Source organism: Roseateles hydrophilus, assembly GCF_026712245.1.
Taxonomy (GTDB): domain Bacteria; phylum Pseudomonadota; class Gammaproteobacteria; order Burkholderiales; family Burkholderiaceae_C; genus Pelomonas; species Pelomonas hydrophilus.
On sequence record NZ_JAPPUY010000002.1, the window covers coordinates 393871 to 505246 of the forward strand.

Sequence of the window (111376 nt, forward strand, 5' to 3'; positions counted from 1 at the left end):
CACCTTCTTCACGTCGAAGTTCAGGTAGGTGCCCTTGCTGATCTCGATGTCGGTGCCCACCTGCCAGGCCAGGCCGAAGCTGTTGTGCTTGATGCCGGGCTTGAGCGCGGTGGCCACGGCCGGCGCGAACTTCACGCTGGAGAAGTTGGTGTAGTTCACGCCCACGCCCACGTAGGGGCGCACGGTGGTGTCGGGGCTGAAGTGGTACTGCAGCGTCAGCGTGGGCGGCAGGTGCTTGAGCGAGCCGATCTCGGTGCCGTTGGAGTACAGGCGCTGCTTCTGCGGGTAGGTCAGGATCAGCTCGGCCGCGATGTTGGGCGTCACGAAGTAGCTGAAGTCGACTTCGGGCAGGGTCTTGTTGTTGATGGACAGGCCCAGGCCGGTGCTGTCCTTGTTGGCCGAGTCCAGGTGCACGGCGCGCACGCGAACCATCAGCGGGCCCTCGTTGGCCTGGGCCGGTTGCAGGGCGAGGGCGGCAACGGCGAGGGCGGCCAGACGCAGGGGGGTAGCGAACTTCATCAATGACTCCTGGTGAATGGGACGTGTCCCGATGGCAGTCATTGAACGCGCCGCCCGCCCGGCGCGATTTGAGCCAACACAAGCTGCCGCGGCGGGCGCGCCGCGCTCAGCAGGTGGCTTTGTGCTGGATCAAGCTTGTGTGCCGAGTCCGAGGCGTTCGCACAACGCCAGCGTCAGCGCGCTCTGGTTGAGCGTATAGAAGTGGATGCCCGGCGCGCCACCGGCGATGAGCCGCTCGCACAGTCGCGTCACCACGTCCAGGCCGAAGGCACGGATGCTGGCGGCGTCGTCCATGAAGCCTTCCATCTTCATCTGCACCCAGCGCGGGATCTCGATGCCGTCGCGTTGCGCGAACTGCGCAATGCGGCCGTAGTTGTGGAAGGGCATGATGCCCGGCGTGATGGGCTGCGTGACACCCAGGCGCCGCGCCTCGTCGACGAAGTGGAAGTAGGCGTCGGGGTTGAAGAAGAACTGCGTGATCGCACCGTCGGCACCGGCGCGCATCTTGTCAGCGAAGTGCTGCAGGTCGCGCGCGGCGTAGCGCTGCTGCGGGTGTGTCTCGGGGTAGGCGGCCACCTCGATGTGCCAGTCCGGCCCCTGCGTCTCGCGGATGAAGCTCACCAGCTCCGACGCGTAGCGGAACTCGCCCGCCGTGGCCGTGCCGCTGGGCAGGTCGCCGCGCAGCGCGACGACGCGGCGGATGCCGCGCTCGCGGTAGGTGGCCAGGATCTCGGCGATGTTCTCGCGCGTGGAGCCCACGCAGGACAGGTGCGGTGCGGCGTCGAAGCCGGCGCCGGCGATGTCCATCACCGCGGAGAGTGTCTTGTCGCGCGTGGAGCCGCCCGCGCCGTAGGTGACGCTGAAGTACTGGGGCTTGAGCGCACCCAGTTCCTGCACCACGGTCTTGAGCTTGTCGACACCGACCGGCGTGTTGGGCGGAAAGAATTCGAAGGAAACGGACGTGCTCATCGGGACGCGTGTAGAAAGAATTCGCGGTTGCCATCACCGCCGGTGATGGGGCTGTCGAAGTAGTCGAGCACCTTCAGGCCCAGTGCGGTGCAGGCCAGGCGCACGCGGGCCTCCAGCGTGGCGTAGTCGGCCTCGTCCTTGATGAGGCCGCGCTTGTCCAGCGCCTGGGGGCCCAGCTCGAACTGCGGCTTGATCAGCAGCAGCAGGTGGCCGTGCACCTCCAGCCAGGGCAGCAGGTACGGCAGGCTGCCCACCATGGTGATGAAGCTCAGGTCGCCCACGATGAGCGTGAAGCCGCCCGTGGGCGTGTGCGGGCGCAGCGCGTCGAGCTCGCGCACGTGCACGCCTTCCAGCGCGGTGACGCGCGGGTCGGCCTGCAGCCGGGCGTGCAGCTGGCCGTGGCCCACGTCCACGCCCACCACATGGCGCACGCCGTTGGCCAGCAGGCAGTCGGTGAAACCGCCGGTGCTCTGGCCCACATCGAGCACGGTGTGGTCGGTCAGATCCAGCCCTGTGCGGGCCAGCGCGCCTTCCAGCTTGAGCCCGCCGCGCGACACGTAGCGCAGCTCCGCGTCGTCGGTGACGCGCAGCTGCGCCGTCTCGGGCAGGTCCTCGCCGGCCTTTTTCAGCGCGGCCCAGCCGGTGGGCGCCGCCCATTCGGCCGCGCCGTTGGCGATGAGGCGCTGGGCCACCGAGCGGGTCGGGGCCAGGCCTTGGGCGACGAGGAGCTGGTCAGCGCGCATGTCAGCGGCGCCCGGCCGCCCGAAGGCGCTGACGCGCCCACTCGGGGGGCAGCGAGCGGAGTGAGCGTGGGGGCTGCATGGCTGGGATCAGTAGCGGTAGGTGTTGGCCTTGAACGGACCGGTCTTGCTCACGCCGATGTAGGCCGCCTGCTCGTCGGTCAGTTGCGACAGCTGCGCGTTCAGCGTGGTCAGCTGCAGCAGGGCGACCTTCTCGTCCAGGTGCTTGGGCAGCACGTAGACCTTGCCGGCTTCGTAGCGTTCCTTGTGGGCGAACAGCTCGATCTGGGCGATGGTCTGGTTGGCGAAGGACGAGCTCATCACGTAGCTCGGGTGGCCCGTGCCGCAGCCCAGGTTCACCAGGCGGCCTTTGGCCAGCAGGATGATCTTCTTGCCGTCCGGGAAGGTGACGTGGTCCACCTGCGGCTTGATCTCATCCCACACGCAGTTCTCGATGGACGCGACGTCGATCTCATTGTCGAAGTGGCCGATGTTGCAGACGATGCTGTTTTCCTTCATCGCCTCCATGTGCTCGCGGCGGATGACGTTCTTGTTGCCGGTGGCGGTCACGAAGATGTCGGCCTTGTCGGCGGCGTATTCCATCGTCACGACGCGGTAGCCTTCCATCGCGGCCTGCAGCGCGCAGATGGGGTCGATCTCGGTCACCCACACCTGGGCCGACAGCGCGCGCAGCGCCTGGGCCGAGCCCTTGCCCACGTCGCCGTAGCCGGCCACCACGGCGATCTTGCCGGCCACCATCACGTCGGTGGCGCGCTTGATGGCGTCCACCAGGCTTTCGCGGCAGCCGTAGAGGTTGTCGAACTTGCTCTTGGTGACGCTGTCGTTGACGTTGATGGCGCGGAACTGCAGCGTGCCCTTGGCCGCCATCTCGTTCAGGCGCAGCACGCCGGTGGTGGTTTCTTCGGTCACGCCGATGATCTCGGCGGCCTTGCGGGTGTACCAGGTGCCGTCTTCGGCGACCTTCTTCTTGATCGCGGCGAACAGGATGCGCTCTTCCTCGCTGCCCGGGTTGGCCAGCACGGAGAGGTCCTTCTCGGCCTTCTGGCCCAGGTGCATCAGCAGCGTCGCGTCGCCGCCGTCGTCCAGGATCATGTTCGGGCCTTCGCCGGCCGCGCCCTTGGCGCCGAAGTCGAAGATGCGGTGGGTGTAGTCCCAGTAGTCTTCCAGCGTCTCGCCCTTGTAGGCGAACACCGGCGTGCCCACGGCGGCCAGCGCGGCGGCGGCGTGGTCTTGCGTCGAGAAGATGTTGCACGAGGCCCAGCGCACTTCGGCGCCCAGGGCTTGCAGCGTCTCGACCAGCACGGCCGTCTGGATGGTCATGTGCAGCGAGCCGGCGACGCGGGCGCCCTTGAGCGGCTGGCTGGCGGCGTATTCCTTGCGGATGGCCATGAGCGCCGGCATCTCGTGCTCGGCGATCTTGATTTCCTTGCGGCCCCAGTCGGCCAGCGACAGGTCCTTGACGATGTGGGCGGGGAGGTTGGCGGTCATGACGGCTCCTTCAGGGAATGAAGCCGCTGGCGCGTGCCGGGGGGAGTACAGGTCTCACCCCGACCATCGGTCAGCGGGTGAGCGCAGTTGCAGGGTGACTGTTCCGAGCCTGGCCTCAAGGGTGCTGAGGTTGCAACGCTCCTCGGAAGCCCTGGATTCTAGCGATGCCCGGCGCCGCGTGCGCGCTCAGCCTGCGCCGCCGCCTGCCAACAAATCGTCGCCCGGCAGGGAGACGAGTGCCGGCCGCCCGACGATGAGCGGGTCCACAGCGCCCACGCGCTCGGGTTTGCGCTCGGCGTAGGGCAGGCGGTTCAGCACGAAGCGCATCGCGTTCAGGCGCGCGCGCTTCTTGCAGTCGCTCTTGATCACGGTCCAGGGCGCGTCGGACGTGTCGCAGTGCAGGAACATGGCCTCCTTGGCCCGCGTGTAGTCGTCCCACTTGTCCAGGCTGGCCATGTCGATGGGGCTGAGCTTCCACTGCTTGAGCGGGTGCAGCTTGCGCTCCTTGAAGCGGCGGCGCTGCTCGTCGCGGCTGACCGAGAACCAGAACTTGAACAGGTGGATGCCCGAGCGCACCAGCTGGCGCTCGAACTCCGGCGTCTGGCGCAGGAACTCCTGGTACTCCGCCTCGGAGCAAAAGCCCATGACGCGCTCGACGCCGGCGCGGTTGTACCAACTGCGGTCGAACAGCACGATCTCGCCGGCCGTGGGCAGGTGGGCCACGTAGCGCTGGAAGTACCACTGGCCGCGTTCCACCTCGCTGGGCTTCTCCAGCGCCACGACGCGGGCGCCGCGCGGGTTGAGGTGCTCCATGAAGCGCTTGATCGTGCCGCCCTTGCCGGCCGCGTCGCGCCCTTCGAACAGGATGACGACGCGCGCGCCGGTTTCCTTCACCCAGGCCTGCAGCTTCAGCAGTTCCATCTGCAGCCGGTATTTCTGCTTCTCGTAGTTCTTGCGTGACAGCAGGTTGCGGTACGGGTAGCCGCCCTGCCGCCAGCGCGGGTTCAGCGCGGTGTCAGCGTCCGTCTCGGCCTCCGGCGTCACGGCGTCCTCGTGCTGGCGCAGCGCGCGGCGCAGATGGCGGCGCTCGTCGGGCGAACTGCCGTCCAGCAGCGTGGCGAGGTCCTCCGCCAGCGCCTGCGGGCCGGCATCGCCCTGCTGGTGGCGGCGCAGCAGCTCGGCCAGCGTCTCGCTGCCCATGGCCTGGTGGCGCGTGGTGGCGCGGGCGACGCGGTGCTTCTCGAGCCCGGCCGCGTCCAGCCGGGGCGCGGTGTCGCCGGCCGCGGCGCGGCGAGCGCTGCTGCGGCGCGGGGTCGGGCGCACGGGTTCGGCGCTGCGGGCGCGGGGCGGGGTGGGCATGGGCGTCGCTCCTCGTTGTGACAGGGGTGTGACGATGCTGCGCGCGGCCGCGCCGGCCGGGCTTGATCGCGGTCAAGCCCGTGGGAGCTTCAGCCGTCGAGGCCGAGGAAGTCGTGCAGGCGTGCCACCTCGGCGTCCAGCGCCGGAGCGAAGGCGGCCTCGCGCGGCGGCTTGCCGGCCACATAGCCGACCTCCACACGCAGCGCGCCGGCTTTGACGCTGGCATTGGCCCAGCCGATGACCTGGTCGCGCCACAGCAGCGGCAGCGCATAGTGGCCGCGCACGCGCTTGGCGGCGGGCGTGTAGGCCTCGAAGCGGTAGGCCCAGCCCCAGAGCAGCTCGAAGCGACGGCGGTCCCACACCACGGGGTCGAAGGGCGCCAGCAGTCGCACTTGGGCCGGGATGCGCCAGCCGCGCGTGGGGTCTTCGTCGGCGGGCCAGTACCAGTCCACACCGTCCACGCGGGCATGTGCCAGCCGCGCCTTGGCCCGGGCCAGCGTGGGCTTGCGCAGCGCCTCCCACTGGTGGGCGGCGTGAAACAGCATGTTGATGAGTTGCGACAGGCTGCCAGCGGGCAGTGGCGCGTACTTCTGGATCACCACGTCGGCCAGCGCGTCCATGGCGGCTTGGGGGTCGGGATGGGCTTGCCAGGGCGCGGCGAGTCGGTAGACGCGCGTGCCGCTGTCGCGCCGTGCCACGTCCAGGTGGCCGCGGTAGTGCAGGCCGTCCAGCAGCTCGGTGGACAGTCGGCTGTTGCCACCGAACCAGTTCTTCACGGCGCCCTGGCCCAGCGCGGCGTCCACGTCGGCGGGGTGGGCGTCGCCCAGTCGTTCGACCTCGGCCAGCACGGCATGCGCCAACTGCCAGCGCGCGGCGTCCCAGTGGCGGCGAGCGCTGCGCGGGTGCATGAGCGCACGCAGCGCCGGCGTCACGAAGCCGTAGTTGATGAAGAAGTCTTCCTGCAGCGCCAGCTTCGGGTAGCGGCGCTCCAGGTCGCCGGCCCGGTAGCCGTTGACGCGGTGGCGCAGCGTCAGGTCCTGGGCCCGGGCCGGCGCGCGCAGCGGGTCGGCCTGGACAAAGCCGCCGAGGCGCTCCACGGCGGCCATCAGCGTGGTGGGGGTGAACAGGCTGCGCGCGACGGCATGGCGGCGCAGCGCCGCAAGGTCGGGGGAGGCGTTCATGCGGGGCGGCGTCAGCGGTCGGAGCGGCAGGGTGTTCCAGGGTAGCAGGCGGGCGGATCGAAGCGCGCCCCGGCACTAGAATCCAAGGTTGCTTTGCGGTGGCTGCGGCCGCCCGACAAGCGATCAGATCTTCAAGGAAATCAACGTGTTCATCTCCAACGCCTACGCCCAGGCCGCCGCTCCGGCCGCCAGTCCCGAGTCCGGCCTCCTCGGCATGCTGCCGCTGGTGCTGATGTTTGTGGTGCTCTATTTCGTCATGATCCGGCCGCAGATGAAGCGCCAGAAGGAGCACAAGGCCATGATCGAGGCGCTGGCCAAGGGTGACGAGGTCGTCACGGCCGGCGGCATCGCCGGCAAGGTGAGCAAGCTGGGTGACAGCTTTGTGCACATCGAGGTGGCCAATGGTGTGGAGCTGCAACTGCAGCGCAGCGCCATCACCCAGGTTCTCCCCAAGGGCAGCTTGAAGTAAGCCGGCACGGCGCCACCTCCGGTTGCCCGCTGCGGCGCTGATCAGAAAGTCTCGAATGAACCGCTATCCGCTCTGGAAGTACGCGATCCTGCTCGTCGCGTTGCTGATCGGCACGCTCTACACCCTGCCCAATTTCTTCGGCGAAGCGCCGGCGGTGCAGGTGTCCAGCGGCAAGGTGACCGTCAAGGTCGACGCCTCGATGCAGGAGCGCGTCGAGGCCGCGCTGAAGGCTGCCGGCGTCCAGGCGGACTACGTGCAGTTCGACGGCAACTCGGTGAAGGCCCGCTTCAGCGACACCGACACGCAGATCAAGGCCAAGGACGCGATCAGCAGGGCGCTGAACCCGGATACTGCCGATCCGTCCTACATCGTTGCGCTGAATCTGCTGTCGCGCTCGCCGCAGTGGCTGACGGCGCTGCATGCCAACCCGATGTACCTGGGCCTGGACCTGCGTGGCGGCGTGCACTTCCTGATGCAGGTCGACATGAAGGCGGCCCTGACCAAGAAGGCCGAATCGCTGACCGGCGACGTGCGCACCCTGCTGCGCGAGAAGAACATCCGCCACGCCGGCATCAGCCGCGACGGCAACACCGTGGTGGTGGCCTTCCGTGACGCCGCACAGCGCACGGCAGCGCAGGCGGTGCTGAAAGACCAGCTGTCCGACATCGTCTGGACGCCGCTGGGCGAGGGCAGCGAGCTGCGCCTGAATGGCGAGCTGTCGCCGCAGGCGCGCACGGCCACGCAGGACGCTGCGATCAAGCAGAACATCACGACGCTGCACAACCGCGTCAATGAGCTGGGTGTGGCCGAACCCATCATCCAGCAGCAGGGCGCCGACCGCGTCGTCGTGCAGCTGCCGGGTGTGCAGGACACCGCCAAGGCCAAGGACATCATCGGTCGCACCGCCACGCTGGAGCTGCGCATGGTGGACGACAGCGCCGAGGCCATCGAGGCGTTGAAGGGCAACGGCCCCGTGCCCTTCGGCACCGAGCGCTACATCGACCGCGGCTTCGGCCCCATCATCGTGAAGCGCCAGGTGCTCGTCACGGGGGACAACCTGTCCGACGCGCAGACCGGCTTCGACGACAAGCAGCAGCCCGCCGTGCACCTGACGATGGACGCCAAGGGCGGCCGCATCATGAAGGAGGTCTCGCGCGAGAACGTCGGCAAGCGCATGGCCATCCTGATCTTCGAGAAGGGCAAGGGCGAGGTCGTCACCGCGCCGACCATCAACTCCGAGATCAGCAACCGCTTCTACATCTCCGGCGCCATGACCACGCAGGAGGCGGCCGACACCGCGCTGCTGCTGCGCGCCGGCTCGCTGGCCGCGCCGATGGAAATCATCGAAGAGCGCACCATCGGCCCGAGCCTCGGCCAGGAGAACATCGAGAAGGGCATCGCCAGCGTGACCTGGGGCTTCGTGGCCGTGGCCGTGTTCATGTGCGTGTACTACCTGCTGTTCGGCGTGTTCTCGTCGCTGGCACTGGGCTTCAACCTGCTGCTGCTGATGGCCGTGCTGTCCATGATGCAGGCCACGCTGAGCCTGCCGGGCATCGCCGCCATGGCGCTGGCGCTGGGCATGGCCATCGACTCCAACGTGCTGATCAACGAGCGCGTGCGTGAGGAGCTGCGCAACGGGCTGCCGCCGCAGCAGGCCATCAACCTCGGCTACAAGCACGCCTGGGACACCATCCTGGACTCCAACGTGACGACGCTGATCTGCGGCCTGGCGCTGCTGATCTTCGGCTCCGGCCCGATCAAGGGCTTCGCCGTCGTTCACTGCCTGGGCATCCTGACCTCGATGTTCTCGTCCGTCGTGTTCTCGCGCGGCCTTGTGAACCTCTGGTACGGCCGCCAGAAGAAGCTCAAGAGCGTCTCCATCGGTCAGGTCTGGCGGCCTGACGGCGCCCCGCAGCCGGCCGCCGAGGCCACCGACGACGCCGCCAAGGCCTGAGGACAGCACCCCATGGAACTCTTCCGTATCAAGCGGGACATCCCGTTCATGAAGCATGCGTTGATCCTCAACGCGATCAGCTTCATCACCTTCGCCGCCGCCGTGTTCTTCCTGGTCACGCGCGGGCTGCACTTCTCCATCGAGTTCACCGGCGGCACCGTCGTCGAGGTGGCGTATCCGCAGGCGGCCGAGATCGACAAGACCCGCCACACCATCGAGAAGATGGGCTACGGCGAGGTGCAGGTGCAGAACTTCGGTTCGTCGCGTGACGTGATGATCCGGCTGCCTGTGCGCCCTGGCGAGAAGCAGACCGAGGTGGTCGGCAAGGTCTTTGCCGAGCTGTGCAAGGCCGAGGCCGGCACGGTCAGCGAACACCAGGAGGTGACGGCCCAGGGCGAGCAGGTCAGCAAGCAGAGCTGCAAGACCGCCGCTGGCGCCGAACCCATCCAGTTGTCGCGCTCAGAGGTTGTTGGCCCGGCCGTGGGTGAGGAACTGGCCTGGGATGCCGCCAAGGCGCTGGCCATGACCGTCATCGGCATCATCATCTACTTGGCCATCCGCTTCGAGTGGAAGTTCGCGCTCGCCGGCGTCATCGCCAACCTGCACGACGTGGTCATCATCCTGGGCTTCTTCGCCTTCTTCCAGTGGGAGTTCTCGCTGGCGGTGCTGGCGGCCATCCTGGCGGTGCTGGGCTACTCGGTGAACGAGTCCGTCGTCATCTTCGACCGGGTGCGCGAGACCTTCCGCAAGTTCCGCAAGCTGGACACGCGCGAAGTCATCGACCACGCCATCACGTCCACCATCAGCCGCACCATCATCACCCACGGCTCCACGCAGCTGGTGGTGGTGTCCATGCTGCTGTTCGGCGGCCCGACGCTGAAGTTCTTCGCCGTCGCCCTGACCATCGGCATCCTGTTCGGCATCTACTCCTCCGTGTTCGTGGCGGCCGCCATTGCGATGTGGCTGGGTGTCAAGCGCGAGGACCTCGTGAAGGCCCCCGTGAATCGCGACGACCCCAACGACCCGAACGCCGGGGCCGTCGTGTAGAGTGACTTCGAACTGCCACCATCGCCGCGCCCTAACGCTCCCATGACCGCCGCCCGCAACCAGGCCCTGGCCACCCAGGCACGGCGCGTCTATCTCGAAGCCCTGGTGCGGGGCATGACACCCCTGGTGGCCGCGGTCGGCCAGGGGGCCGCGCAGCTGCTGTCGCAGGGCGCGCCGCATGCGGTCATGCTGGCGCGGCGTGATGCGGTGCAGGCGTGGCAGAAACTGGGCCCCAACTGGCAGATGGCCGTCGTCGGCGCACTGCGCCATGCGGCCCAGCATGGGGTCAGCGACAACGCCCGCGAGCACGACACCGCCGCGGCGCCCCAGACGCACAAGATGAGCTTGGTGGACGACTCCACCATCGAGCGCGAGATCACCAGCTCGCGGCTGTCGCTGGTCATGATGGACCGCGCGACCTGGGAGTTCACCGACCTGCGCACCCGCATGCAGACGCTGGAGGCTCATGACGACCTCGAGCCGCTGGATCTGCTGCGCGCCCATGTCATTGCCCGCATCGCACTGGACGCCTGGACTCGCGTCGGTCTGGACGCTCCCATCTGGCAGCTGCTGCATCACGAGCTGCATGAGGAGTTCGCCCAGCTCATCAGCGAGGCCTATCACGAGACCAACCGGTGGCTGATCGCGCAGAAGGTGCTGCCCGAGGTGGACCTGCGGCCCTTCATCCGCCGCACGGCCCAGGCCGCGCGGGACGCCGCGGCTGCGGTGGGCGGCGGGCCGGGCGCCCCTGCAGCGGCGACGCCGGTGGCGCCGACCTCCGGTCTGGCGCCCCTGTCTACACCGTCCGGCAGCGGCGAGCTGCCCCGCAGCCGCGCCAGTTCACAAGCCGACGAGGTGATGGCGCAGCTGCAGCGCGTGCTGGCCCGCCATGTGCCGGGCTTCCCGGTCACCAAGAGCCAGGTGCCGGCGCGCCCCGGCGCCGGCAAGCCCAGCCTGGCCGGGTTGGGCGCCACGACTGTCACGCCCGAGGCGGCCATGGCCAAGCCCTCGCTGGCCGATGCCGAGCCGGCAGCGCCGGCGTCGCCGCGGCTGATGGGTGCCATCCGCCATGCGCAGGACGCGTTCCAGCGCCGGCCCGCGCCTGCCGGGGCTGCGGCGCCCGCGGTCGGCGGCGACAGCGGCCCGAGCGCGCCGCGCCAGCTGGAGGAGATCGGCGCTCGCAACCAGGCCTTCAAGCAGGTCCTCAAGCAGGCCGCCAATTCGCCCGCCGAGCGCGCCACCATCGAGATCGTGGCCATGATGTTCCAGAGCATCCTGACCGAGGAGCGCATCCCGGCGTCGGTGCGCGTCTGGTTCGCCCGGCTGCAGATGCCGGTGCTGCGCGTGGCCGTGTCCGAGCCTGACTTCTTCGCCGCCGCCGATCACCCGGCGCGCCGCCTCATCGACCGCATGGGCGCCTGCGTGATGGGCTTCAATGCGGCTCAGGTCTCCGGCCCCGGCACGGAACGCGCCAGCGGCGACGCACTGGAGCGCGAGATCAAGCGCGTCGTGCAGGTCGTCGAGGCCTACCCCGACACCGGCCGGCGAGTCTTCGCGACCGTGCTGACGGAGTTCGAAAAGTTCCTCGATCATTACTTCGAGAACGAGAACCAGGCCTCCAAGCGCGGCGTCTCGCTGGCCCAGCAGGTCGAGCAGCGCGAGACGCTGGCCATCCAGTACACCATCGAGCTGCGCAAGATGCTGTCCGAGGTGCCGGTGCAGGACGGCGTGCGCGACTTCCTGTTCCACGTCTGGGCCGACGTGCTGGCCGTCACGGCCGTGCGCGCCGGCGCGCAGTCCGACGTCACCAAGGCCATGAAGCGCGCGGCGGCCGACCTGATCTGGAGCGCCAGCGCCAAGTCCTCTCGCGAGGAGCGTGCGGACGTCATCCGCCGCCTCCCGCCACTGCTCAAGACCCTGCGCGACGGCATGAGCCACGCCGGCTTGCCGACCGACAAGCAGGACGACCATGTGCGCCTGCTCAACAACGCGCTGGCGGCCGCCTTCACTGCCAAGACGGCGGCCATCCCGCGCGAGCGCCTGGACGAGCTGATGGACCAGCTGGAAACACTGGAAGCCATGCTGCCCGAGGACATCTCGGGCGACAGCCATGTCGACGAGATGCTGGTGCGCGACCTGTCCGGCCACGAGTCCGACGGCATGGAGGTCGTCGCCGAAGGCGGCTCCGCGCCGACGCCGGCCATGGTCGCCTGGGCGCGCGAGCTGCAGGTGGGCGGCTGGTTCATGCTGGACTACCGCGGCCGCAACGAGCAGGTGCAGCTGGCCTGGCGCGGGCTGCGCAAGCAGCTGGCGTTGTTCGTCACGCCCAAGGGCCGTGGCGTGCTGTTCTCGCTGAACCGCATGGCCGCCTTCCTGCAGGCCGGCCTGTTGCTGCCGGCGCAGGATGAGGCACTGACCGTGCAGGCCACGCGCAAGGCGCTGGCCAAGCTCGATGCTGACCCGAACCAGCTGCTGAAATGAAAACGGCGCCGCAAGGGGCGCCGTGTTGCTGCAGTGAAGCAGATGCTCAGTGAATCAGCCTGTCCTCGGGGGCGACGAACAGCTCGTCGAGGATGAGCGCGTCGGGCTCTTCGCCCAGGCTCCAGAACACCATCAGCACGATGATCTTCAGGTCGTCCAGCTCCATGCCGTTGCCGGCGATGGCCATGGCGCGGTCGATGACCATCTCGCGCATCGGGCCGGGCAGCACGCCAGCGGATTCCAGGAAGCTGATGAAGCTGATGGAGGCCTCGCCGAGGTGGTCGATCTCAGACGCGGAGTACACGCGCAGTGCATGCGGGCTCTGCTCGGCCTGCACCGCCTCGCCCGCCGCCGCCAGGCCTTGCAGCCAGCTCAGCGCCTCCTGGATTTCCTCGTTCTCGAAGCCCACCGCCGTCAGCTTGCGCGTCAGCTGCGCATGGTCGGGGCAGGCGTCCGGGCGCCAGTAGGTCTCGTAGAGATAAACCAGGACATCGAACATCGTGAGGGGATGATAGCCCAGCGTTTCGGCCCGTCCGGCTGCGAATAACCCCCTGGATCAGCCCCTCATGTTCGCAGCTAAGCTCGCTATCCCTTGCTGCGGCGCTGGAACAGCTGACCGGCCAGCCGTGCCACTTCGCCGTCCAGTTCCAGCTCCAGCAGGGCCGCGCTGAGTTCGGCAGCCGGCCAGCCGCTGCGGGCCATCAGCGCATCCAGGCTGACAGGGTCAAAGCCCATCGCGTCCAGCAGCGCCTGCTGCTCGTGCGGCGTCTCGGTGATCTCGGGTGCGGTCGCTGGCGTGACGCCGGACAGCTCCTCCAGCACATCCTGCGCCGACTCCACGAGCTTGGCGCCTTGGCGGATCAGCGCATGGCAGCCGCGTGCCTGCGGCGAATGGATGGAGCCGGGAATGGCGAACACCTCGCGCCCTGCCTCGACGGCCAGCCGTGCGGTGATCAGCGAGCCCGACTGCACGGCCGCCTCCACCACCAGGCAGCCCTGGCTCAGGCCGGCAATCAGGCGGTTGCGGCGGGGAAAGTTGGCGGGCAGCACCGGCGTGCCCAGCGAGTACTCGCTGAGGATGAGGCCACCCGCGGCCAGCAGCCGCGCCGCCAGGCCGGCGTTGCGGCGCGGGTAGACCTGGTCCAGCCCCGTGCCGACGATGGCGATGGTGGCGCCGCCGGCGTCGATCGCGCCCTCGTGCGCGGCGGCGTCCACGCCCAGCGCCAGGCCCGAGACGATGGTGTAGCCGGCCCGCGCCAGCGCCTCGGCGAAGGCGCGGGCGTTGTCGCCGCCCTGGGCCGTGGGGTTGCGGCTGCCCACGACGGCCAGCGACGGCGTGGCCAGCAGTTCGCGCCGGCCCTGCAGCCACAGCAGCAGCGGCGGGTCGGCGGTGGCCAGCAGCTGGGGCGGGTAGTCCGGGTCGCCCAGCGCCATCAGCGCGTGGCCGGGTTGGGCCAGCCAGGCCTGTGCCTTGTCGATGAGCTCAGCCAGGTGCTCGGGCGGCTGGTTGAAGGCGCCGCGCTGCTTGGGCGGCAGGGCCTGGTCCAGCGCAGCGGCCGGCAGCTGGAAGACTGCTTCGGCGCTGCCCGCCATGGCCAGCAGCCGCCGCGCGGCGCCCGGGCCAACGCTTTCGGTCAGCCGCAGCCAGGCGGCCAGCTCGGCCGGGGCCATCAGGGTTGTGTGAAGCGGTCGCCGGGCTTGACCGGCTCCTTCACCGAGATGATGAGCGCGTAGGACACACGCTCGTAGACCTCGAAGACGAACAGCACGCCGTGGCGCTCGTCGGGCAGCTTGATGGCCTGCGGGCGGTCCTGCGTCTTGTCGACGGCCGCATCGCCGTCACGCCACAGCGCGAACACATGGCCGCGCTCGACGCCGTCGCGCTTGCCGCGGTTCAGCGCCACGATCTGGTTCTGCCCGGCGTTGATGGCCTCGCCATAGATGGCAGCAATCTGGCCCGTCATCGGCCGGTCGGGTGCGTGGGGCACGTACCGCTCGAGGTTGCGCTGCGGCGCCGGGGCGAGGCGGTCGCCCACGCCCACCTCCTGCTTGGCCAGGCTGATCTGCAGCGTGGCGGGCACGATCTCGGTCTTGCCGTTGGCCAGTTGGCGGTTCTCGCCCTGGCGGATCAGGTCGGCGGTGCCGACGTAGGGTGCTTCGTAGCCCAGGATCTCGTTGCTGGCCGGGTCGCGCAGCACACGCGAAGTGCGGAAGATGCGGAAGTCCGTTGCGCCGCGGAAGTCGCCACGGGCGTAGGCCAGGTCGCCCTTGCCCAGCAGCACATGGCCTTCCTGCGTGGCGACGATGCGCGGTGCGTTGGCCAGCGCGTCGGTGTCGAAGATGACGGCGTCGGTCAGGAAGGCTTGGATCAGGTGCAGCGGGATGGACGGGATGGCGCTGTTGTCCAGGGCCGAGATGCGCATCTGCGGGCGCAGCTTGACGGTGTCTCCCGCGCTGCCGCCCACGCGCTGGCCGAGTTGCAGGCGTGCGCGGCCGTCCACCTTGACCAGGTGCAGGATCTGGCCTGGGTAGATCAGGTGCGGGTTGCGGATCTGCTCGCGGTTCATGCCCCACAGCTCCGGCCAGCGCCAGGGGCTCTTCAGGAACAGCTGGGAGATGTCCCACAGCGTGTCACCGGCGACGACGGTGTGGCTGTCGGGCGCGTTGGGGGCCAGCTCGGACAGCGGCACGCCGGCGCCCGCCACTTGCTCGGCCACGCGGCGCTGTTCGGCGGTAACGGGAAAGGTCTGCGCCCAGGCGGCGGTTGTCGCGAGGGTCAGGCAGGCCGCAAGAACAGCGAGGTAGGCGGGGCGGGCAGCGGGCATCAGGCGCGGTCTCCGAGGGGGGATTGCCGGATCGGCGAAAATCCCGGCGATTCTGCCCGCATTCAACCCCGGCGGCCGGTGCTTGCGAGTGCTTACAAAGCGCGCGCCGTGGCCGGCGGCCCACATCCCATGGCTCAACTCAACATCCTCCGCTACCCCGACCCGCGCCTGCACACCGTCGCCAAGCCCGTGGCCGAGGTCGACGCGCGCATCCGCCAGCTGGTGGATGACATGCTGGAAACCATGTACGCCGCCGACGGCGTGGGCCTGGCCGCCACGCAGGTGGACGTGCATGAGCGCGTCGTCGTCATCGACACCTCGCAGGAGCGCGACACGCCGCGCGTGCTGATCAACCCCGAGATCATCCAGCGCAGCGAGCGCATGGTGGACGGCGAGGAGGGCTGCCTGTCGGTGCCCACCATCTACGACAAGGTGCCGCGCCATGCCGAGGTGACCGTGCGCGCCACCAACCGCGATGGCGAGGTCTACGAATTCAGCGCCGACGGCCTGCTCGCCGTGTGCGTGCAGCATGAGCTGGACCACCTCGCCGGCAAGGTGTTCGTGGAGTACCTGAGCCCGCTCAAGCGCGACCGCATCAAGACCAAGCTGGTCAAGAAGGCCCGCGAGGACGAGGCCGAAGCCCGCCGTCGCCCGTCGCGGATCTGAGCGCATGCGCGTCGTCTTTGCCGGCACGCCGGAATTTGCCGCCGTGGCGCTGGATGCACTGCTGGCCGCTGGCTTCAGCGTGCCGCTGGTGCTGACCCAGCCCGATCGTCCTGCCGGCCGCGGCATGAAGCTGCAGTCCTCCGCCGTCAAGCAGCGCGCCGTGGCGGCCGGCATCCCGGTGGCTCAGCCGCAGGGGCTGAAGCTGGACGGCAAGTATGCGGCCGATGCCGCCGCCGCCCGCGAGGCGCTGCTGGCGGCACAGGCGGACATGATGGTCGTCGCGGCCTACGGGCTGATCCTGCCGCCATGGGTGCTGGACATGCCCCCGCGCGGCTGCCTGAACATCCACGCCTCGCTGCTGCCACGCTGGCGCGGCGCGGCGCCCATCCACCGTGCCATCGAGGCCGGTGACACCGAGACCGGCATCACCATCATGCAGATGGACGCCGGCCTGGACACGGGCGACATGCTGCTCGTCGAGCGCGAGCCCATCCGTGCCGACGACACCACGGCCGCGCTTCACGACCGCCTGGCTGCGCAGGGCGGGCGCCTCATCGTGCAGGCGCTGCAGGCGGCCCGACTGCAGCGCGCGCCGCAGCCAGCCGAGGGCGTGACCTATGCGCACAAGATCGAGAAGGCCGAGAGCACGATCGACTGGCGCCAGGCAGCGGCCGAGATCGAGCGCCGACTGCGCGCCTTCGACCCCTTCCCGGGCGGCGTGGCCACGCTGGCCGGCGAGGCCATCAAGGTCTGGCGCGCCGAGCTGGCCGAGGGGCACGGCACACCGGGTGAGGTCATCGCACCCGGGCCGGTGGTGGCCTGTGGCCAGGGCGCGTTGCGCCTGACCGAGCTGCAGCGCGCCGGCGGCAAGCGCGGCCCGGCGGCAGCCTTCCTGCAGGCGCGCCCGATCGCAGTGGGCGAGCGGTTCGAGCTGCCGGCTTGAAATCCGCCTGGCGTGGCACCATCTGCCCGTCGTTGCCCACCACCGGAGTCTGCTGACATGTTCAACCTCGTGAAGACCGCCATCCTGATGGCCGCCATCACGGCGCTGTTCATGGCCGTCGGGGCCATGATCGGCGGCCAGACCGGCATGCTGATCGCGCTGCTCGTCGCGGTGGGCATGAACTTCTTCAGCTACTGGTTCTCGGCGGACATGGTGCTGAAGATGTACAACGCCCGCGAGGTCGACGCCTCGTCGGCGCCGCAGTTCTACGGCATGGTGGCCGAGCTGGCCCAGCGCGCCAACCTGCCCATGCCGCGCGTCTATCTGATCGACGAGGCCGCGCCCAATGCCTTCGCCACCGGCCGCAACCCCGAGCATGCCGCCGTCGCGGCGACGACCGGCATCCTGCGCGTGCTGTCCGAGCGCGAGCTGCGCGGCGTCATGGCGCACGAGCTGGCCCACGTGGCCCACCGTGACATCCTGATCAGCACCATCAGCGCCACCATGGCCGGCGCGATCTCCATGCTGGCCAACTTCGCGGCTTTCTTCGGCGGGCGCGACGAGAACGGCCGGCCCACCAACCCGATCGCCGGCATCGCCGTGGCCATCCTGGCGCCGATTGCGGCCAGCCTGATCCAAATGGCCATCAGCCGCGCCCGCGAGTTCGAGGCCGACCGGGGCGGCGCCGAGATCTCCGGCGACCCGGCCGCGCTGGCCTCGGCGCTGGACAAGATCCACCGCTACGCCCAGGGCATCCCGATGGCGCCGGCCGAGGCCCATCCCGAGACGGCGCAGATGATGATCATGAACCCGCTGTCCGGTGGCGGCCTGCGCGGCCTGTTCTCCACGCACCCGGCCACCGAGGAGCGCGTGGCGCGCCTGATGGCGATGGCGCGTGGCGGCGGCCGGCGTTGATTCAAGCTGGCGCCCTGCACGCCGATAAGGTCACCATGAAGCGTCTTCTTCTCGTGCTGCCCCTGCTCGCTGCGCTGTCCGCCTGCGAGCAGCTGGGCATCGAGGACCCCGCCAAGGTGGCGGCCGCCAAGGAGGCCGACGGCAAGGCCATCGGCAGTGCCTGCCGGCATGCGATGCGCGCCATCGAGGACTGCTACGTGCTCAACCCCAAGGCGCAGAAGGCGGCGGTGCATGCCGGCTGGCGCGAGATGGACGAGTACATGCGCGAGAACAAGCTCGAAGGCGTGGCGCCGGTGGTGCCGCGCCCAGGCGCCAAGCCCTCCCAGCCGGCCGAGGATGCCGAGGACAAGCCCGCCGAGAAGTCGACAGACAAGTCGGCCGACAAGGCCAAGGCGCACTGACCAGCGCCGCCAGCCGCAGTTGGCGCCCTCAATCCGGCGGATCGTCGCGACCGGCGCGACCGGCGCCGCGCTGCTGGGCAACATGCCGTCCATCGCAACCCGCTTGATGGAGCCCGCCATGAACACCTCCCGCCGCCTCTTCGCCCTCGGCCTGGTCAGTGCCGCCGTGATCTGCACCTCGGCCCATGCCTGGAGCTGGGGCGGCAAGAGCGAGCGCGTCGCCGGCACCGGCGACGTCACGGCCGAGGTCCGCGACGTCAGCGGCTTTGACAGCGTCTCGCTGAGCGGCGGCTTCAATGTGCAGATCCGCCAAGGCGCGGGCGGCAAGGTCGAGGTCAAGGCCGACCGCAACCTGCTGCCCTACATCGAGACGCAGCTGGACGGCCGCACGCTGCGCATCCAGCCCAGGAAGGGCTTCAGCCTGTCGACGCAGACGACGCCCGCCCTCACGATCGAGATGCCGGCGCTGCGCAGCGTGGCCGTTGCCGGCTCGGGCACCATCAACGTGGACGCGATGAAGACGGGCAATGTCGAAGCTGCCATCGCCGGTTCGGGCGACATCCGCTTCGCCAACCTGACTGCCGAGAAGCTGGCCATGAAGGTCAGCGGCGCCGGGGACATCGTGGCCAGCGGACGTGCCGCGAGCGCCTCGGTCACCATTGCCGGCAGCGGCGATGTGAAGGCGGCCGAGCTGGTGGCCGACGAGGTCAAGGTCAGCATCGCCGGCAGCGGCGACGCGCGGGTCAACGCGACGAAGAAGCTCAATGTCAGCATCGCGGGCTCGGGTGATGTGCGTTACGCCGGCTCGCCGGAGATCTCCTCCTCCATCGCCGGCAGCGGCGGCGTGACGCGCATTGACAAGTGAGCCCCCGGCGGCCGTGAGGCCGGCCGCAGCGCAGGCCCGGCTGCCGCACAAGCTGCGTCGACAATGCCGCGATGCAGCTCGTTGAACGACTGCGTGCGCTGGCGGCGGATGCCGATTTCCGCCAAGGCGTGCGCGACATGGCCTCCCCGTCGCTGGGGCTGGCCGCCTGGGGCCTGGTGACCGGCGTCACGATGGTGAAGAGCGGCCTCAGCCTGCCGCTGGCCTTCGGCATGTCGCTGCTGGTGTTTGCCGGCAGCGCGCAGCTGACGGCGCTGCCGCTGATCGCGGCCGGCGCGCCGCTGTGGGTGCTGTTGGCCACGGCCTTCTGCGTGAACCTGCGCTTCGTCATCTTCAGTGCGCAGTGGCGCCACTACTTCGGCCACCTGCCGCGCGCCCAGCGGCTGATGCGGACCTACTTTGCCGCCGACCTGAACTTCGTCTACTTCGTCAAGCGCTTCCCCGACCCCGTGGCCCAGCCGGCGCAGGCGCGCTACTTCTGGGGCGGCGTGGCGGTGAACTGGCCCACCTGGCAGGCCTGCTCCTTCACCGGCATCCTGCTGGCTGACAGCATTCCGGCGCACTGGGGCATTGGCTTTGCCGGCGTGCTGGCGCTGCTGGGGCTGTCGTACTCGCTGCTCAGCGAGAAGACGCTGTGGTGGGTGGCGCTGACGGCCGGGGCCGTGTCAATTGCCACCTACGCGCTGCCGCTGAAGCTCAACATCCTGTGCGCCATCGTCGCGGCCGGTGCCGTGGGCTGGTGGTTGGATGCCCGCAAGGCGCGCCATGAGTGACGCGCTGACCTGGGTGGCCCTGTTCGGGCTGGGCGTGGTCACGGTGATCACGCGTGGCTTCTTCATGATCAGCGACCAGCCGCTGCCCATGCCCGGCTGGCTGCGCGAGCTGCTGAAGGTGGCACCGCTGGCGGCGCTGGTGGCTGTCGTGGCGCCGGAGATCTTCATGACGCAGGGCCAGCTCATCACCACCTGGCAGGACGCGCGCTGGCCCGGCGCGCTGGCCGCGACCGGCTACTACTTCTGGCGCCGCGACATCCTGGGCACCATCCTCGTCGGCATGGCGGTCATGCTGCCGCTCAAGCTGAGCCTTGGCTGGTAACCGCGCCGGAACGCGGGGCGGTGAGAATGCCGGCAGTTTTCATCAACTGCACCGCCCGACCATGAACGTCATCCGCTTCTCCGACCTGATCGCCGCCGGCAAGGTGTCCGGCCAGCGCGTCTTCATCCGCGCCGACCTGAACGTGCCGCAGGACGATAACGGCAAGATCACCGAAGACACCCGTATCCGCGCTTCGCTGCCCGCCATCAAGGCCGCGCTGGACGCCGGCGCCGCCGTGATGGTCACGTCCCACCTGGGCCGCCCGACCGAGGGTGAGTTCAAGCCCGAAGACTCGCTGGCCCCGGTGGCCGAGCGCATGGCCGAGTTGCTGGGCCGCCCGGTGCCGTTGAAGGCCAACTGGGTTGACGGCGTCGACGTGGCCCCGGGCGAGCTGGTGCTGCTGGAGAACTGCCGCGTCAACAAGGGCGAGAAGAAGTGCAGCGAAGAGCTGTCGCAGAAGCTGGCCGCGCTGTGCGACATCTTCGTGCACGACGCCTTCGGCACCGCCCACCGTGCCGAGGCCACGACCTACGGCATCGCCAAGTTCGCCAAGATCGCGTGCGCCGGCCCGCTGCTGGCCGCCGAGATCGACGCCATCTCCAAGGCGCTGGCCAACCCGAAGCGTCCGCTGGTGGCCATCGTCGCCGGCTCCAAGGTGTCGACCAAGCTGACCATCCTGCAAAGCCTGTCCAAGAACGTCGACGGTCTGATCGTGGGTGGCGGCATTGCCAACACGTTCATGCTGGCTGCCGGCCTGAAGATCGGCAAGTCGCTGGCCGAGCCGGACCTGGTCGACCAGGCCAAGGCCGTCATTGCTGCGATGGCCGAGCGTGGTGCCGCCGTGCCGATTCCTGAAGACGTGGTCACGGCCAAGCGCTTTGCCGCTGATGCCGAAGCCACCGTCAAGGCCGCCGCCGACGTGGCCGACGACGACCTCATCCTGGACATCGGCCCCAAGACCGCCGCCAAGCTGGCCGAGCAGCTGAAGGCCGCCGGCACCATCGTCTGGAACGGCCCGGTGGGCGTGTTCGAGTTCGACGCTTTCGCCCAGGGCACCGAGACGCTGGCCCGCGCCATCGCCGACAGCAGCGCCTTCAGCATCGCTGGCGGCGGCGACACGCTGGCGGCCATCGCCAAGTACGGCATTGAGAAGGACGTGGGCTACATCTCCACCGGCGGCGGTGCCTTCCTGGAAGTGCTGGAAGGCAAGACGCTGCCGGCGTTTGAGATCCTCAGCCAGCGCGCAGCTGGCTGATTGACGGGCGGCCAGCGCGCCGCCGGCTGATCGACGGGCCGCCAGCGCGCTGCTGGCTGATTCCGTCACGCTCTGCCCGGCTGTCCCGGATGGACGCCGGGTCGGCCGGGCCTCCACAATGGCCCGATGGTTCTGCGCTGGCTGCTCGCCTTGCTCGTCGTCGTGACGCTGCTGGGCCTATGGGCCAACGAGCACGGCATGACGCGACGCGTGGTGCTCGACGGGCGCGCGCCCGGCCAGCATCTGGAAGTGGTGGATGACAGCGGCAGTGGCGGCGCCAGCCGTGCCCAGCTCAGCGAGACCGCGGACGGCGCGCGATTGCTGCGCTGCGACATCCAGCCCGGTTTTGACTGGCCTTTCTGTGAGCTGCAGATCTCACCCACCGAGGGCGATCTGAATCTCACCCGCTTCAGCAGCTTGCGCCTGTGGGTCAGCGTGTCCGGCCCGCAAAAGGACGGCGGGCCGGCGCAGTTGCGCGTGTTCCTGCGCAGCTTCCATCCGGACTACCCCGGCACTGGCAGTGGCCAAGACCTGAAGCCGCACGAGGTCATCTTCGCGCCGGCCGGTTTGGCCATGCCGGTGGAGCTGCGACTGTCGCAATTCATGGTCAGCAGCTGGTGGGCACAGACCCATCCGTTGCCGGTGCACCTGATGGGCCCGCAGCTCAACCGCGTGCGCGCCATCAGCTTCAGCACCGGGGGCCAGGTGTTGCCCGGCGAGCATGTCATCCGCCTCGAGCGCGCCGAGCTGATCGGCCACTGGGTGGCGCCCGAGACCTTCCGGCTGGGCCTGGTGGGGCTGTGGATGTTCAGCCTGCTGGGCTATCTGGTGTGGGAGAGCTGGCTGGTGCGGGCGCGGCTGCGCCGCTCGGTGAAGCGCTCGCAGGTGCTGGAGAAGCTCGCGCTGCGCGACCCGCTGACCCAGGTGGCCAACCGCGAGGGCCTGAACCGGGCGCTGGAGTTGTTGATGCGCGCGCAGGGCGAGCTGATCTTCCCCATGTCGGTCGTGTTCGTCGACGCGGACCACTTCAAGCGCATCAATGACGAGCACGGCCATGAGGTGGGCGACCAGGTGCTGACGCTGCTGGCGCAGACGCTGCGCGCCAACCTGCCGCGGGATGATCTGGTGGCGCGCTGGGGCGGCGAGGAGTTCGTGCTCGTGATGCCGCAGACGCCAGCGGGCGAAGCCGTGGCCGTGGCCGAGCGGCTGCGCGGCGTGCTGGCCCGCACGCGCTGGCCGGCTGGCCTGGCCGTGACGGCCAGCTGGGGCGTGGCCGAGGCCTGCAACGAGGCCGGGCTGGAGGCTGCGATGCGCGAGGCCGACCAGGCCATGTACCGCGCCAAGCATGCCGGGCGCGACCGCGTGATATCGGCTTCGGCATAGATTGCCAAGAAACCGGCATCAAGCCGGGCTGAAACGCGGCGTAATCTCGTGGGTTCCCTCTGCGAGACCGACCGCCATGGAAAAGAACAACGCTCCCTTGTCGCCTGCCGAAGCCGCGCTGCGCGACGCCGCCCGTGAGTACCACCGCGCCCCGACGCGCGGCAAGATCTCGGTCACCCCGACCAAGGCCTTGAGCAACCAGCGCGACCTGTCGCTGGCCTACTCGCCAGGCGTGGCCTACCCCTGCCTGGACATCGAGCAAGACCCGGCACTGGCCGCCGAGTACACCTCGCGCGGCAACCTCGTCGGCGTCATCACCAACGGCACGGCCGTGCTGGGCCTGGGCGACATCGGCCCGCTGGCCGCCAAGCCGGTGATGGAAGGCAAGGGCTGTTTGTTCAAGAAGTTCGCCGGTGTCGATGTGTTCGACATCGAACTGGCCGAGCGCGACCCCGACAAGCTCATCGAGATCATTGCCGCGATGGAGCCCACGCTGGGCGGCATCAACCTGGAGGACATCAAGGCGCCCGAGTGCTTCTACATTGAGCGCGAGCTGTCCAAGCGGATGAACATCCCGGTGTTCCACGACGACCAGCACGGCACGGCCATCATCTCGTCGGCCGCGCTGCTGAACGGGTTGGAGCTGGTGGGCAAGGACATCGGCGCGGTCAAGGTGGCCGTGTCAGGCGCGGGCGCGGCGGCCATCGCCTGCCTGGACGTCATGGTGGGCCTGGGCGTGAAGCGCGAACACGTGTTCGTGTGCGACTCGCGCGGCGTCATCCAGAGCCAGCGTGAGGACGCCAAGGCCGGCAAGCTGGACGAGTCCAAGCGGCGCTACTGCCAGGTCACCACCGCGCGCACGCTGGCGGATGTCGTCAATGGCGCCGACGTCTTCCTGGGCTGCTCGGCCGCCGGCGTGCTGACGGCCGAGATGGTCAAGACCATGGGCGCGCAGCCCATCATCCTGGCACTGGCCAACCCGGAGCCCGAGATCCGCCCCGAGCTGGCCAAGGCCGCGCGACCGGACTGCATCATCGCGACGGGCCGCTCGGACTATCCCAACCAGGTCAACAACGTCCTGTGCTTCCCCTACATCTTCCGCGGCGCGCTGGACTGCGGTGCGACCAAGATCACCGAGGGCATGAAGCTGGCCTGCGTGCGCGAGATCGCCGCACTCGCCAAGGCCGAGACGTCGGATGAGGTGGCTGCCGCCTACGCCGGCCAGGAGCTGGCGTTCGGGCCCGACTACCTGATCCCCAAGCCCTTCGACGCGCGCCTGATCCTGCGCATCGCGCCTGCGGTGGCTGCCGCCGCTGCGGCCGATGGCGTGGCCACGCGGCCGGTGGAAGACCTGGCTGCCTACCGCCAGTCGCTGGAGCGCTTCGTCTACCAGACTGGCATGTTCATGCGCCCGGTGTTCAACGCGGCCAAGGCCGAGAAGGCGCGTGTCATCTATGCCGAAGGCGAAGACGAGCGCGTGCTGCGCGCCGTGCAGGTGGCGCTGGACGAGGGCATCGCCCGGCCCACGCTGATCGGCCGCCCGGCGGTGCTGGAAGCGCGCATCCAGCGTGCCGGCCTGCGCCTCAAGTTGGGCAGCGACGTGGCCGTCATCGACCCCGAGGACGATCCGCGCTTCCGCCAGTACTGGGAGGCCTACCACGCGCGCATGAAGCGCAACGGCGTGACGCCGGAGATGGCCAAGTCGGCCGTGCGGCGCTCCAACACCGCCATCGGCGCGCTGGCCATCGAGCTGGGCGACGCGGACGCGATGATCTGCGGTCTGGTGGGCAAGTTCGACCGCCACCTGGAGCAGGTGCGCGACCTCGTCGGCCTGGCGCCCGGTGCGCGCCAGTTTGCCGCGATGAACGCGCTGATGCTGGAGCAGATGACGCTCTTCATCACCGACACCTTCGTCAACGATGACCCGAGCGCCGAGGAGCTGGCCGACATCGCCGCGATGGCCGCCGAGGAGGTGCGCCGCTTCGGGCTGCCGCCCAAGCTGGCGTTCGTGAGTCATTCCATGTTCGGCTCCAGCACGCGGCCGTCGGCGCTGAAGATGCGCCGCGCGCACGAGCTGTTCGCAGCCGCCCACCCCGAGGTGGAGTGCGACGGCGAGATGCATGGCGACGCGGCGCTGTCGGAAAGCGTGCGTCAGGCCTTCCTGCCGGACAGCAAGCTGACCGGTGCGGCCAACCTGCTGGTGCTGCCGACGCTGGATGCCGCCAACATCCTGTTCAACGTGCTGAAGATCAGTGCGAGCCAGGGCGTCACCATCGGCCCCATGCTGCTGGGCGCCGCCAAGCCCGTGCACATCCTGACGCCGTCGGCCACGGTGCGCCGCATCGTCAACATGACGGCGCTGGCGGTGGCCGATGTGCGCGAGGCCAGGCTGAACCGCGGTTGACCGTCATTGCGGTTTTGTGCGGGCCGAGCGCCGGGCCGCTCCCAAGCCGGCCCGCCTTGGCGATGTGCTCGCGGCTCGACGCTGCGAGCTTCGCCGTCCCCCCGGGGGACCAACCGACCTCGCTCGCGTTCAGCGACGCGAGGCTGGGCGAGGGGCTGGGTTCCCCGGGCTGAACTGCGCCAGCGCCACACCGGCCAGGATGACGCCGGCGCCCAGCAATTTGTGGGCGCTGAACTGCTCGCCGCCCAGCAGCCACGCGGCCAAGCCGGCCACCAGCGGCATCAGGTAGATCAGCGGCGCTGTGCGTGCCACACCGCGCCGCTCGTTGGCCCAGCCCCAGGCCAGCCAGCCGATGAAGCCGCCGCCGGCCACCTGCCAGACGACGCCGCTCCACACCCAGGTGGGCTGGCCGGCCCAGTCCATCGCGAGCAGGGCCGGCGCGCACCAGGCCAGCATGGGCAGCGTGCAGACCAGGCTGCCATAGGCCAGCACGGTGACACCGCCGTGGTGCTGGATCAGCGGCTTGCTGGCCACGGTGTAGTAGCTGAACAGCGCGGCGGCGGCCAGCAGCATCAGGTCGCCCAGGCCGGCCTGCCAGTCCGCCTGCTGGGCGCCCAGCAGCTTGTCGGCCATGAACAGCAGTGCGCCCGCCGCCGCTGCGGCAACGCCTGCGATCTGGCCGCGTGACAGCCGCTCCACGCCACTCAAGCGCAGGATCAGCAAGGTGAACACCGGCCCGCAGGCCAGCAGCACGCTGGCGCTGAAGGCGGTGGAGCCCTGCATGCCGTAGTTGGACAGCATCAGGTGCAGGCCCTGGCCCACCAGCGTCAGGCGCACCAGCGGCCACACCTCGCCACGGTCCAGGCGGGGCCAGCGCCGCCCGAAGCGCCAGCACAGCAGGGCCACGGCGCACAGCGGCACCAGCAGGTAGCGCAGGCCCAGGAAACCCGCAGGCCCGACCTGGTTGAACAAGGCCTTGGACAGCGGGAAGTTCAGGCCCCAGACCAGCACGACGGCCAGGGCGGCCAAGAAGGGGGTGGTCTGGCGGTCGATCATTTCGGCTAGCATCTTCTCATATGGGAGAAAACTTCTCTGATGTGAGCGACGAAGACCACTTCGAGCGCCAACTGGCCGAGCGGCTGGCGGCGCTGCGCATGGCCGCGGGCTGGTCGCTGGACGAGCTGGCCACGCGCAGCGGCGTCAGCCGGGCGACGCTGTCGCGGCTGGAGCGGGGCGAGACCAGCCCCACCGCGACGCTGCTGTCGCGGCTGGCGCGTGCGCATGGGCTCCCGTTGAGCCGGCTGCTGGCCGAGGCCGAGGCGCTGCCCGTGCGCCTGCTGCGCGCGGCCGACCAGCCGCGCTGGCACGACCAGCACAGCGGCTTCGAGCGCCGCATGCGCTGCCCGCCGCTGGCCGGCTTTGCGACCGAGGTCATCGAGGCGGTGCTCGCGCCCGGGGCCGAGCTGGTCTACGACGAGCCGCCCGTGGCGCGGCTGGAGCACCACCTGTGTCTGCTGGACGGCCAGGTGCGGCTCACGCTGCAGGGGCAGCCCTTCGAGCTCGCGCCCGGCGATTCGCTGAGTTTTCGCTGCCAGGGGCGCAGCATCTTTGCCAACCCCGGGGACCGGCCCGCGCGCTATCTGCTCGCGATGACGGTGCCCACGCTGTAACCAAACGCGCAAGACCATGATCGATGACCCTGCCCTGCGGCTCGAAGCCCTCGACCCGGGCCACCCCCAGGCCCAGGCGCTGATGGCCCGTTCCGAGGCCTTGATGAACGCGCTCTACCCCAGCGAGAGCAACCACTTCGAGCCGCCGGCCGGGCTGCGTCCGCCGGGCGGCAGCTTCTTCGGCATCTGGCGCGGCGAGCAACTGCTGGCCTGCGGTGGCGTCAAGCATGTCGCGGCGGGCGAGGGGCCGGCGTATGGGGAGATCAAGCGCCTGTTCGTGCTGGACAGCGAGCGCGGCCGCGGCCTTGCGCGCCGGCTGATGGCGCGGTTAGAGGCCGAGCTGCTGGCGCGCGGCGTGCGGCTGGCGCGGCTGGAAACGGGCATCTACCAGCCCGAGGCGCTGGCGCTGTACGAGCGGCTGGGCTACGTGGCCTGCGGGCCCTTTGGCGGCTACGCGCCCGACCCGCTCAGCGCCTTTCTGGAAAAGCAGCTGTAGCCCGCGCCGCACCGAAACACGGCGAAACTTCCCGGAGGTCACGCGGCCCATAATTCCGCGCCCCCCTGACAAGTTGAGACAAGCCATGACCCGCGCCACCAAGATCGTCGCCACCCTCGGCCCCGCTTCCAACACGCCGGAGGTGCTGGAGCAGATGATCCGCGCCGGCGTCGACGTCGTGCGCCTGAACTTCTCGCACGGCAAGGCGCAGGACCACATCGACCGCGCGACCATGGTGCGCGAGGCTGCGGCGCGCGTCGGCAAGTCGGTGGCCATCATGGCCGACCTGCAGGGCCCCAAGATCCGCGTCGGCAAGTTCGAGAACAACAAGATCGAGCTCATCCCCGGCGCCAAGTTCATCCTCGACGCCGACCGCACCGAGCTCGGCAATCAGGACATCGCCAGCCTGGACTACAAGGAACTGCCGCGCGACGTGAAGCCCGGCGACACGCTGCTGCTGAATGACGGCCTGCTGGTGTTGACGGTCGACCACGTGCGCGGCGCGCAGGTGCACACCACCGTCAAGCTGGGCGGCGAACTGTCCAACAACAAGGGCATCAACAAGCAGGGCGGCGGCCTGACGGCCCCGGCCCTGACCGGCAAGGACATGGAGGACATCAAGACCGCGATGTCCTTCCAATGCGAATACCTGGCGGTGAGCTTCCCCAAGAACGCGACCGACATGGAAATGGCGCGCCAGCTGGCCAACGTGGCCGGTGAGCCCTATCGCCACAAGCCGGCCATGATCGCCAAGATCGAGCGCTACGAAGCCATCCCGCACCTGGAAGCCATCCTGAAGGCCTCCGACGGCATCATGGTCGCCCGCGGCGACCTGGCCGTGGAAGTGGGCAACGCCGCCGTGCCGGCGCTGCAGAAGCGCATGATCAAGATGGCCCGCGAGCTGGACAAGGTGTCCATCACGGCCACGCAGATGATGGAGTCCATGATCGTGAACCCGGTGCCCACGCGCGCCGAGGTGTCCGACGTCGCCAACGCGGTGCTGGACGGCACCGACGCCGTCATGCTGTCGGCCGAGACGGCCGCCGGCAAGTTCCCCATCGAGACCGTTGAGCAGATGGCCGCCATCGCGCTGGAAGCCGAGCGGGCCGAGTTCGTCACGCTGGACACCGACTTCGCCGGCCGCCAGTTCGGCCGCATCGACCAGTCCATCGCGATGGGCGCGCTGTTCACGGCGCATCACCTGGGCTGCAAGGCCATCCTGGCGCTGACCGAGTCCGGCTCCACCGCGCTGTGGATGAGCCGCCACCGCATCAACGTGCCCATCTTCGGCCTGACCAGCAAGGTCGTCAGCCAGCGCCGCATGGCGCTGTACCGCAACGTCACGCCGCTGCTGATGCCGGACTTCGACGATCGCGACGAGGCCCTGGCCGCCGCCGAGAAGATCCTCGTGGAGCGCGGCGTGCTGATGCCCGGCGACACCTACGCCATCACCTGCGGCGAGCCGATGGGCTACCCGGGCGGTACGAACATGCTGAAGGTCTGCCGAGTGGGCTGACCCACCCCCGAGGCGCTCACGCGCCTCTCCCCAAGGGGGCGCCGCCGGTGGCCCGGCAAAGCCGGTTCCACGGCGGCTGCTGCATGAGAAGCCGACCGCTGGCGCGGCGGTTTCAGTGGCTGTGGCCGATGTGGTTTTTTGCCGGCGGTTCGGCGCCCGGCTGGGCCAGGCCTTCGAGGATGGCGCAGGCGCCCTCGGTGCCGGTGCAGCGGGCACGCAGCGCGCGCAACTCCCGCTCCAGTTCCTGCAGCGCCGCGATGCGCGCGCTGACATGGCCGATGTGCGCCTCCAGCAGCGCACTGGTCTCGGCGCAGTGGCCGCCGGCCTGCAGCGCCAGCAGCGTGCGCACCTCGGCCAGGTTCATGTCCAGCGAGCGGCAGCGGCGGATGAAGTGCAGGCGCTCGGCGTCCGCCGCGCCGTAGATGCGGTAGCCCGCGTCGGTGCGCGGGGGCGTGTCCAGCAGGCCCTCGCGCTCGTAGTGGCGGATGGTGTCGATGGCCGTGCCCGTCAGCCGGGCGAGTTCGCCGATGCGCATGCGGCGATTGTGGCGCGTCATCCCGCTTGACTCTGGGGTGGCTCCAGGGTTTGCAATGGCGGCATCGTTCACCAGCCCTTGCGCATCCCCATGAGCCACGCCTGCCACGACCATGACCACTGCAGCAGCAGCCCGGCTGCCGATTCGCCGCGCTACCGGCGCGTGCTGTGGGCGGCGCTGCTGATCAACGCCGCGATGGCCGTCATCGAGGTGGCCTCGGGCTGGCGCGCGGGCTCGCTGTCGCTGTGGGCCGACGCGGTGGACTTCATCGGTGATGCCGCCAACTACGGCGCGTCACTCGCCGTGCTGTCGGCTGGCCTGCTGTGGCGGGCGCGGCTGGCCTGGCTCAAGGGCGTGACCATGGCGGTGTTCGGGCTGGGCGTGCTGGCGCACGCGGCCTGGTCCGCCTGGGCCGGCGCCGCACCGGAGGCGGCCACCATGGGCATCGTCGGCGCGCTGGCGCTGGCGGCCAACGTGGGCGTGGCGCTGATGCTCTATGCCTTCCGCGAGGGCGACGCCAACATGCGCGCCGTGTGGCTGTGCAGCCGCAACGACGCGCTGGGCAATGTGGCCGTGGTGGCCGCCGCCGGCGGCGTGGCGCTGACGGGTCAGGCCTGGCCGGACCTGCTGGTGGCCGTGGCGATGGCGGGGCTGGCGCTGCATTCCTCGCGTGACGTGCTGCGCCGGGCGCGCCAGGAGCTGCGCGAAGCCGCGCCGGCCCACGCGCACTGAGTCGCCCTTGGCAGGGCTCAGCCGCGTGGCGGCAGGCGGTGCGTGGCGCCGATGGGCAGCGTGAAGAACGCGCCCTCGTCCAGCCCGCGCGCGGCGCGCTGGGCGCGCAGCTGGCGGGGCGGCTCGTCCAGCGATTCGTCGGTCAGCTCGAAGGTGCCCCAGTGCACGCCCAGCGAGCGCTTGGCGCCCAGGTCGGCGTGGATGTTGAGCGCCTCCTCCACGTTGACATGCTGCGGCGCCATGAACCAGCGCGGTTCGTAGGCGCCGATGGGCAGCAGCGCGATGTCGAAGCCACCGTCGCGTTGCCGGGGTGCGAAGCGCGCGCGGATGTCGGCAAAGTCGCGGGAGTAGCCGGTATCGCCCGCGAAGAACAGCTGGCAGTCCGGCGCGAACACCGCGAAGCCGCCCCAGAGCGTCTTGAGCCGGTCGTTCAGGCCTCGGGCGGACCAGTGCTGAGCCGGCACCAGCGTGATCTCCACGCCGTCCAGCGGCGTGTGCTGCCACCAGTCCAGCTCCACGACGCGCGCGATGCCGCGCCGCCGGAACCAGTCGGCCAGCCCCAGCGGCACGACGAACAGCGGGCCGCCGCCCGGCTGCGCCGCCAGCGCGCGGCAGGAGGGCAGGTCCAGGTGGTCGTAGTGGTTGTGCGACACCAGCACCGCGTCGATGGGCGGCAGCTCGGTCAGCGCCACGCCCGGCGGCTGTGCGCGCCGCGGCCCGGCGAAGGAGACCGGCGACGCGCGCGTCGAGAAGATGGGGTCGGTCAGCAGGTTCAGCCCGCCCAGCTGGGCCAGCACGGTGGCGTGGCCTATCCAGGTGACGGCCGGCTGCTGCGCCAGGCCGCGGTTGGCGTGCAGGAAGGGCAGGTCGGCCGGCTGCGTGGGGATGGGCTCCACCGGCGGCCGGGGCAGGCCCTGGCGGGCCGCCTGCCAGCGCCAGCGCAGCACGTCGGCCAGCGACTTGGGTTCGAAGTCGCCGTGGTTGTTCTGGAACGCGCCGTCGCGGTGGTGCGGCGGGCGGGCCATCAGCCTTCGGCGATGCGCTTGGCCAGGTGCGCCAGCGCTTCCTCCACCTGGTCCACCAGCACCAGGCACAGGTCGCCCGGCTGCAGGCGGGCCAGCGCCCGGTCGATGGCGAGGAACTCGCCGACGATCTCCTCGATGTGCGTGGTGCGCGTGGCGCCCTGCAGGCCGGCACGCAACAGCGCCACCACCTCGCCGGCCTCGCGGCCGCGCTGGCAGGCGTCTTCGTACAGCACGACGTCGTCGAACGCGGCGCCGAGGATCTCGGTCTGCACGCGGATGTCCTCGTCGCGCCGGTCGCCTGCGCCGCTGATGACAACGACGCGCTTCTTCGCCGGCATCGCGGCGACGGCGCCGACCAGTGCCTTCATCGCGTCGCCGTTGTGGCCGTAGTCGGCGATGACGGTGGCGCCGCGGTAGTCCATCACGTTGAAGCGGCCGGGCGCGTTGTCGGCGTCATTCGCGAAGCTGCCCACGCCGCGGCGGATGGTGTCCCAGTCCAGCCCCACGCCCCAGGCCGCGGCGACGGCGGCCATCGCGTTCTCGACCTGGAAGCCGATGACGCCGCCGCGCGTCAGCGGGATGTCGCGCAGCGGGATGCTCTCGCGCCACACGCCCTGCGCGGCGACGAGCTGGTCGCCGTCCACGTAGACGCAGCGCTTGCCCTGGGCACGGTGCGTGGCCATCACCGGGTGGTGGCGATCGGCCGCGAAGTAGATGACCTGGCCGGGGCAGATGGCGGCCATCTGCGCGGTCAGCGGGTCGGTGGCGTTCAGCACCGCGTAGCCGCTCGGCGCCACGTTCTGCACGATGACGCGCTTGACCAGCACCAGGTCTTCCGCGGTGTGCAGGAAGTTCATGCCCAGGTGGTCGCCCGCGCCGACGTTGGTGACGACGGCCACCTGGCAGCGGTCAAAGCCCAGGCCTTCGCGCAGGATGCCGCCGCGCGCGGTTTCCAGCACGGCAGCTTCCACGTCCGGGTGCATCAGCACGTTGCGGGCGCTCTTGGGGCCGGAGCAGTCGCCGCTGTCGATCTGGCGGCCGTCCACGTAGACGCCGTCGGTGTTGGTCATGCCGACCTTCAGCCCGCAGCTGGCGAACATGTGCGCGATCAGGCGCGTCACGGTGGTCTTGCCATTGGTGCCCGTGACGGCCACGACCGGGATGCGGCCGTCCTCGGCCTTGTTGCCCGTGCCGAACAGGTGGCCGATGATGGCCTCGCCGACGTTTCGGCCCTTGCCGAAGCTGGGGCTCAGGTGCATGCGCAGGCCCGGCGCGGCGTTGACCTCGACGATGCCGCCGTTGATCTCCTCCAGCGGGCGCAGCACGCTCTCGGCCACCACGTCCACGCCGCACACATGCAGGCCCACGACCTGCGCGGCCGCGATGGCGCGGGCGGCCACTTCGGGGTGCACGTCGTCCGTCACGTCGGTGGCGGTGCCGCCGGTGGACAGGTTGGCGTTGTTGCGCAGGATGACGCGCTGGCCCTTCTCGGGCACGGACTCGGGCGTCAGGCCTTGCTGCGTGAGGCGCGCGACGGCGATGTCGTCGAAGCGGATCTTGGTCAGCGAGGTGGCGTGGCCGTCACCTCGGCGGGGGTCGCTGTTGACCTTGTCGACCAACTGCTTGACGGTCAGTTGGCCGTCGCCGATGACATGCGGCGGGTCGCGGCGGGCGGCGGCGATGAGCTTGTCGCCGATCACCAGCAGCCGGTAGTCGCCGCCCGGCAGGAACTTCTCGACCATGACCTGGCCGATCTCGTCGGCGGCCTTGTAGGCGATGTCGAAGTGGGCGCGGTCGACGACGTTGACCGTCACGCCCTTGCCCTGGTTGCCGTCCTGCGGCTTCACGACGACCGGCAGGCCGATCTCCTGGGCCACGGCCCAGCCGTCATCCGGCGAGTCCACCGGGCGGCCGATGGGCACCGGCACCCCGGCTGCCTGCAGCAGGCGCTTGCAGAGGTCCTTGTCCTGCGCGATGGATTCGCTGACGGCGCTGGTCGCATCGACCTCGGCGGCCCAGATGCGGCGCTGCTTGGCGCCCCAGCCGAACTGCACCAGGCTGCCCTGCGTCAGGCGCCGGAACGGGATGCCGCGGGCGATGGCCGCGTTGACGATGGAGCCGGTGGACGGGCCGAGGCGGATGTCCTCGTCCAGTTCGCGCAGGGCGGCCAGCACGGTGTCGGCATCGAACGGGCTGTCGTCCAGCGCGGCGTTGACCAGCTGCACCGCATGCTCGAAGGCGAGGCGACCGACATCCTCTTCGCTGTACTCGATGACGATCTGGTAGGTGCCGGCCTCTGGCGTGACATGGGTCTGGCTGAAGGTGACCGGGCAGCCGGCCTGGGCTTGCAGCGCCAGCGTGGCCTGCTCCAGCACCTGGGCCAGCGAGGCGTCGCCGCGCAGCGCGCCGATGGTGGGGAAGCGCTGGCGCAGGCGGGCCTCGAAGCCGGGCAGGCGCTCCAGCGAGCGCTCGGCGTCATTGCAATGCACGACGGCCTCGATGGCCGTGTGGCGGCTCCACATGTTGGGGCCGCGCAGCGCGCGGGTGCGGGAAACGTCCATGGTGTTGTGGGGTCTGTTGACGTCAGGCGAGGTGGAGCTCGGGCACGAAGGTGTCCAGGCCGGCAGCGATCAGCTCGGGTGAAATGCCCAGCGCCCAGGCCGCGGCCACGGCGGCCAGCAGCGTGGCGGCGTCGGGGGCGGGGGCGCCGAAGCGGCGCAGCAGCGCGTCGATGTTGGCGCCGGGCGTCTCGGCCGGGCCGTGGGCCAGCACCGCCGCACCGCCGCGCAGGAAGACGGCACGGCCGCCGCGGTCGCGGTGGCGCTGCAGCGCGTCCAGGCTGCCGTCCTCGGCGTAGAAGACGACCTCGCCATCGCTGAGCTCAGCCATATCCACCAGGCGCGGGTGGGCCGCATGCAGCACGCTGGCGCCGTCGCTGAGCACCACGTCGACCTGGGTGCGCAGCACCTTGTAGAGCTGGTCCACGTCCTGCACGTCGAACTCGGCCAGGCCGGCGATGCCGTCCAGGTCGGTGACGACGCCGACGCTGGCGCGGTCATAGGCCAGGCCGTCGCGCAGGATGCTGGCGGCATCGTTCTCGACGACGACCGCGTTCACGCCGCGGTTCATCAGCAGGCGGTGGGCGGCGTCCCAGCGGGCGCTGTCCTTCTTCTCGACACAGCGCGTGCCCAGGAACAGGCCGTCACGGCAGGCCAGTCCCACATGGCGGCCGTTCAAGTGCAGCAGCCAGGCGACGAGGCGGGCGATCTGGCGCCCGCCGCGCGAGCCGGCCACGCCGACGATGGGAATGCGGCCGGTCTCGTCCTCGGCAAACAGGTGGTCGATGATGGCCTGGCCCACGGGCTGCGGCGCGCCGCCGGCAGGCTTCAAATGCATCAGCAGGCCGGGGCCGGCGTTCACCTCGACGATGGCGCCGCCGGTCTCGCTCAGCGGCTTGGCGATGTCCTCGGTGACAAGGTCCACGCCGGCGATGTCCAGCCCCACGGTGCGCGCGGCCAGCGACACGGCATGCGCCACCTCGGGGTGGACCTCGGCCGTGCAGTCGATGGCGACATTGCCGTTGCGCTGGATCAGCACCGCCTTGCCGGCCGCCGGCACGGACTCGGGCGTGACGCCCTGGCGCTGCAGGTCCAGCAGCACGACGGGGTCGTCGCCCAGCACGATCTTGTTGAGCGGGAACTCCTCGGTGACGCCGCGGCGCGGGTCGGTGTTGATCTGCAGGTCGATCAGCTGGGCCACGGTGTGCGTGCCGTCGCCGTGGATCCACGCGGCCTCGCCGCGCGCGGCCGCCACGACCTGGCCGCCAACCACCAGCACGCGGTGCTCGTTGCCGCGGATGTAGCTTTCCACCAGCACCGACGAGCCTTCCTCGTCCGCCAGCTTGAAGGCGGCCTCGCAGTCGGCTTCGTTCGTGATGTCCAGCGTGACGCCGCGGCCATGGTTGCCGTCGCTGGGCTTGATGACGACGGGCAGGCCGATGTCCTGCGCGGCGCGCCAGGCGGCGGCGGCGGTCTTGACCTCTTCACCCTCGGGCACCGGGACACCCACGGCCTTGAGCAGCGTCTTGGTCAGGTCCTTGTCGCCAGCAATGCCTTCGGCGATGGCGCTGGTCATGTCGGTCTCGGCCGTCCAGATGCGGCGCTGGCGCGCGCCGTGGCCCAGCTGCACGAGGTTGCCGTCGTTCAGGCGGATGTGCGGGATGCGGCGGTCGGTCGCGGCCGCGACGATGGCGGCCGTGGAGGGGCCCAGGTAGCAGTCGTCCAGCTTGTCGCGCAGCCGGGCGACGGCGGCGGGCACGTCGAAGGGCTGGTCGTTGATCATGGCCATGATGAGGGCGTGGCCCTCGGCCAGCGCCGCGCGGGCCACCTGCTCGTCGCGGGCGCGGAACACCATGCGGTAGACGCCGCGCTGGCTGGTGCTGCGCGTCTGGCCGAAGCCGGTGGGCATGCCGGCCAGGTTCAGCAGCTCGATGACGATGTGCTCCAGCACATGGCCCATCCAGGTGCCGTCACGCAGGCGCTCGATGAAGCCACCGCGCTCGCCGACGCCGCAGTGGTGTTCGATGAGGGCGGGCAGGGCGGCGGTCAGGCGGTCGTTGAAGCCGGGCAGCAGGTTGGAGGGGAAGTCCTCCAACTCGCCCAGGTCCAGCCAGACCTCCAGCACAGGCCGGTAGGTCCACATGTTGGGACCGCGCAGGTAGTTGATGCGCAGCAGGCGGATGTCTTCTTTTTTGCTCATGGGGGTGGTTTGGGCGCGGCGGGCGCCCGGAATTGTGCGCCGAAGTCATCGGGGAGAATCGCGTCAGCCCTTCCGAGCCAACAACTGCATGCAAGACCTACTTCCAGTGACAGCACCTCATCCGCAATCGGCCGCGCTGCAGGGGCGGCTCCTGGCTGGCGAGAACGTGCTGGCGACCGTGGAGGTTGACCTGGACGCGCAGGGGCGTTTCGCCCAGGGCCTGCTGGCGTTGACGAGTTCACACCTGCGCGCCTTCGAACCCGCCACCGGCACCTGGAGCGAACACGCGCTGGCGCCGGGCCAGGCGCTCAAGCTCAGCGACCACGGTGGCTTGGCCTTCCTCGAACTGTCTGATGCGTCCGGCCGCCTGGCGCGCTGGCGGTTCACGCTGGCGGGCAACCCCGCGGCCGTGCGCCTGGTGGACGCCTTTGAGCGCGAGGTGCAGCGCCTGGCCGGCCAGCCGCTGCCCGAGCCCGAGGAGGAGGGCGAGGACTTCGATTTCGGCGAGTCCAGCGCGCCGCCCAGCACCTGGGTGCTGCTGCGGCTGTGGCGCTTTGCCAAGCCCTACCAGGGCCAGCTCTTGCTCGGCTTTGCGCTGATGCTGGGCGCCACGGGCGCGACGCTGGTGGCGCCCTACCTCACCATGCCGCTGATGGACCGGGTGCTCATCCCCTTCCAGAACGGCCAGGCCATCGACACCGGGCTGGTGGCGCTGCTGCTGAGCGGCTTGGCCGGCGCGGCGTTGCTGTCCTGGATGCTGGGCTGGGCCAAGACCTACCTGCTGGCGCTGGTGTCCGAGCGCATCGCGGCAGACCTGCGCACCGCCACCTTCGAGCACCTGCTGGGCCTGTCGCTGGAGTACTTCGGCAACAAGCGCACCGGCGACCTGATGGCGCGTATCGGCTCGGAGACCGACCGCATCAGTGTGTTCCTCAGCCTGCATGCGCTGGACTTCATCACCGACGTGCTGATGCTGGGCATGACGGCGGTCATCCTGTTCAGCATCCACCCGGGGCTGGCGCTGGCGACGCTGGTGCCGCTGCCCTTCATCGCGTGGCTCATCCACCTCGTGCGCGACCGGCTGCGCACCGGCTTCGAGAAGATCGACCGCGTATGGGGCGAGGTCACCAACATCCTGGCCGACACCATTCCCGGCATCCGCGTCGTCAAGGCCTTCGCGCAGGAGGCGCGCGAGGCGCGGCGCTTCAAGGCCGCCAACGCCGCCAATCTGCAGGTGAACGACCGGCTGAACAAGACCTGGAGCCTGTTCACGCCCACCGTCGCGCTGCTGACCGAGATGGGTCTGCTCGTCGTCTGGGGTATCGGCATCTGGTTGATCGCGCACCAGAGCATCACGGTCGGCGTGCTGACAGCCTTCCTGGCCTACATCGGCCGCTTCTACTCGCGGCTGGACTCGATGAGCCGCATCGTCTCCGTCACGCAGAAGGCCGCGGCCGGCGCCAAGCGCATCTTCGACATCCTGGACCACGTGTCCAACGTGCCCGACCCGGTCAATCCGCTGCCGTTCGAGAACGTCACGGGCGCCATCTCGATGCAGGGCGTCAACTTCCGCTACGGCTCGCGCTCGGTCATCCGCACGCTGAACCTGGACATCCGCCCTGGCGAGATGGTAGGCCTGGTGGGCCACAGTGGTTCGGGCAAGAGCACGCTGGTGAACCTGATCTGCCGCTTCTACGACGTGACCGAGGGCGCCATCAAGGTGGACGGCGTGGACCTGCGCCGCGTCAAGGTGGCCGACTACCGCAGCCACATCGGCCTCGTGCTGCAGGAGCCCTTCCTGTTCTTCGGCACCATTGCCGAGAACATCGCCTACGGCAAGCCGGGCGCCACACGTGACGAGATCGTCGCGGCCGCCCGCGCCGCCCACGCGCACGAGTTCATCCTGCGCCTGCCTCACGGCTACGACAGCCTCGTCGGCGAGCGCGGCCAGGGCCTGTCGGGCGGCGAGCGCCAGCGCATCTCCATCGCCCGCGCGCTGCTGATCGACCCGGCCATCCTCATCCTCGACGAAGCCACCAGCGCCGTGGACACCGAGACCGAGAAGGAAATCCAGCGCGCGCTGGACAACCTCGTGAAGGGGCGCACCACCATCGCCATCGCCCACCGGCTGTCCACGCTGCGCAAGGCCGACCGCCTGGTCGTCATGGACCGCGGCGAGATCGTCGAGCTGGGCCCGCATGACGAGCTGATCGCCAAGCAGGGCCACTACTGGCGCCTGTGGGAGGCCCAGGCCCGGCGTGTAGACCAGGAAGACCTGGAAGAGCACGACGTCGCCCCCAACCCCAATGCACACACGGTGAACGCATGAGCGATCTGCCTTTTCGTGACCTCGCCGTGGATGCCCACGGCAAGCTGGTGCTGACCGACCTGGACGGCGCCACGCACGCCGGCGTGACGCCCGTGCGCGCCCACCCGATCTCGGCGCCGGACGAGGGCGTGTCGCTCATCGGCGTGCATGGCCACGAGCTGGCCTGGGTGCCGCGCCTGTCCGCACTGCCTGACGCGTTCCGCCGCGTGCTGGAGGCCGAGCTGGCGGCGCGCGAGTTCCACCCCGTGCTGCAGCGGCTGATCTCGGTGAACACCTTCGCCACGCCCAGCACCTGGCGCATCCAGACCGACCGCGGCGAGGTGGACTTCGTGCTGAAGAGCGAGGAAGACATCCGCCGGCTGGAGGAGGGGCGGCTGCTCATCACGTCCACGCACGGCGTGCAGCTGCAGGTGCCGGATCGCTGGGCGCTGGACAAGGCCTCCAAGCGCCTGCTGGAACGATTCCTTTGATCGACGGCCGCGCGCCGGGAGTTGCCGATGAAGACCCTGCTCGCTGCCACGCTGATCTGCCTCTCGATGCTTGCGCACGGCGCAGCGCCGTCGTGCGACGCCCGCTGGCAGCGCGACGTGCAGGCCCGCCTCGGCGGTGACGGCCACGCGCCGGACCTGGGCAGCGCCGAGTGGCAGGGCGCCGTTGAACACCAACTGGGCCTGCGTGACCTGCCGGCGCGCGACACGCCGGCCTGGTGCGCCCGCGTGCAGCAGGCGCTGGACGAGGCCCGCCGCGCGCCCACCTGCCGCACCCGCCAGCCGCGCGGCAGCGTGGAGGCGCTGGTATGCGAACGCGCCGGGCTGGCGCTGCTGGATGCGCGCGTGGCCCAGGCGTTCACCGCTGCGCAGCAGCGCGCCGTGAACGAGCGCCCGCCGGTGCTGGCGGCCGAGCAGCAGGGCTGGCGGCGTGAGCGCCACGATTGCTGGAAGGCCGGGCCGGACGCGGCGTCCGCCACCGACACGGCGGCCCGCGTGGCCTGCGTGCGCGAGTCGTCGGCCCGCCGGCTGCTGGAACTGCAGGCGCGCTACCGGTTGGTGCCGGTGTCCGCCACGGCGCGTTGGCAGTGCGATGACCGCAGCGAGGTGACGGTCAGCTTCTTCAACGCCACCGAGCCGCCCAGCCTCATCGCCGAGCGTGGCGACCAGCGCTCGCTGATGACGCAGCAGCCCGCCGCCAGCGGCAGCCGCTACCAGGGCCGCAACGAGACCTACTGGGAGCACCAGGGCGAGGCCCGCGTCGTCTGGGGCTGGCAGGCGCCGGAGCTGCGCTGCCTGAACACGCCGATGCGCTGACGCGTCGGCGGCGAGTGTCAGGCTTCCGCGCTTTGGAAGTGACGCTCCCGAATTGCTTGCTGTGAGCGGCGTGCTGACGCCCCTACGTTACGGACTCCTTCCACTGCTGGAGTCCTGCCATGCAAGTCTTGTTCAGTTGCCGTGCGCCTCATGCCGGCGACCTCCGTGAGTTGGCACGCCTGCGGCTGCGTGCGGCGCTGCAGCGGCTGTCCTCGCGCGTCCCGCGGGTCACGGTGCAGCTGACCGATGTCAACGGCCCCCGCGGTGGCGTGGACAAGCGCTGCCAGCTGACGCTGCACACGGCCGGGGCCGGCAGCGTCATCGTCACGGCGGTGGCCAGTCAGTGGCGTGCAGCGTTTGACGAGGCCCTGGCCCGCGCGCAACGGCTGTTGGCACGCCTGCTGCACCGCCTGCCGCGCCGTGCCACGCCGCTGCGCCGGCTGCGCGAGCCCGCACGCTGATGCGCGAGCGTCTGCCGCCTTGTTTGCGTCATCACCACGAGGATCGTCCATGAAGTGCCCCACCTGCCCCGATGCCACCCTGGTCATGGCCGAGCGCCAAGGTGTCGAGATCGACTACTGCCCCAGCTGCCGCGGCGTCTGGCTGGACCGCGGCGAGCTGGACAAGCTGATCGAGCGCTCTGCCGCCGCTGCCCCTGCTGTGCCCGTGGCGCCCCCGCACATGCCGCAGGGCCAGCGCCGCCCGGATTTCGTTGATTCCGACTACGGCCACAAGTCCGGCTATCGCCGCAAGTCCTGGCTCAGCGACATCTTCGACTGACACCCCGCCACCACCACAGAGAGTTTGCATATGAAACGCGTCATGCTGTTCCTGCTCACCAACCTGGGCGTCATGCTGGTGCTGGGCCTGGCCGTGCACCTGCTGGGGTTGAACCAGTTCCTCACGGCCAACGGCCTGAGCGTCGGCGGCCTGCTCGCCTTCGCGGTGGTGATGGGCTTTGGCGGCGCGTTCATCTCGCTGCTGATCAGCAAACCGATGGCCAAGTGGACCGCCGGGGTGCAGATCATCGATGGCTCGCCAGACCCGACCCACCGCTGGCTGGTGACCACCGTCGCACGCTTCTCGGCGGCAGCGGGCATCCGCGCGCCCGAGGTGGGCATCTACGATGGCCCGCCCAACGCCTTCGCGACGGGTGCGTTCAAGAATTCGGCGCTGGTGGCCGTGTCCACCGGGCTGCTGCAGTCCATGACGCGTGAGGAAGTGGAGGCCGTCATCGGCCACGAGGTGGCTCACGTCGCCAACGGCGACATGGTCACGATGGCGCTCATCCAGGGCGTCATGAACACCTTCGTCGTGTTCCTGTCGCGCGTCATTGGCTACGTGGTGGACAAGCTGGTGCTGCGCAACAACCAGGAAGGCCCCGGCATCGGCTACTACGTGACGACCGTGGTGCTGGACCTGCTGCTGGGCGTGGTGGCGGCGATGGTGGTGGCCTGGTTCTCGCGCCAGCGGGAGTTCCGCGCCGATGCCGATGCGGCGCGGCTGATGGGGCACAAGCAGCCCATGATCAACGCGCTGGCCCGGCTTCACGGTCTGGACCCGGGCGAGATGCCCAAGGCGCTGCAGGCCATGGGCATCAGCGCGCGGCCCAGCGGCTGGCTGGCGCTGTTCTCCAGCCACCCGCCGATGGATCAGCGCATCGCCCGGCTTCAGCAGACGCCGCTGCAATGACCGGCGCGGGGCGGCCGCAGGCCTCGCCACAATGCGTGGCCAACGCAACCGCCCCGCCGCCCATGCCTGCCCTGCCACAAAAGCTGCCCAACACCGGCACCACCATCTTCACCGTCATGTCGGCGCTGGCGGCCGAGCATGGCGCCGTCAACCTCGGCCAGGGCTTCCCGGACTTCGGCGCCGACCCAGGGCTGCTGCAGGCCGTCACCGACGCGATGGCCGCCGGCCACAACCAGTACCCGCCGATGACCGGTGTGCCGGCGCTGCGCGAGGCCGTGGCGGCCAAGCTCAACACGCTGTACGGCGCCGCCTACGACGCCGGCAGCGACATCACCATCACCGCTGGCGGCACGCAGGGCCTCATCACGGCGCTGCACGCCTGCGTCGGCGCGGGCGACGAAGTCCTCATCATCGAGCCCGCCTACGACAGCTACGACCCCGCCATCCGCCTGGCCGGCGCCGTGCCGGTGGGCGTGCCGATGACGGCGGATTACCGCATCGACTGGGCCGCCGTGCGCGCCGCCGTCACGCCGCGCACGCGCGCCCTCGTCATCAACACGCCGCACAACCCCAGCGGCCGCGTGGCCACCCGCGCGGACCTGCAGGAACTGGAACGCATCGCTGAAGCCCATGACCTCTTCGTCATCAGCGACGAGGTCTACGAGCACATGGTCTACGACGGCGCGCCGCACGAAAGCGTGGCGCGCCACCCGGCGCTGCGCGAGCGCAGCTTCCTCGTCAGCAGCTTCGGCAAGACCTTCCACGTGACGGGCTGGAAGGTCGGCTTCGTCGCTGCGCCACCGGCGCTGAGTGCCGCGTTCCGGCGCCTGCACCAGTACACCGTGTTCACCGTGCACACGCCGACGCAGCACGCGCTGGCCTCCTACCTGGCCGACCCCGCGCCGTGGCAGGGCCTGAGCGGCTTCTACCAGGCCAAGCGCGACGCCTTCCGCGCCGCGTTGGCGGCCACGCCGCTGAAGCTGCTGCCCTGCGAGGGCACGTACTTCCAGACGGTGGACTACAGCGCCGTGTCCGACCTGAACGAGCTGGACTTCGCCCGCTGGCTGACCACCGAGATCGGCGTCGCCGCCATCCCGCTGTCGGTCTTCTATCAGCAGCCGCAGGAGCGCCGGCATGTGCGCTTTTGCTTCGCGAAGCGGGACGAGACGCTGGCCGAGGCCGTGAAGCGCCTGGCAGCATTGGCCTAACGCGCCACGCGGCGGCGCCTGCCGTGATTGGCATGCCCCGTGCTAACCCTCGTGATGAGGCGACGGCGGGCCTGGCGGCCCGGATGTCCGTCGTGAACCAGATCACGGAGACCCATCATGCTGCACCAGTCGCGTGCCCCCGGCGATGCACCAAAGCGAGCCACGCCCGCTGTGCGTGCACAGACGGCCGGCGAGTTGTTCGGCAAGACCATCAACCTGTCGGGGCGCCGCCGCTTCACGTCGCAGCGCGTCGTGCTGTATGCCGTGCTGGCCGCGCAGGGGCGCGAAGGCGCGCTGCTCACGGCGCGGGAGGCGCTGGCGACCTTTGGCGACGCGCATGGCGCCCTGCTTACGGGCGAGCTGGCTCCGCAGGCGTTGGGTGAGGCGCTGACCGAGGCCTACTTCGGCGCCGACAAGGCCAACGAGCGCATCCTCGCGTTCATCGACCAGGCGCGCCGCACGCTGGACGCGATTGCCGCGCAGGCCTTCAACGCGCCGGCGCAGCTGGAGGCCTTGGTGGAGGCCGCCACCCCGTTGCTGGCCACGCTGAACCGGCTCACGCAGGTCTATGAAGACCTGGCCCGCCAGCAGGCTGCGCAGGCCAAGAAGCAGCTCACCACGGTGATGGGCGACATCGAGCAGATCGCCAAGCATGCGCGCATCGTGTCCTTCAACGCGCAGGTGGTGGCGGCGCGGGCCGGCACGGCCGGGCGCGAGTTCGCCGTGGTGTCGGGCGAACTGACCAGCATCACCGGCCGGCTCGACGGCCTGGTGCGCGAGGCGGTGCGCAGCGCCGTGGCCTGAACGCGCTCAGGCCTGCGGCCGCAGCGGGCAACTGGCGCCGGCTTCGGGCGTCTCGGCCAGCCGCGTGGCCAGCGTGGTGCGCAGGCCTTGCAGCGCGCTGATGCGGGCGTCGATGTCGGCCAGCTTGCGCGTCAGCGTGGCCCGCAGCGCCGGGCCGGCGTCCTCGCCTTGGACCAGCTGTGGCAGGTCGGCCGCAATCTCGGCCAGCGTGAAGCCCAGCTGCTGCGCGGTGCGCACATAGCCCAGCCATTGCACGGCGTCCTCGGGGTAGTCGCGGTAGCCGTTGGCGCTGCGGCGCGCCTGCAGCAGGCCGCGCTTCTCGTAGAAGCGCAGGCTGTCGCGGGAGAGGCCGGTGCGCTCGCTTAGGGTGCCGATCTGCATGGGGTGTCAAAAAAGCCTTGACCCTGGAGCGTAGTCCAGGGGTGACGCTGCGCGCCTTCGTCACTTCACTCTGCGCCCATGCCCGCCTTCAGCCCCGCCCAGTTTCGCCGTGTCGTGCAGGCCAGCGCCGTGTACGACCTGGTCGTCACCGCGCCCTTCGCCACGCCGTGGACGTTTGCCATCGCCTTCGGGCAGCTGAGCGCCGTCAACCAGGCGCTGGGCGGCCAGCCCTTGCCGGCCTTCGCGCCGATGCAGCTGCTGTTCGCACTGCTGATGGGCAGCGTGGTGATGGTGTGGAGCGTGCTGCGGCTGCGTCAGCCGACGCGTCAACTCGGCCGGCATGACGCCGCAGCGCGGGCGCTGTTCAGCCTGTGGATGGCCTGGACCTGGGCGCAGACGGGCGAGCCGGTGCTGCTGCTGTTCCTGCTGCCCGAGCTGAGCTGGGCGGTGGTGCAGGCCTGGCGCGTCGCCGGCGCGGAGCATTCGGTAAGGGGCAACCGAGCTTTCGGGGCGCTTTTGGAATAACCCTGGCGCCGGCGCCGCCGGACAATCGCAGCTCCCTTGCATCCGCACCGACTGCTGCCATGCCCACGCCTTACCGCTCCAAGACCTCCACCGCCGGCCGCAACATGGCGGGCGCCCGCTCGCTGTGGCGCGCCACCGGCATGAAGGACGACGACTTCGCGAAGCCCATCATCGCCATCGCCAACTCCTTCACCCAGTTCGTGCCCGGCCACGTGCACCTGAAGGACCTGGGCCAGCTGGTGGCGCGTGAGATCGAGCGCGTGGGCGGCGTGGCCAAGGAGTTCAACACCATCGCCGTGGACGACGGCATCGCGATGGGCCACGACGGCATGCTGTATTCGCTGCCCAGCCGCGACATCATTGCCGACTCGGTCGAGTACATGGTCAACGCCCACTGCGCCGACGCGCTGGTGTGCATCTCCAACTGCGACAAGATCACCCCCGGCATGCTGATGGCCGCGATGCGGCTGAACATCCCCGTGGTGTTCGTCTCCGGCGGCCCGATGGAAGCCGGCAAGGTGCGCCTGGCCGTGCCCGGCACCGCCACCATCGAGATCAAGAAGCTGGACCTCATCGACGCGATGGTCATGGCCGCCGACAGCAAGGTCAGCGACGCCGACCTGGCCGAGGTCGAGCGCTCGGCCTGCCCCACCTGCGGCAGCTGCTCGGGCATGTTCACGGCCAACTCCATGAACTGCCTGACCGAGGCGCTGGGCCTCTCGCTGCCCGGCAACGGCACGGTGGTGGCCACGCACGCCGACCGCGAAGAACTGTTCAAGCAGGCCGGCCGCACCGCCGTGGAGCTGTGCAAGCGCTTCTACGAGCAGGACGACGCGAGCGTGCTGCCGCGCGCCATCGGCAAGAAGGCCTTCGAGAACGCGATGACGCTGGACATCGCCATGGGCGGCTCCACCAACACCATCCTGCACATCCTGGCTGCGGCGCAGGAGGCCGGCATCGATTTCGACATGAGCGACATCGACCGCCTCTCGCGCGACGTGCCGCAGCTGTGCAAGGTGGCGCCCAACACCAACAAGTACCACATCGAAGACGTGCACCGTGCCGGCGGCATCATGGCCATCCTGGGCGAGCTGGACCGCGCCGGCAAGCTGCACACCGACGCGCCCACCGTGCACGCCAAGACCCTGAAGGACGCGCTGGACCAGTGGGACATCGCCCGCAACCCGAGCGACGCGGTCAAGACCTTCTACAGGGCCGGCCCCGCCGGCATCCCGACGCAAGTCGCCTTCAGCCAGAACACCCGCTGGCCCAGCCTGGACTTGGACCGCGCCGAGGGCTGCATCCGCTCGTTCGAGCATGCCTTCAGCAAGGAAGGCGGCCTGGCCGTGCTGCGCGGCAACATCGCGCTGGACGGCTGCGTGGTGAAGACCGCCGGCGTGGACGACAGCCTGCTGGTGTTCGAAGGCCCGGCGCACGTCGTCGAGAGCCAGGACGAGGCGGTCGCCAACATCCTGGACGACAAGGTCAAGGCCGGTGACGTCGTGGTGGTGCGCTACGAAGGCCCCAAGGGCGGCCCGGGCATGCAGGAAATGCTCTACCCCACCAGCTACATCAAGAGCAAAGGCTTGGGCAAAGCCTGCGCGCTGCTGACCGACGGCCGTTTCTCGGGCGGCACCTCGGGCTTGTCCATCGGCCACTGCTCGCCCGAGGCGGCAGCCGGCGGCGCGATCGGCCTGGTGCGCAACGGCGACCGCATCCGCATCGACATCCCGAACCGCACCATCGACGTGCTGGTCAGCGACGAGGAGCTGGCCAAGCGCCGCGCCGAGCAAGACGCCAAGGGCTGGAAGCCGGCCGAGGCGCGCCCCCGCAAGGTGAGCGCGGCGCTCAAGGCCTACGCGCTGCTGGCGACGTCCGCCGACAAGGGCGCCGTGCGCGACCTGGGCCAGCTGGAAGGCTGATCTCGCGCGCTGGCGCCAGGCAGCAAAAAGCCGCCCCGAGGGGCGGCTTTTTCATGGCGCAGGCGCGGCTGCTCAGGCGGCCTTGCGGCGGCGAGCGGCGCCGAACACCAGCGCGCCACCGGCGGCCAGCAGGGCCAGCGAGCTGGGCTCGGGCACGGCGGCGATGGGCGTGGCCAGGCCGGTGGACACGGATAAGCGTGCCTGCAGCCGGGTGGCCTCGGCGCTGTAGTTGGCGAAGCTGGCTGACAGCAGGCCCGAGGAGCTGGGCGTCAGGGTGCCGGCGCCGAAGCTGGCAAAGGCCTGGCGCGTGCCGGTGCTGCCCACGGTCACGCCGTCGCCGGGCTGCAGGAAGCGCAGGCTGGCTTGGCTCATCAGGTCGGTGTTGTCCACGATGTCGCTGCCGTTGACGGCCACGTGCGTGTTGGCGCTCATCAGGATCAGCGTGCCCGGGCTGACGAGGACGTTGAAGCCCGCCAGGGCCTGCGCGCCGGCGTCGCCGTAGGGCGAGGGCAGGGCGCTGTTCAGGCTGGCCATCAGGCTGAAGCTGGTGGGCGAGCCGGCAACGCCGGACACCGAGGCCAGGGCCGACAAGCCCGTGCCGCTCAGCGAGGCCTGGGCCGTCAGGCCGCCCTGGCTGTCGAGCAGGCCCGATGCGGTGTACGTGGTGGCCGAGCCGATCTGCGACCCCACCAGCGTGAAGCTGGCGGCGATGCCGTCGTCCGGTGTCAGGTCGAACACCTGGATTTGCAGGTTGGACACGGTGGCCGTCAGGCCCGCTGCGGCGGCGTGGCCGGCGATCAGCAGCAGCGCGCTCAGCGCGGCGGCCTTCTTGGTGAACGTCATGGGGCTAGAGCAGGTGAGATTTGGCAAGGGCGCGAGGGTAAGCGCCGCCATGCACGCAGGCCGGCGTACAGCACCCCGCAGGCGCGGGGTGGGTTGTTGCGTGGGCGCACCCCCAGGCTGGCAACCGCCGGGCTGCAACGCATGCAGTAGGCTCGCACATCTGTTGTTGTTCTGGCCTTTCCACCATGCCTGTCGCGCCTCGCACCCCGCCCGACCTATCGTCCTGCCAGCCGTCCCGGCGCCACCTGCTGGTGATGGCGGCGGGCCTGCTGGCGGGCAGCTCGGCAGCTGTCGCCGAGCCCCTGCCGGCGCTGATCGCACGGGTCAAGCGCTCCGTTGTCGCGGTGGGCAGCTACGGGCTGATGGACACGCCGCGCTTTGGCTTTCGTGCGGCGGGCTTCGCCGTCGGCGACGGCCTGCATGTGCTGACCAACGCGCATGTGGTGCCCGAGGAAACGCCCGAGCGCATCGACCGCAGCATTGCGGTGCAGGTGTGGCTGGGCGACGACCAATGGCAGCTGCGCAGCGCCAAGCTGCTGGGCCGTGACCTGCGCAACGACCTTGCGTTGCTGGCCATCGACGGGCCGGCGCTGCCGGCGTTGAAGCTGGCCGAGCAGGATGCGCCGGAAGGCACGTCCATCGCGTTGATGGGCTTCCCCATCGGCAATGCGCTGGGCCAGGTGCTGGCCACGCACCGCGGCATCGTGTCGGCCTGGACGGCCATCGCGACGCCTGCGGGCGGCCCGGCGGGCCTCAACCCGCGCGCCGTGCGCCAGCTGCGCGACGGCGCTTTCAAGGTGATGCAGCTCGACGCCGTCGCCTACCCCGGCAACAGCGGTGGCCCGGTGCTGGACATCGAGACCGGCGAGGTGGTGGGTGTGCTGCAGGGCGGCGCCATCAAGGGCACCAAGGAGGCGGCGCTGAGCGCGCCGACGGGCATCAGCTATGCGGTGCCCGCGAGCACGGCGGCGAGGCTGCTGGCGGAGTACAAGCGCTGACCGATCTGTCCGGCTCTGACCTAGGACAGTTTGTGATCCGTGTGGACTCTGCTGGGCAAGAATTCAAGTCGTTATGGGAGGACTTGAGATGAAGGACAACAGGTTCCGATTTGGTTTGATTGCCACCATTGCTTGGCTTGGCCTGATGACGTGGCAGTGGTACAGCGTGGGCTTGCCTGACAAGCTCAACGAACGTGGCGTTTTTTTCGCTGGTTTTTTTGCGCCACTCGCATTCCTGTGGCTAGTCCTAGGGTATTTGCAGCAAGGCGAAGAGCTACGTCAGAGCACCGAAGCATTGAGATTGCAGGCTGAGGAGTTAAGAAACTCCGTCGAGCAGCAAAGCCAACTGGTTGAGGTCAGTCGACGGCAACTGGAGCAAGAGGCGCATGCGCTTCAGGAAGAGCGCCAGCGCCACACCGATGCATTGCGGCCTCGATTCCAGTTGTCTCACAACGGGTACGCAGGAGCGAACGGTTATTTCAACGTGCCGCTCGTTTTCCGGAATGAAGGTGGAGCGTCAGTTGACACCACCGTGTTGTTGACCGCACCCAATGGCAAGGTAACGGTGGTGAGCCATGAGCTAATTCGGCGTGGCGGGGAGCGGCTTGTAGTTGTCAATCTCACGAATGGCCACTGGCAAGGAGAGATTGAATGGAAGGATGAATCCGGCAACCTAGGCCGCGAGCTGTTCGCGCTAAGAATGGATGGAAGCACGCTGCTGTTTGATCAGCCAACGCCTAGCGAGTCGTCGCACATGTAGTGAGTCGCACGTCGCCCAGTGCCTGACGTGCTTTGTTTTGTCCGGCGTGTTGCGTCCCAGCAGCCTATGAGTTTCTTCGCGCCGAACTTAGCATCGCCTGCAGCAGCACGTTGCACCCCGCCTCGATGTGCTCGGGCTTGGCGTCCTCGATCTCGTTGTGGCTGATGCCGTCCTTGCAGGGGATGAAGATCATGCCGGCCGGGGCCAGGCGGGCCATGTAGACGGCGTCGTGACCGGCACCTGAAACCGCGGGCATGTTGCTGTAGCCCAGCGCGTCGGCAGCCTGTTGCACGGCGGCGATGCAGTCGGGGTGGAAGGGCTGCGCGGGGTAATGGCTGACCGGTGTGATCTCGATGCTGAGCCCTGACTCGGCCGCGAGCTTGGCGGCCACGGCGCGGATGTCCGCGTCCATCGCGTCGCACAAAGCGTCGGTCGCGTTGCGCAGGTCGATGCTGAACTTCACGCGGCCCGGGATGACGTTGCGGCTGTTGGGGTGCACCTGCACCATGCCGACCGTGCCGCGGCCATGCGGTGGGTGGCGGTGGGCGCAGGCGACGACCTCCTGCATCAGCTTCGTCGCCACCTGCAGCGCGTCACGGCGCAGCGCCATCGGCGTGGGGCCGGCGTGTGCCTCCATGCCGGTGACGACGCAGTCGTACCAGCGGATGCCCAGCACGCCGGTCACGACGCCGATGGTCTTGTCGTGATCCTCCAGCACCGGGCCCTGCTCGATGTGGGTCTCGAAGTAGGCGCCGATGGGGTGGTCGCCGGGCTCCTGCTCGCCGATGTAGCCGATGCGCTCCAACTCGCCCTTGACCGTCTTGCCTTCGGTGTCGGTCGCCGCGTAGGCATGCTCCAGCGTGAAGGCCTTGGCGAACACGCCCGAGCCCATCATGACGGGCACGAAGCGCGAGCCCTCTTCGTTGGTCCAGAAGGCCACCTCGATGGGCGCCTCGGTCTCGATGCCGTGGTCGTTGAGCGTGCGCACGACCTCGATGCCGGCCAGCACGCCGTAGTTGCCATCGAACTTGCCGCCTGTGGGCTGGGTGTCGATGTGGCTGCCTGTCATGATGGGCGGCAGGCTGTTGTTGCGGCCTGGTCGGCGCATGAAGCCATTGCCGATCTGGTCGATGGTGACCGTCATGCCCGCCTCGCGCGCCCAGCGCGTGACGAGGTCGCGGCCCTGCTTGTCGAGGTCGGTGAGGGTCAGGCGGCAGACGCCGCCCTTGTCGGTGGCGCCGATCTGCGCGAGCTCCATCAGCGAGGCCCAGAGGCGCGGGCCGTTCACGCGCAGCGCGGCGAGGTCGATGGGTTTGGTGGGCATGTCCATGGTCGAGTCCTCAGCGTGCGACCGCGGTGGGCGCGAGATCGTGGGCGCGCTTGGCAGCCGCATCGAACTGCGGGCCGTAGGGCGGGCGCTTCAGGTAGCGGCCGGTGCCGGGTTCGGCGCGCAGGTCGCCGCGCGCGAAGACGACGCGGCCCTGGGCGATGGTGTGGCTCGGGATGCCGCGCACGGTGCGGCCCTCGAAGATGTTGAAGTCGTTCTTCGAGAACTGCGTCTTGGCCGACAGCGTCTTGGTGCCGGCCGGGTCCCACAGCACGAGGTCGGCGTCCGCCCCCTCGGCGATCACGCCCTTGCATGGGTACATGTTGAAGAGCTTGGCGGCGTTGGCCGACGTGATGGCGACGAACTCGCTGGGCGTCAGGCGCCCGGAGTTCACGCCGGCATCCCACAGCACGGCCATGCGCTCCTCGACGCCGCCGCAGCCGTTGGGAATCTTGGCGAAGTTGTCGATGCCCGCGGCCTTCTGGCTCGCGCAGAAGGTGCAGTGGTCGGTGGCCGTCGTGTGCAGCTGGCCGCTCTGCAGGCCGCGCCACAGGAACTCCTGGTGGATCTTGGGCCGGAACGGCGGGCTCATGACGTAGGCCGCGGCGGTGGCGAAGTCGGGGTCGCGGTAGACGCTGTCGTCGATCAGCAGGTGGCCGGCCAGCACCTCGCCGTACACGCGCTGGCCACGGGCTCGCGCGCGGGCGATGGCTTCGGCGCTCTCGATGCAGCTCACGTGCACGATGTAGATGGGCACGCCCAGCACGTCGGCAATGGCAATGGCGCGGTTGGCGGCCTCGCCCTCCACCATGGGTGGGCGGCTCATCGGGTGGCCCTCGGGGCCGGTGATGCCCATCTTGGCGACCTCCGCCTGAAGCAGGTAGACGAGCTCGCCGTTCTCGGCGTGCACCGTCGGCATGGCGCCGAGTTCGAGCGCACGCTTGAAGCTGTTCACCAGCGTCTCGTCGTCGCACATGATGGCGTTCTTGTAGGCCATGAAGTGCTTGAAGCTGTTCACGCCTTCCTCGCGCACCAGGTTACCCATGTCGTCACTGACGCTCTGGTCCCACCAGGTCACGGCCACGTGGAAGGCGTAGTCGCTCGCGGCCTTTTCGGCCCAGCCGCGCCAGGTGCGGTAGGCGTCCATCAGCGGCTGCTGGGGGTTGGGGATGACGAAGTCGATGATGCTCGTCGTGCCGCCGGCCAGCGCGGCCGCGGTGCCGGTGAAGAAGTCGTCCTGCGTGACCGTGCCCATGAAGGGCAGCTGCATGTGCGTGTGCGGGTCGATGCCGCCGGGCAGCAGGTACTGGCCGGTGCCGTCGAGCGTGGTGGTGCCGGCGGGGGCTTCGCGCGCGGCGCGTTCGCCCAGCGCGGCGATGCGGCCGTCGACACAGAGAACATCCTGGCGCGTCTCGGCGTCGGCATTGACGACCGTGGCGCCCCGGATCAACAGTGAACTCATCGCGAACCTCCGCGTGGCATGGAGAAGTAATAGACCGTGCCCGACACCGCCAGGCTGAAGAACCAGCCGAAGTCGAACAGCGTGACGAGGGCCGGTGCGACCGAGGCTTTGTCCAGCACGCCCGACACCACCAGGTAGCCGGGCAGGCAGGGCAGCACGCCCAGCGCCAGCGCCAGCAGGGCGCGGCCGTTCCAACCGCCGCTGTACTCGTAGGCGCCCCCGCGGCGGTAGAGGTCGGCGCTGTTCAGCTCGGTGCGGCGGATCAGGTAGTAGTCGGTCAGCAGGATGCCGGCGATGGCGCCAAGCAAGGTGCCGTAACCGCCCAGCCAGGTGAACAGGTAGCCGCCGGACGTGGCCAGCAGCTTCCAGGGCATGAAGAGCAGCCCGATGACCGCCGCGATCAGCCCGCCCATGCGGAAGCTGATCTTGCTCGGCGCGAGCTGCGAGAAGTCGTAGCTGGGCGACACGAGGTTGGCCGCGACGTTGGTGGTCAGGTTGGCCAGGAGGATGACCAGCAGGCCCAGGCCTGCAGCGACGGGGCCCATCTTGGCCAGCAGCGCGTCGGGGAAGAGCTCGGCCTTGCCGTACAGGATGGCGCTGGCCGAGAAGCCGATAACACCGACCATGGAGAACAGTGCCATCGGTACGGGCAGGCCGAGCGCCTGGCCGACGGTCTGGTCACGCTGCGTGCGGGCGAAGCGCGTGAAGTCGGGGATGTTGAGCGCCAGCGTCGCCCAGAAGCCCACCAGGCCGGTCAGCGCTGCCCAGAACTTGGAGCCGCCGGGCACGTCCTTGGCCGGCAGGCCGAAGAGCTGGGCGCTGGGCACCAGCATCACCAGTGCCACGACCAGTGCGATGGACGCGCCGATCATCAGCGGTGCGGCAATCACTTCCAGCAGCCGGATGGACTCCGTGCCCTTCCAGATGAAGACGATGTGCAGCGCCCAGAAGGCGATGAAGCAGGCGAGCTGCGAGCTGCTGATGGTCTCGCCCGGCGCGGGAGCAGCCAGGCCCAGGCCCAGCACGTTCAGAAAGCTGTGCAGCGCCAGCGCGCCGAAGTAGCAGTTGATGGAGAACCAGCCGCAGGCCACCAGCCCGCGCAGCACGGCCGGCAGGCTGGCGCCCTTCACGCCGAAGGACGCGCGCGCCAGCACCGGAAAGGGAATGCCGTGCTTGGGCCCGACCCGGCCGATGAGGATCATCGGCACCAGCACGATGAGGTTGGCCAACAGCACGAGCCCGACCGCCTGCTGCCAGCTGAAGCCCTGGTCCAGCATGGAGCTGGCCATGGTGTAGGTCGGCACGCACACCACCATGCCCACCCACAGCGCCGCGAAGTCCTGCCAGCGCCACGTTCGCTGAGCAACAGTCGTCGGGATCAGATCGTGGTTGCTCAGCGAGGGGTCAGTCATGGCGCGTTTCCGTGAGGTTTAAGTGTTCTGAGGAAAAGCAAATTGCGGGCCCTTGGGCGTGCTGTCGGGCCAGCGCTGCATGACAGCCTTGTGCTTGGTGTAGAAGCGCACCGCCTCGGGCCCGTAGGCGTGGTGGTCGCCGAACAGGCTGCGCTTCCAGCCGCCGAAGCTGTTGAAGGCCATCGGCACCGGCAGCGGCACGTTGACACCCACCATGCCGACCTGGATGTGGTGCACGAACTCGCGCGCCACATGGCCGTCGCGGGTGAAGATGGCGACGCCGTTGGCGTACTCGTTGGCCTCGATGAGCGCGATGGCGGCGGCCAGGTCGGGCACGCGCACGACGCACAGCACGGGGCCGAAGATCTCCTCGGTGTAGCAGCTCATGTCGGCGCTGACGCCGTCGAGGATGGTGCCGCCGACGAAGAAGCCGTCTTCATGGCCCGGCACCTTGTAGCCGCGGCCGTCCACCACGGCGGTTGCGCCGGCCTCGACGCCTTCGCCGATCAGTCGCTCCACACGCTGCTGCGAGGCGCGCGTGATCAGCGGGCCCATTTCGGCGCCGGCCTGGTGGCCTTCGCCGATCTTCAGTGCTTTCACCTTCGGCGCGAGTGCTGCCACGAGCTTGTCGCCGACGTCGCCCACGGCCACGCAGACCGAGATGGCCATGCAGCGTTCGCCGGCCGAACCGTAGGCCGCGCCCATCAGCGCGTCCACGGCGCCGTCGAGGTCGGCGTCGGGCATGACGACCATGTGGTTCTTCGCGCCGCCCAGCGCCTGCACGCGCTTGCCGTGGGCGCTGCCCACCTTGTAGATGTGCTCGGCCACCGGCGTGCTGCCGACAAAGCTGACGGCCGCGATGCCGGGGTGGGCCAGGATGGCGTCCACGATGTCCTTGTCACCCTGGATGACGCTGAACACGCCGTCCGGCAGGCCGGCTTCCTTCAGCCACTGCGCCATCAGCAGTGACGAGGACGGGTCGCGCTCGCTGGGCTTCAGGATGAAGGCATTGCCGCAGCCGATGGCGATGGGATACATCCACATCGGCACCATGGCCGGGAAGTTGAACGGCGTGATGCCGGCCACCACGCCCAGCGGCTGGCGCATGCTCCAGGCGTCCATGCCACGGGCGATCTGCTCGGTGTACTCGCCCTTGAGCAGCTGCGGCATGGCGGTGGCGAACTCCACCACCTCGATGCCGCGGGCCACTTCGCCCAGTGCATCCGGCACGGTCTTGCCGTGCTCGCGCACGATGGCGTCGGCGAGCTGCTCCTTGCGCTCCTGCAGCAGCGTGAGGAACTTGAACAGCACGCGGGCGCGGGCCAGCGGCGGCGTCTGGCTCCAGGCCTTGGCGGCCTGCGTGGCGCTGGCGACGGCGGCGTCCAGGTCGGCCACGCTGCCCAGCAGCAGGCGGCCCTGCACCTGGCCGGTGGCGGGGTTGTGGATGTCTTGCTGGCGCTCGCCGCTGCCGCGCGTGGCAGCGCCGTTGATCCAATGGCCGACCTCGTAGTGACTCATCACTGATCCTTGTGTCACGCGCAGCCGCTGCGCATGGGGTTGTTGGGATGCGTGGTCCAGTTGGCGTAGCTGCCGTCAATGACGCGGCCGGTACGCGCATCCGTCTCGCCGGGCTGGAGCGCGCGCATCGTGATGGTGCCAGGGACGGGGCAGATGGACACGCACAGGTTGCAACCCACGCATTCGGCCTCGTTGACGTGGAAGTGGCGCTGGCCGTCCTTGGTGGCCCAGATGGCCTGGTGCGAGGTGTCCTCGCAGACGACGTGGCAACGGCCGCACTGGATGCAGCTGTCCTGGTTGATGACGGCCTTGTCGACGTGGTTGAGGTTGAGCTGGTTCCAGTTCTTGACCGTGGGCACGGCGCGGCCGCGGAAGTCGTCCAGCGACGTGTAGCCCTTTTCGTCCATGAAATTGGACAGGCCCGAGCACAGGTCCTGCACGATCTTGAAGCCGTAGACCATGGCCGCCGTGCAGACCTGCACGGTGCCGCAGCCCATGGCGATGAACTCGGCCGCGTCGCGCCAGGTGGTGACGCCGCCGATGCCGCTCAGCGGCAGGCCGGCCGTGGCCGCGTCGCGCGCGATCTCGGCCACCATGTTCAGCGCGATGGGCTTGACGGCCGGGCCGCAGTAGCCGCCGTGCGAGCCCAGGCCGTCGGTGGACGGGCTCATGATCATGCGGTCCAGGTCCACGCCCATCACGGAGTTGATGGTGTTGATGAGGCTGACCGCATCGGCGCCGCCGGCCTTGGCCGCACGCGCCGGGATGCGCACGTCGGTGATGTTGGGCGTGAGCTTCACGATCACCGGCAGCTTGGTGTGCGTCTTGCACCACTCGGTGATCTGCTGGATGTACTCGGGCACTTGCCCCACGGCCGAGCCCATGCCGCGCTCGCTCATGCCGTGCGGGCAGCCGAAGTTCAGCTCCACGCCGTCGGCGCCGGTGTCTGCCACGCGGGAGAGGATGTTGCGCCAGGCCAGCTCGTTGACCGGCACCATCAGGCTCACCACCATCGCCCGGTCCGGGAAGTCGCGCTTCACGCGGGCGATCTCGTCGAGGTTGGTCTGCAGCGGCCGGTCGCTGATGAGCTCGATGTTGTTGAAGCCGATGACGCGGCGGTCCTGGCTCCACAGCGTCGCGTAGCGCGGGCCGTTGACGTTGACGACAGGCGGGTCCTCGCCCAGCGTCTTCCAGACGACGCCGCCCCAGCCGGCCTCGAAGGCGCGGCGCACGTTGATCTCCTTGTCGGTCGGCGGCGCGGACGCGAGCCAGAACGGGTTGGGGCTCTTGATGCCGAGGAAGTTGGTGCTCAGGTCAGCCATGGGCGGCCTCCTTGTCGAGATGGCGGACGGTGGCCAGGCCCAGCGCCTGATCGATGCTCGCGGCGGCGCGCTTGCCGTGCTCCACGGCTTCCACCGTGAGGTCGCGGCCACCCGCGCGGCAGTCGCCGCCGGCCCACACGCGGGGCAGGCTGGTGCGGCCGTCGGCATCGGTCTTGAGGCGGCCACCCTGCAGCTCGAGGGCTGCGCCGACGGGCTGGGCGTCAAAGGTCTGGCCGATGGCGCGAAGCACCAGGTCGGCCTCGATGACGAACTGTTCGCCGGTGTCGATGAGCTTGCCGCCTTCCAGCCGGGTGGCTGCAAAGCGCATGCCGCGCAGCACACCGCCTTCGGCCAGCACGGCCAGTGGACGCGCCCAGCAGCGGATCGTCACGCCATTCGTCTGCGCCCAGTGCTGCTCGTGCGTGGAGGCCGACAGGCTCTCGGGCCCGCGGCGGTAGACCATCGTCACGGCCTCGGCACCCAGCAGCTTGCTCTGCACGGCCGCGTCCACGGCCGTCATGCCGCCGCCGATGACGAGCACCTTGCGACCCACCGGCACCTGGGCCGGGTCGCACTGGCGCAGCTCGGCGATGAAGTCGACCGCGTCGCGCAGGCCGGGCAACTCGGGCTCGGCAATACCCAGCGCATTCACGCCCTGCAGGCCCAGGCCGAGAAAGACGGCGTCGTACTCGGCCAGCAGGCCGTCCAGCGTGATGTCGCGGCCCAATCGACAGTTCAGCCGCGGCGTGATGCCGCCGATGGACAGCAGCCAGTCAATCTCGCGCTGCGCAAACCCACCGGCGACCTTGTAGGTCGCGAGGCCGTATTCGTTGAGGCCGCCCAGCTTTGGTGCGGCGTCGAACAGCACGACGTCGTGTCCGCGCCACGCCAGGCCATGCGCGGCAGCCAGCCCGGCCGGACCCGCACCGACCACGGCGACCCGTTTGCCGGTCGGCTGGCCGCGCTCGAACAACGGGCGGGCTTTGGGAGTGGCGAAGTGAGCCTCAACCGCGAAGCGCTGCAGCAGGCCGATCTCGACCGGCTTGCTCTCGTTCGTGTTGCGCACGCAGGCCTGCTCGCACAGCACCTCGGTCGGGCAGACGCGGGCGCATAGGCCGCCCAGCGGGTTGGCCGTCAGGATGGCCTCGGCCGCGCCGCGCACGTTGTCCTGCGCAATGCGCTGGATGAAGGTGGGCACGTCGATGCCCGTGGGGCAGGCCGTCTGGCACGGAGCGTCGAAGCAGTAGTAGCAGCGCTCCGCCTCGATGAGGGCCTGGGTGCGGTTCAGCGGCGCATGGGCATCGCCAAAGCGGCTCGCATAGTCGTCAGCGGCCAGTCGGCCGGGCTTCAGATCGGCAGGGTCCACGGGCTTCTCCCGAGTGGAAAACGGCCAAACATTACTAGCCCGTAAAAATTGACGTAGACGTAAAAACCCGCAGCAAGCGCTTGGTGCGTAACGTCAGAATCCGGTGCATGACCGTGACTGCTCCCGCGACCCGCACGCCGCGCGCCGCCACCTTGCGCAAGCAGGAGGCCATCCTCGCCGAGGCCGAGCGCCAGTTCGCCCGCTTCGGCTTCGAAGGCGTCAGCCTCGACAGCATCGCCGCGGCGCTGGACCTCTCGCGCCAGAACCTGCTCTATCACTGGCCCAGCAAGGAGGACCTGTACCGCGCCGTGCTGGACAGCGTCATGGGCGAGTGGATGGCCAGCATGTCAGCGATTGCCCAGGCTGACGAGCCTGAGGCGGCCATCCAGTCCTATGTGTCGGTCAAGCTGCGCTTCAGCCGCGAGCGCGCCAGCGGCAATGCGGTGTTCACCCGCGAGATCATGGCCGGTGCGCCGCGCTACCGGGATGTGCTGAAAGCCCAGGTCATGCCGCTGCTGCACGCCGACGTGGAGCGCTTCGAGCACTGGGCCGACCAGGGGCTGATCCGCCGCCTGGACTTCACGCACCTGATGTTCCTGATCTGGTCGTCCACGCAGGCCTATGCCGACCTGGGGCCGCAGTACTCGCTCTACATGGGCAAGCCGGCGCTGGACGAGGAAGACTTCGAGCGCGCCCGCCGGCTGCTGACCGACATCATCTGGCGCAGCCTGCAGATCACGCCGTGATCAGTCGGCGTCGCGCCGGCGCCCCGCCTTGACCTCGCTGCGCCGGGCCTTGCCCTGCAGCCGGCGTTGCTGCGAGCCGTAGGTCGGTTTGGTGGCGCGCCGCGCCTTGGGCACATGGGCGGCCGCCCGCACCAGCTCGATGAGGCGGGCCACCGCGTCGGCGCGGTTGAGGGCCAGGCTGCGGGACTCCTGGGCCTTGATGACGACGACGCCGGCTGACGTGATGCGCTGGTCCGCCCAGCCGAGCAGCCGCGCCTTCACGCCGTCCGGCAGGCTGGAGGCGCGGATGTCGAAGCGCAGGTGGACGGCGTTTGAAACCTTGTTGACGTTCTGGCCGCCGGGGCCGCTGGCACGGATGGCGTCGAACTCAAGTTCGCCGGGTTGCGGCGACCAGCGGAACTCAGGCACTGCGGATGGGCACGCGTGGGGCCACGGCGCACATCAACTCGTAGCCGATGGTGCCGGCGGCCTGGGCCACCTCGTCGATCGGCAGCCGCGCGCCGTGCGGGCCCTCGCCCCAGAGCGTCACCTCGCTGCCCCAGCCGCTGGCCGGCAGGTCGGTCAGGTCCACCGCCAGCATGTCCATGGACACGCGGCCGATGGTGCGGCTGCGCCGGCCGTCCACCAGCACCGGCGTGCCGGTGGGCGCGTGGCGCGGGTAGCCGTCGGCATAGCCGCAGGCCACGATGCCGATGCGCATGGGCTGCTCGGCCGTGAAGGCGCTGCCGTAGCCCACCGTGTCGCCCGCCTGCAACTGCTGCACGCCGATGATCTTGGAGCGCAGCGTCATGGCCGGGCGCAGATCCCAGTGGGCGGCGTCGTGCTCGGGGAAGTCCGGCACGCCGCCGTAGACCATGATGCCGGCGCGCACCCAGTCGTGGGCCGTGCGGCCGGCGTGGCGCAGCGTGGCCGCGCTGTTGGCAATCGTGCGCTCGCCGGCCAGGCCGTCGGTGGCCGTGTCGTAGGCGGCCAGCTGGTGGGCGATGCCGTCATGACCTTGCCGCAAGCTGTCGGCGTCAGAGAAATGCGTCATCAGCCCGATCTCGTCCACCTGCGGCAGCGCGTCCAGCCGCGCGTAGGCAGCGCGGAAGGCGGCCGGCGGGAAGCCCAGCCGGTTCATGCCCGAGTTCAGCTTCAGGAACACGCGGTGCGGCTCGTGCGTCTTGTGCATGGCCAGCCAGTCGATCTGCTGCTCGCAGTGCACGGCGTGCCAGAGCTTGAGGCGCGAGCACAGCTCCAGGTCGCGCGGCTCGAACACGCCTTCCAGCAGCAGGATGGGGCCGCGCCAGTCCAGCGCGCGCAGGCGTTCGGCCTCGGCCAGATCCAGCAGCGCGAAGCCGTCGGCGGCGCGCAGGCCCTCGAAGGCGCGCTCGATGCCGTGACCATAGGCATTGGCCTTCACGACGGCCCAGACCCGGGCGTTCGGCGCCTGCGCGCGGGCGCGGGCGAGGTTGTGGGCGAGGGCGTCGGTGTGGACCAGGGCTTCGATGGGACGTGGCATGTCGGTGAACGCTGGGCTGCGCGGTGTGCGCGGGTGCCCTCATGGGGCGGCGGCGGTCGGCAGCGTCGGGGGGCATCAGGGATGCGCGATTCTGCGCCGGCCGGCTTGCAGGAAGGCGGCGCAGGCCGCGTGCTATAAACCCGCGCCGCCCGTTGGTCGGCCAAGCTACAAGCATCCGAGACAGTCCTGATCGCGCCCGACGACCGATGAAACGCGGCTTCTACACCATCATGTCGGCGCAGTTCTTCAGCTCCCTGGCTGACAACGCGCTGTTCGTTGCCGCCGTCGAGCTGCTGCGTTCCTCCGGGTCGCCTGAGTGGCAGCGCGCTGCGCTGGTGCCCATGTTTGCGCTGTTCTACGTCGTGCTGGCGCCCTTCGTGGGCGCGTTTGCCGACTCGGTGCCCAAGGGCAAGGTGATGTTCTATTCGAACAGCATCAAGGTCGTGGGCTGCCTGATGATGCTGTTCGGCACCCACCCGCTGATGGCCTACGCCATCGTTGGCCTGGGCGCGGCGGCCTATTCGCCGGCCAAGTACGGCATCCTCACCGAGCTGTTGCCGCCGTCGCAGCTGGTCAAGGCCAACGGCTGGATCGAAGGCCTGACCATCGCCTCCATCATCCTGGGCGTGCTGCTGGGCGGCCAGTTGATCGGCGACCGCATCGCCGGCACGCTGCTGGGTTTTGACCTGCCTTTCATCGACACCGGCATCGACACCGGCCCCGAGGCCGCCATCGCCAGCCTGGTGTCGCTCTACATCGTGGCCGCGCTGTTCAATCTGCGCATCCCGCGCACCGAGGCGCCACTGCAGCCGCTGACGCTCAGCCCCGTGGACCTGGTGCGCGACTTCTCGGCCTGCAACAGCCGCCTGTGGCAGGACAAGCTGGGCCAGATCTCGCTGGCCACGACGACGCTGTTCTGGGGGGTCAGCGGCAACCTGCGCTACATCGTGCTGGCCTGGGCGGCGGCAGCGCTGGGCTACGGCACGCAGCAGGCCTCGTCGCTGGTGGGGGTGGTGGCCGTGGGCACGGCAGCGGGCGCCGTCGTCGCGTCGCTGTACTGCCGGCTGGACCGCGCCACCTCGGTCATCCCACTGGGCATCGCGATGGGCCTGCTGGTGATCTTCATGAACTTCATCAGCAACGTCTGGGTGGCCGCGCCCTTCCTGATCATGCTGGGGGCGATCGGCGGCTACCTCGTCGTGCCGATGAACGCACTGCTGCAGCACCGTGGCCACAACCTGATGGGGGCCGGCCGCAGCATCGCGGTGCAGAACTTCAACGAGCAGGCCTGCATCCTGGGCCTGGGCGCCTTCTACACGGCCATGACGCGCTTCGGCCTGTCGGCCTTTGGCGCCATCACCATCTTCGGCATCGTCGTGGCCGGCACCATGTGGATCATCAAGCGCTGGCACCAGCGCAACCTCGTCCAGCACAAGGACGAGGTCGAGCACCTGCTGGACCTCGCCCGCAGCGACCACGTCACGTCGGTGGATCGCTAGGCGGCAGTCGGGCTTACTTGGCGCGGCTCTTGCGGCCGGGGCCGGAGGTGGGCTGCAGCAGGTGCTTGCCTTCCAGCACCATCTCGATGTGTTCGCTCCACGCGCGGGCGATCTTGAAGCAGCCGCTGTGGTTGAGGTGGATCTCGTTGTGCCAGTCACCACTGATGCCGGTGGAGCCCGGCGCAGCCAGCGCCAGCGGCACGGTGGTCGAGTCGAACACGAACAGGCCTGGGAAGCCTTCCTTGTCGGCCGCCATGCCCTTGAGCAACTGCGCCAGGTGGAAGACCATCAGCCGGCTCACCGCCGCCCAGTCAGCCGCCGGCACGCCGTAGGCCTTCATGGCCGGGTACAGCCAGGGGCCGCTGGCGGCGCCCAGGTCGTCATTGCTCTCGGCGCCCGCCGGGCGGGGCATGGGCACGGCATAGCAGTGCATGAAGACCGGCTTGCCGGCCGAGGGCCCCTGATCGCGCAGGCTCAGCAGGTGCTTGACGTTGGCGCGCAGGTACTCGGCATAGGTCGCCCAGCCGGGCTCCGAGAAGTAGCGCGCCACGCCGGCCGACGGCGGGCCCCATTCGGTCTGGCGGCGCATCAGCCGCAGCTCGAGCGGGATGGGCGCGCCGGCCGCGTCGTGCGCGGGCGTCCGGGCAGCGGCGATCAGGTCGTTGCCGCCCACCGACAGCAGCACGCCGTCCCAGGCCGGGGCTTCGGGGCCGGCCAGCAGGTGCACGAAGTCGGGGCTGGACTCCAGGTCCACCATGTGCGCGAGCGCATTGCCGGTGCCGGCGCAGTTCACCGTCATCGCCGTTCCGCGGAACACCAGTTCCTGCAGCAGGTTGGCGTGCGCATTGAGCTTGGCGCGTGAGTTTGAGAACCACGAGTCGCCCTGGGCCAACAGCTTCCAGCGGTAGGCGCCGAAGTCGGGTGGGGTTCGTCCAGCCAGGTCGGCCGGGGTGAAGCAGGCCAGGTGATCCATGAACATGGGCAGGTTCCGGGGCAGGTTGTGGGCCGGTGCCACCCCAGAGGGCAGCTCCGAAGTTCGCGCGATTGGAAGGCCAGCGACGCAGCGGCCGCCATGCTACAAACCCTCACGCGTGGCGGGCAGTAGCATGCGCGGCTTTTCGCAGGGCCACTGCCGGCCCGCGGCGACGCGTGCAGCGCAAGGGGGTACACATGACCGACAGCGTTTTCGGCTTCCAGGCCGTCTCCATCACCGGTGAGCCGGTCGACCTCGCCGCCCAGCGCGGCAAGGTGCTGCTCATCGTCAACACCGCCAGCGAATGCGGCTTCACGCCGCAGTTCAAGGGCCTGGAGAAGCTGTGGCAGGACTACGGCCCGCAGGGCCTGGTCATTCTCGGCTTCCCCAGCAACGAGTTTGGCGGCCAGGACCCCGGCAGCAACGACCAGATCGCGAGCTTTTGTGAGCTCAATTACGGCGTCAGCTTCCCCATGATGGCCAAGATCAAGGTCAACGGCAGCGAGGCCCACCCGCTGTGGAAGTTCCTGAAGAGCGAGAAGCCGGGCTTCCTGGGCACCGAGGCCATCAAGTGGAACTTCACCAAGTTCCTCGTCGGACGCGACGGGCAGGTGATTAAGCGCTTTGCGCCCAATGACGCGCCCGACAAGCTGCGCGCCGACATCGAGGCCGCGCTCAAGGCCTGACCCCAGAAGCGGGCGTCTTTTGCCCACAACACCTGATGCCTCACGCGGATGGTCTTGACGAACTCTCCGCCGCGTTGCGGGCGGGTGAAGTGGTGCATGTGTTGCATCACGACTGCATCCACCTGCCGCTGCGCGACGACGCGGGCCACCTGGAGGTCAAGGTGTGGGCCGGGCATCCGCCCTCGGTGTCGCTCACGGTTCGCGGCCAGTGGATGGATCTGGGCGAGATCGAGGAGGACCTCGCCACGCACGCTCAGGCCATCGCGCAACGTTTGACGCTGCAGCTGAGGCAGCGTGGTGTCGAGCCGGTGAACCGAGGAGGCGGTGCTGCGTGAGGTGCAGCATGGCCATCGAACGGATTCCCATGCTCAGCAACGCCTTGTGGCGATTTGGCCGTGCTGGGTGGGGCAGCGGTCGGTGGCGCGCTGCGGCAATGCTGTCGCCATCCATCAATCGTTGAGCAGCAAGTGCAAATCTTGCTGGGCTGCGCTGGGCACCGTGAGCCTACCCGGTGGCCGCGGTTTGCGTTGGTGGCTGGAGATTGGTCTTCGCGTGAGTCCTCGCCGGGAGTTCGCCCCGGCGGGCGACCTACTTTCTTGTGCGCACAAGAAAGTAGGCAAAGAAAGCGCCCCCGATCCGCCCGCCCCTCGCGTTGCTCGGGGTTCCCTGCGGCACTCAGAACTTGAGGCCTCGCGCAGAACTCGCTTCGCTACGCTGCGCTCAGACAACTGCGCGAAGTCAGTCCACAAAGTGCGCTGCGCGCACGGCCTCAAGCCCTTCCGTTCCTCGGCGGGCTCAGAGGGGGGAAGCGGAATACCTCGGTGCGAATGGCTTGTGGGCTTGGCGGTTGGGGTGCGGGTTGTTCACTCACGCCGCTTCTAAACGCCGAGTAACGCAGGAGCCCCGGGGGCGCGATTCAAAGCCCATGAGGCCGCAGCCCCCATCCCTCCACCACCATTGCCCCCGCCCGCGCCGCACCTGCCCATCGGCTTCAGCCGCCGCCAGCAGTTCGTTGGCCGTCTGCCGTGACACATGGGCCAGCTGCGCCAGTTCCGACTGCGTGGCCTGCACCCGCACCCAGCCGTCGCCTGCCGGCACGCCGCGCTCGCCCGCCAGTTGCGCCAGCGCCAGCCGGAAGCGCTCGGGCGCCGCGAGGTGGCGGGCGGCCTGCAGCTGGCGCAGCGTGCCGTCATAGCGCTGCGCGAACTCGGCCATCAGCGCCCGCGCAAAGCCTGGCACCCCGTCCATCAGCAGCGTGTAGGCCTCGCGGCCGATGACGAACACCTCGCTCGCGCCACGTGCCACGGCCTCGTACTCGGCCGGCAGGCGCGCCGCGAAGGCAGCCAGGCCGAAGAAGCGCGGCGGGGCCACCTCGCCCAGCACCGAGATGCGGCCGTCCGCGCCGGTGAAGCGCGATTCGATGGCACCGGCTGCCACGGCGTAGAAGGCTGTGGGCCGCTGCCCCTGAACGAACAAGCTGCGGCCGTCGGCCAGCCGGCGCCGCGGCACCAGGGCGGGCAGCCGGGCGGCCACGGCGGCCGGCACCCGCAGGCCGGGGAAATTGGCCGTGATCAGCTGGACAACAGCGTCTTCCGGCTGGACGTCATCAGGCATGTCGGCATTGTCGGCTGGCCGACACGGGTGGGTGGCATGGCTGCCTATGCTGGGCGCATGGACTCACGACAAGACCTGCCCACGCTGCTACGCCGCTTCGGGTGCGAGGAATGCAGCCAGGAGCCGCTGTACATCGCGCTGTGCGAGCTCGCTGCTATCGACGAGTGCGCGCTGGCGCTGCTGGCCGAGGCGCCGCCCGAGCAGCGCAAGGCCAATCTGCTGCTGGCGGCGCTGCATGAGCGCGTGCTGGCCGGGGCGGCGCCCGAGCTGGCGGCCTACTTCCCGAGCGTCGGTGGCGAGCGGGCGCCCGATGCGGCGCTGGGCCCGGCCTTGCGGTCCTGCCTGGCGCGCGAGTGGTCTGCACTGGTGCAGCACCTGCGTCACGGCGCCACGCAGACCAACGAGATCGGCCGCTGCGCGGTGATCTGGCCGGCGCTCGGCGCCGCAGCGCAGGCGACCGGCGCGCGCCATCTCGCGCTGCTGGACTTCGGCTGCAGCGCGGGGCTCAACCTGGGCGTGGACCGCTATGGCTTGCGTTACCGCACGGACGACGGCGCCTGGCACGAGCGCGGCGGGGCGTCGGTGGCCATCGAGTCCCGCTGGCTGGGCGCCGTGCCGCCGCCGGCCGAGGCCGGTTGGCGCCTCACGCTGCGCCACGGGCTGGACCCGGCGCCCGTGGACGTGAGTGACCCGGCCCGGCTGCGCTGGCTGCAGGCCTGCCTGTGGCCGCACGATGCGCGCCGCCACGAGCGGCTGGCCGGCGCGGCCGCACAGCTGGCCAGCCTGCCCGTGACGCTGACGCAGGCGGAGGATTGCATCGCCGCCATCGAGCCCTGGCTGCGGGGGCTGCCGGCTGGCGTGCAGCCGGTGCTGCTGACGAGCTGGGTGCTGTACTACCTGAACGCGGCCGCGCTCGCGCGGCTGCGCGCCACCGTCGACCGGCTGGCGCTGAGCCACGGGCTGGCCTGGATCTGCGGTGACCTGCCGGCCCTGAGCGCGCCGGCCGAGGCGCTGCCGCCGGCGCCGGTGCTGCCCGCGGGCGAGGCGCCGTCGTCGCTGACGCTGTGGACGCTGCGGCATGCCCAGGCCGGCCGCGTCGCCGAGCGGGCGCTCGCCTGGAGCCACCCGCACGGGCGCTGGGTTTCTTGGCTCTGATAATCCGGCCTCCCCAAGGAGACCGACCCATGTTCCAGCACGTCGACGCCTATGCCGGCGACCCCATCCTGAGCCTCAACGAGGCCTTCCAGAAAGACCCCCGCGCCGGCAAGATCAACCTGTCCATCGGCATCTACTTCGACAACGACGGCCGCATCCCCATGCTGCCGTCGGTGCGCGCTGCCGAGCTGGCCGTGGTCGAGGCGGCCGGCGCCCGGCCGTACCTGCCCATGGAGGGCGCGGCCAACTTCCGCAGCGCCGTGCAGGGCCTGCTGTTCGGCGAGGGCCACCCGGCCATTGCGGCAGGCCGCATCGCCACGATCCAGGGCGTGGGCTCCAGCGGCGGCTTGAAGGTGGGCGCTGACCTGCTCAAGCGCTACTTCCCCGACAGCAAGATCTACCTGTCCGACCCGACCTGGGACAACCACCGCGCGGTGTTCGAGGGCTCGGGCCATGTCTGCGAGACCTATCCCTACTACGACCCTGCCACCGGCGGCCTGCGCTTCGACGCGCTGCTGGCCTTCTTCAAGACGCTGCCGGCGCGCAGCGTCGTGCTGATGCACGCCTGCTGCCACAACCCCACCGGCGTGGACCTGACGGCCGAGCAGTGGCGCGCGCTGGTGCCCGTGATCCGCGAGCGTGAGCTGCTGCCCTTCCTGGACCTGGCCTACCAGGGCTATGGTGACGGCATCGACGAAGACGCCTTCGCCGTGCGCCTGCTGGCCGACGAGGGCATCAGCTTCCTCATCGCCAACAGCTTCTCCAAGAGCATGAGCCTGTACGGCGAGCGCTGCGGCGCGCTGAGCGTGGTCTGCCCCGATGCGGACCAGGCTGCCCGCGTGCTGGGCCAGCTGAAGTTCATGATCCGCCGCAACTACTCCAACCCGCCGCTGCATGGCGGCCAGATCGTGGCCAAGGTGCTGGGCACGCCCGAACTGCGCGCGATGTGGGAGGCCGAGGTGGCCGAGATGCGGGGCCGCATCCAGGCCATGCGGCGCCAGCTGCACGACGTCATCGCCGCCAAGCTGCCGGGCCGGGACTTCAGCTACTTCCTGACCCAGCGCGGCATGTTCAGCTACACCGGGCTGAGCGCCGAGCAGGCCGAGCGGCTGAAGACCGAGTTCGGCGCCTACATCCTGCGTTCGGGCCGCATGTGCGTGGCGGGGCTGAACACCCGCAACGTCGAGGCCACCGCCGAGGCCATGGCTGCCGTGCTGGCTTGAGGCCGCTGACGTTCGGGCCGAGCGCCGGGCCGTCCCAAGCCGGCCCGGCCTGGCGATGTGCGAGCGGCTTGCCGCCGCGAGCATCGCCGCCCCCTCGGGGGGCCGACTGGCCTCGCCCGCGTTCAGCGGGGCGAGGCCGGGCGGGGGCACCTCATAACGCGGGGTGATGGCCGCCGCTGCCGGTTTCATTGGCAGCGGCTTCCCGGCGTCCTTACCCTGCCGGCCAGTTCAAGAGCCCAGGGTCAGGATGAAGCATTGCGTGGTGATCGGCGGCGGCGTGGTGGGGCTCACCACGGCCTGGGCCTTGCTGCAGCGCGGCCATGCGGTCACGCTGGTGGAGCAGGCGACCGATGTGGCCCAGGGCGCCAGCCGGGCCAACGGCGGCCAGCTGAGCTACCGCTACGTGTCGCCGCTGGCCGATGCCGGTGTGCCGCTGAAGGCGCTGCGCTGGCTGCTGGACCCGGATGGCCCGCTGCGCTTCAAGCCCGAGTTCGACCGCGCCCAGTGGTCGTGGCTGGCGGCCTTCCTGCGCAACTGCCGTGGCCCGGTGAACCGGCGCGCCACCGAGCGCCTGCTGGCGCTGGGCGCCTACAGCCAGGCCGCGTTCGCGCGGCTGCAGCAGCAGGCGCAGCTGGGCGAGGCCGTGGCGCTGCGCGCGCCGGGCAAGCTGGTGGTGTACCGCCAGCCGGCCGAGTTCGCCCGCGTCGCGGCGCGGGCACAGGGGGGGGCGGAGCAGGCGCTGTCGCACGACGACTGCGTGGCGCTGGAGCCGGCACTGGCCGACACCGAAGCCACGCTGGCCGGCGGCATCTTCACGCCCGGCGAGGCGGTGGCGGACTGCCACGCCTTCTGCCGCCAGCTGCATGAGCGCCTGGCCGCGCACGAGCACTTCCGCGGCCGGCTGGGCGCGCGGGTCGACAGCTTCCTGATGGACCGGGCCGGCGCCGTGTTCGGCGTGCGCACCCCGGCCGGCGACGTGACGGCCGACGCCGTCGTGCTGGCCGCCGGCCTGCACAGCCGCGCGCTGGCGGCCACCGTGGGTGTGCGGCTGCCGCTGTATCCGCTGAAGGGCTACAGCCTCACCGCGCCCATCGGGCCGGGCCACCGCGCGCCCGAGGTCAGCGTGACCGACTTCGAGAAGAAGATCCTCTACGCCCGCATCGGCAGCGATCTGCGTGTGGCCGCGATGGTGGACTTGGTGGGCGATGACGCCTCGCTGGACGCCGGCCGGCTGGCCTCGCTGCAGCGCTCGGTGCGCGCCACCTTCCCGCACGCGGCCGACTACGACCGCGCCACGCCCTGGGCCGGCCTGCGCCCGGCCACGCCCAGCGGCGCGCCCATCCTCGGCGCCAGCGGCGTTGCCGGCCTGTGGCTCAATGTGGGCCATGGTGCCTTGGGCTTCACGTTCTCGTTCGCGACGGCTGACATCGTCGCCGCGCTGGTGTCAGGTCATGCCAGCCCGCTGCCGCTGGACGGCCTCGCGCTGTGACGGCTGACGAGCTCGCCCAGGCCTTGTGCCGGGCCGTGCTGGCCCAGCGCTTCGAGCAGACGGCCGATGCGCTGCAGGGCGGTGCGCCGCTGGGCGTGATGCCCAGCATCGACCTGGCCGTCGTCGTGTTCGGCGACGCCGGGCCGGTGGCGGCCAATGTGCTGTTCTCGCGTGAACACCCGCAGGGGCTGGTGGCGCATGTCGACGGCGCGTTCGGTGCCGTGGCCAGCATCGCCTTCCATGCGGACGTGCGCGATGCGCAAGGCCGCTCGGTGGCCTGGCTGCCGGGGGCGGACTGGGGCCGCCTGCACTTCCCGCCCTGGTTCGGCGCCGGGCCGCGTTTCGTGTCGCCCTACCCGGCGTCGCTGCTGAAGCTGATGGTGGCCGTGGGCGTGGCGCGGCTGGTGGACCAGGGCCGCAGCGACTGGCTGCAGGTGCTGGCGTACGGCGGCCAGGCGCGCCCGGTGGCTGACTGGCTGCACGACATGATCACCATCAGCTGCAACGCGTCCACATCGGCGTTGGTGGCCCACCTGCACGCCTGCGGCGCCATCCGGCGCGACGGCGAACGCGAGCTGCACAACGAACTGCATGACCTGTTCGCCGCCCACGGCCTGCCAGGCCTGCGCATCGCCAACACGCGGCCCGACGGCGGCTGGGGCAACGATGCCGGGGCCGGCGTGGGCGAGATCCGCATGACGGCCTGGGACGCGCTGCGGCTGCTGTGGCGGCTGGACGCCGACGCGCCGCCGCCCGCCGGTGCGCCCGCGCTGCTGAGCGCCGCCAGCCGGGCCGTGCTGCGCCGCACGCTGGACGCGCAGCAGCTGCACCACATCCTGAACAGCGAATCCCTGCGCGCGCTGCCCGGCTGGCTGCCGGGCATCCCCACGCCGCCAGCGACCTTCGCGCACAAGACCGGCAACACGCAGAACTACAGCAGCGATGCCGGCATCGTGCACGACGGTGGGCTGCACTACCTGATCGCCGTCACCACCAGCCTGGGTTCGCGCTACGCACCGCACGCCGATGCCGCCACGACGTGGCGCTTGCCGGCGCTGGGGGGCGCGATTCATGCATGGTTGACGTGCCATCACCCGGCATGAAGCCGGGCCGAGCGCCTGGGCCATGCGCTCAGGTTATGCCCGGCGCGCAAAGCGTGATCGTCATGGATGCGACGACCCGGGCAGGCCCCTCTGTTCTCCAGGGCCGGCCTGCGGCCATCATGTCGTCAGCGTGTCACTTCACAGGAAAAAAAGCATGAAGCCCACCCGTATTGCCTGCGCCGCTGCGCTGTTGTGTCTCAGTGGTGCCGTGACGGCCCAAACCGGTGCGAATGCACCGAGCGAGCAGCAGAAGCTGCAGAAGGTCACCATCACCGGCTCCAGCATCAAGCGGCTGGCGGACGAGAAGGCCATGCCCATCGAGGTGATGACGGCCGCACAGATTCGCGAGCTGGGCGTCAGCAGCGCGGACCAGTTGGTGGACTTGCTGTCGGCCAACGTGGCGGGCAACACCAACCAGGTCACCAACAACGCGGTGTTCGGCACCGATGCCGACAAGACGCTGGGCGGCGCCAACTTCGCCAACCTGCGCGGCCTGGGCCCGACCGGCACGCTGGTGCTGCTGAACGGCCGCCGCGTGTCCACGCATGGCATGAGCGGTGGCTCGGTGGACCTGAACGCCATCCCGATGGACGCCATCGAGCGCATCGAGGTGCTGAAGGACGGTGCCTCGGCCGTGTACGGCACCGATGCCGTCGGCGGCGTGATGAACTTCATCACCCGCAGCGACTACCAGGGCTTGTCGGTCCGCGGCAGCTATTCGACGCCGCAGGCCGCCGGTGGCGGCCAGACCCGCCGCATCTCGGCGAGCGGGGGCGTGGGCAGCCTGGTGCGCGACGGCTACAACCTGATGGCCACGGTCACCTTCGACAACAACGAGATCCTGCGCGGCACCGACCGCCCGTGGGCGACCGGCTACCAGCCCGATCAATACCTGACCCCGGACTCGACCAGCGCCATTCACGCCAACATGATCGCCGGCAGCTCCTCGACGACGTCGGCGGTCTACAACACGGCGATCCCGGCGACCGGCACCACGGTGGGCAGCAGCGGTGACACCACCCGCTACACCAACCTCAACCTGCTGGCCATCCAGGGCCGCTGCCAGGACATCCCCAACCAGGTGCCGCTGGCGCCCAACATCCAGATCTGGGATCTGTTCGGCTACACCAAGGCCAATTCGCAGTACCGCTGCACACGCGACTACGGCCGCAACTACATGCTGCGCTCGCCGCAGGAGGCGACGAACGCGCTGGTCAAGGGCACCTTCAACATCAACGACAAGCACCAGGCCTCGCTGGAGCTCATCGCGTCGGACGTGACGAACCGCGGCGAGTACTCGCCGCTGCAGGTGAGTTCCGGCAACACGACCGCCACGGTCAATGGCGTGACCACGGTCTCCAACACCCACCTGCAGACCACCAGCCCCCACTACCTGAACATGCGCACCCTGGTGGGCGCCGCGCAGTTCGACCCGACCAAGCCCATCGCCTACCGCGTCAACTTCCTGAACGACCTGGGCTTCCGCATCCGCGAGAACAACACCAAGAACCTGCGCGCCCAGGCCTCGCTCGAAGGCACGATCGCTGGCTTCGACTACAGCGTCAGCGCGGGCTACGGCGAATCCAAGAGCTCGGCCACGCTGATCAGCGGCTTTGCCAACACGCGCAAGCTCGTCAATCTGCTGGCCTCCGGCAAGTACAACCCCTTCATCATGCCGGGGCAGACGCAGTCCGCCGAGGTGGTTGCCGCCTTCGAAGACATGCAGATGCGCGGCAAGATCTACGACGGCAAGACCAGCGTCAAGCAGTTCGACGCCACGCTGTCGGGCTCGTTGGGCAAGTTCATGGCCGGCGACATCCTGTTCGCCACCGGCGTGAATGCCCGGCAGGAGACCTACGAGTTCTCGGGGTCGCAGAACTTCCTGTGCGTAGACAGCATCACGGCGGCCACGCTGGCCACGTATGACAACGCCGCACTGACCTACGGCTGCCCGGGCAACACCTCGTCGCCCACGCTGTCGCGCGACATCGCCGCCGTGTTCGGTGAGCTGGTGGTGCAACCGCTGAAGAGCCTGGAAGTCACGCTGCAGGTGCGGCACGACCAATACCAACAGATCGGCGGCACGACCAACCCCAAGGTCGGCATCAAGTTCACGCCCTTCGACAGCCTGCTGCTGCGCGCCTCGGCCAACACCGGCTTCCGTGCGCCCACGGCCCAGCAGGTGCGCCAGGGGGTGGTGGTGTCGGCCATGACTGGCCAGTTCCGCGACCCGGTGCTGTGCGCCGACGTCAACGCGCCCAAGGACGCAACCCAGTGCGCGCGCCTGAGCACGCCGTACGCGACCGGCGGCAACCCGGACCTCAAGCCCGAGACCTCCAAGCAGTTCTCCGTCGGCATGGTGTTCGCGCCCATCAAGGACTTCCAGGCCTACGCCGACTACTGGCAGGTCGAGCTGGATGATCGCATCCGTGCGCTGAGCATCACGGAGATGGTGTCCAACTACGAGCTGTTCAAGGACAACTTCGTGCGCGACCCGGCCACGGGCATCGTGCGCTACATCCAGGCCGGCTGGGTCAACGCTGCCGGCAGCGAGACCAAGGGCCTGGATTTCGGCATCAAGCACCAGATGACGGCATTGGGCGGCACGATCTCCAGCTCGTTCAGCGGCACCAAGATGATCAGCCACAAGGAACGCGCCCTCGAGACCGCGCCCATGCGGGAGTACGTCGGCAAGTGGTCCAACACGACGCTGTACCTGCCCTGGCGCCTGAACGCCAGCGTCAGCTACCGCACGGGCGCGTGGGGGATGACGCTGTCCGGCCTGTACCGCGACAGCTACGAAGACCAGAACCGCGGCCCGACGGCCCAGGGCGGCGCCAACTACACGACGGCCCAGCCGTACACGCGCACGGTGAGGTCCTACTCGACCTTCAACCTGGTGGGCAGCTTCTCGGGCATCAAGAACGTGACGCTGAGCGGCAGCATCCTCAACGTGGCCAACCGCAAGCCGCCGTTCACCTGGCACAACGTGGACAGCGCCTCGGGCGCAGGCTGGGACCCGCGCGTTGCCGACCCGCGTGGCCGCACGTTCATGTTCTCGGCCGGCTGGAAGCTCTAAGCTCGCCGGCATCGTGCGAGCGAGGCCCCTGCGGGGGCCTCTTTCACTTGTCAACCGGAGTTCCCGTGCACCTCATCACCGAAGCCCAGGTCGCCGCCGCGCTCGACGCCGAGACCGCGCGCCACGCCCTGCGCGCCGCCTTTGCCCAGCATGGCCGTGGCCAGGCCCAGGTGCTGGCCCGCCACCGTGCCACCAGTGCCGTGGACGGCGCCGCGCTGGCCATCAGCGCGATGGGCGCCATCCTGCAGGCCGACGGCGATCTGCCCGCCGTGCTGGGCACCAAGGTCTACTCGGCCCGCAACGGGCGCTATCACTTCCTGGTCAGCCTGTTCTCGGCCGACACCGGCGCGCCGCTGGCGACGCTGGAGGCCAACGAGTTCACGCGGCTGCGCACGGCCGCCGCCACCGCAGTGGCGACCGAGCTGCTGGCCCGGCCCGAGGCGCGCACGCTGGCCGTCTTCGGCGCGGGCATCCAGGCGCGCGCGCATCTGGAGGCGCTCCTGCCGCTGCGCCGCTTCGAGCGCGTGCTGGTCTGCGCGCGCTCGGGCGCCGAGGCGCTGGCCGCCGCGTTCGGCGGCGAGGCCGTCGATGCCGCCACGGCAGCGGCCGAGGGTGACGTGATCGTCACCGCCACGCGCTCGCCCACGCCGCTGTTCGATGGCGCGCGGGTGCGGCCGGGCGCCTTCGTCGCGGCCGTGGGCTCCAGCACGCGCGCCGCGCGCGAACTGGACGACACGCTGCTGGCCCGCGCCGCGACCATCGCCGTCGAATGGCGCACGGCCGCCGAGCTGGAGGCTGGCGACCTGGTCCACTGCCCGCCCGAGCGCTGGGTGGAGCTGGGCGAGCTGGTGGCCCGCCCGCGCCCGCGCGCGGTGCAGGACATCGCCGTCTACAAGAGCGTGGGCATCGGCCTGGAAGACGTGGCGCTTGCCCGTGTCGTGGCGCGTCGCCTGGGGGCGTGCTGATGCGTGCGCTGTGGTGGCTGGCGGGTGCGCTGCTGCTGAGTGGCTGCGCGACGACGACCGTGCCCGACCCCGTGCAGGCCGTGCTCGCGCGCCAGCGCCTGCCGGCCGACAGCGTGGGCTACCTGCTGCAGCCGCTGGACGGCTCGCGCCCCGCACTGGCGCGCCGCGCCGACGACCCGATGTCGCCCGGCTCGACGATGAAGCTGGTCAGCGCCATCGTCGCGCTGGACCGGCTGGGCCTGAACCACCGCGGCCGCACGGAGCTGCTGGCGGCGGCGCCGCCGGTGGGCGGCGTGATCGAGGGCTCACTCATCCTGCGGGGCGGCGCCGATCCCGACCTCGACTGGCCCGCGCTGTGGTGGCTGCTGCGCCAGCTGCGCGAGAGCGGCGTGCACGACATCCGCGGCGGTCTTGTCATCGACCGCACGCTGTTCCGCCCGGCGCGGCCGGACCTGGGCCAGCCGCCGTTCGACGAGTCGCCCGAGTTTCCCTACAACGTCATCCCCGACGCGCTGCACTTCAACGGCAGCCTGCTGGACTACGAGCTGCAGGCCTCCCCGGCGGGTGTCGCGGCGCGCAGCCTGCCGGCGCTGCCGGGGCTGGTGGTGGACGCCAGCGCCATGACGCTGGCCGCCGGCCGCGCCTGCAAGGACTGGGATGACGGCTGGCAGCCCGCGCAGGCCCGGCCCGACGGCGACGGCCGCATCGTGCTGCGGCTGCAGGGCGAGTTCCCGGCGGGCTGCCGCCAGCGCGCCAGCCTGCAGCTGCTGGACCGTCAGTGGCTGGTGGCGCAGGCCGTGCGCCAGCTGTGGGCGGAGCTGGGCGGCACGCTGGGCCCGGGTGATGCCGAGGCCGCCGCGCCGGCCGGCGCCGTGGTACTGGCCACGCACCGCGGGCGGCCGCTGGCCGAGGTGATGCGCGGCGTCATGAAGAGCAGCGACAACGCGCTGAGCCGCCTGATCTATCTGCAGCTGGGCGCGCAGGCCGCGCGTGAGGGCGAGCCCACGCTGGCAGCGGCCGATCGCGTCGTGCGCGACTGGTTCCGCGAGCGCGGCGTGGAGGTGCAGGGGCTGGTGATGGACAACGGCTCCGGCCTGTCGCGCCACGAGCGCATCAGCCCGGCGCAGCTGGCGCGGGTGCTGCGCGTGGCCCAAGCCGGCCGGCTCGCGCCGGACCTGCTGGCCACGCTGCCGATTGCCGGCGAGGACGGCACGCTGTCGCGCCGGCTGCGCGACGGCCCGGCCACCGGGCTGGCGCGGCTCAAGACCGGCACGCTGCGCGACGCCGTCGGCCTGGCGGGCTTTGTGCCGGATGCGTCGGGCAGGCCCTGGGTGTTCGTGGCCTTCGTCAACCACCCCGACGCGGCGGCCCAGGGGCGCCCGGTGCTGGACGCGTTGGTGAACTGGGTGGCCAGCCAGCGCTGAGCCGCCTCAGGCGGCGTCCGCGCGCATCGCCTGCCCGAGGCAGCGGCCGCACACGGTGTCGGCCACGACCAGATCGGCGCTGCCGCTCGCAGGGCCTGCGCCGCGCGCCGGTGTGCCGGCCAGCAGTCGCAGGCATTGGCTGCATCGATAGCAGGCGGCCTGCTGGGGCGGGCCGTAGCGCAGCGCGGGGCCGCGCGGCGGGCGCGCCTCGCTGTGCAGCAGGCGGTGCCGCACGATGATGTCGCCGCCCGGCAGCGGCTCCAGCGTCATCTCCAGCGCGCGGCGGCGCTGCGGCGCATCGCAGCGGTAGGGCAGCGTGCGCGGCTTGCCCGTGAGGCGGGCGGCCTCCAGCGCGGTCTCCAGGTACATGCGGGTGATGTCGCCCGTCAGGAAGTCCGCCAGCGGCCGCCCGAGCACATGGGCGCGCGTGGCGCGCTCGCCGCCGTTGCTCAGCGCGAAGCGATCCCAGTCAGGGTCCACATCGACGATGCGGCCGGCTGCGTCGATGCGGTACCAGCGCGCGATGAGGTGTTCATCGGCCGTCACTGCAGCACTTTCCCAGGCTGGCACCAGGCCAGCACCTGCTCGGCCGGCATGGGCCGGGCAACGTGGTAACCCTGCAGCACCGGCGCGCCGCTGAAGTGGCGCAGGCAGTCGGCCTGGGCGGCGGTCTCCACGCCCTCGGCCACCACGCGCAGCCCCAGCGCATGGGCCATGGCCATGATGGCTGCGACGATCTCGCGGTCGTCGCGCTGGTCCACCACGCCGTCGATGAAGCTGCGGTCGATCTTGAGCTCGGTCAGCGGCAGCTGGCGCAGCCGGGCCAGCGAGGAATAGCCGGTGCCGAAGTCGTCCAGCGACAGTTGCACGTTGAGCCGGCGCAGCTGGCGCAGCAGCGGCTCCAGGTGCTCGCGCTGCTGCATCAGCGCGCCCTCGGTGATCTCCAGCACCAGCCGGTCTCCCGGGATGCGGTGGTGCATCAGGTGGCCTTGCAGCTTGTCGGCAAAGCTGCGGTCGCGCAGCTGGCGTGGCGCCACGTTGACCGACACCATCAGCTGCTGCAAACCGGCGGCGCGCCATTGCGCCAGCTGGGCGCAGGCGGCGTCTAGCACCCAGTCGCCGATGTCCTCGATCAGCGAGGTCTCCTCGGCGATGGGCAGGAACATGGACGGGGCCACCCAGCCGCCGTCCGCGGTCGGCCAGCGCAGCAGGGCTTCCACGCCCAGCAGTTCGCCGGTCGCGGCGTCTACCTGGGGCTGGTAGTGCAGGCGCAGCTCGCGGTTGGTGACGGCCTTGCGCAGCTCGCTCTCCACCGTCAGGCGGTTGCGGGCGCTCTCGCCGACCTCGGACGAGAAGAACACGTAGCGGCCGCGGCCGCTGCGCTTGGCGCGGTACATGGCCGCGTCGGCGTTGCGCATCAGCACGTTGCTGTCCGTGCCGTCCGACGGGTAGATGGCGATGCCGACGCTCGCGGCAGTGGTGAGCACGGTGTCGTGCAAGGTGAAGGTCTGCGCCAGCGTGCGCGTCATGCGCTCCACGGTCTGCAGGCACTCGTGTCGCGAGCTGTGCTCCAGCACGACGACGAACTCGTCGCCGCCGAGGCGCGCGACGGTGTCGGCGGCGCGGACGCTCTCGCTGATGCGGCGTGACGCCATGCACAGCATCTCGTCACCCGCCTCATGGCCGAGGCTGTCGTTGACGTGCTTGAAGTTGTCCAGGTCCAGAAAGATCACCGCCACCTCGGTCTGGCCGCGCTCGGCGGCTTTCAGCGCGTGCTTGAGGCGGTCCAGCAGCAGGCGGCGGTTGGGCAGCTTGGTCAGCGGGTCGTGGGTGGCCAGCAGTGCGGCCTGCTCCTGCAGGCGATTGAGCGCGGTGATGTCCGAGAACACGCCGACGTAGTTCATCACCCGGCCGCTGCTGTTGCGCAGGGCGGAGATGGTCAACCACTCCGGGAACTCCTCGCCGTTCTTGCGGCGGTTCCAGATTTCGCCCTCCCACATGCCGGTGTCATTGATCTTCTGCCACAGCGTTTGAAAGAACGCCGCGTCATGCCGGCCGGAGGAGAGCATGTGCGGCGTCTTGCCCAGGGCCTCGTCGGCGGTGTAGCCGGTGATGCGCGTGAAGGCGGTGTTGACCTTGACGATGCGGCGCTCGGCGTCGGTGATGATCTGGGCCTGGCCGCTGCATTCGAAGGCATTGGCCGCGATGCGGATGTCCAGGTCATCGCGGTGCCATTGCGTGATGTCGATGGCCTGCACGCAGACGGCCGCAACGGCGCCGTCGTCGTCGAACAACGCGAAACGGCTCACCCACCACTGGCGGCATTGACCGTCGACCAGCACCGATTCCTCATGGTCGACGGCGCTGTCGGCCTTCAGCGCCTCGGCGTCGCCGGTGCGCAGCACCTGGGCCAGGGCGGCGGGCAGGCATTGCTGATCGGTGCGGCCCACCATGTCGGCCGGGCTGAGGCCGAAGAAGCGGCTGTAGCCTTCGTTGACGAACTCGTAGCGGCCGGCGGCATCCTTGATGGCCACCATGGCGCTGCCGTGCCGCAGCACGTTCAGCAGGCGCTGCTCGGTACGGCGTGTGCTGCGTTCGGCGCGGGCCAGCTGGGTGTTGTCCACCAGCGTGATGACCATGCCGCGCCGCTCGTTGCCCGCGACCTTGTGGGCCATGTGCAGCACGTACTCCCGGCCGTCGTGGGTGGGCGGCAGGTTGATGGCCACGGCGCTCGCGGAGGACTGTGCCAGGCGCAGGTGGTCCAGCAGGTCTGGCATGCCTTCGGGGCGGCGCATGGTGGAGATGTGCAGGCCCTCGCAGCCCGGGCTCAGCATGAAGATGCGGGCCGCCGCATCGTTGAAGCGGGTGATCGAGAACTGGCTGTCCACCACCAGCAGCGGCAGGTCGATGCAGTTCTGGATGCTCTGCAGTTCCTCGGACAGTTGCTGGTAGCGCCGCCACTGGTGGTTGAGCTCGGCGTTGACGGTGGCCAGCTCCTGGTTGGTGGCTTGCAGCTCCTCGTTGGACGCTTCGAGCTCCTCGTTGCTGGCCTGCAGCTCTTCGTTGGTGGCCTGGGCTTCCTCGTTGAGGGCCTGCATCTCTTCGGTGCTGGCCTCCAGTTGTTCGACCAGCGCGCGCAGGCGTTCGCGGGCCTCGTCGAGCGCGCCGTCAGCCGTCAGTGCAGCAGGCGCGGCCGAGGCGCTGCGGCGCGGCCGTTCGCGGCGCAGGAAGGCCAGCAGCGCCTGACGGCGGCTGCCGCGCGTGAAGGGATGCAGCACGGCGCGCCATTGCTGGCGGCTGCGCCCTGCGCCCACGGTGAGGTCCACCTGGCTGGCTTGCTGTTGCTCGGGCGGCAGCGCGCACAGGATGCGCAGCTCACCCGCCACGTCGGGCCGCGCGAGCGACAGCAGGTCAAACGTCTGGGTGCCGGGCTGCAGGCTCAGAAAGGCGCTGATGTCGCCGTGGATCTGCAGCACCTGCAGACGCTCATCCAGCAGCACGCACGGGGGCAGGTAGTGTTGTGAAGCCAGGCGCAGCAACTGGGCTTCGGTGTCGGGCATGGCGCTGCGGCGCAGCGGTGCGGGCAGGGGCGGCGGCGTCGCGTTGGCCATCAGCCCGGGTGAAGGTTGCACCGGCTGGCGTGCATAGAGCCTGTCCACTGGGCGCACCGGCGCGAACAGGCTTTCATGGTGGAGCACCGACTCGCTGCGCCCGAGCAGCAGCAGCCCGTCGGGCTTGAGCGCGTAATGGAAGGCGGCCATCACGCGCGCCTGCGCATCCGGCTTCAGATAAATCAGCAGGTTGCGGCAGCTGATCAGGTCCATGCGCGGCAGTGGCGGGTCGCGCGTGACATCCTGGCGTGAGAACACCACGCGCTCGCGCAGCCGGCGCGAGAACTCGTACTGCGCCCCCTGTGGCTTGAAGTAGCGCGCCACCAGTGCCTCGGGCAGGTCTGCCAAGGCGGTTGCCGGGTAGATGCCGCGCCTGGCGATCGCGAGCGCCTCCATGTCGAGGTCGGTGGCAAAGATCTGCAGCGTGTCGGAGGCGAGCCGTTCGCCGAGTGCCTCGGCGTAGAGCATGGCCAGCGAGTAGGCCTCCTCACCGGTGGCGCAGCCCGGCACCCACACCCGGATCGGTGTTTCCGGCAGCGTGTTGCGCAATTGCTCGGCGACGTGGGCTGCCAGCGCGCTGAAGGTGTCGGGGTCACGCCAGAACGTGGTGACCGAGATGAGCGCATCGCGGGCGAGGTGGTCCAGCTCCGCCGGGTCGTCCTGGCAGACCTGCAGATAGCCCGCCATGTCGGCGATGTCACGCGCCTGCATGCGGCGGGCAATGCGCCGCAGCAGCGTGCCTTCTTTGTAGTCCGCAAAGTCGATGCCGCAGCGTTGGCGCAGCAGGGCCAGCAGCACGCCGGTCGCGGCGGCATCGATGGGCAGGTCGACGCCGTGCTGCTGCAGTTGCTGCAGCAGGCGCTCGATGCTCTGGCCGATCGCCGCCGCGTCCACGGCGGCGTCGGCCCCCACGCTCTGCAAGGCAGCCTCCGGCATGCCGCTGTAGCGCGCCGCCGTGGGGCGCTGCACCAGCGCGCGGCCGCCCGCAGCGCAGATGCGCCGCAGGCCGATGGCGCCGTCAGACCCCGTGCCCGAGAGCACCACGCCCACGGCCTGCGGGCCCATCGCGTCCGCCAAGGACGAGAAGAACAGGTTGATCGACGGGCGCGGCAGCGAGTGCGGGTCGGGCACGGTCAGGTGCAGGCGGCCGCCGTGCAGTTCGACATGTGCGTTGGGCGGGCACACCAGCATCGTCCCGCCCTGCAGCGCATCGCCATCGCGGATCTCGCGAACCGCCAGGGTGGTTTGCTTGGCGAGGATGTCGGCGAGCAGTGAGCGGTGCGTGGGCGCCAGGTGCTGCAGCACCACATAACAGACGCTTGGCCCGACGGGCAGCCCAGGCAGCGCCAGCTTGAGCGCCTCGAGACCGCCCGCGGAGGCGCCTATGCCCACGACGAGGCCGGGAAAACGGAAAGTTTCGGGAGGTGCAGCCTCCGTCGCCATCTCTGTCATGCTTGTCCCTTGCCCACCTGGCGGCGGGTCAAAGGCAGCATACGTCATGGGGTTATTGCCGGCGAGCCTGACTTGTCAGTCAGCTGACGGCGGGGGCTGAAAGCCGGAGGGTGCCGGTGTCCGCGTCCATCTCGGCCAGCACCCCCACCGGCACCGTCAGCTTGCGGCGGATGTGGCCGATGGCGGCGCCGCGGAACACGGGCACGTTCAGCGGCAGGAAGTAGTCGTCGAACACCTCATCCAGCGTCAGGCTGCCGTAGCCGTCGCCCGGCTCGCACTTCGTGAACCGGCCCAGCACGACGCCGGCCAGCTGCGACAGCGCGCCGGCCAGTCGCAGCGTGGAGAGGCAGCGGTCGATGCGGTAGATGTACTCGTTGATGTCTTCCAGAAACAGGATCGCGCCGCGGCAGTCCGGGAAGTAGGGCGTGCCGGCCAGCGAGGCCAGCACCGTCAGATTGCCGCCCACCAGCCGACCGTGGGCGCGGCCGGCGCGCACGGTGCTGATGCGCTCCTCGCGGGCCACGAGGTCGTCGGCCGGCCTGACGACCGGGTTGCGCAGCACGGCGGCCTCGGCGTTCATCGCCACGGCGCGGAAGCTCTGCACCGAGAAGTCGTTCCACTCCGACGACGCCACCGGGCTGTGGAAGGTGACCAGGCCGGTGCGCGCGTGGATGGCGTTGACGAGGCTGGTGAGGTCGCTGAAGCCGCCGAAGAACTTCGGGCGGCGGCGGATGAGGTCGTAGTCCAGCCGGTCGACGATGCGGTTGCAGCCGGAGCCGCCGGTCAGCGCGAGGATGCCGGCCACCGAGTCATCGGCAAACATGGCGTTCACATCGGCGGCGCGCTGGGCGTCGGTGCCGGCGAAGGGGCCGCGCCGCGCGCTGACATGCGCGCCCGGCTTGACCTGGAAGCCCAGCGCCTGCAGCGACTCGATGGCGATCCTCAGCGGCTCGCGCTCGAAGGTGGCGTTGGCGGGGCTGACGAGGCCCAGCGTGTCCCCTGCACGCAGGCGTGCGGGCCGCAGCGGCCCGGCGGCGTGGGCCGATGCCGAGGTGCCGGCCAGCAGGCTGGCGGCAGCGGCGGTGCCGAATTGCAGGAGGTCGCGGCGTGACGTGGCCATGGTGTTCTTGCTGAGTCAGGGATGGAAAGGTAACTGCATACTGAGCGCGTGAAGCAGAGTTCTTGGCGCCGTTGTGTGGTGATCGCCGTGGTGGCGTTGTGGGTACAGGCTGGCCGTGCGGCCGGCACGGAGGGCAACTGCCCGGCGCGGCTGCGCATAAGCTTTCCGGACGCGCCGGCCGAGCCCTACCTGCAGGGGCGTGGTGACGCCTTTGCCACGCCGCCGGGCCAGCTGGTGGACTGGGTGCGCGGCGCCCTGAAACGGCTGGGTTGCGACGCGCAGGCCGAGCTGCTGCGGCTGCCGTCGCGGCGCGTGCGGGCCATGATCGACAGCGGCGAGCTGGACCTCGTGGCCGCCGTGGCCCAGGGCGGGCCGATGGCCGCCTTGCTGACCCTGCCGCCGCCGCAGGGCGCGCGGGGGCAGTTCGACCTCAGCCTCGCCCAGGTGGAGTACGCGCTCTATGCGCACCGCGATGCCGTGCCGGCGCAGCGCGGGGCGTCGGGGCCGGTGCTGCCGCCGCAGGCGCGTGTAGGCGTCACGGCCGGCGGCAGTGCGGAGCGGCTGGCCCAGGAGCGCGGCTGGCCGCTGGAGCCGGCGCCCAGCCACGAAAGCGCGCTGCAGAAGCTGCTCGCCGGCCGCACGCCGCTGCTGCTGATGCACAGCTACTACCTCGATGAGCGGCTGCGCCGCGATGCGGCGCTGGCACGCCAGGTGGTGCGCGTCGGGCCGCCGGTGGAGCGGCTGCGGCTGCATGTGGGCGCGCGGCCCGCGTTTGCTGCGCAGCAGCCGGCGTTTGTGAGCCGCTTCTGGCGTGAGCTGTGCCGGCAGTCGGCCGCTGCCGGCGGCGCATGTCGTTTGCCGCCGTGAGTTCCAATGCCGGCATGAGTGAAGACCTGCCCCCGCTGCCCGCCCTGGCCCTTGGCCGCTATCGCCACTACAAGGGGGGCGAGTACGAGGTCATCGGCGTCGCCCGCCACAGCGAGACGCTGGCGCCGCTGGTGGTGTACCGGCCGCTCTACAACGACAGCGGCTGGTGGGTGCGACCGTTCGAGATGTTCACCGGCACGCTGCTGGTGGACGGCGTGCAGCGTCCGCGCTTCGAGCCCATCGGCTGAGGCCACTCACAGCACCCGCGGCAGCTCGCGCCGCACGGCCACGCGGTCGCCGAAGTCGAAGTGCCACCACTCGGTGGCGATGCCCTGGAAGCCGGCCTCGCGCATGGCGGCGCGCAGCCAGCCGCGCTCGGTGAGCTGCTGCGCGGTCAGCAGGCCCAGCGCGAGATGCTCGGCCTCGTGGTCGGGGTGGGAGGTCAGTGTCATCTCGTCGAAGCCGCTGCCCATGTCCACCTCGCGGCCCTGCGGGTCCAGCAGCGTGAGGTCCACGGCCATGCCGAAGCTGTGGATGGAGCCGCGCTCGGGTGGGGCGAGGTACATCGTCAGCGGCGTGCCCTGCAGCTCGTCCCAGAGGCGCTGCTGCACACGCTGCGGGCGCAGCGCATCGAGCACCAGCAACCGCCAGCCGGGGCGGCGCGCGTCCAGCCAGGCGGCGGCGTGCTCCAGCGCCTCGGCCGCCTCGCGGCGCAGCCAGTGGCAGTCGAAGCCGTCGTACACGGCATGGCCCACGAAATTGTTGGCGCTGGCGTAGCGCAGATCCACGGCGATGCCGTGGCGCAGGCTGTCCAGCCGACGGAAGTGCGGGTGGGCGGCGATGTCTTCGATGCGGACGGGGGCGGCCATCAGGGCAGTCGAGCAAGGTGTTCGTGGGCGGCGGCGGTGATGAACTTCACCAGCCGGCGCGAGGCCTGGCCCAGCGGCGCGCTAGCGGCGCTGAGCAGGTAAAGGTGGACGCCGACCTGCGGCGCCAGCGCGCGCACACGCACCCTGGTGGTGTCGGCGCTGGCGGCGGTGAACGGATCCACCAGCGTCATGCCCACGCCGGCCTCCACCAGCGCGCGGGCGAGCTGGTAGGTCTGCACGGTGATGCGGCTGGCCAGCGTCTGGCCTAGCGCCTCGCCGGCGTGATGCAGCAGGCCGGCGAGCGGGTCGTCGCTGTGCAGGCCGACGATCTCGGTGCGAATGTCGGCCAGGTCCAGCGGCCCGTCGCCGCGCGCCTCGGGGCTGGCCAGCGGGCACAACGCCACCATGGCGCCGCTGGCGATGACCTCGGCCTTGATGCCGGGGTGGCGCGGGTCCTGCAGCGACAGCGCCAGGTCGGCCTCGCCCAGCAGCAGCGCCGACACGATCTCGCGCGTGTGGTGGGTGGCCAGCGAGCAGTTGGCCTGCGGGTGGGCCTTGCACCAGGGCGTCATGGCGGCCGGCACGATGGCCGTGGCCAGCGCGGGCGTCGCCACCAGGCGCACCTGCTCGGCCTCGCCGCTCTTCAAGTTGGCGGCCAGGCGGCGGATGCCGACGAGGTCGCGGTTGAGCTTGTCGATCTCGACGAACAGCCGCTGCGCCTCGGGCGTGGGGTAGAGCTTGCCACGCACGCGGTCGAACAGCGGCATGCCCAGCTGCAGCTCGCAGTGCTGCAGCACCTTGGTGACGGCTGGCTGCGAGATGTGCAGCAGCTGCGCGGCACCGCTGATGGTGCCGGCCTGCATGATGGCGTGGAAGACCTCGATATGGCGTAGTCTCATGGTGCCCCCGGCCCAGCGCAAACGCTGGTCCGCCCCCCGAGGGGGCCGGCCGACTGCCGGGCCAGGAGCCCGGCCGCCAGCCGTGAGGGCCGGCTTGGGACGGCCCGGCGCTCGGCCCGTGAAGGCACTACGGCCACGGTGCTCATTTCCGGTAAACGCCTTCGAAGTCCACGGAGCCGTTCGGCGCCATCTTGAAGCCCACCACGTCCTTGCGCACGGGGATGTAGACGGTGGAGTGCGCCATCGTGATCCACGGGCGTTCGCGCTTGAAGATCTCCTGCGCCTTCTCGTACAGCGCGTTGCGCTTCTTGGTGTCGGGCGTGGCGCGGGCCTCGTCGATGAGCTTCTCGAACTCGGCGTTGCAGAACTTGATGCCGCCCCGGCTGGTCGCGCAGCTGAGGTTGGGGGTCAGGAAGTCGTCGGCGTCACCCGTCTCGCCGCTCCAGCCGCTCATGTAGACGTTGTGCTCGCCGTTGTTGGCGCGCTTGAGGTACTCGCCCCACTCGAAGGTCTTGATGTGGGCCTTGACGCCGATCTTGGCCCAGTCCTGCTGGATGAGCTGGGCCATCAGCTGGCCGTTGGGGTTGGTGGGGCGCTGCACAGGTAGGGCCCACAGGTCGAGCTCGAAGCCGTTGGGGTAGCCGGCCTTGGCCAGCAAGGCCTTGGCCTTGGCGGGATCAAACTCGTTCTTCAGTGCCTTGTTGTAGCCCGGAATGGCGGGCGGGAAGGCGCTCACCGCCTGCATTGCGTCGCCGCGCGGGAACAGCGCCTTGAAGATGGCGTTGCGGTCGATGGCGATGTCCAGCGCCTCGCGCACCTCGCGCTTGTCGGTGGGCGCTTTCTTCAGGTTGAAGCCCAGGTAGGAGATGTTCAGCGCCTGGATCTTCTCGACGCTGACGTTGGGGTTGCTGCTCAGCGTGCCCACGTCCACGTCGCGCAGCGCGGCCGTCACATGGCATTCGCCAGCGGCGATCTTCTGCACCCGCACATTGGGCTCGCGGCTGATGCTGAACACCAGCGTCGGCGTGGGCTGCTTGCCGCCCCAGTAGTCAGGGTTGGCCGTCATGCGCAGCACGTCGTCCTTGGCGTAGCTCTTGAACATGAACGGGCCCGTGCCCACCGGCTGCACGTTGATCTGGCTGGCCTTGCCGTCCTTGAGCAACTGCGCCGCGTACTCGGCGGAATGGATGCCGGCCCACGCAAACGCGAAGTTGGCGATGAAGGTGACATTGGGCTGGTGCAGGCGGAAGCGCACCGTCAGCTCGTCCACCTTGTCGATGCCCGCGATCAGCTTGGCCAGGCCCAGGTTCTGCGGGTAGATGAAATTGGCCGGGAAGGCCTTGTTGAATGTAAGGCCAGCGTCAATGAAGCGGCTGAACGTGAACACCACGTCATCGGCGTTCAGCGTGCGCGTGGGCTTGAACCACGGCGTGCTGTGGAACTTCACGCCCGGTCGCAGCTTGAAGGTGAAGCTCTTGGCGTCGGGCGAGATCTCCCAGCTCGTCGCCAGCTTGGGCACGAGCTCGGTCGTGGGGCGCTTGAAGCCCAGCAGCCCGTCGAACATCTGGGCGCTGACGGTGTTGGTGCTGGCGCTGTCCCACAGGCCGGGGTCGAAGCCCTCGGGGCTGGCGTCGGCGCAGTAGACCAGCGGCTTGCCTTGGGCCAGGGCGGCGGCGGGCAGCAGGGCGAGGGCGGTGCAGAGCAGGGCGGTTTTCATCGGCGGCGAAAGGCGGGCGGCGTGCCCGGCGGATTGTTCGGTGCGGCCCAGCGCGCGCAAGCGCTGCGGCAGGCAGGGGCCATAACAAAAGCTTATACCGTGGCGGCCCACAATCGCGGGCATGTGGACCGGCTTCCAACCCTTCAACGCCCAGCGCGACGGTGTTGCGCTGTTCGCCCGCCATGGCGGCCCCGCGACCGACACCCGCCCACCCTTGCTGCTGCTGCATGGCCATCCGCAGACCATGGCCATGTGGCACCGCGTGGCCCCGGTGCTGGCGCGCACGCGCCGCGTCGTGCTGATGGATTTGCGCGGCTATGGCGACAGCGACCGCCCACCGGCCGGCGAGGGCAGCGCCGCCTACGCCAAGCGTGAGATGGCGCTGGACGCGGTGGCCGTCATGCGCCAGTTGGGCCACGAGCGCTTTGCCGTGCTGGCCCACGACCGCGGCGCCCGCGTGGCGCACCGGCTGGCGCTGGATCATCCCGAGGTGGTCACCCGGCTGATGCTGCTGGACATCGCGCCCACGCTGGCCATGTACGAGGGCACGACCGAGGCCTTCGCCCGCGCCTACTGGCACTGGTTCTTCCTGATCCAGCCCGCGCCGCTGCCCGAGCGCCTCATCGAGAGCGACCCGCTGGCCTATCTGCGCGACGGCATGGGCCGCCGCGGCGGCAGCTTCTTCGCGCCCGAGGCCTGGGCGCAATACGAGCGCTGCATCCAGCGCCCGGGCACGGCCGCCGCCATCTGCGCCGACTACCGCGCCGGGGCTGGCATCGACCTCGCGCATGACCGGGCTGACCGCGACGCCGGCCGGCTCGTCACGCAGCCGCTGCGCGTGCTGTGGGGCGCGCATGGCGTCGTCGGCCGCTGCTTCGAGCCGCTGGCGCTGTGGCAGGCCGCGGCGGCGGACGTCAGCGGCCGCGCGGTGGACAGCGGCCACTACCTCGCCGAGGAGGCGCCCGACGCCGTCATCGCCGAAGCGCAGGCCTTCTTCGGCCCTTGAGAAGCGGGCGCGGGCCGCAGGCTGCGAAAATGCCGCCACCATGAAGCCCATCGCCTACACCCGCGCCAAGGACCTGCCCGCCACGCTGCAGCAACGCATCGCCATCCTCGATGGCGCGATGGGCACCATGATCCAGCGCTACAAGCTCGGCGAGGCCGACTACCGCGGCGAGCGCTTCAAGGACCATGGCAAGGACCTGAAGGGCAACAACGAGCTGCTGCTGTTCACGCGGCCCGACGTCATCCGCGAGATCCACGAGCAGTACCTCGCGGCCGGCGCCGACCTCATCGAGACCAACACCTTCGGCGCCACGTCCGTCGCGCAGGAAGACTACGACCTGCCCGAGCTGGCCTACGAGATGAACGTGGTTGCCGCGCAGATCGCCCGCCAGGCCTGCGACAAGTACTCGACGCCCGACAAGCCGCGCTACGTGGCCGGCGCCCTCGGCCCCACGCCGCGCACCGCGTCCATCAGCCCGGACGTGAACGACCCCGGCGCCCGCAACATCGATTTCGACACGCTGCGCGACGCCTACTACGAGCAGGCCAAGGGCCTGCTGGACGGCGGGGCCGACGTCTTCCTCATCGAAACCATCTTCGACACGCTGAACGCCAAGGCCGCCATCTTCGCGGTGGACCAGCTGATGGAAGACAGCGGCGAGCGCCTCCCCGTCATCATCTCGGGCACGGTGACGGACGCGTCCGGCCGCATCCTGTCGGGCCAGACGGTCACTGCCTTCTGGCACTCGGTGCGCCACGCGCGGCCCATCGCCATCGGCCTGAACTGCGCCTTGGGCGCCACGTTGATGCGGCCCTACATCGAGGAGCTGGCCAAGGTGGCGGGTGACGTGGCCGTCAGCTGCTACCCCAACGCCGGCCTGCCCAACCCGATGAGCGACACCGGCTTCGACGAGACGCCCGACGTCACCGCGCGGCTGGTGGGCGAGTTCGCGCAGGCCGGCTTCCTGAACATTGCCGGTGGCTGCTGCGGCACGACGCCCGACCACATCGCGGCCATTGCCAAGGCCGTGTCGGCCTACAAGCCGCGCATCAGCGGCGACCGCTTCTTCAGCAAGATGCTGGACGCTGCTTAGGTCGTTAGCATGCCGGCCGAGCCAGGGGCGTTCCCTGGCACCCGGGAGCTGGCATGGATTGGCAGACGGTCGTCGCGCACCACGCGCGCACCCAGGGCTGGGACGAGGCGCGGCAGCGCAAGCTGCTCGCGCTAGACGACCTGGGTCAGCCGCCCGCAGCGCTGCAGGCCCACGGGCCGCTGGCCCTGCTGGGGCTGGCCGGCCTGCTGGTCGGGCTGGGGCTGATCTTCACCGTCGCGGCGCAATGGGCTGAGTTGTCGCGGGCTCAGCAGTTCGCGCTGCTGCAGGCTGGCGTGGCGGCAGGTGCGCTGGGCGTCGTGGCCTGGCCGGGGCTGCGCATGCCGCTGGGGCTGCTGAGCCTGCTGGCCATGGGCGGCCTGCTGGCGTACTTCGGCCAGACCTACCAGACCGGCGCCGACCCCTGGCAGCTGTTCGCGCTGTGGGCCGCGCTGGGCCTGCCGCTGGCACTGGGCGTGCGGGCCGACACGCTGTGGAGCGCCTGGACGCTGGTGGCCGCGACGGCCATCGCCTTGTGGATGGCCGCCCACACCGGCCACCGCTGGCGCGCCGATCCCGACGACCTGGCGGTCCACTTGATCGGCTGGAGCGCGGCGCTGGCTCTGGTGCTGGCGTTGGGCAGCACGCCGGGGCGGCGGCTGGGCGTGGGCCTGTGGGCGCGCCGGCTGGGCGCCACGCTCGCGGTCTTCCTGGTGACCAGCAGCGCCACCTGGGCGCTGTTCAGTCAGCGCCCGGCGCTGCAGGTGGTGCTGGCGCTGGCCGTGCTGGCGCTGGCGGCCTGGGCGGCGGCGCGGCCGGCGACGTTCGACCTGTTCACGCTGAGCGCGGCCGCGCTGGGCCTGAACGTGGTGCTGGTCGGCGGGCTGGGGCGCTGGTTGTTCCACGGTGCCACGGGCGGCAACGGGATGGGTGAGTTCCTGCTGCTGGGGCTGGTGGCTGCCGGCCTGCTGGCGGCGACGGTCAGCGGGGTGCTGCGCCTGGCGCGCCGCGCCGGGAGCGCTGCATGAGCGGCGATCGCGTCGAGGCGCTGTGGCGGCAGGCCCAGGCTCAGCAGCTGCTGCCGGCGGACGCCGTGTTGCCGCCGCCCGAGCCGGCGCGGCCCTGGCCGGTGGTGCTGCTGACGGCGCTGGGCGCCTGGTTGGCCGCCGTGCCGCTGGTGGCGGTGCTGGCGCTGGCCTTCGGTCCCTTGTTCCAGCATGGCGGCGCCTGGCTGGCCGGCGGGCTGCTGCTGGCCGTGGCGGGCGTGATCCTGCGTGCCGACGGCCTGCCGCTGTTCGTCGAGCAGCTGGCCGTGCCGCTGCTGCTGACGGGCGGCGCCAGCCTGGGCTTCGCGATGTTCCAGGACCTGCCCGACCCCGCCGCTGCCGGGCTGATCGGGGCGGTCGCGCTGCTGCTGGGCGTGCTGGTGCGGCCGCTGTGGCTCAAGGCCTGCCTGGCGGCCGCGGCGGCGCTGTTCTGCGCGGTGGCGATCGGCCGCCTGGTGTCGCCACGCGGTGCATGGCCGCTGCCGCGCCCGGAGTGGCTCGGCTGGCATGCCGGCGTGTTGATCTGGCTGATCGCGCAGCGCGCCTGCCGCCCCGTGAGCCTGCGCCCGGGCCGGTTGGCGCTGGCCACCGGTTGGGGCGCGATGACGCTGCTGGGCCTGGCCCTGTCCTCGGGCATGGCGCTGCTGACCAGCGGCACGCTGGGGCGCTGGGGCAGCACGCACGGCATGGCCTGGGCGGGCTGGGCGGGCGGCGTGTCGGCCCTGCTGGCACTGGCGGCCGCCGCCTGGCTGGGGCGTGCGTGGCCGCTGCTGCGCAGGCCGGGACCTCTGGGCGTGGCGCTGGTGCTGGCGGCGCTCGCGGGCTTCATGCCGGCGCTGGGCGCGGCGCTGCTGATGGGCGCCGTCTGCCTGGCCTGGGCGCGCTGGCGGCTGGCGGTGGTGGCCGCGCTGGCGGCGCTGTGGATCGTCGGCAGCTTCTACTACCAGCTCAGCTGGCCGCTGGCCACCAAGGCGGCGGTGCTGGCAGGCGCCGGCCTGCTGCTGGGCCTGCTGGCCTGGCCGGCCTGGCGGCGTGCAGCGCCGGGCCAGCCTCAGCCGCGCACAGCGCTGCGGCCTGCCCGCTGGGGCGCGGCCGTCAGCCTCGTGGCGGTGCTGGCCGTCGTCAACGTGGCCATCGTGCAGAAGGAGGCGCTGATCGCCGAGGGCCAGCCGGTGTTCCTGCCGCTGGCCCCGGTGGACCCGCGCTCGCTGATGCAGGGCGACTACATGGCGCTGAACTTCAGCCTGCCGGGCGGGTTGCGCGCGGTGGACAGCGGCGCGCTGGGCAGCGCCCGGCCGCAGGTGGTGGCGCGGCGGGATGCGCAAGGCGTGGCCCGCCTGACGCGTGTGCACGCCGGTGAGGCGCTGGCGGCGGACGAGCTGCTGATCGAACTGTCGCCCAGCGGTGGGCGCTGGACGGTGGTGAGCGATGCCTGGTTCTTCCGCGAGGGCGAGGAGCAGCGCTGGGCGGCCGCGCGCTTCGGCGAGTTCCGCGTCGCGCCGGACGGCCGGGCGCTGCTGGTCGGCCTGCGCGGCGCCGGCCTGTCCCGGTTGTGAATGCGTACGTTGACAAATGAATTCACGTGAATACATTTGCGTTCATTGGAGTTCATGAAGGCAGGTGGTCGCATGGCGACTCAGACCGTCACGATGGAGCCCTTGTCGGCGCGCATCCCCAGCGACCTCTACCTGTGGCTGGCCCAGCTGCAGGTGGAGGGCGCCACGACCAACAGCGACAAGCTGCGCGTGCTGCTGGGGCAGCTCAAGCGCCAGCACGATGGCGCGTTCGACTATGTGGCCGCCCACGCCTGGGCGCGGGACCTGACGCACCGGCTGCGCGAGGCGCTGGTGCGCATCGAGGGCCAGGAGGGCCGGCATTCCGAGGTGCTGGGCGGGCTGGTGGAGCAGGTGGCGGCGCTGATGGCGCTGGTCATCAGCCATGCGCCGGCCACAGCCGAGGATGCCGCCCGGCTGGAAGACGCACTGGTTCGCCGTGCGGCGCTGCTGGGCGAGTCGCTGCTGCGGCAGGCGACGACCGGCGCCGCCCATGCCTTCGATCCGGGCGTGGTGCGCCGCCACCTGGCGACCACGGCCGAACTGGCCGCCACCCTGAAGACCCTGGAAGGAGCCTGAGATGGCCGAGTCCCTCAAGACCCGCGTGGGCCGCGTGATGGCCGGCGGCCTGCATGCGCTGCTGGACAAGATCGAGGACCTGCAGCCGCAGGCGGCGATGGAGCAGGCGCTGCGCGAGGCCGGTAGCGTCATCGACGAGGTGCGCCACGAGCTGGGCAGCGTCAGCGCCAACCGCCACCTCGCCCAGCAGCAGCATGCACGGCTGAATGCCAGCCACGAGGACCTGCGCGACCAGGTGGACCAGGCGCTGGCCGCCGGCCGCGACGACCTGGCCCGCGCGGCCGTGGCGCGGCAGATCGACATCGAGGCCCAGCTGCCCGTGCTGGAGGCGACGCTGGCCGAGCTGTCGCGTCAGGAGCAGGAGCTGCAGGGCTTCACCGCCGCGCTGCTGGCCCGGCAGCGCGAGATGCAGGAGGCGCTGGCGGCCTTTCGCCACAGCCGCGCGGCAGCAGCCTCCGCGGCCCAGCCGGCGGGCGCGTCGGCCGTGGAGCAGCGGCTGACGCAGGTGAGCGAGGCTTTCGAGCGCATCTACAAGCGCCAGACCGGCCTGCACGCGGCGCAGCCCGGCAGCGCGGCGCAGGAGGCGCAGCTGCGCGAGCTGGACGACCTGGTGCGTGAGCACCGCATCGCCGAGCGCCTGGCGCGGCTGAAGGCGGGGGAGCTCTGAGCATGCGCTGCGATCTCACCGGAGCTGCGTCATGAACCTGTTCACCGCCCCCGAGACCTTGCCCTTCGGCGTGGCCGTGGCACTGATCGTGGCCGTGGCTCTGCTGGAAGGCCTGGGCATGCTGGTGGCGCTGAGCCCGAGCAATGCCATCGACGAGCTGCTGCCGCAGGCGATGCCCGAGTCGGGGCTGGACCGCGTGCTGGGCTGGCTGCACCTGGGTCGCGTGCCAGCGCTGGTGCTGCTGCTGCTTTTTCTGCTGGGCTATGCGTTGTTCGGCTATGCGCTGCAGAAGGTGGCGCTGAACCTGGCCGGCGGCTTCCTGCCGGCCTGGGTGGCTGGCTTGCTGGCGGTGCCGCCGGGCCTGGCCACGGTGCGCGGCCTGGGCAGCCTGGTGGCCCACATCGTGCCGCGCGACGAGACCAGCGCCGTCAGTGAGCAGTCGCTGGTGGGGCGGGCCGGCGTCGTCAGCGCGGGTGCGGCACGCCGCGGCCTGGCCGCGCAGGCGCGGGTGCGCGACGCCTTCGGCCGCATGCACTACCTGATGGTGGAGCCCGACCTGGACGACGACGTGTTCGAGGAAGGCGCGCAAATCCTCATCGTGCGCAAGCTGGGGCCGTTCTACCGCTGCATTGCCAACCCGCATCCCCACCTGATCTGACCAACCTGGGAGTAGAAGCAAGACATGGACAACCTCATCGAGATCTCCGCCATCGCCGGCATCGGCCTGCTGGGCCTGCTGACCATCGGCTTCGTCTTCGCGCGCCTGTACAAGCGCAGCACCAAGGAGACCGCCTTCGTGCGCACCGGCCTGGGCGGCCAGAAGGTCATCATGGACGGCGGCGCCATCGTGCTGCCGGTGTTCCACGAGCGCGTGCTGGTCAACATGAACACGCTCAAGCTCGAGGTGCAGCGCCGCGAGCGCGAGAGCCTCATCACCAAGGACCGCATGCGGGTGGACGTGACGGCGGCCTTCTTCGTGCGCGTGAAGCAGACCGAGGAGGCCGTGAGCACCGCCGCGCAGACGTTGGGTGCGCGCACCATGAGCCCGAACGAGCTCAAGGCGCTGGTGGAGGACAAGTTCGTCGACAGCCTGCGTGCCACGGCCGCCACCATGACCATCCAGGAGCTGCAGGACAAGCGCCGCGACTTCGTGCAGGCGGTGCAGAACGCCGTGGCCGAAGACCTGGAGAAGAACGGCCTGGAGCTGGAGTCGGTGTCCCTCACCAGCCTGGACCAGACCGACAAGCAGTTCTTCAACCCGAACAACGCCTTCGACGCCGAGGGTCTGACGCGTCTGACCGAGCAGACCGAGGCGCGCCGCAAGCAGCGCAACGATGTCGAGCAGGACACCGAGGTGCAGGTGCGCACCAAGAACCTGGAGGCGTCGCGGGTCAAGCTCAATATCGAGAAAGACCAGGAGTTCGCGACCTTGTCGCAGCAGCGCGAGATCGAGACAGCCCGCGCCGAGCAGATCGCGCTGATCGCCGCTCAGCAGGCCGAGCGCGGCCGCGAGGCCGAGACGGTGAAGATCGAGGCCGAGCGCCAGGTGGGCCAGCGCCGCATCGAGGCCGAGCGCGAGATCAAGGCGGCCGAAATCGAGAAGAACCTCGTCATCCAGACGCGCGAGATCGAGCAGGAGCGCCAGGCTGAGCTCAAGCGCGCCGAGCAGCGCAAGCAGGTGGAGATTGCGCGCCAGGACACGCAGATTGCGATCGCGACCAAGTCGCGCGAGCAGTCCGAGGCCGACGCGGCCGCCAACCTGGCCCGCGCCGAAGCCGTGAAGGCCGAGGAGACCGTCAACACTGCGCGCCAGGTGGCCGTGGCCGAGCGGGACAAGGCCATCCAGCTGATCGAGGCCAGCAAGGACGCCGAGCAGAACGCGATTGCGGTGAAGGTGTCGGCCTCTGCCGAGAAGGAGGCCGCCATCGACCGCGCCGAGGCGCTGACGATCGAGGCCAAGGCCAAGCAGGCCGCCGCGATGGCCGAGGCTGAAGGCCGCCGTGCGATCAACGAGGCGCTGAACACGCTGTCCGTCGCGCAGATCGACCTGCAGGTGCGCACCCAGCTGCTGCAGCAGCTGCCCGCCATCCTGGCCCAGGCCGTCAAGCCCATGGAGCAGATCGACTCCATCCGCATCGTGTCGGTGAACGGCATGCCCGGCCAGGGCGGCAGCGGGGCGGGCGAGGGCGGCGCGGCGAACGGCGCCACCTTTCCCGAACAGGTCATGAACTCGGCGCTGCAGTACCAGATCGCCAAGCCCATCGTCGACGCCGTCATGCAGGACGCCGGCCTGTCCAACCAGGGCATCACCGGCATGGCGCAGAACCTGGCCGACATGCTCAAGCCCGCGGCGGCGCCGTCAGCCTGACGCTGCCGCGCGCCCAACAAAAAAGGCCTGCTGGATCAGCAGGCCTTCTTTGCGTCGCCGTCCGGCTCAGCTGGCGTCGCCCATCTGCGACTGCAGGTAGTTCTGTGCGCCCACCGTCTGCACCAGCGCGAGCTGGGTTTCCAGGTAGTCGATGTGCTCCTCGGTGTCGTCCAGGATCTGCACGAACAGCTCGCGGGACACATAGTCGCGCACGCTCTCGCAGTAGGCGACCGCCTCCTTCAGGTGGGCATGACCGGTCTTCTCGATCTTCAGGTCGCACTCCATCGTCTCGACGGCGTTCTCGCCGATGTAGAGCTTGCCGAGGTCCTGCAGGTTGGGCAGGCCTTCCAGTGTCAGCACGCGCTCGATGAGCTTGTCGGCGTGCTTCATCTCCTCGATGGACTCCTCGTACTCGTGCTTGGCCATCTTCATCAGGCCCCAGTTCTTCAGCATGCGGGCGTGCAGGAAGTACTGATTGATGGCGGTCAGCTCCAGCTTGAGCTGGGCGTTCAGGTGAGCAATGACTTGCGGGTCGCCTTGCATGGTGGGGCTCCAGGTTCGTGAATTCGGAGCGAAGTATCGCGAGCCAAAGCCCCACAGCAAAACCGCTCTTTGTGCAAATAAGATCGATTCGCATTAGAATGCGCAGCATGATTGTCTGTGTCTGCCATCGCGTCTCCGACCGCGACATCGCCATTGCGGCGTCGTCGGGCTGCCCGAGCTTCGAGGCCCTGCAGGACGACCTGCGCGTGGCCACGGCCTGTGGCGCCTGCCGCGATTGCGCCTGCGAGGTGTTCGAGGAAAGCCGCATCAAGGGCGGCGCCCGCGCGCACGGCGGGCCGGTGCCGGTGGCCATGCTGATGCCCGTCTGACGGACACCGCTAGAATCTGTTTCCAGGCGCCAGGCAATGGCGCCATTTTTTTGTTGGCCCTGTCCCGAAGTTGTTGTGTTGTCGCAGCCGCTCACGGCGGGGCCGCACAGCACGACAACCGCAAGGAAATTTCATGAGCACCCAGCAGACCGGCATCGTCAAGTGGTTTGACGACGGCAAGGGCTACGGCTTCATCACCCCGGCCGACGGCAGCAAGGACCTGTTCGCTCACCACAGCGAAATCAAGAACAACGGCGGCTTTCGCACGCTGGCCGAGGGCGCCCAAGTGGAATTCGAAGTGAAGCAGGGCCCCAAGGGCCTGCAAGCCGCGAACATCCGCGCGCTGTAATTCACACGCCCGTCTGAAGCAAAGCCCGCGCTTGCCGCGGGCTTTGTGCTTTCCGGCCCAGCCCCACGACGACAATTCGAGGTTATGTCCGCCCTGCCTGTCTCCCCGCCCAAGGCCTTGACCGCCAAACCGTTGACGGGGTATCGCCCTTTCTGGGCCAAGCGCTTCGGCCCCGCGCCCTTCCTGCCCATGAGCCGGCAGGAGATGGAGCAGCTCGGCTGGGACAGCTGCGACATCATCATCGTCACCGGCGACGCCTACGTCGACCACCCCAGCTTCGGCATGGCCGTCATCGGCCGCACGCTGGAGGCGCAGGGCTTTCGCGTCGGCATCATTGCGCAGCCGGACTGGAACAGCGCCGACGCCTTCAAGGTGCTGGGCAAGCCCAACCTGTTCTTCGGCGTGGCCGCCGGGAACATGGATTCGATGATCAACCGCTACACGGCGGACCGGAAGATCCGCAGCGATGACGCCTACACGCCCGGCGGCGAGGGTGGCAAGCGGCCGGACCGCGCCACGCTGGTCTACACGCAGCGCTGCCAGGAGGCGTTCAAGGACGTTCCCATCGTCATCGGGGGCATCGAGGCCAGCCTGCGCCGCATTGCCCACTACGACTACTGGCAGGACAAGGTGCGCCGCTCCATCCTCGTGGACAGCAAGGCCGACCTGCTGTGCTACGGCAATGCCGAGCGCGCCATCATCGAGATCGCCCACCGCCTGGCGCGGCGTGAGCCGGTGGAGCAGCTGACCGACGTGCGCGGCACGGCCTTCATGCGCCGCGACAACGACCCGTCGGCCGACGGCTGGTTTGAGCTGGACTCCACCGAGGTCGACCGCCCTGGTCGCATCGACGAGCTGATCAGCCCCTATCAGGAGATCAAGCAGGAAACGACCTGCTCGACGGCCGAGGCGGCAGCGCCCGATGCGCCCAAGCCCATCACCATTCACAAGACCGGCCGCATCACCATGCCGCCGCGCGAGCGCACCGTCGTGCGCCTGCCCGCCTACGAGGTGGTGAAGAGCGACCCCGTGCTCTACGCCCACGCCAACCGCGTGCTGCACCTGGAGACCAACCCCGGCAACGCCCGCGCGCTGGTGCAGCGCCATGGCGAGCGCGATCTGTGGATCAACCCGCCGCCCATCCCGCTCTCGACGCCGGAGATGGACCACGTCTTCGACCTGCCCTACGCCCGCGCGCCGCACCCGAGCTACGCTGACGAGCACGGCAGCCACGATGGCGCGACCAAGATCCCGGCCTGGGAAATGATCCGCTTCAGCGTGAACATCATGCGCGGCTGCTTCGGCGGCTGCACCTTCTGCTCCATCACCGAGCACGAGGGCCGCATCATCCAGAGCCGCAGCGAAGACTCCGTGATCCGCGAGATCGAGGAGATGCGCGACAAGGTCAAGGGCTTCACCGGCATCGTGTCCGACCTCGGCGGCCCCACGGCCAACATGTACCGCATCGGCTGCAAGAGCCCCGAGATCGAGGCCGCCTGCCGCAAGCCCAGCTGCGTCTACCCGGGCATCTGCCCGAACCTGAACACCAGCCACGACCCGCTGATCAAGATGTACCGCCGCGCGCGCGCGCTGCCGGGCGTCAAGAAGATCCTCATCGGCTCGGGCCTGCGCTACGACCTGGCCGTGCAGTCGCCCGAGTACGTGAAGGAGCTGGTGACGCATCACGTCGGCGGTTATCTGAAGATCGCGCCCGAGCACACCGAGGGCGGCCCGCTGTCCAAGATGATGAAGCCGGGCATCGGCACCTACGACCGTTTCAAGCAGATGTTCGAGGCCGCCAGCGCTGCGGCCGGCAAGAAGCAGTACCTGATCCCGTACTTCATCGCGGCCCACCCCGGCACCAGTGACGAGGACATGATGAACCTCGCCATCTGGCTCAAGCGCAACGGTTTCCGCGCGGACCAGGTGCAGACCTTCTACCCCAGCCCCATGGCCACCGCCACGGCGATGTACCACTCGGGGCTGAACCCGCTGAAGGGCATCAGCCGCGACGAGACGCGCGGCGAGAAGGTCGACATCGTGCGCGGCGAGCGCCGCCGCCGCCTGCACAAAGCCTTCCTGCGCTACCACGATGCCAACAACTGGCCGTTGCTGCGCGAGGCGCTGAAGGCCATGGGGCGGGCCGACCTGATCGGCAACGGCAAGCACCATCTGATCCCGAGCTACCAGCCCGTCACCGACGGCAGCTACGAGAGCGCACGGCGCAAGAACTCCACGCCCACCAAGGCCGCGGCCAAGCCGGCCACGCCGCGCAAGGGGCAGCTGCTGACGCAGCACACCGGCCTGCCGCCGCGCGCCACCGGCGCCCGTCCCGGCCCGCGTGTGGCGCCCGGGCGTGCGGGCAAACCCGGTAAGCGCTGACCCCGACACGCGGGCTTTTGTCCGTAGTTCCCGTGGCGACGGCCCTGTGGATGCACTACGCTTGCGTGTCCTGACCGACGAGGCCGCTGCGGCCCGTGCCCGGAGCCTTCTCCCCCATGCAAGATACAGCGCCTGCCGACGACGACCTGCTCGAACTGCTTGATGAACCCGAGCATGCCGATTCGGAGCACCGCCCGCACGACCGTCCTTGGCGCATCCTGATCGTTGACGACGACGGCGACGTCCACAAGGCCACCGAGCTGGCCATGCAGGGCCTGACCGTCGAGGGTCAGCCCCTCGTCTTCCTGCACGCTTCGTCAGCCGCCCAGGCGCGGCAACTGCTGGGCACCGAAGGCGATCTGGCCGTGGTGCTGCTGGACGTCGTCATGGAGAGCGAGGACGCCGGCCTGCAATTGGTGCGCCACATCCGCGACGAGTTGCGCCTGAACGCCGTGCGCATCGTGCTGCGCACCGGCCAGCCCGGCTACGCGCCCGAGATCGAGACGGTGCAGGCCTACGACATCAACGACTACAAGACCAAGTCCGAGCTGACCCGCACGCGGCTCTACACGGTGCTGACCGCAGCCGTGCGCTCCTACCGCCAGATCTGCGCGCTGGAAGCCAACCGCCGCGGCCTGGAGATGATCGTTGAGAGCAGCACCTCGCTGTCGCGCATGCGCGGGCTCTCCCGTTTTGCCGAAGGCGTCGTCACGCAGCTGTGCGCGCTGCTGGGGATCCTGCCCGAGGGCCTGGTGTGTGCGCAGTTCAACGGTGATGTGCGCGAGGAGGTGCGCATCGTCGCTGCCGCCGGCCAGTACAGCGGCCTCATCGACCGGCCGCTGGCGCTGGTCAAGATCCCGGCTGTGCGCGACCGCCTGGAGCGCTGCCTGCGCGAGCAGAAGAGCTTCTACGACGACGGCACGGTGCTGTATTTCGGTCTGGGCCAGGGGCGGGCCATGGCCGCGTTGGTGGACGTGGGCCGCCAGCTCGACGAGCTGGACCAGCAGCTGCTGCGCGCCTTCTGCTCCAACATTGCGGTCGGCTTCGAGAACGTGCTGCTGTACAGCCAGCTGCTCGACCAGGCCTACAACGACCCGCTGCTGCGCCTGCCCAACCGCAACCGCTTCGTCGAGCTGCTGGACCAGAACCTCAAGGACCCCACCGGCGTCACGCTGGCGCTGATCGACATCGACGACTTCTCCGACATCAACGACGCCTTCGGCCAGCACTTCGGTGACCAGGTGCTGCAGGCCGTCGTGCAGCGCATGAGCGAGATGCTGGGCCTGAGCACGGCCATGGCCCGTGTTGGCGCCGACACCTTCGGCGTGCTGGGCGAGCACGCCAAGGTCTGCCCCGAGACGGTGTCTGCCGTGTTTGCCGAGCCCTTCATCGTGTCCGGCGAGCGGCTGCAGCTGTCGGCCACGACGGGCCTGGTGCGCCTGGGTGAGTCCACCGCCGTGGGCTCGGAGCTGCTGCTGGACGCCCAGATCGCCCTCAAGCGCGCCAAGCAGCACCAGCGGGGCTCGTCGCAATACTTCTCCGCCGCCATGGGCAGCGATGCGCGCGAGCGCTTCAAGCTGCTCAAGGGCCTGCGCACCGGCTTCGAGGAAAGCCAGCTCTTCGTCGTCTACCAGCCGCAGATGGATCTCGGCACGGGCCGCGCCATCGGTGCCGAGGCGCTGCTGCGCTGGCGCACGGTGGACGGCCGCTTCATTCCGCCCGACCAGTTCATCCCGCTGGCCGAGCAGAGCGGCCTCATCATCCCCATCGGCGAGTTCGTCATGCGCACGGCCTGCGCCCAGCTGCGGCGCATGCAGGGGCTGGGTCATGCCGACTTCCGCATGGCCGTCAATGTGTCCATGGCGCAGTTCCGCCATCCCGGCTTCATCGACATGCTGGCCCGGTCGCTGCAAGACGGCGGCGTCGCGGGGCACAGCATCGAGCTGGAGATCACCGAGTCCATGGCCATGGAGGATGCGGAGCTGGTGCGCCGCGTGCTGGCCGAGATCAAGCAGCTGGGCTTCAGCGTTGCCATCGACGACTTCGGCACCGGCTTCTCCAGCCTGAGCCAGCTGCGCCAGCTGCAGGTGGACCGCCTCAAGATCGACCGCGCCTTCGTGCAGGAGGCGCAGACGTCCACGGCGGGCTCCACCATCGCGCAGATGGTGGTCAACCTGGGACGTGGCCTGGGGCTGACCGTCATCGCCGAGGGCATCGAGACCGAGGCGCAGCGGGATTACCTCGTCGGCCTGGGCTGCCACGAAGGCCAGGGCTGGCTGTTCGCCAAGCCCATGCCGGCCGAGGACCTCGAAGCCTGGATGAAGCGCTGAGGCGGTCCCGCCTCAGGCGGCCGGCGCCTCCAGCCGGTAGCCCATGCCCCTGACGGTGTGGATGAGCGGTCGCGGGTGGCCCTCGTCGATCTTGGCGCGCAGGCGCCGGATGAACACGTCCACCACGTTGGTGAGCGGATCCTCGCTGGCCCCCCAGACCGTGGCCAGGATGCGCTCGCGGCTGAACAGCCGCCCCGGCGCGCTCATCAGCAGCTCCAGCAGGGCCAGCTCGCGGGCCGTGAGTGTGAGGGCGCGGCCCGCTCGGCTGGCGCGCATCTGCTGCCGGTCGAACACCAGGTCGTCCACCACCAACTGGGCCGCGCGTGCCGGGCGCAGGCCGCGGCCGCGGCGGGCCAGGGCTTCAATGCGGGCCAGCAACTCCTCGAACTCGAAGGGCTTGACGAGGTAGTCATCTGCCCCGGTGCGCAGGCCGGTGACACGGTCTTCCAGTGAGCTCAACGCTGTGAGCATCAGGATAGGCATGCCAACGCCAGCGGCGCGCAGCGTCTGGCAGACCTCCAGGCCGTTCATGCCCGGCAGCATCAGGTCCAGCAGCAGCAGCGCGTCCTCGCCCTGGGCATCGCTGCCGGCAGCCTCCTGCGCGGCAGCCAGGGCCTCCGGCCCGGTGCCGGCCAGCTGCACGTGGTAGCCCTCGGCGCGCAGCCCGCGCTCCAGAAAGGCCGCGATGCGGGCATCGTCCTCGGCCACGATGAGCTTCATGCGGCGGCCCTCGTGCCGATGGCGCACAGCGGCAGGGTCAGCGTCGCCACGGTGCCGCCTGTCGGACGCGGCGCGAGGCGCACGTCACCGTCGTGCCCGCGGGCCAGCGCTTGCGCAATAGCCAGGCCCAGGCCGCTGCCGTCAGCCCGGTGGCGGCGGGCCCGTTCGCTGCGCCAGCGGTGCTCGAAGACGCGGCCCAGATCCTCGGGCGCCAGGCCAATGCCTTCGTCTTCGATGCACACCTCGGCGCAGCCGGGTGCGTCTCCCACCACCTGCACCCTCACGTGTACCGTGCCGCGCGGGTGGGAGTACCGCACCGCGTTGTCCAGCAAGGCCATCAGCAACTGGCGCAGCCGCTGCGCATCGCCCTTCACCGGCAGCGCATGCAGGGGCAGGTCGACATCGGGCAGGTCGACGCCCTGCGCAGCGGCCAGGGCTTGCGCCTGCTCCACCGCCTGCCGGATGGGCTGGCCCAGGTCCAGCGGCACCCGGCGGATGTCGACCGCCTCGATGTCGCTGCGCGCCACGGTCAGCAGGTCGTCGATGACCCGGCCGAGCTGCCCCGCCGTGTCGGCGATGCGACGCAGGGCGCCCTGGTACTCGTCCACCGGCTTGTCGCGCCCGCGCAGCGTGACCTCGGCCTCGCCGCGGATCACGGTGGTGGGCGTGCGCAGCTCATGGCTGATGTCGGCAAACAGCCGCCGGCGCCGTTCCTCGGCGATCTGCAGGGCCTCCAAGGCCTCGCTGAGTGCTCGCGTGCGTTCGGCCACCTGCTGCTCCAGCGCCATGCGCCGCTGGGCATCGCGCTCGCGGTGGGCGGAGAGCTCGGCGGCCATGGCGTTCACGCTGCCCGCGAGCAACGCGAACTCGTCGCGCCCCTGCAGCGGGATGCGGTGCTCCAGCTCGCCCCGTTGCAGCGCTACCGCCGCCGCCCGCAGCGCGCTCAGCGGGCGGCGCAGCGCGCGGGCGAAGTACACGGCCAGCGCCAGCGCCAGGGCGCCGATGGTGACGGCCGTCGTGATCCACAGCGTGCGCATGCGCGTCATGGCGCGGTCGGTGTCGTCGCGCTTCTCGCGCACCGACTCGGCCTCGCGGGCCGTGCTCTCGGCCAGCAGGCGGCGCAGGTCTCGCCCCTGGGCCATGTCGAAGTGTTCGCTCGCCGCCGCCCAGAGCGCGGCCGGACTGCCGCTGCCCGGCACAGGGTGTTCGCTCAGTTGCGGCACCAGGGTGTCGAGCTTCTGGCGCAGCACCACCAGCGCATCGCGCCGTTGCAGCTGGCGTTCCCGGGCGCGGGGGCGGTCGTCCAGGACCTCGGCGCGCTCGGCCAGCCGGTCCAGCCGGTCCAGCGTGGCGCGCATGGTGGCGGCAAGCTGCTGCAGCTCGGGCAGGTGCGCGCCCGCGTCGAACTCCCGCTGCGCGGCCCAGGCGCGCAGCCGCTGCTTGTCGGCCGACAGCTGCGAGAAGCCGAGCTGGATGTCGGCCGCCACGCGCCCGCGCAGCACCTGATGCTCGGCCACGCGCACCGACCACAGCGCCAGCGCGCACTGCGCGACCGCAGCGGCTGCCAGGAAGATGAGGGCCCAGGTCAGGCGGCGTCCGAACATGGCCGGATTCTCGGGCGCCGTCGGGCGCGCGTGCATGAACGCCAGATGAACAGCCCATGCGTGGCCGTTCATGCGCGCGTCAGCCTGGCCTCATCGGCCGACCACGGCGAGTTCATGGCCCGCGGGCTCAATGGCGCCACGGCGCAAGCGGCGCCGAGCATTCACCAGGAACCCCCTCATGAAGAAGACACTGTCCCTGTTCGCCCTGCCTGCGGTGCTTGCCGCTGCCGTGCTGCCTGCCCAGGCCGAGGTGCCGCTGGCCAACCGGGCCATCACGCAGGCCGAGGTGCTGGCCGCCCAGACCGGCTGGTGCAAGGCGCTGCTGGACATCGGTGCTGCAAACGCCAGCGGTGGCCAGGCGGCGGCCAAGGCGCTGGCCGAGAAGGTCATCGACACTGCCTACGGTTACCAGATGGGCCCGGTGCTGTTCAAGCCGACGCTGACCGTCGCGCCGCAGACCTTCCGCACGACCAAGGCCGGCGCGCTGGCCTACTTCGTCGGCGGCGACCCGGCCTTCCCGAAGGACGACGGCTTCGCGCTGAAGGGCTGGACGCGCTGCGAGGTCAGCAACAGCGCCATCTTCATCGCGGGCGACTCGGCCAGCACGCAGGGCAACGTCAGCTTCACCGGCAAGGACGGCAAGGTCACGACGGTGGACAAGACCTGGAGCTATGTGAAGGACGACGCCGGCCGCCTGCGCATCGTGGTGCACCACTCCTCGCTGCCCTACACGCCTCGCTGAGGCCGGCGCTCGCCGCTGTGAGGTCGCCGGCTTAGACTGCGGCGACCTCACCGCAAGGAGCGTTCATGAGCCTCGCCAAGATCCTCGTCGCCCAGGGTGGCGGCCCCACCGCCGTCATCAACCAGAGCCTGGTCGGCGTGGTGCTCGAAGCGCGACGGCAGGCCGGCGTGGGCAAGGTCTATGGCGCTCGCCACGGCGTGCGCGGCATCGTCAACGAGGACTTCGTCGACCTGACGCAGGAGACCAGCCACAACCTGGAGCTGGTGGCCGGCACGCCCGCGTCGGCGCTGGGCTCCACGCGCGACAAGCCTGATGCTGCCTACTGCCACGAGATCTTCACGGTGCTCAAGGCGCACGAGATCACGCACTTCTTCTACATCGGCGGCAACGACTCGTCCGACACCGTGCGCATCGTGTCCGAGGAGGCGCAGGCCGCGGGCTATGCGCTGCGCTGCATTCACATTCCCAAGACCATCGACAACGACCTGGTCGGCAACGACCACACACCCGGCTACGCGTCCGCCGCGCGCTTCGTGGCCCAGGCTTTTGCCGGCGCCAACCTCGACAACGCGGCGCTGCCGGGCGTCTACGTCGGCGTCGTCATGGGCCGCCACGCCGGCTTCCTGACCGCCGCCGCGGCCCTGGGCAAGAAGTTCGACGACGACGGCCCGCACCTCATCTACCTGCCCGAGCGCGCCTTTGACACCGAGCAGTTCCTGCACGACGTGAAGGCCACGCATGAGCGCTACGGCCGCTGCGTCATCGCGGTCAGCGAGGGCATCCACGACGCGAGCGGCGCGCCCATGCTGTCCAAACTCGCTGGCGAACTGGAGCGCGACGCGCACGGCAACGTGCAGCTCAGCGGCACGGGCGCGCTGGCCGACCTGCTGTGCGAGGAGATCAAGGCCAAGCTGGGCATCAAGCGCGTGCGTGGCGACACCTTCGGCTACCTGCAGCGCAGCTTCCTCGGCTGCGTGAGCGACGTGGACGCCCGCGAAGCCCGCGAGGTGGGCGAGAAGGCCGTGCAGTACGCCTTCCACGGCGACCGCGACGGCTCCGTGGCCATCAAGCGCACCGGCACCTATGCGGTGGATTACGAGCTGCTGCCGCTGACCGCCGTGGCCGGCAAGACGCGCACGATGGAAGACCACTTCATCAACGCCGCCGGCACGGACGTGACCGACGCCTTCCGCCTCTACCTGCGCCCGCTGCTGGGTTCGGGCATGCCGGACGCCTTCCGGCTGCGGCCCAACCCGGTGCCCAAGGTGCTCAAGCGCGGCTGAGGCGCGCCAGCGCCCACACCTCCACGCGGCCCTGTGCCCAGGTGAGCGCCAGCCCGCTGCCACACCACACGGCGAACAGCATCAGCGGCGACACCCAGGCCCCGGGCAACATGGCGTAGCCCAGTGCCGCCGCTGCGGGCAGCAGCGAGTACATGGGGCCCCAGCGCAGGCTCATGCGCAGGGCATGGGTCACCGGGTACAGCAGCGCGGCCACCGGCATGGGCAGGCGCAGCCGGCCGTCGGCGTGGGCTGCCCCCAGCAGCACCACCAACGCCGCCCCGCACAGCACCGTCACGGCCAGCCCCGCCGTGGCCGGGCCGCTGAGCAGGGCCGCTCCCGCCAGGGCGATCAGGCCGACGCAGGTGATGCCCTGCTCCGGGTCCCGCGGCCAGGCGCCCGCGAGCCCGGCCAAGCCCAGCAGCCCGCAGGCCACGTCAATGAGCCCGCCCGCCGCAGGTGCGCCGCCAGGCTGTAGCAGCTGAGCGCCGGCCGTGTTGACGTAGGCCAGCAAGGCAGCGGCCGCCAGCAGCCCCAGCCCCAGGGCTGGCTGGCGGCGGGACAGGGCCCAGGCCTGGAGCAGGCGGCCGGCGCGGCCCGGTGGTTGGGCGAGCACGGCGCCCGCCGTGTAGACCGCCCCCAGCGCGAAGCCGCTGCAGACCAGCCAGGTCAGCGTGCGGCCCAGCAGCGGCACGCCGGGTGCGCCCAAGGCCAGGCCGCTGGCGATGAAAGCGGCCGCCGCCAGCGCCACGCGCAGCAGGCCCGCCCGGCCGGCGAGCGTGTGCAGCCGGGCGTGCTCCTCCAGAGACAGGCCCAGCCGCCGCAGCACTGCCGGGCCGATCTGCGTCAGGTCGCGCAGCAGGCGCGGGTGCAGCAGCACCATCAGCACGAGGGCGCTGGTGTCGCGGCCGGCGCGCAACCGGTCGCACAGCTGGCGCAGCGCTTGCGCGCGGGCCATCAGGCCGGCGTCGTTGAGCATGCGCGGCCAGCGGGCCTCCAACGCTTCTTCCAAGCCCTCGGCTAGGGCGTCGCCCAGCAGTGGGCGGCTGCGGTAGTCGTCCCGCCAGCCGAACTCGGCGGCGAGCCGGGCAACGAATGCGTCCGGCAGCTGGGGCAGCCGGATCACCCAGCGGGCAAACGCCGCGGCGAGCCCGGCGCGGGCTGGCAGCGGCTGGGTCAGCAGCGCCGGTTGCGCCGCGGCCCAGGCCAGGTCCAGGCCGTCGTCGCCGTTGCGCCGCCAGGCCAGCTCCAGCGAGTCGATCAGCACCTGTGCGTCGATGGGCGCCGGCGGTGCAATGCGCTCGGCGGCTGCGGCGCTGGAGGGCGCAAGCTCTGGCGCGGGCTCAGGCCCGGTGCCGCAGCGCTGCGGGGCAGCCGGGGGCGCCTGCCGGTGTGCCCCCCGTTGCGCCGACTGCCGCGCCCACTGCTGCGCCCGCTCATAGGCCCCGCGCAGCGCCTGGTAGGCCTCGGCATCGTCGTCCGGCCGCGTGGTCTTGAGCTGGCGTGCATAGGCCGTCTTGATGGCCGCCAGGTCTGTCGTCGGGTCAAGGCCCAGGCGGGCCCAGTCCTGCTCGCCCATGTCAGGTGGCGCGCCTCAGCTGGCCCAGCGCCCAGTCGTCGGCCTTGCCCTGCAGCCAGGCCGTGCCCAGGATGGCGAACACCCAGGTCAGGAACAGCGTGCCGGTGCGCACCGGGCCGTCGGCCAGCGCCACGTAGGCGCTGCAGACGGCCAGCGGCGTCAGCGCCACCATGAAGGTCCAGCGCTGCGACAGCGCCAGGCTGTTGAGCATGGGCCGCAGCGGCCATTGCGCCAGGCCGGTCGCGCGCACGCGCTCCTCGTGCACCGCGGCGCCCAGCAGCATCCACGCCAGGGCCAGCGGCACGGCCGTGCCTGGTGCCACCCAGGGCGCCAGCGCCAGCGTGAACAGTGCGCCCACCAGCGGCGCCAGGCCCGCCACCACCCAGCCATGCAGCGGCGCCAGCGGCCAGGCCATTGCGAGGCCGGCGATGCCGAAGGCCCAGGCCGCCGGCTCGTACAGCCAGTCCGGCAGCAGCGACAGCGGCGGCGTTGCCGGCTGCGTGGCGGGCGTATCTGCCATCCACGCCAGCCAGGCCGCGAACACCAGCCAGGCCAGGCCCAGGGCCGGCTGCATGGGGTGTTGGCGCCAGCGTTCCAGCGGCAGCGCCAGCCGGCGCTGGCCATGGGTCAATGCCGGGCCCACGCGAACGAGCATCGCGACGAACAGCGCTGCCAGCACCACGCCGCCCGTGCCCAGCAGCCAGCCCAGCAGGTGGGCCGTGGCGATGATGGGGTCGCCGTGCAGGGCCAGCGCTGCGGCCAGGCACAGCGCGCTGGCCGAGCCCACGCGCAGCCACTGGCCGCGCTTGACCAGCCGGGTCAGGCCTTGCTGGGCGTGCAGGTCCAGCCCCAGGCGGCGCAGCCAGTCCGCGCCCAGCAGGAGTTGGGCGCGCGCCAGCGTGGGCTGCAGCAGCAACAGCAGCAGGTGCAGGCGCCACCAGCCGCCGGCCTGCTGCAGCGCGTGGAAGCGCTGCAGCGGCTCGCCCAATTCGCACACGGCCTCGGGCACCGGCGCCGGGTAGAGGCGCTCGCCGAAGTGGGCTTGCAGCGCCTGCGTCAGGGCGCTGCCCAGCTGGCGCTCGGTGCGGAAGTCGTTCAGCCAGCCGAAATGCGCGTCCAGCGCCTTCAGGAACTCGTCGGGCAGCGTGGGCAACTGCAACGCCCACTGCGCGAAGGCGGCCGAGAACTCGGCCTGGCGGCTCAGCGGCTGCAGGTCCAGCTCGTGGCGCACGGCCGGCCAGGCCTGCAGCAGCGCGGCCGTGCCCTCGCGGCGCCAGCGCAGTTCCAGCGTGTCGATGAGCTGGCGTGGCTGCACGGGCGTGGGCTCGTCACGCGCAACCTCCGCTGCCACGACGTCCGCGGCCGGCAGCGCCTCGGCGGGCGGTGCCGGCGGCTCAGCGGGCGTGGTTGCAGGCGTGGGCTCAGGGACGGGGTCTAGCTCGGCAGTCAGCGCCTCGGCCGGTGGGGCCTGCTCGCGCTGCCACTTGGCCCATTGCTGCGCACGCTCGTATGCGCCGCGCAGCGCCTGGTAGGCCTCGGCGTCGTCGTCGGGCCGCGTGGTCTTGAGCTTGAGCGCATAGGCCTTCTTGATGGCGCCGAGTTCCGTCGTGGGTTCAATGCCCAGCAGGGCCCAATCCTGTTCCCACATGGCGGTCAGAAGCGGAAGGAGGTGTCGATGCTGTCCAGCGCGTCCTTGAACTGCTGGCGGGCCTGGCGGATGGCGCGGCCGTCCTGCGTCTGCAGCACGGCCTCGAACTGCGCCAGCCAGTCCTGCAGCATGACGCGGTCATTGCCCAGGCGGTCCTCGAACAGGCGCTTGGCGCGCTCGATGAGGTAGCGGTTGTCCTGCTCGTCGCGCGGGTGGCGCTTGAGCGCTTGCAGCCGCTCGCGCGTGGCCGCAATCTCGGCCGCACTCAGCCGCGCGCCCTGGCTCTCGATGACCAGCTCATGCCGCTGGCCGCCGGGGAAGTCGATGGCCTCCACCTCCAGCAGCCCGTTGGCGTCGTAGGTGAAGCGCACGTCCACGCCGGCTTCGCCGGCCGGCGCCGGGGCGATGGGGATCTCCAGCCGGCCCAGCGACAGGTTCTCCGAGCCCACCGGCGACTCGCCCTGGCGCACGTCCACGAGGATGAGCTTCTGCTGGTCGCCCAGCGTGCGGTACTGCGCCATGCGCGACACCGGCACCGGCGTGTTGCGCTCGATGATGGGCGAGAAGCGGTCGCTGACCATGCGGTCACCGATGGAGGTGGCCGCGATGATGCCCAGCGAGTAGGGCATCACGTCGGTCAGCACCACGTCGTCCAGCGCGGCGTCGCGCGCCTTCAGGCCGGCCTGCACGGCCGCGCCCATCGCGATGGCGAGGTCGGGGTCCAGCGTGCGCAGCGGCAGGCGCTGGAACAGCCGCGTGACGAGCTGGCGCACCATGGGCATGCGCGTGGCGCCGCCGACGAGCACCACCTCGGCCAGGCCGCCGGTGTCCAGCTGCGCATCGGCCAGCGCGCGTTCGATGGGGCGGCGCAGGCGCTGCAGCAGCTCGGTGGACGCGGCCTCGAAGTCGGCGCGGGTGATGAAGGTGCTCAGCGGGCGGTCACGCCAGGTGGTGCGCAGCTCGGTGCCGTCGCGCTCGCCGAGGTCGCGCTTGGCCTGCTCGGCCAGGCGCCACCAGGTCTCGCTGGCCAGCCAGGCCTCGCGTTCGTCGGCGCTCAGGCCCTCCACCTGCTTGGCGAACAGCTGCGCGATGGCGCGGCTGAAGTCCTCGCCGCCCAGGCGCGTGTCGCCAGCGCTGGCGCGCACCTCGACGACGCCGTCGAAGTACTCCAGCACCGACACGTCGAAGGTGCCGCCACCCAGGTCGAAGATGAGGAAGCTGCTGTGCTCCGGCCGCTGCTGCAGCCCGTAGGCCAGGCCGGCGGCGGTGGGCTCGTTGAGCAGCCGCTCGACCTTGAGCCCGGCGATCTCGCCCGCCGTGCGCGTGGCGCGGCGTTGGGCCTCGTTGAAGTAGGCGGGCACGGTGATGACGGCCTCGGTGACGGGCTCGCCCAGGAAGGCTTCGGCATCGGCCTTGAGCGTCTGCAGCACCAGCGCTGACAGCTCTTCGGCGCGCAGTGTCTTGACATGGGCGCCGCTGCGCAGCGTGATCTGCTTGTCGCTGCCCATCCAGCGCTTGAAGGCCAGCGCGGTGGACTCGGCGTGCAGGCCGGCGCGCTCGCGCGCAGCCAGGCCCACCAGCGTGTGGCCCTGGTCGTCCAGCGCCACGGCCGACGGCGTCAGGAAGTCGCCGTGCGCATTGGGGATGAGGACGGCCGCGCCGTCGCGAAACACCGCCGCCGCACTGTGCGTGGTGCCCAGGTCGATGCCCAGGATCATGGTTCAAAGCCTCCCGTTGGAACGGGGCGAAGCGTAGCCGCAGTTGCGCCGCGCGCGCCGGCTCAGGGCTTGGGCTTGATCAGCTTCGGATGCCATTCATTGACGGCCAGCAGCGCTGCCGAACCGAAGTGGCGGTGGATGTCGGCCACCATCTCGCCGTGGATGATGACGGGGTCGGTCTCCACGGCCTTGCGTGCGACCTCCAGGTCCTTGGTCGCGAAGATGAACAGCCCGCGCAGGCCGTTCTGGCCATCCAGCGGGCCGGCGTAGACCAGCAGGCCTTCCTTGGCCAGGCGCTCCATGTTGGCGAAGTGGCCCTTGAACATCGCGTCCCGCTCGGGGCCGGCGGGCATGGTCTTGGGCCCGCTCTTCAGCAGCACGAAGACATAGGGGCGCAGGCCCTGATCGTTGGCGCCCCAGGCCTGGGCCTTGGTGGCGTCGTAGGCGTGGGGGGCGTCCTGCGCCTGCGCGGTCAGCGCGCAGAGCAGGGCGAACAGGCAGGCGGGCAGGCGGTGCGTCATGGACGGTGGTCTCCAACGGGCGAGCCGCCATTGCAGCGCAGGCCGGTCGCCGCGGCCAGCGATGAAACCCGCGCAAGATCAGTGCCCGGGCAGCGCGCGGAACTCCACCGTCGTGTCGGTGAACTGCACGCGCTCGATGCTGCGCACGATGATCACCGCGCCGTCCGGGCTGCCGCTGAGCGCGTGCGCGTCGGGGCGGCCCGTGTTGGGCGGCAGGTGGCGGTAGGGGCCGTAGGCATTGAGCCTTGTCAGGCGCGCGGCGGCGCTGGGAAAGCCCACCACCAGGGTGTCGCGTGCCAGGCCGCCGTCCACGCGGGACAGCGTCTTGGCCGCCGTCTTGAGCTCGATGGTGTCGTCGCCGCCGCCCGCAAAGATGCTGTTCGGCGCCAGCGGTTTGCCGACGATGCGGTCATCGCCATCGCCACCGTGGAAGGCGGCATGCGCACGCGGCGCGTCGGCGCCCTGACCCTGGGTGGAAAGGTCGACCGTGCGACCCACCTCGCCGCCCAGGCTGGCGGCCGTGCGCTCCACCAGCAGGTCCACGTTCGGCGAGTCGGCGCCGCCAACGGCCTCCACCTTGATGAACACGGCGCCGTCCTGCAGCGCCAGCAGTGCAAAGGCCAGCGGGTCGTCCAGCGGGCGCTCGCGGTCCAGCTCGCCCAGGCCGGCGTAGAGCTGGTAGCCGGCGGCGTCATGCACGGTCAGGTTGCCCGCCCAGGCGTTGTTGCTGGAGAAGCGATAGAAGTGTCCGCGGCTGAGCTCGACCCGGTACAGACCCGAGCCCAGCACCAGCGCCTGGTGCGTCCAGCCGTGGGCGTTGGCCCCGGCGTCGCGGTACGCGCTGGCCGCCAGCGGCTGCGCCTGCGCGGCCTGGGCTTCGGCCAGCCGCCACTGCTCGTCGTAGCCGTTGGGCTGTGCGATGTAGGGCGAATGCACGGCCAACGCCGGCTTAGGCGGCTTCGGGGTGGGCGTCGGTGTGGGTGTTGGTGTTGGTGTTGGTGTTGGTGTTGGTGTTGGTGTGGGTGTGGGTGTGGGTGTGGGTGTGGGTGTGGGTGTGGGTGTGGGTGTGGGTGTGGGTGTGGGTGTGGTGCCCGAGGGCGGCGGTGCGTCGTTGCTGCCGCCGCCACCGCCGCAGGCCGTCAGCATCAGCAGCAGCGCTGCGGTGGCGAGGGCGGTGGCACCATGGGTGCGGCGTGGGCGGCTCACGTGGTGGACAGGCATGGGGGCGAAGAGCTCCGGGATGGTGAGTGGGGGCGGGGCGCGTGCGCGTCGCCCCGGTGTGAGTGGCCAACGGCTGGCGCGCCGTGGCGATGACGGTCGTTACGGTCGCTTACGGCATGGGCGGCAAACAGGGCAAGACCTGGCCCCGCGGCGGCGCCGCCCATTCAAGGCCAGCGCCAGTCCAGCGGCAACCAGCCCTGGCGGAACTGCTCCTGCTGGCGGTGCCACGCCGGGTCCTGCAGCTTGCAGCGGCCGCCGTCCTCGGCTGCCCAGGTGCAGCCAGGGGGCGTCAGCGCCGACTTCATGCGCTGCATCAGCGCCGCGTCCAGCGGCAGCTCGGGTGCCATGTCGGGCGCGAGCTGGCGCTTGAGGTGGATCAGCCGGTTCACCGCCTGCGGGGCCGACCATGACGTCGTCGCGTGCGACAGCGGGCGCAGGTCCAGGCCGTAGACGGCGTCGGTGGTCAGCGGCGGGGCCGTGTTGACGACGGGCGGGAAGCCGCCGTCCTGCATGCCCGTGCTGAGGAACACGTCCACCCAGCGTCTGTCGTCGGCATTGGGCTCCAGCACGGCCGGGCGTTGGGCACCCGTGATGCCATCGGCCGGCAGCTGTGTCGCGCCCGGGTGGAAGAAGCTCACCAGCACGCGGTGGGACATCGGCATCGTCTCCAGCGGATGGCTGGCGGCGGTCAGCGCCACGCCGGCTGCCTGCACGCCCAGCGCGTCCGGCGCGTCGAACAGCGTGGCATACAGCGGCCGGAACGCCAGCATCAGGCCCTGCGCATCCGCCGCCGTCAGCGCACCGTTGCAGGCCAGCGGCGCCCAGCTGTCGGGCAGGTTGCTGCTGTCCAGGCCGCCCGACAGGTTGACGTAGTCCACCCCGTGGGCCTGCATCACCGTTCGCAGGCTTTGCGCCATGCGTTGCACCCCCTGCTCGAGCGCTGCCCAGTCCTTGGCACACACGGCTGCACGATGGGCGCGCAGCAGTGCGTCAAAGGGCATGGGGTCCAGCACCACGAAGCCGGCTTGCGGGCTGGCCTCCACCAGCTGCGCCAGCACCATGTTGCCGTGGGCAACACGGTCGAGCATCGCGAAGTCCCGCGGTCCGCGCAGCAAGGGCTGCAGCTCACTGAGCCATGCCGCCGGCACGTGGGCCGGCCGCTGCTGACCGGCGGCGTCGCGGTAGTGGAAGCCGTCCAGCGCGCGC

General features: G+C 70.2%; 98 protein-coding genes and 1 riboswitch (2 of these 99 running past the window's edge). Of the genes, 57 read left to right on the top strand and 41 right to left on the bottom strand.

Annotation, left to right across the window (positions count from 1 at the left end; all coding sequences use genetic code 11):
• The 6 genes from NYO99_RS08955 to NYO99_RS08980 form a co-directional block, all read right to left on the bottom strand.
• A protein-coding gene (locus NYO99_RS08955; protein WP_268166829.1) for an OmpW/AlkL family protein crosses the window boundary here: on the bottom strand, positions 1-519 show its 5' portion. It extends 96 nt beyond the left edge of the window; the window shows 519 of its 615 coding nt (coding positions 1-519); the start codon lies at positions 517-519; its stop codon lies beyond the left edge, outside the window.
• A 129-nt stretch (positions 520-648) separates the two neighbouring features.
• Positions 649-1488, bottom strand: a complete 840-nt coding sequence (gene metF, locus NYO99_RS08960; RefSeq protein WP_268166830.1) for a methylenetetrahydrofolate reductase [NAD(P)H] — start codon at positions 1486-1488, stop codon at positions 649-651.
• Positions 1485-2231 carry a TlyA family RNA methyltransferase gene (locus NYO99_RS08965; protein WP_268166831.1) on the bottom strand — a complete coding sequence of 249 codons (747 nt, stop codon included), beginning with the start codon at positions 2229-2231 and terminating at the stop codon, positions 1485-1487. The genes metF and NYO99_RS08965 overlap by 4 nt, the downstream gene beginning before the upstream one ends.
• Positions 2232-2318: 87 nt before the next feature.
• The gene (gene ahcY, locus NYO99_RS08970; protein ID WP_268166832.1) at positions 2319-3737 is read right to left on the bottom strand and encodes an adenosylhomocysteinase; all 1419 of its coding nucleotides are present in this window, start codon (positions 3735-3737) and stop codon (positions 2319-2321) included.
• 72 nt (positions 3738-3809) lie between these two features.
• Positions 3810-3887, bottom strand: a riboswitch (S-adenosyl-L-homocysteine riboswitch).
• A 36-nt stretch (positions 3888-3923) separates the two neighbouring features.
• The gene (gene ppk2, locus NYO99_RS08975) at positions 3924-5096 is read right to left on the bottom strand and encodes a polyphosphate kinase 2 (protein WP_268166833.1); all 1173 of its coding nucleotides are present in this window, start codon (positions 5094-5096) and stop codon (positions 3924-3926) included.
• Between the two features lie 89 nt (positions 5097-5185).
• The gene (locus tag NYO99_RS08980) at positions 5186-6277 is read right to left on the bottom strand and encodes a DNA glycosylase AlkZ-like family protein (protein ID WP_268166834.1); all 1092 of its coding nucleotides are present in this window, start codon (positions 6275-6277) and stop codon (positions 5186-5188) included.
• Between the two features lie 145 nt (positions 6278-6422).
• On the opposite strand from NYO99_RS08980, the gene yajC reads away from it, so the two are divergent.
• From yajC to NYO99_RS09000, 4 genes are read left to right on the top strand one after another with little or no spacing between them, the layout of a single operon-like run.
• Positions 6423-6746: a preprotein translocase subunit YajC gene (gene yajC / locus NYO99_RS08985; protein ID WP_268166835.1), complete on the top strand. Its 324-nt coding sequence runs from the start codon at positions 6423-6425 to the stop codon at positions 6744-6746.
• 55 nt (positions 6747-6801) lie between these two features.
• Positions 6802-8700: a protein translocase subunit SecD gene (secD, locus tag NYO99_RS08990; protein ID WP_268166836.1), complete on the top strand. Its 1899-nt coding sequence runs from the start codon at positions 6802-6804 to the stop codon at positions 8698-8700.
• Positions 8701-8712: 12 nt separating this feature from the next.
• Positions 8713-9747 carry a protein translocase subunit SecF gene (gene secF, locus NYO99_RS08995; protein WP_268166837.1) on the top strand — a complete coding sequence of 345 codons (1035 nt, stop codon included), beginning with the start codon at positions 8713-8715 and terminating at the stop codon, positions 9745-9747.
• 42 nt (positions 9748-9789) lie between these two features.
• The gene (locus tag NYO99_RS09000) at positions 9790-12228 is read left to right on the top strand and encodes a DUF1631 family protein (protein WP_268166838.1); all 2439 of its coding nucleotides are present in this window, start codon (positions 9790-9792) and stop codon (positions 12226-12228) included.
• Positions 12229-12274: 46 nt separating this feature from the next.
• Here NYO99_RS09000 and NYO99_RS09005 read toward each other — a convergent pair whose 3' ends face one another.
• The 3 genes from NYO99_RS09005 to NYO99_RS09015 form a co-directional block, all read right to left on the bottom strand.
• Positions 12275-12727, bottom strand: a complete 453-nt coding sequence (locus tag NYO99_RS09005; RefSeq protein WP_268166839.1) for a Smg family protein — start codon at positions 12725-12727, stop codon at positions 12275-12277.
• Between the two features lie 86 nt (positions 12728-12813).
• Entirely contained in the window at positions 12814-13899 is a 1086-nt protein-coding gene (gene dprA / locus NYO99_RS09010; protein ID WP_268166840.1) for a DNA-processing protein DprA, read from the bottom strand.
• A complete protein-coding gene (locus tag NYO99_RS09015; protein ID WP_268166841.1) occupies positions 13899-15053 on the bottom strand; it encodes a LysM peptidoglycan-binding domain-containing protein in 1155 nt (384 codons plus the stop codon). Before NYO99_RS09015 ends, dprA begins: the two co-directional genes overlap by 1 nt.
• 129 nt (positions 15054-15182) lie before the next feature.
• On the opposite strand from NYO99_RS09015, the gene def reads away from it, so the two are divergent.
• The 10 genes from def (at position 15183) to NYO99_RS09065 (ending at position 24998) form a co-directional block, all read left to right on the top strand.
• On the top strand, positions 15183-15719 hold the full coding sequence (gene def / locus NYO99_RS09020) for a peptide deformylase (RefSeq protein WP_268166842.1): 537 nt from the start codon (positions 15183-15185) through the stop codon (positions 15717-15719).
• 4 nt (positions 15720-15723) lie between these two features.
• The gene (fmt, locus tag NYO99_RS09025; protein WP_268166843.1) at positions 15724-16662 is read left to right on the top strand and encodes a methionyl-tRNA formyltransferase; all 939 of its coding nucleotides are present in this window, start codon (positions 15724-15726) and stop codon (positions 16660-16662) included.
• 57 nt (positions 16663-16719) lie between these two features.
• Positions 16720-17577: a zinc metalloprotease HtpX gene (htpX, locus tag NYO99_RS09030; protein ID WP_268166844.1), complete on the top strand. Its 858-nt coding sequence runs from the start codon at positions 16720-16722 to the stop codon at positions 17575-17577.
• A 35-nt stretch (positions 17578-17612) separates the two neighbouring features.
• Positions 17613-17978: a hypothetical protein gene (locus NYO99_RS09035; RefSeq protein WP_268166845.1), complete on the top strand. Its 366-nt coding sequence runs from the start codon at positions 17613-17615 to the stop codon at positions 17976-17978.
• A gap of 118 nt (positions 17979-18096) precedes the next feature.
• On the top strand, positions 18097-18843 hold the full coding sequence (locus tag NYO99_RS09040) for a head GIN domain-containing protein (RefSeq protein ID WP_268166846.1): 747 nt from the start codon (positions 18097-18099) through the stop codon (positions 18841-18843).
• A gap of 71 nt (positions 18844-18914) precedes the next feature.
• The gene (locus NYO99_RS09045) at positions 18915-19634 is read left to right on the top strand and encodes an AzlC family ABC transporter permease (protein ID WP_268166847.1); all 720 of its coding nucleotides are present in this window, start codon (positions 18915-18917) and stop codon (positions 19632-19634) included.
• A complete protein-coding gene (locus tag NYO99_RS09050) occupies positions 19627-19956 on the top strand; it encodes an AzlD domain-containing protein (RefSeq protein WP_268166848.1) in 330 nt (109 codons plus the stop codon). The genes NYO99_RS09045 and NYO99_RS09050 overlap by 8 nt, the downstream gene beginning before the upstream one ends.
• Before the next feature lie 61 nt (positions 19957-20017).
• Positions 20018-21211 carry a phosphoglycerate kinase gene (locus NYO99_RS09055; protein ID WP_268166849.1) on the top strand — a complete coding sequence of 398 codons (1194 nt, stop codon included), beginning with the start codon at positions 20018-20020 and terminating at the stop codon, positions 21209-21211.
• Positions 21212-21337: 126 nt separating this feature from the next.
• Positions 21338-22594, top strand: coding sequence for a GGDEF domain-containing protein (locus NYO99_RS09060; protein WP_268166850.1), 1257 nt, complete (start codon positions 21338-21340; stop codon positions 22592-22594).
• A gap of 76 nt (positions 22595-22670) precedes the next feature.
• A complete protein-coding gene (locus NYO99_RS09065; RefSeq protein WP_268166851.1) occupies positions 22671-24998 on the top strand; it encodes an NADP-dependent malic enzyme in 2328 nt (775 codons plus the stop codon).
• Between the two features lie 129 nt (positions 24999-25127).
• On the opposite strand, the gene NYO99_RS09070 is transcribed toward NYO99_RS09065, so the two are convergent.
• Positions 25128-26054 (bottom strand): DMT family transporter, encoded by a 927-nt coding sequence (locus tag NYO99_RS09070; RefSeq protein ID WP_268166852.1) that lies wholly within the window; start codon positions 26052-26054, stop codon positions 25128-25130.
• A gap of 41 nt (positions 26055-26095) precedes the next feature.
• Between NYO99_RS09070 and NYO99_RS09075 the strand changes: the two genes are divergently transcribed.
• From NYO99_RS09075 to pyk, 3 genes are all read left to right on the top strand, one after another.
• The gene (locus tag NYO99_RS09075) at positions 26096-26668 is read left to right on the top strand and encodes a helix-turn-helix transcriptional regulator (RefSeq protein ID WP_268166854.1); all 573 of its coding nucleotides are present in this window, start codon (positions 26096-26098) and stop codon (positions 26666-26668) included.
• Between the two features lie 16 nt (positions 26669-26684).
• Entirely contained in the window at positions 26685-27164 is a 480-nt protein-coding gene (locus tag NYO99_RS09080; protein WP_268166855.1) for a GNAT family N-acetyltransferase, read from the top strand.
• 85 nt (positions 27165-27249) lie between these two features.
• Entirely contained in the window at positions 27250-28680 is a 1431-nt protein-coding gene (gene pyk / locus NYO99_RS09085) for a pyruvate kinase (protein ID WP_268166856.1), read from the top strand.
• A 112-nt stretch (positions 28681-28792) separates the two neighbouring features.
• On the opposite strand, the gene NYO99_RS09090 is transcribed toward pyk, so the two are convergent.
• Positions 28793-29236: a Cd(II)/Pb(II)-responsive transcriptional regulator gene (locus tag NYO99_RS09090; protein ID WP_268166857.1), complete on the bottom strand. Its 444-nt coding sequence runs from the start codon at positions 29234-29236 to the stop codon at positions 28793-28795.
• A gap of 69 nt (positions 29237-29305) precedes the next feature.
• Here NYO99_RS09090 and NYO99_RS09095 point away from each other — a divergent pair, with 69 nt between their 5' ends.
• Positions 29306-29947, top strand: coding sequence for a cation efflux transmembrane domain-containing protein (locus tag NYO99_RS09095; RefSeq protein WP_268166858.1), 642 nt, complete (start codon positions 29306-29308; stop codon positions 29945-29947).
• A 17-nt stretch (positions 29948-29964) separates the two neighbouring features.
• Here the strand turns inward: NYO99_RS09095 and NYO99_RS09100 are convergent, their stop codons facing one another.
• Genes NYO99_RS09100 through NYO99_RS09110 form a run of 3 tightly spaced genes read right to left on the bottom strand, consistent with a single transcriptional unit; the run spans position 29965 to position 35730 of the window.
• Positions 29965-30972 carry an MBL fold metallo-hydrolase gene (locus NYO99_RS09100; protein WP_268166859.1) on the bottom strand — a complete coding sequence of 336 codons (1008 nt, stop codon included), beginning with the start codon at positions 30970-30972 and terminating at the stop codon, positions 29965-29967.
• Complete coding sequence (gene cphA / locus NYO99_RS09105) at positions 30972-33533, bottom strand: cyanophycin synthetase (protein WP_268166860.1); 2562 nt, start codon at positions 33531-33533, stop codon at positions 30972-30974. The genes NYO99_RS09100 and cphA overlap by 1 nt, the downstream gene beginning before the upstream one ends.
• 22 nt (positions 33534-33555) lie before the next feature.
• Positions 33556-35730 (bottom strand): cyanophycin synthetase, encoded by a 2175-nt coding sequence (locus NYO99_RS09110; protein WP_268166861.1) that lies wholly within the window; start codon positions 35728-35730, stop codon positions 33556-33558.
• An 88-nt stretch (positions 35731-35818) separates the two neighbouring features.
• On the opposite strand from NYO99_RS09110, the gene NYO99_RS09115 reads away from it, so the two are divergent.
• From NYO99_RS09115 to NYO99_RS09150, 8 genes are all read left to right on the top strand, one after another.
• Positions 35819-38059, top strand: a complete 2241-nt coding sequence (locus NYO99_RS09115) for a cyanophycin metabolism-associated ABC transporter (RefSeq protein ID WP_268166862.1) — start codon at positions 35819-35821, stop codon at positions 38057-38059.
• Positions 38056-38529: a cyanophycin metabolism-associated DUF1854 family protein gene (locus NYO99_RS09120; protein ID WP_268166863.1), complete on the top strand. Its 474-nt coding sequence runs from the start codon at positions 38056-38058 to the stop codon at positions 38527-38529. The genes NYO99_RS09115 and NYO99_RS09120 overlap by 4 nt, the downstream gene beginning before the upstream one ends.
• 27 nt (positions 38530-38556) lie before the next feature.
• Positions 38557-39363, top strand: a complete 807-nt coding sequence (locus NYO99_RS09125; protein WP_268166865.1) for an MliC family protein — start codon at positions 38557-38559, stop codon at positions 39361-39363.
• Between the two features lie 119 nt (positions 39364-39482).
• Positions 39483-39824, top strand: coding sequence for an HPF/RaiA family ribosome-associated protein (locus NYO99_RS09130; RefSeq protein ID WP_268166866.1), 342 nt, complete (start codon positions 39483-39485; stop codon positions 39822-39824).
• A gap of 49 nt (positions 39825-39873) precedes the next feature.
• Positions 39874-40143 (top strand): TFIIB-type zinc ribbon-containing protein, encoded by a 270-nt coding sequence (locus NYO99_RS09135; RefSeq protein ID WP_268166867.1) that lies wholly within the window; start codon positions 39874-39876, stop codon positions 40141-40143.
• A 30-nt stretch (positions 40144-40173) separates the two neighbouring features.
• Positions 40174-41055, top strand: coding sequence for a protease HtpX (gene htpX / locus NYO99_RS09140; RefSeq protein WP_268166868.1), 882 nt, complete (start codon positions 40174-40176; stop codon positions 41053-41055).
• Positions 41052-42263, top strand: a complete 1212-nt coding sequence (locus NYO99_RS09145; protein WP_422395486.1) for a methionine aminotransferase — start codon at positions 41052-41054, stop codon at positions 42261-42263. Before htpX (NYO99_RS09140) ends, NYO99_RS09145 begins: the two co-directional genes overlap by 4 nt.
• Positions 42264-42380: 117 nt before the next feature.
• Complete coding sequence (locus NYO99_RS09150; RefSeq protein ID WP_268166870.1) at positions 42381-43067, top strand: methyl-accepting chemotaxis protein; 687 nt, start codon at positions 42381-42383, stop codon at positions 43065-43067.
• Positions 43068-43073: 6 nt separating this feature from the next.
• Here the strand turns inward: NYO99_RS09150 and NYO99_RS09155 are convergent, their stop codons facing one another.
• A complete protein-coding gene (locus NYO99_RS09155; RefSeq protein WP_268166871.1) occupies positions 43074-43448 on the bottom strand; it encodes a MerR family transcriptional regulator in 375 nt (124 codons plus the stop codon).
• Between the two features lie 78 nt (positions 43449-43526).
• Between NYO99_RS09155 and NYO99_RS09160 the strand changes: the two genes are divergently transcribed.
• Complete coding sequence (locus NYO99_RS09160) at positions 43527-43973, top strand: hypothetical protein (RefSeq protein WP_268166872.1); 447 nt, start codon at positions 43527-43529, stop codon at positions 43971-43973.
• A gap of 59 nt (positions 43974-44032) precedes the next feature.
• Positions 44033-45895, top strand: a complete 1863-nt coding sequence (gene ilvD, locus NYO99_RS09165; RefSeq protein WP_268166873.1) for a dihydroxy-acid dehydratase — start codon at positions 44033-44035, stop codon at positions 45893-45895.
• Positions 45896-45967: 72 nt separating this feature from the next.
• Here the strand turns inward: ilvD and NYO99_RS09170 are convergent, their stop codons facing one another.
• The gene (locus tag NYO99_RS09170; RefSeq protein WP_268166874.1) at positions 45968-46738 is read right to left on the bottom strand and encodes a PEP-CTERM sorting domain-containing protein; all 771 of its coding nucleotides are present in this window, start codon (positions 46736-46738) and stop codon (positions 45968-45970) included.
• A 185-nt stretch (positions 46739-46923) separates the two neighbouring features.
• On the opposite strand from NYO99_RS09170, the gene NYO99_RS09175 reads away from it, so the two are divergent.
• Together NYO99_RS09175 and NYO99_RS09180 are read left to right on the top strand one after the other, a co-directional pair.
• On the top strand, positions 46924-47736 hold the full coding sequence (locus tag NYO99_RS09175; RefSeq protein ID WP_268166875.1) for a S1C family serine protease: 813 nt from the start codon (positions 46924-46926) through the stop codon (positions 47734-47736).
• 88 nt (positions 47737-47824) lie between these two features.
• Positions 47825-48496 carry a hypothetical protein gene (locus tag NYO99_RS09180; protein WP_268166876.1) on the top strand — a complete coding sequence of 224 codons (672 nt, stop codon included), beginning with the start codon at positions 47825-47827 and terminating at the stop codon, positions 48494-48496.
• A gap of 64 nt (positions 48497-48560) precedes the next feature.
• On the opposite strand, the gene NYO99_RS09185 is transcribed toward NYO99_RS09180, so the two are convergent.
• The 6 genes from NYO99_RS09185 to NYO99_RS09210 are packed head-to-tail and all read right to left on the bottom strand — an operon-like array spanning position 48561 to position 56903.
• Complete coding sequence (locus tag NYO99_RS09185) at positions 48561-49826, bottom strand: Zn-dependent hydrolase (protein ID WP_268166877.1); 1266 nt, start codon at positions 49824-49826, stop codon at positions 48561-48563.
• A gap of 10 nt (positions 49827-49836) precedes the next feature.
• Positions 49837-51285 carry a dihydropyrimidinase gene (gene hydA / locus NYO99_RS09190; protein ID WP_268166878.1) on the bottom strand — a complete coding sequence of 483 codons (1449 nt, stop codon included), beginning with the start codon at positions 51283-51285 and terminating at the stop codon, positions 49837-49839.
• The gene (locus NYO99_RS09195; RefSeq protein ID WP_268166879.1) at positions 51282-52697 is read right to left on the bottom strand and encodes an NCS1 family nucleobase:cation symporter-1; all 1416 of its coding nucleotides are present in this window, start codon (positions 52695-52697) and stop codon (positions 51282-51284) included. Before NYO99_RS09195 ends, hydA begins: the two co-directional genes overlap by 4 nt.
• An 18-nt stretch (positions 52698-52715) precedes the next feature.
• Positions 52716-54215 carry a CoA-acylating methylmalonate-semialdehyde dehydrogenase gene (locus NYO99_RS09200; RefSeq protein ID WP_268166881.1) on the bottom strand — a complete coding sequence of 500 codons (1500 nt, stop codon included), beginning with the start codon at positions 54213-54215 and terminating at the stop codon, positions 52716-52718.
• Positions 54216-54229: 14 nt separating this feature from the next.
• Positions 54230-55537 carry an NAD-dependent dihydropyrimidine dehydrogenase subunit PreA gene (preA, locus tag NYO99_RS09205; RefSeq protein ID WP_268166882.1) on the bottom strand — a complete coding sequence of 436 codons (1308 nt, stop codon included), beginning with the start codon at positions 55535-55537 and terminating at the stop codon, positions 54230-54232.
• Positions 55530-56903 carry an NAD(P)-dependent oxidoreductase gene (locus NYO99_RS09210; RefSeq protein WP_268166883.1) on the bottom strand — a complete coding sequence of 458 codons (1374 nt, stop codon included), beginning with the start codon at positions 56901-56903 and terminating at the stop codon, positions 55530-55532. The genes preA and NYO99_RS09210 overlap by 8 nt, the downstream gene beginning before the upstream one ends.
• 107 nt (positions 56904-57010) lie before the next feature.
• Here NYO99_RS09210 and NYO99_RS09215 point away from each other — a divergent pair, with 107 nt between their 5' ends.
• Positions 57011-57649 (top strand): TetR family transcriptional regulator C-terminal domain-containing protein, encoded by a 639-nt coding sequence (locus NYO99_RS09215; protein WP_268166884.1) that lies wholly within the window; start codon positions 57011-57013, stop codon positions 57647-57649.
• On the opposite strand, the gene arfB is transcribed toward NYO99_RS09215, so the two are convergent.
• Both arfB and alr read right to left on the bottom strand, forming a co-directional pair.
• Positions 57650-58057, bottom strand: a complete 408-nt coding sequence (gene arfB, locus NYO99_RS09220; RefSeq protein WP_268166885.1) for an alternative ribosome rescue aminoacyl-tRNA hydrolase ArfB — start codon at positions 58055-58057, stop codon at positions 57650-57652.
• Positions 58050-59150 carry an alanine racemase gene (gene alr, locus NYO99_RS09225; RefSeq protein ID WP_268166886.1) on the bottom strand — a complete coding sequence of 367 codons (1101 nt, stop codon included), beginning with the start codon at positions 59148-59150 and terminating at the stop codon, positions 58050-58052. The genes arfB and alr overlap by 8 nt, the downstream gene beginning before the upstream one ends.
• Positions 59151-59356: 206 nt before the next feature.
• On the opposite strand from alr, the gene lplT reads away from it, so the two are divergent.
• Entirely contained in the window at positions 59357-60649 is a 1293-nt protein-coding gene (gene lplT, locus NYO99_RS09230; protein ID WP_268166887.1) for a lysophospholipid transporter LplT, read from the top strand.
• Positions 60650-60662: 13 nt separating this feature from the next.
• Here lplT and NYO99_RS09235 read toward each other — a convergent pair whose 3' ends face one another.
• Positions 60663-61628 (bottom strand): hypothetical protein, encoded by a 966-nt coding sequence (locus NYO99_RS09235; protein WP_268166888.1) that lies wholly within the window; start codon positions 61626-61628, stop codon positions 60663-60665.
• Positions 61629-61819: 191 nt separating this feature from the next.
• Here NYO99_RS09235 and NYO99_RS09240 point away from each other — a divergent pair, with 191 nt between their 5' ends.
• On the top strand, positions 61820-62308 hold the full coding sequence (locus NYO99_RS09240; RefSeq protein WP_268166889.1) for a glutathione peroxidase: 489 nt from the start codon (positions 61820-61822) through the stop codon (positions 62306-62308).
• A 35-nt stretch (positions 62309-62343) separates the two neighbouring features.
• A complete protein-coding gene (locus tag NYO99_RS09245) occupies positions 62344-62643 on the top strand; it encodes a hypothetical protein (protein ID WP_268166890.1) in 300 nt (99 codons plus the stop codon).
• Between the two features lie 532 nt (positions 62644-63175).
• Here NYO99_RS09245 and NYO99_RS09250 read toward each other — a convergent pair.
• Entirely contained in the window at positions 63176-63922 is a 747-nt protein-coding gene (locus NYO99_RS09250; RefSeq protein ID WP_268166891.1) for a Crp/Fnr family transcriptional regulator, read from the bottom strand.
• 57 nt (positions 63923-63979) lie between these two features.
• Here NYO99_RS09250 and NYO99_RS09255 point away from each other — a divergent pair, with 57 nt between their 5' ends.
• The 7 genes from NYO99_RS09255 (at position 63980) to dacB (ending at position 74360) form a co-directional block, all read left to right on the top strand.
• A complete protein-coding gene (locus NYO99_RS09255) occupies positions 63980-65077 on the top strand; it encodes a DUF2332 domain-containing protein (protein ID WP_268166892.1) in 1098 nt (365 codons plus the stop codon).
• A gap of 29 nt (positions 65078-65106) precedes the next feature.
• The gene (locus tag NYO99_RS09260) at positions 65107-66300 is read left to right on the top strand and encodes an amino acid aminotransferase (RefSeq protein WP_268166893.1); all 1194 of its coding nucleotides are present in this window, start codon (positions 65107-65109) and stop codon (positions 66298-66300) included.
• 247 nt (positions 66301-66547) lie between these two features.
• The gene (locus NYO99_RS09265; RefSeq protein ID WP_326494827.1) at positions 66548-67789 is read left to right on the top strand and encodes a D-amino acid dehydrogenase; all 1242 of its coding nucleotides are present in this window, start codon (positions 66548-66550) and stop codon (positions 67787-67789) included.
• Entirely contained in the window at positions 67786-68892 is a 1107-nt protein-coding gene (locus NYO99_RS09270; protein ID WP_268166895.1) for a serine hydrolase, read from the top strand. Before NYO99_RS09265 ends, NYO99_RS09270 begins: the two co-directional genes overlap by 4 nt.
• 154 nt (positions 68893-69046) lie before the next feature.
• The gene (locus NYO99_RS09275) at positions 69047-71971 is read left to right on the top strand and encodes a TonB-dependent receptor domain-containing protein (RefSeq protein ID WP_268166896.1); all 2925 of its coding nucleotides are present in this window, start codon (positions 69047-69049) and stop codon (positions 71969-71971) included.
• A 65-nt stretch (positions 71972-72036) separates the two neighbouring features.
• Positions 72037-72936 (top strand): ornithine cyclodeaminase family protein, encoded by a 900-nt coding sequence (locus tag NYO99_RS09280; RefSeq protein ID WP_268166897.1) that lies wholly within the window; start codon positions 72037-72039, stop codon positions 72934-72936.
• The gene (gene dacB / locus NYO99_RS09285) at positions 72936-74360 is read left to right on the top strand and encodes a D-alanyl-D-alanine carboxypeptidase/D-alanyl-D-alanine endopeptidase (protein ID WP_268166898.1); all 1425 of its coding nucleotides are present in this window, start codon (positions 72936-72938) and stop codon (positions 74358-74360) included. Before NYO99_RS09280 ends, dacB begins: the two co-directional genes overlap by 1 nt.
• A gap of 6 nt (positions 74361-74366) precedes the next feature.
• On the opposite strand, the gene NYO99_RS09290 is transcribed toward dacB, so the two are convergent.
• From NYO99_RS09290 to NYO99_RS09300, 3 genes are read right to left on the bottom strand one after another with little or no spacing between them, the layout of a single operon-like run.
• A complete protein-coding gene (locus NYO99_RS09290) occupies positions 74367-74906 on the bottom strand; it encodes a hypothetical protein (RefSeq protein WP_268166899.1) in 540 nt (179 codons plus the stop codon).
• Positions 74903-79471: an EAL domain-containing protein gene (locus NYO99_RS09295; RefSeq protein ID WP_326494828.1), complete on the bottom strand. Its 4569-nt coding sequence runs from the start codon at positions 79469-79471 to the stop codon at positions 74903-74905. Before NYO99_RS09295 ends, NYO99_RS09290 begins: the two co-directional genes overlap by 4 nt.
• Before the next feature lie 31 nt (positions 79472-79502).
• A complete protein-coding gene (locus tag NYO99_RS09300) occupies positions 79503-80543 on the bottom strand; it encodes a S66 peptidase family protein (protein WP_268166900.1) in 1041 nt (346 codons plus the stop codon).
• A 48-nt stretch (positions 80544-80591) separates the two neighbouring features.
• Between NYO99_RS09300 and NYO99_RS09305 the strand changes: the two genes are divergently transcribed.
• Together NYO99_RS09305 and NYO99_RS09310 are read left to right on the top strand one after the other, a co-directional pair.
• On the top strand, positions 80592-81410 hold the full coding sequence (locus tag NYO99_RS09305; protein ID WP_268166901.1) for a type 2 periplasmic-binding domain-containing protein: 819 nt from the start codon (positions 80592-80594) through the stop codon (positions 81408-81410).
• A 14-nt stretch (positions 81411-81424) separates the two neighbouring features.
• Positions 81425-81658 (top strand): DUF1653 domain-containing protein, encoded by a 234-nt coding sequence (locus NYO99_RS09310; protein WP_268166902.1) that lies wholly within the window; start codon positions 81425-81427, stop codon positions 81656-81658.
• Between the two features lie 6 nt (positions 81659-81664).
• Here NYO99_RS09310 and NYO99_RS09315 read toward each other — a convergent pair whose 3' ends face one another.
• The 3 genes from NYO99_RS09315 to NYO99_RS09325 form a co-directional block, all read right to left on the bottom strand.
• Positions 81665-82279 carry a M15 family metallopeptidase gene (locus NYO99_RS09315; protein WP_268166903.1) on the bottom strand — a complete coding sequence of 205 codons (615 nt, stop codon included), beginning with the start codon at positions 82277-82279 and terminating at the stop codon, positions 81665-81667.
• Positions 82279-83178 carry a LysR family transcriptional regulator gene (locus tag NYO99_RS09320; RefSeq protein WP_268166904.1) on the bottom strand — a complete coding sequence of 300 codons (900 nt, stop codon included), beginning with the start codon at positions 83176-83178 and terminating at the stop codon, positions 82279-82281. Before NYO99_RS09320 ends, NYO99_RS09315 begins: the two co-directional genes overlap by 1 nt.
• Before the next feature lie 142 nt (positions 83179-83320).
• Complete coding sequence (locus NYO99_RS09325) at positions 83321-84895, bottom strand: ABC transporter substrate-binding protein (RefSeq protein ID WP_268166905.1); 1575 nt, start codon at positions 84893-84895, stop codon at positions 83321-83323.
• A 121-nt stretch (positions 84896-85016) separates the two neighbouring features.
• Between NYO99_RS09325 and NYO99_RS09330 the strand changes: the two genes are divergently transcribed.
• From NYO99_RS09330 to NYO99_RS09365, 8 genes are all read left to right on the top strand, one after another.
• Positions 85017-85901, top strand: a complete 885-nt coding sequence (locus NYO99_RS09330) for an alpha/beta fold hydrolase (protein WP_268166906.1) — start codon at positions 85017-85019, stop codon at positions 85899-85901.
• Positions 85902-85941: 40 nt separating this feature from the next.
• Positions 85942-86994, top strand: coding sequence for a homocysteine S-methyltransferase family protein (locus NYO99_RS09335; RefSeq protein ID WP_268166907.1), 1053 nt, complete (start codon positions 85942-85944; stop codon positions 86992-86994).
• Positions 86995-87047: 53 nt separating this feature from the next.
• Positions 87048-88019 (top strand): DUF2157 domain-containing protein, encoded by a 972-nt coding sequence (locus NYO99_RS09340; protein ID WP_268166908.1) that lies wholly within the window; start codon positions 87048-87050, stop codon positions 88017-88019.
• Positions 88016-89593, top strand: a complete 1578-nt coding sequence (locus NYO99_RS09345; protein WP_268166909.1) for a GDYXXLXY domain-containing protein — start codon at positions 88016-88018, stop codon at positions 89591-89593. The genes NYO99_RS09340 and NYO99_RS09345 overlap by 4 nt, the downstream gene beginning before the upstream one ends.
• 72 nt (positions 89594-89665) lie before the next feature.
• Positions 89666-90169 (top strand): hypothetical protein, encoded by a 504-nt coding sequence (locus tag NYO99_RS09350; protein ID WP_268166910.1) that lies wholly within the window; start codon positions 89666-89668, stop codon positions 90167-90169.
• Between the two features lies 1 nt (position 90170).
• A complete protein-coding gene (locus NYO99_RS09355; protein ID WP_268166911.1) occupies positions 90171-90836 on the top strand; it encodes a PspA/IM30 family protein in 666 nt (221 codons plus the stop codon).
• 31 nt (positions 90837-90867) lie between these two features.
• Positions 90868-91494: a YqiJ family protein gene (locus NYO99_RS09360; RefSeq protein ID WP_268166912.1), complete on the top strand. Its 627-nt coding sequence runs from the start codon at positions 90868-90870 to the stop codon at positions 91492-91494.
• A gap of 24 nt (positions 91495-91518) precedes the next feature.
• Positions 91519-93204 (top strand): flotillin family protein, encoded by a 1686-nt coding sequence (locus tag NYO99_RS09365; protein ID WP_268166913.1) that lies wholly within the window; start codon positions 91519-91521, stop codon positions 93202-93204.
• 66 nt (positions 93205-93270) lie between these two features.
• On the opposite strand, the gene bfr is transcribed toward NYO99_RS09365, so the two are convergent.
• The gene (gene bfr / locus NYO99_RS09370; RefSeq protein WP_268166914.1) at positions 93271-93747 is read right to left on the bottom strand and encodes a bacterioferritin; all 477 of its coding nucleotides are present in this window, start codon (positions 93745-93747) and stop codon (positions 93271-93273) included.
• A 107-nt stretch (positions 93748-93854) separates the two neighbouring features.
• Between bfr and NYO99_RS09375 the strand changes: the two genes are divergently transcribed.
• From NYO99_RS09375 to NYO99_RS09390, 4 genes are all read left to right on the top strand, one after another.
• Positions 93855-94076, top strand: a complete 222-nt coding sequence (locus NYO99_RS09375; protein WP_268166915.1) for a (2Fe-2S)-binding protein — start codon at positions 93855-93857, stop codon at positions 94074-94076.
• Between the two features lie 133 nt (positions 94077-94209).
• On the top strand, positions 94210-94425 hold the full coding sequence (locus NYO99_RS09380) for a cold-shock protein (RefSeq protein WP_268166916.1): 216 nt from the start codon (positions 94210-94212) through the stop codon (positions 94423-94425).
• Between the two features lie 84 nt (positions 94426-94509).
• Positions 94510-96807, top strand: coding sequence for a YgiQ family radical SAM protein (locus NYO99_RS09385; RefSeq protein ID WP_268166917.1), 2298 nt, complete (start codon positions 94510-94512; stop codon positions 96805-96807).
• Positions 96808-96923: 116 nt separating this feature from the next.
• Positions 96924-99137, top strand: coding sequence for a putative bifunctional diguanylate cyclase/phosphodiesterase (locus NYO99_RS09390; RefSeq protein WP_268166918.1), 2214 nt, complete (start codon positions 96924-96926; stop codon positions 99135-99137).
• Between the two features lie 12 nt (positions 99138-99149).
• On the opposite strand, the gene NYO99_RS09395 is transcribed toward NYO99_RS09390, so the two are convergent.
• A complete protein-coding gene (locus NYO99_RS09395; RefSeq protein WP_268166919.1) occupies positions 99150-99857 on the bottom strand; it encodes a response regulator transcription factor in 708 nt (235 codons plus the stop codon).
• The gene (locus tag NYO99_RS09400; RefSeq protein ID WP_268166920.1) at positions 99854-101461 is read right to left on the bottom strand and encodes a sensor histidine kinase; all 1608 of its coding nucleotides are present in this window, start codon (positions 101459-101461) and stop codon (positions 99854-99856) included. The genes NYO99_RS09395 and NYO99_RS09400 overlap by 4 nt, the downstream gene beginning before the upstream one ends.
• A gap of 178 nt (positions 101462-101639) precedes the next feature.
• Here NYO99_RS09400 and NYO99_RS09405 point away from each other — a divergent pair, with 178 nt between their 5' ends.
• Positions 101640-102203, top strand: coding sequence for a hypothetical protein (locus tag NYO99_RS09405; protein WP_268166921.1), 564 nt, complete (start codon positions 101640-101642; stop codon positions 102201-102203).
• 65 nt (positions 102204-102268) lie between these two features.
• Entirely contained in the window at positions 102269-103486 is a 1218-nt protein-coding gene (locus NYO99_RS09410) for a 6-phosphofructokinase (RefSeq protein WP_268166922.1), read from the top strand.
• Here the strand turns inward: NYO99_RS09410 and NYO99_RS09415 are convergent.
• From NYO99_RS09415 to NYO99_RS09440, 6 genes are all read right to left on the bottom strand, one after another.
• Entirely contained in the window at positions 103473-105062 is a 1590-nt protein-coding gene (locus tag NYO99_RS09415; RefSeq protein WP_268166923.1) for a J domain-containing protein, read from the bottom strand. The two genes, NYO99_RS09410 and NYO99_RS09415, sit on opposite strands and share 14 nt — an antisense overlap.
• Position 105063: 1 nt before the next feature.
• Positions 105064-106710, bottom strand: a complete 1647-nt coding sequence (locus NYO99_RS09420; protein WP_268166924.1) for a hypothetical protein — start codon at positions 106708-106710, stop codon at positions 105064-105066.
• A 5-nt stretch (positions 106711-106715) separates the two neighbouring features.
• Positions 106716-108428 (bottom strand): Hsp70 family protein, encoded by a 1713-nt coding sequence (locus NYO99_RS09425; protein ID WP_268166925.1) that lies wholly within the window; start codon positions 108426-108428, stop codon positions 106716-106718.
• Between the two features lie 62 nt (positions 108429-108490).
• Positions 108491-108949, bottom strand: a complete 459-nt coding sequence (locus NYO99_RS09430) for a YciI family protein (RefSeq protein WP_268166926.1) — start codon at positions 108947-108949, stop codon at positions 108491-108493.
• Between the two features lie 78 nt (positions 108950-109027).
• Positions 109028-110170, bottom strand: a complete 1143-nt coding sequence (locus tag NYO99_RS09435) for a hypothetical protein (RefSeq protein WP_268166927.1) — start codon at positions 110168-110170, stop codon at positions 109028-109030.
• Between the two features lie 164 nt (positions 110171-110334).
• On the bottom strand, positions 110335-111376 hold the 3' portion of the coding sequence (locus NYO99_RS09440) for a hypothetical protein (protein WP_268166928.1). It continues 440 nt past the right edge of the window; 1042 of the gene's 1482 nt are visible here — the last part of the coding sequence; the start codon falls outside the window, past its right edge — the gene reads right to left on this strand; the stop codon is at positions 110335-110337.

What these genes read in the sequence shown, in the direction of transcription:
- NYO99_RS09170 (WP_268166874.1), bottom strand. Translation starts at nt 46,738, where the DNA reads ATGACGTTCACCAAGAAGGCCGCCGCGCTGAGCGCGCTGCTGCTGATC.
- NYO99_RS09390 (WP_268166918.1), top strand. Translation starts at nt 96,924, where the DNA reads ATGCAAGATACAGCGCCTGCCGACGACGACCTGCTCGAACTGCTTGAT.
- NYO99_RS09250 (WP_268166891.1), bottom strand. Translation starts at nt 63,922, where the DNA reads ATGCCTGATGACGTCCAGCCGGAAGACGCTGTTGTCCAGCTGATCACG.
- NYO99_RS09400 (WP_268166920.1), bottom strand. Translation starts at nt 101,461, where the DNA reads ATGTTCGGACGCCGCCTGACCTGGGCCCTCATCTTCCTGGCAGCCGCT.
- NYO99_RS09095 (WP_268166858.1), top strand. Translation starts at nt 29,306, where the DNA reads ATGAGCCACGCCTGCCACGACCATGACCACTGCAGCAGCAGCCCGGCT.
- NYO99_RS09335 (WP_268166907.1), top strand. Translation starts at nt 85,942, where the DNA reads ATGAAGCCCATCGCCTACACCCGCGCCAAGGACCTGCCCGCCACGCTG.
- NYO99_RS09315 (WP_268166903.1), bottom strand. Translation starts at nt 82,279, where the DNA reads ATGGCCGCCCCCGTCCGCATCGAAGACATCGCCGCCCACCCGCACTTC.
- htpX (WP_268166868.1), top strand. Translation starts at nt 40,174, where the DNA reads ATGAAACGCGTCATGCTGTTCCTGCTCACCAACCTGGGCGTCATGCTG.
- NYO99_RS09005 (WP_268166839.1), bottom strand. Translation starts at nt 12,727, where the DNA reads ATGTTCGATGTCCTGGTTTATCTCTACGAGACCTACTGGCGCCCGGAC.
- dprA (WP_268166840.1), bottom strand. Translation starts at nt 13,899, where the DNA reads ATGGCCCCGGCCGAGCTGGCCGCCTGGCTGCGGCTGACCGAAAGCGTT.
- pyk (WP_268166856.1), top strand. Translation starts at nt 27,250, where the DNA reads ATGACCCGCGCCACCAAGATCGTCGCCACCCTCGGCCCCGCTTCCAAC.
- NYO99_RS09185 (WP_268166877.1), bottom strand. Translation starts at nt 49,826, where the DNA reads ATGGACATGCCCACCAAACCCATCGACCTCGCCGCGCTGCGCGTGAAC.
- NYO99_RS09425 (WP_268166925.1), bottom strand. Translation starts at nt 108,428, where the DNA reads ATGATCCTGGGCATCGACCTGGGCACCACGCACAGTGCGGCGGCGGTG.
- NYO99_RS09070 (WP_268166852.1), bottom strand. Translation starts at nt 26,054, where the DNA reads ATGATCGACCGCCAGACCACCCCCTTCTTGGCCGCCCTGGCCGTCGTG.
- metF (WP_268166830.1), bottom strand. Translation starts at nt 1,488, where the DNA reads ATGAGCACGTCCGTTTCCTTCGAATTCTTTCCGCCCAACACGCCGGTC.
- NYO99_RS09435 (WP_268166927.1), bottom strand. Translation starts at nt 110,170, where the DNA reads ATGCCTGTCCACCACGTGAGCCGCCCACGCCGCACCCATGGTGCCACC.
- NYO99_RS09395 (WP_268166919.1), bottom strand. Translation starts at nt 99,857, where the DNA reads ATGAAGCTCATCGTGGCCGAGGACGATGCCCGCATCGCGGCCTTTCTG.
- preA (WP_268166882.1), bottom strand. Translation starts at nt 55,537, where the DNA reads ATGGCTGACCTGAGCACCAACTTCCTCGGCATCAAGAGCCCCAACCCG.
- NYO99_RS09150 (WP_268166870.1), top strand. Translation starts at nt 42,381, where the DNA reads ATGCTGCACCAGTCGCGTGCCCCCGGCGATGCACCAAAGCGAGCCACG.
- NYO99_RS09050 (WP_268166848.1), top strand. Translation starts at nt 19,627, where the DNA reads ATGAGTGACGCGCTGACCTGGGTGGCCCTGTTCGGGCTGGGCGTGGTC.
- NYO99_RS09325 (WP_268166905.1), bottom strand. Translation starts at nt 84,895, where the DNA reads ATGAAAACCGCCCTGCTCTGCACCGCCCTCGCCCTGCTGCCCGCCGCC.
- cphA (WP_268166860.1), bottom strand. Translation starts at nt 33,533, where the DNA reads ATGGACGTTTCCCGCACCCGCGCGCTGCGCGGCCCCAACATGTGGAGC.
- NYO99_RS09330 (WP_268166906.1), top strand. Translation starts at nt 85,017, where the DNA reads ATGTGGACCGGCTTCCAACCCTTCAACGCCCAGCGCGACGGTGTTGCG.
- NYO99_RS09055 (WP_268166849.1), top strand. Translation starts at nt 20,018, where the DNA reads ATGAACGTCATCCGCTTCTCCGACCTGATCGCCGCCGGCAAGGTGTCC.
- ahcY (WP_268166832.1), bottom strand. Translation starts at nt 3,737, where the DNA reads ATGACCGCCAACCTCCCCGCCCACATCGTCAAGGACCTGTCGCTGGCC.
- NYO99_RS09310 (WP_268166902.1), top strand. Translation starts at nt 81,425, where the DNA reads ATGAGTGAAGACCTGCCCCCGCTGCCCGCCCTGGCCCTTGGCCGCTAT.
- NYO99_RS09245 (WP_268166890.1), top strand. Translation starts at nt 62,344, where the DNA reads ATGCCTCACGCGGATGGTCTTGACGAACTCTCCGCCGCGTTGCGGGCG.
- NYO99_RS09240 (WP_268166889.1), top strand. Translation starts at nt 61,820, where the DNA reads ATGACCGACAGCGTTTTCGGCTTCCAGGCCGTCTCCATCACCGGTGAG.
- NYO99_RS09415 (WP_268166923.1), bottom strand. Translation starts at nt 105,062, where the DNA reads ATGGGCGAGCAGGACTGGGCCCGCCTGGGCCTTGACCCGACGACAGAC.
- ilvD (WP_268166873.1), top strand. Translation starts at nt 44,033, where the DNA reads ATGCCCACGCCTTACCGCTCCAAGACCTCCACCGCCGGCCGCAACATG.
- NYO99_RS09180 (WP_268166876.1), top strand. Translation starts at nt 47,825, where the DNA reads ATGAAGGACAACAGGTTCCGATTTGGTTTGATTGCCACCATTGCTTGG.
- NYO99_RS09380 (WP_268166916.1), top strand. Translation starts at nt 94,210, where the DNA reads ATGAGCACCCAGCAGACCGGCATCGTCAAGTGGTTTGACGACGGCAAG.
- NYO99_RS09350 (WP_268166910.1), top strand. Translation starts at nt 89,666, where the DNA reads ATGGCGACTCAGACCGTCACGATGGAGCCCTTGTCGGCGCGCATCCCC.
- NYO99_RS09160 (WP_268166872.1), top strand. Translation starts at nt 43,527, where the DNA reads ATGCCCGCCTTCAGCCCCGCCCAGTTTCGCCGTGTCGTGCAGGCCAGC.
- secF (WP_268166837.1), top strand. Translation starts at nt 8,713, where the DNA reads ATGGAACTCTTCCGTATCAAGCGGGACATCCCGTTCATGAAGCATGCG.
- NYO99_RS09060 (WP_268166850.1), top strand. Translation starts at nt 21,338, where the DNA reads ATGGTTCTGCGCTGGCTGCTCGCCTTGCTCGTCGTCGTGACGCTGCTG.
- NYO99_RS08965 (WP_268166831.1), bottom strand. Translation starts at nt 2,231, where the DNA reads ATGCGCGCTGACCAGCTCCTCGTCGCCCAAGGCCTGGCCCCGACCCGC.
- NYO99_RS09135 (WP_268166867.1), top strand. Translation starts at nt 39,874, where the DNA reads ATGAAGTGCCCCACCTGCCCCGATGCCACCCTGGTCATGGCCGAGCGC.
- htpX (WP_268166844.1), top strand. Translation starts at nt 16,720, where the DNA reads ATGTTCAACCTCGTGAAGACCGCCATCCTGATGGCCGCCATCACGGCG.
- NYO99_RS09215 (WP_268166884.1), top strand. Translation starts at nt 57,011, where the DNA reads ATGACCGTGACTGCTCCCGCGACCCGCACGCCGCGCGCCGCCACCTTG.
- dacB (WP_268166898.1), top strand. Translation starts at nt 72,936, where the DNA reads ATGCGTGCGCTGTGGTGGCTGGCGGGTGCGCTGCTGCTGAGTGGCTGC.
- hydA (WP_268166878.1), bottom strand. Translation starts at nt 51,285, where the DNA reads ATGAGTTCACTGTTGATCCGGGGCGCCACGGTCGTCAATGCCGACGCC.
- NYO99_RS09000 (WP_268166838.1), top strand. Translation starts at nt 9,790, where the DNA reads ATGACCGCCGCCCGCAACCAGGCCCTGGCCACCCAGGCACGGCGCGTC.
- NYO99_RS09100 (WP_268166859.1), bottom strand. Translation starts at nt 30,972, where the DNA reads ATGGCCCGCCCGCCGCACCACCGCGACGGCGCGTTCCAGAACAACCAC.
- alr (WP_268166886.1), bottom strand. Translation starts at nt 59,150, where the DNA reads ATGCCACGTCCCATCGAAGCCCTGGTCCACACCGACGCCCTCGCCCAC.
- NYO99_RS09320 (WP_268166904.1), bottom strand. Translation starts at nt 83,178, where the DNA reads ATGAGACTACGCCATATCGAGGTCTTCCACGCCATCATGCAGGCCGGC.
- NYO99_RS09045 (WP_268166847.1), top strand. Translation starts at nt 18,915, where the DNA reads ATGCAGCTCGTTGAACGACTGCGTGCGCTGGCGGCGGATGCCGATTTC.
- NYO99_RS09120 (WP_268166863.1), top strand. Translation starts at nt 38,056, where the DNA reads ATGAGCGATCTGCCTTTTCGTGACCTCGCCGTGGATGCCCACGGCAAG.
- NYO99_RS09260 (WP_268166893.1), top strand. Translation starts at nt 65,107, where the DNA reads ATGTTCCAGCACGTCGACGCCTATGCCGGCGACCCCATCCTGAGCCTC.
- NYO99_RS09115 (WP_268166862.1), top strand. Translation starts at nt 35,819, where the DNA reads ATGCAAGACCTACTTCCAGTGACAGCACCTCATCCGCAATCGGCCGCG.
- NYO99_RS09355 (WP_268166911.1), top strand. Translation starts at nt 90,171, where the DNA reads ATGGCCGAGTCCCTCAAGACCCGCGTGGGCCGCGTGATGGCCGGCGGC.
- NYO99_RS09200 (WP_268166881.1), bottom strand. Translation starts at nt 54,215, where the DNA reads ATGAGTCACTACGAGGTCGGCCATTGGATCAACGGCGCTGCCACGCGC.
- NYO99_RS09235 (WP_268166888.1), bottom strand. Translation starts at nt 61,628, where the DNA reads ATGTTCATGGATCACCTGGCCTGCTTCACCCCGGCCGACCTGGCTGGA.
- ppk2 (WP_268166833.1), bottom strand. Translation starts at nt 5,096, where the DNA reads ATGCCCACCCCGCCCCGCGCCCGCAGCGCCGAACCCGTGCGCCCGACC.
- NYO99_RS09255 (WP_268166892.1), top strand. Translation starts at nt 63,980, where the DNA reads ATGGACTCACGACAAGACCTGCCCACGCTGCTACGCCGCTTCGGGTGC.
- secD (WP_268166836.1), top strand. Translation starts at nt 6,802, where the DNA reads ATGAACCGCTATCCGCTCTGGAAGTACGCGATCCTGCTCGTCGCGTTG.
- NYO99_RS09430 (WP_268166926.1), bottom strand. Translation starts at nt 108,949, where the DNA reads ATGACGCACCGCCTGCCCGCCTGCCTGTTCGCCCTGCTCTGCGCGCTG.
- def (WP_268166842.1), top strand. Translation starts at nt 15,183, where the DNA reads ATGGCTCAACTCAACATCCTCCGCTACCCCGACCCGCGCCTGCACACC.
- NYO99_RS09345 (WP_268166909.1), top strand. Translation starts at nt 88,016, where the DNA reads ATGAGCGGCGATCGCGTCGAGGCGCTGTGGCGGCAGGCCCAGGCTCAG.
- NYO99_RS09065 (WP_268166851.1), top strand. Translation starts at nt 22,671, where the DNA reads ATGGAAAAGAACAACGCTCCCTTGTCGCCTGCCGAAGCCGCGCTGCGC.
- NYO99_RS09300 (WP_268166900.1), bottom strand. Translation starts at nt 80,543, where the DNA reads ATGGCCACGTCACGCCGCGACCTCCTGCAATTCGGCACCGCCGCTGCC.
- NYO99_RS09420 (WP_268166924.1), bottom strand. Translation starts at nt 106,710, where the DNA reads ATGTGGGAACAGGATTGGGCCCTGCTGGGCATTGAACCCACGACGGAA.
- NYO99_RS09340 (WP_268166908.1), top strand. Translation starts at nt 87,048, where the DNA reads ATGGATTGGCAGACGGTCGTCGCGCACCACGCGCGCACCCAGGGCTGG.
- bfr (WP_268166914.1), bottom strand. Translation starts at nt 93,747, where the DNA reads ATGCAAGGCGACCCGCAAGTCATTGCTCACCTGAACGCCCAGCTCAAG.
- NYO99_RS09155 (WP_268166871.1), bottom strand. Translation starts at nt 43,448, where the DNA reads ATGCAGATCGGCACCCTAAGCGAGCGCACCGGCCTCTCCCGCGACAGC.
- NYO99_RS09265 (WP_326494827.1), top strand. Translation starts at nt 66,548, where the DNA reads ATGAAGCATTGCGTGGTGATCGGCGGCGGCGTGGTGGGGCTCACCACG.
- NYO99_RS09195 (WP_268166879.1), bottom strand. Translation starts at nt 52,697, where the DNA reads ATGACTGACCCCTCGCTGAGCAACCACGATCTGATCCCGACGACTGTT.
- fmt (WP_268166843.1), top strand. Translation starts at nt 15,724, where the DNA reads ATGCGCGTCGTCTTTGCCGGCACGCCGGAATTTGCCGCCGTGGCGCTG.
- NYO99_RS09145 (WP_422395486.1), top strand. Translation starts at nt 41,052, where the DNA reads ATGACCGGCGCGGGGCGGCCGCAGGCCTCGCCACAATGCGTGGCCAAC.
- NYO99_RS09405 (WP_268166921.1), top strand. Translation starts at nt 101,640, where the DNA reads ATGAAGAAGACACTGTCCCTGTTCGCCCTGCCTGCGGTGCTTGCCGCT.
- NYO99_RS09375 (WP_268166915.1), top strand. Translation starts at nt 93,855, where the DNA reads ATGATTGTCTGTGTCTGCCATCGCGTCTCCGACCGCGACATCGCCATT.
- NYO99_RS09125 (WP_268166865.1), top strand. Translation starts at nt 38,557, where the DNA reads ATGAAGACCCTGCTCGCTGCCACGCTGATCTGCCTCTCGATGCTTGCG.
- NYO99_RS09080 (WP_268166855.1), top strand. Translation starts at nt 26,685, where the DNA reads ATGATCGATGACCCTGCCCTGCGGCTCGAAGCCCTCGACCCGGGCCAC.
- NYO99_RS09090 (WP_268166857.1), bottom strand. Translation starts at nt 29,236, where the DNA reads ATGACGCGCCACAATCGCCGCATGCGCATCGGCGAACTCGCCCGGCTG.
- NYO99_RS09015 (WP_268166841.1), bottom strand. Translation starts at nt 15,053, where the DNA reads ATGCCCGCTGCCCGCCCCGCCTACCTCGCTGTTCTTGCGGCCTGCCTG.
- NYO99_RS09360 (WP_268166912.1), top strand. Translation starts at nt 90,868, where the DNA reads ATGAACCTGTTCACCGCCCCCGAGACCTTGCCCTTCGGCGTGGCCGTG.
- lplT (WP_268166887.1), top strand. Translation starts at nt 59,357, where the DNA reads ATGAAACGCGGCTTCTACACCATCATGTCGGCGCAGTTCTTCAGCTCC.
- NYO99_RS09110 (WP_268166861.1), bottom strand. Translation starts at nt 35,730, where the DNA reads ATGAGCAAAAAAGAAGACATCCGCCTGCTGCGCATCAACTACCTGCGC.
- NYO99_RS09365 (WP_268166913.1), top strand. Translation starts at nt 91,519, where the DNA reads ATGGACAACCTCATCGAGATCTCCGCCATCGCCGGCATCGGCCTGCTG.
- NYO99_RS09130 (WP_268166866.1), top strand. Translation starts at nt 39,483, where the DNA reads ATGCAAGTCTTGTTCAGTTGCCGTGCGCCTCATGCCGGCGACCTCCGT.
- NYO99_RS08980 (WP_268166834.1), bottom strand. Translation starts at nt 6,277, where the DNA reads ATGAACGCCTCCCCCGACCTTGCGGCGCTGCGCCGCCATGCCGTCGCG.
- NYO99_RS09275 (WP_268166896.1), top strand. Translation starts at nt 69,047, where the DNA reads ATGAAGCCCACCCGTATTGCCTGCGCCGCTGCGCTGTTGTGTCTCAGT.
- NYO99_RS09040 (WP_268166846.1), top strand. Translation starts at nt 18,097, where the DNA reads ATGAACACCTCCCGCCGCCTCTTCGCCCTCGGCCTGGTCAGTGCCGCC.
- NYO99_RS09035 (WP_268166845.1), top strand. Translation starts at nt 17,613, where the DNA reads ATGAAGCGTCTTCTTCTCGTGCTGCCCCTGCTCGCTGCGCTGTCCGCC.
- NYO99_RS09385 (WP_268166917.1), top strand. Translation starts at nt 94,510, where the DNA reads ATGTCCGCCCTGCCTGTCTCCCCGCCCAAGGCCTTGACCGCCAAACCG.
- NYO99_RS09175 (WP_268166875.1), top strand. Translation starts at nt 46,924, where the DNA reads ATGCCTGTCGCGCCTCGCACCCCGCCCGACCTATCGTCCTGCCAGCCG.
- NYO99_RS09410 (WP_268166922.1), top strand. Translation starts at nt 102,269, where the DNA reads ATGAGCCTCGCCAAGATCCTCGTCGCCCAGGGTGGCGGCCCCACCGCC.
- NYO99_RS09295 (WP_326494828.1), bottom strand. Translation starts at nt 79,471, where the DNA reads ATGACGTATGCTGCCTTTGACCCGCCGCCAGGTGGGCAAGGGACAAGC.